The organism is Dysgonomonas sp. Marseille-Q5470, assembly GCF_951230145.1.
Classification (GTDB): domain Bacteria; phylum Bacteroidota; class Bacteroidia; order Bacteroidales; family Dysgonomonadaceae; genus Dysgonomonas.
In genome coordinates this window covers 57,672-173,014 of the sequence record NZ_CATNVE010000007.1, presented here as the reverse complement: position 1 = coordinate 173,014, position 115,343 = coordinate 57,672, and the positions used below count along the sequence as shown (strand labels likewise).

At 36.8% G+C, this 115,343-nt stretch carries 95 protein-coding genes and 1 riboswitch (1 of these 96 only partly in view); of the genes, 41 read left to right on the top strand and 54 right to left on the bottom strand.

Annotated elements, in window-relative coordinates; genetic code table 11:
• From QOX35_RS12635 to QOX35_RS12605, 7 genes are all read right to left on the bottom strand, one after another.
• A protein-coding gene (locus QOX35_RS12635; RefSeq protein WP_283687218.1) for a DUF5712 family protein crosses the window boundary here: on the bottom strand, nt 1–475 show its 5' portion. It extends 470 nt beyond the left edge of the window; only the first 475 of its 945 coding nucleotides appear in the window; its start codon is at nt 473–475; its stop codon lies off the left edge, out of view.
• Between the two features lie 4 nt (nt 476–479).
• The gene (locus QOX35_RS12630) at nt 480–1,085 is read right to left on the bottom strand and encodes a BfmA/BtgA family mobilization protein (RefSeq protein WP_283687217.1); all 606 of its coding nucleotides are present in this window, start codon (nt 1,083–1,085) and stop codon (nt 480–482) included.
• A 303-nt stretch (nt 1,086–1,388) separates the two neighbouring features.
• On the bottom strand, nt 1,389–1,733 hold the full coding sequence (locus QOX35_RS12625; RefSeq protein WP_283687216.1) for a helix-turn-helix domain-containing protein: 345 nt from the start codon (nt 1,731–1,733) through the stop codon (nt 1,389–1,391).
• Nucleotides 1,734–2,365: 632 nt separating this feature from the next.
• Nucleotides 2,366–3,427, bottom strand: a complete 1,062-nt coding sequence (locus tag QOX35_RS12620; RefSeq protein ID WP_283687215.1) for an NADH:flavin oxidoreductase/NADH oxidase — start codon at nt 3,425–3,427, stop codon at nt 2,366–2,368.
• A gap of 190 nt (nt 3,428–3,617) precedes the next feature.
• Nucleotides 3,618–3,971, bottom strand: coding sequence for a hypothetical protein (locus QOX35_RS12615; protein WP_283687214.1), 354 nt, complete (start codon nt 3,969–3,971; stop codon nt 3,618–3,620).
• Between the two features lie 52 nt (nt 3,972–4,023).
• Complete coding sequence (locus tag QOX35_RS12610; protein ID WP_502846770.1) at nt 4,024–4,251, bottom strand: hypothetical protein; 228 nt, start codon at nt 4,249–4,251, stop codon at nt 4,024–4,026.
• An 85-nt stretch (nt 4,252–4,336) separates the two neighbouring features.
• Nucleotides 4,337–5,146 (bottom strand): alpha/beta hydrolase, encoded by an 810-nt coding sequence (locus QOX35_RS12605; RefSeq protein WP_283687212.1) that lies wholly within the window; start codon nt 5,144–5,146, stop codon nt 4,337–4,339.
• A gap of 194 nt (nt 5,147–5,340) precedes the next feature.
• Between QOX35_RS12605 and QOX35_RS12600 the strand changes: the two genes are divergently transcribed.
• Nucleotides 5,341–5,697 (top strand): winged helix-turn-helix transcriptional regulator, encoded by a 357-nt coding sequence (locus tag QOX35_RS12600; RefSeq protein WP_283687211.1) that lies wholly within the window; start codon nt 5,341–5,343, stop codon nt 5,695–5,697.
• A 105-nt stretch (nt 5,698–5,802) separates the two neighbouring features.
• Here QOX35_RS12600 and QOX35_RS12595 read toward each other — a convergent pair whose 3' ends face one another.
• Complete coding sequence (locus QOX35_RS12595) at nt 5,803–6,660, bottom strand: SDR family oxidoreductase (protein ID WP_283687210.1); 858 nt, start codon at nt 6,658–6,660, stop codon at nt 5,803–5,805.
• A gap of 729 nt (nt 6,661–7,389) precedes the next feature.
• Here QOX35_RS12595 and QOX35_RS12590 point away from each other — a divergent pair.
• Nucleotides 7,390–8,196, top strand: coding sequence for a hypothetical protein (locus tag QOX35_RS12590; RefSeq protein WP_135105147.1), 807 nt, complete (start codon nt 7,390–7,392; stop codon nt 8,194–8,196).
• A gap of 84 nt (nt 8,197–8,280) precedes the next feature.
• On the opposite strand, the gene QOX35_RS12585 is transcribed toward QOX35_RS12590, so the two are convergent.
• Together QOX35_RS12585 and QOX35_RS12580 are read right to left on the bottom strand one after the other, a co-directional pair.
• Nucleotides 8,281–9,624 carry a TIGR00341 family protein gene (locus QOX35_RS12585; protein WP_283687209.1) on the bottom strand — a complete coding sequence of 448 codons (1,344 nt, stop codon included), beginning with the start codon at nt 9,622–9,624 and terminating at the stop codon, nt 8,281–8,283.
• A 213-nt stretch (nt 9,625–9,837) separates the two neighbouring features.
• A complete protein-coding gene (locus QOX35_RS12580) occupies nt 9,838–11,208 on the bottom strand; it encodes a metallophosphoesterase (protein ID WP_283687208.1) in 1,371 nt (456 codons plus the stop codon).
• 636 nt (nt 11,209–11,844) lie between these two features.
• Here QOX35_RS12580 and QOX35_RS12575 point away from each other — a divergent pair.
• Nucleotides 11,845–12,984, top strand: a complete 1,140-nt coding sequence (locus QOX35_RS12575; protein ID WP_283687207.1) for a helix-turn-helix domain-containing protein — start codon at nt 11,845–11,847, stop codon at nt 12,982–12,984.
• 93 nt (nt 12,985–13,077) lie between these two features.
• Here the strand turns inward: QOX35_RS12575 and QOX35_RS12570 are convergent, their stop codons facing one another.
• The 9 genes from QOX35_RS12570 to QOX35_RS12530 form a co-directional block, all read right to left on the bottom strand.
• Complete coding sequence (locus QOX35_RS12570) at nt 13,078–14,031, bottom strand: N-acetylornithine carbamoyltransferase (protein ID WP_283687206.1); 954 nt, start codon at nt 14,029–14,031, stop codon at nt 13,078–13,080.
• 46 nt (nt 14,032–14,077) lie between these two features.
• Nucleotides 14,078–14,260, bottom strand: a complete 183-nt coding sequence (locus QOX35_RS12565; protein ID WP_135105152.1) for a hypothetical protein — start codon at nt 14,258–14,260, stop codon at nt 14,078–14,080.
• Between the two features lie 16 nt (nt 14,261–14,276).
• Nucleotides 14,277–15,197: an acyltransferase family protein gene (locus tag QOX35_RS12560; protein WP_283687205.1), complete on the bottom strand. Its 921-nt coding sequence runs from the start codon at nt 15,195–15,197 to the stop codon at nt 14,277–14,279.
• A 30-nt stretch (nt 15,198–15,227) separates the two neighbouring features.
• Nucleotides 15,228–16,481, bottom strand: coding sequence for a glutamate-5-semialdehyde dehydrogenase (locus QOX35_RS12555; protein WP_283687204.1), 1,254 nt, complete (start codon nt 16,479–16,481; stop codon nt 15,228–15,230).
• 2 nt (nt 16,482–16,483) lie between these two features.
• Nucleotides 16,484–17,560, bottom strand: coding sequence for a glutamate 5-kinase (proB, locus tag QOX35_RS12550; RefSeq protein ID WP_135105155.1), 1,077 nt, complete (start codon nt 17,558–17,560; stop codon nt 16,484–16,486).
• Nucleotides 17,561–17,842: 282 nt separating this feature from the next.
• Nucleotides 17,843–18,361: a ribosome maturation factor RimM gene (rimM, locus tag QOX35_RS12545; protein ID WP_283687203.1), complete on the bottom strand. Its 519-nt coding sequence runs from the start codon at nt 18,359–18,361 to the stop codon at nt 17,843–17,845.
• A 13-nt stretch (nt 18,362–18,374) separates the two neighbouring features.
• On the bottom strand, nt 18,375–18,986 hold the full coding sequence (locus QOX35_RS12540) for a DUF4290 domain-containing protein (protein WP_283687202.1): 612 nt from the start codon (nt 18,984–18,986) through the stop codon (nt 18,375–18,377).
• Between the two features lie 92 nt (nt 18,987–19,078).
• A complete protein-coding gene (locus tag QOX35_RS12535) occupies nt 19,079–20,806 on the bottom strand; it encodes a S41 family peptidase (protein WP_283687201.1) in 1,728 nt (575 codons plus the stop codon).
• An 803-nt stretch (nt 20,807–21,609) separates the two neighbouring features.
• The gene (locus QOX35_RS12530) at nt 21,610–22,938 is read right to left on the bottom strand and encodes a deoxyguanosinetriphosphate triphosphohydrolase (protein WP_283687199.1); all 1,329 of its coding nucleotides are present in this window, start codon (nt 22,936–22,938) and stop codon (nt 21,610–21,612) included.
• 187 nt (nt 22,939–23,125) lie between these two features.
• Between QOX35_RS12530 and QOX35_RS12525 the strand changes: the two genes are divergently transcribed.
• The 5 genes from QOX35_RS12525 (at nt 23,126) to QOX35_RS12505 (ending at nt 29,354) form a co-directional block, all read left to right on the top strand.
• Nucleotides 23,126–24,109 (top strand): cation diffusion facilitator family transporter, encoded by a 984-nt coding sequence (locus QOX35_RS12525; protein ID WP_135105160.1) that lies wholly within the window; start codon nt 23,126–23,128, stop codon nt 24,107–24,109.
• Nucleotides 24,110–24,261: 152 nt separating this feature from the next.
• A complete protein-coding gene (locus QOX35_RS12520) occupies nt 24,262–25,677 on the top strand; it encodes a DHA2 family efflux MFS transporter permease subunit (RefSeq protein ID WP_283687198.1) in 1,416 nt (471 codons plus the stop codon).
• A 70-nt stretch (nt 25,678–25,747) separates the two neighbouring features.
• Nucleotides 25,748–26,209: a hypothetical protein gene (locus QOX35_RS12515; RefSeq protein WP_283687197.1), complete on the top strand. Its 462-nt coding sequence runs from the start codon at nt 25,748–25,750 to the stop codon at nt 26,207–26,209.
• 103 nt (nt 26,210–26,312) lie between these two features.
• The gene (locus QOX35_RS12510; protein ID WP_283687196.1) at nt 26,313–27,881 is read left to right on the top strand and encodes an NAD(P)/FAD-dependent oxidoreductase; all 1,569 of its coding nucleotides are present in this window, start codon (nt 26,313–26,315) and stop codon (nt 27,879–27,881) included.
• Between the two features lie 45 nt (nt 27,882–27,926).
• Entirely contained in the window at nt 27,927–29,354 is a 1,428-nt protein-coding gene (locus QOX35_RS12505) for an alpha-L-fucosidase (RefSeq protein ID WP_283687195.1), read from the top strand.
• Between the two features lie 37 nt (nt 29,355–29,391).
• On the opposite strand, the gene QOX35_RS12500 is transcribed toward QOX35_RS12505, so the two are convergent.
• From QOX35_RS12500 to QOX35_RS12465, 8 genes are all read right to left on the bottom strand, one after another.
• The gene (locus QOX35_RS12500; RefSeq protein WP_283687194.1) at nt 29,392–30,993 is read right to left on the bottom strand and encodes an ABC-F family ATP-binding cassette domain-containing protein; all 1,602 of its coding nucleotides are present in this window, start codon (nt 30,991–30,993) and stop codon (nt 29,392–29,394) included.
• A 487-nt stretch (nt 30,994–31,480) separates the two neighbouring features.
• Nucleotides 31,481–31,984 carry a thiol peroxidase gene (gene tpx / locus QOX35_RS12495; protein ID WP_252638162.1) on the bottom strand — a complete coding sequence of 168 codons (504 nt, stop codon included), beginning with the start codon at nt 31,982–31,984 and terminating at the stop codon, nt 31,481–31,483.
• 32 nt (nt 31,985–32,016) lie between these two features.
• Complete coding sequence (locus QOX35_RS12490) at nt 32,017–32,652, bottom strand: nitroreductase family protein (RefSeq protein ID WP_283687193.1); 636 nt, start codon at nt 32,650–32,652, stop codon at nt 32,017–32,019.
• A 36-nt stretch (nt 32,653–32,688) separates the two neighbouring features.
• Nucleotides 32,689–33,135: a MarR family winged helix-turn-helix transcriptional regulator gene (locus tag QOX35_RS12485; protein ID WP_006842889.1), complete on the bottom strand. Its 447-nt coding sequence runs from the start codon at nt 33,133–33,135 to the stop codon at nt 32,689–32,691.
• A 129-nt stretch (nt 33,136–33,264) separates the two neighbouring features.
• The gene (locus QOX35_RS12480; protein ID WP_283687192.1) at nt 33,265–33,867 is read right to left on the bottom strand and encodes a DUF4230 domain-containing protein; all 603 of its coding nucleotides are present in this window, start codon (nt 33,865–33,867) and stop codon (nt 33,265–33,267) included.
• A 23-nt stretch (nt 33,868–33,890) separates the two neighbouring features.
• On the bottom strand, nt 33,891–34,658 hold the full coding sequence (locus QOX35_RS12475) for a TPM domain-containing protein (RefSeq protein ID WP_283687190.1): 768 nt from the start codon (nt 34,656–34,658) through the stop codon (nt 33,891–33,893).
• A gap of 14 nt (nt 34,659–34,672) precedes the next feature.
• On the bottom strand, nt 34,673–35,281 hold the full coding sequence (locus QOX35_RS12470; RefSeq protein ID WP_283687189.1) for a LemA family protein: 609 nt from the start codon (nt 35,279–35,281) through the stop codon (nt 34,673–34,675).
• 53 nt (nt 35,282–35,334) lie between these two features.
• Complete coding sequence (locus QOX35_RS12465) at nt 35,335–35,907, bottom strand: hypothetical protein (RefSeq protein WP_283687188.1); 573 nt, start codon at nt 35,905–35,907, stop codon at nt 35,335–35,337.
• Nucleotides 35,908–36,182: 275 nt separating this feature from the next.
• Here QOX35_RS12465 and QOX35_RS12460 point away from each other — a divergent pair, with 275 nt between their 5' ends.
• On the top strand, nt 36,183–36,461 hold the full coding sequence (locus tag QOX35_RS12460) for a hypothetical protein (protein ID WP_283687187.1): 279 nt from the start codon (nt 36,183–36,185) through the stop codon (nt 36,459–36,461).
• Nucleotides 36,462–36,616: 155 nt separating this feature from the next.
• Complete coding sequence (locus QOX35_RS12455; protein WP_283687186.1) at nt 36,617–39,031, top strand: TonB-dependent receptor; 2,415 nt, start codon at nt 36,617–36,619, stop codon at nt 39,029–39,031.
• Nucleotides 39,032–39,385: 354 nt separating this feature from the next.
• Here the strand turns inward: QOX35_RS12455 and QOX35_RS12450 are convergent, their stop codons facing one another.
• The 4 genes from QOX35_RS12450 to QOX35_RS12435 form a co-directional block, all read right to left on the bottom strand.
• Nucleotides 39,386–40,165, bottom strand: coding sequence for an acid phosphatase (locus tag QOX35_RS12450; protein WP_283687185.1), 780 nt, complete (start codon nt 40,163–40,165; stop codon nt 39,386–39,388).
• Between the two features lie 19 nt (nt 40,166–40,184).
• Complete coding sequence (locus QOX35_RS12445; RefSeq protein ID WP_283687184.1) at nt 40,185–42,458, bottom strand: TonB-dependent receptor; 2,274 nt, start codon at nt 42,456–42,458, stop codon at nt 40,185–40,187.
• A gap of 30 nt (nt 42,459–42,488) precedes the next feature.
• Complete coding sequence (locus tag QOX35_RS12440) at nt 42,489–43,274, bottom strand: histidine phosphatase family protein (RefSeq protein WP_283687183.1); 786 nt, start codon at nt 43,272–43,274, stop codon at nt 42,489–42,491.
• A 68-nt stretch (nt 43,275–43,342) separates the two neighbouring features.
• Nucleotides 43,343–45,676, bottom strand: coding sequence for a glycoside hydrolase family 3 protein (locus tag QOX35_RS12435; RefSeq protein ID WP_283687182.1), 2,334 nt, complete (start codon nt 45,674–45,676; stop codon nt 43,343–43,345).
• A 218-nt stretch (nt 45,677–45,894) separates the two neighbouring features.
• On the opposite strand from QOX35_RS12435, the gene QOX35_RS12430 reads away from it, so the two are divergent.
• Nucleotides 45,895–46,638, top strand: coding sequence for an NUDIX hydrolase (locus QOX35_RS12430; RefSeq protein ID WP_283687181.1), 744 nt, complete (start codon nt 45,895–45,897; stop codon nt 46,636–46,638).
• Nucleotides 46,639–46,673: 35 nt separating this feature from the next.
• Here QOX35_RS12430 and QOX35_RS12425 read toward each other — a convergent pair whose 3' ends face one another.
• From QOX35_RS12425 to QOX35_RS12385, 9 genes are all read right to left on the bottom strand, one after another.
• Nucleotides 46,674–47,972 carry a sensor histidine kinase gene (locus QOX35_RS12425; RefSeq protein WP_135105181.1) on the bottom strand — a complete coding sequence of 433 codons (1,299 nt, stop codon included), beginning with the start codon at nt 47,970–47,972 and terminating at the stop codon, nt 46,674–46,676.
• Between the two features lie 5 nt (nt 47,973–47,977).
• Nucleotides 47,978–49,345 carry a sigma-54-dependent transcriptional regulator gene (locus QOX35_RS12420; RefSeq protein WP_283687180.1) on the bottom strand — a complete coding sequence of 456 codons (1,368 nt, stop codon included), beginning with the start codon at nt 49,343–49,345 and terminating at the stop codon, nt 47,978–47,980.
• Between the two features lie 41 nt (nt 49,346–49,386).
• Nucleotides 49,387–50,868 (bottom strand): TolC family protein, encoded by a 1,482-nt coding sequence (locus QOX35_RS12415; RefSeq protein WP_283687179.1) that lies wholly within the window; start codon nt 50,866–50,868, stop codon nt 49,387–49,389.
• A 21-nt stretch (nt 50,869–50,889) separates the two neighbouring features.
• On the bottom strand, nt 50,890–52,146 hold the full coding sequence (locus QOX35_RS12410) for an ABC transporter permease (RefSeq protein WP_283687178.1): 1,257 nt from the start codon (nt 52,144–52,146) through the stop codon (nt 50,890–50,892).
• A gap of 4 nt (nt 52,147–52,150) precedes the next feature.
• A complete protein-coding gene (locus QOX35_RS12405) occupies nt 52,151–53,410 on the bottom strand; it encodes an ABC transporter permease (RefSeq protein WP_283687177.1) in 1,260 nt (419 codons plus the stop codon).
• 26 nt (nt 53,411–53,436) lie between these two features.
• Nucleotides 53,437–54,690 (bottom strand): ABC transporter permease, encoded by a 1,254-nt coding sequence (locus QOX35_RS12400; RefSeq protein WP_283687176.1) that lies wholly within the window; start codon nt 54,688–54,690, stop codon nt 53,437–53,439.
• Between the two features lie 4 nt (nt 54,691–54,694).
• Nucleotides 54,695–55,978 (bottom strand): ABC transporter permease, encoded by a 1,284-nt coding sequence (locus QOX35_RS12395; protein WP_283687175.1) that lies wholly within the window; start codon nt 55,976–55,978, stop codon nt 54,695–54,697.
• Nucleotides 55,979–56,012: 34 nt separating this feature from the next.
• Nucleotides 56,013–56,681, bottom strand: a complete 669-nt coding sequence (locus QOX35_RS12390; protein WP_006842871.1) for an ABC transporter ATP-binding protein — start codon at nt 56,679–56,681, stop codon at nt 56,013–56,015.
• A 107-nt stretch (nt 56,682–56,788) separates the two neighbouring features.
• The gene (locus tag QOX35_RS12385; protein ID WP_283687174.1) at nt 56,789–58,033 is read right to left on the bottom strand and encodes an efflux RND transporter periplasmic adaptor subunit; all 1,245 of its coding nucleotides are present in this window, start codon (nt 58,031–58,033) and stop codon (nt 56,789–56,791) included.
• Between the two features lie 259 nt (nt 58,034–58,292).
• On the opposite strand from QOX35_RS12385, the gene QOX35_RS12380 reads away from it, so the two are divergent.
• Both QOX35_RS12380 and QOX35_RS12375 read left to right on the top strand, forming a co-directional pair.
• Nucleotides 58,293–59,429: an AAA family ATPase gene (locus tag QOX35_RS12380; protein WP_283687173.1), complete on the top strand. Its 1,137-nt coding sequence runs from the start codon at nt 58,293–58,295 to the stop codon at nt 59,427–59,429.
• Nucleotides 59,429–60,145, top strand: a complete 717-nt coding sequence (locus QOX35_RS12375) for a DUF4276 family protein (protein ID WP_283687172.1) — start codon at nt 59,429–59,431, stop codon at nt 60,143–60,145. The genes QOX35_RS12380 and QOX35_RS12375 overlap by 1 nt, the downstream gene beginning before the upstream one ends.
• A gap of 20 nt (nt 60,146–60,165) precedes the next feature.
• On the opposite strand, the gene QOX35_RS12370 is transcribed toward QOX35_RS12375, so the two are convergent.
• Together QOX35_RS12370 and QOX35_RS12365 are read right to left on the bottom strand one after the other, a co-directional pair.
• Nucleotides 60,166–61,020 (bottom strand): metallophosphoesterase, encoded by an 855-nt coding sequence (locus QOX35_RS12370; RefSeq protein WP_283687171.1) that lies wholly within the window; start codon nt 61,018–61,020, stop codon nt 60,166–60,168.
• The gene (locus QOX35_RS12365) at nt 61,010–61,633 is read right to left on the bottom strand and encodes an inorganic pyrophosphatase (RefSeq protein WP_135105191.1); all 624 of its coding nucleotides are present in this window, start codon (nt 61,631–61,633) and stop codon (nt 61,010–61,012) included. Before QOX35_RS12365 ends, QOX35_RS12370 begins: the two co-directional genes overlap by 11 nt.
• A 574-nt stretch (nt 61,634–62,207) precedes the next feature.
• Between QOX35_RS12365 and QOX35_RS12360 the strand changes: the two genes are divergently transcribed.
• From QOX35_RS12360 to QOX35_RS12345, 4 genes are all read left to right on the top strand, one after another.
• Nucleotides 62,208–62,657 carry a deoxycytidylate deaminase gene (locus QOX35_RS12360; RefSeq protein ID WP_006842865.1) on the top strand — a complete coding sequence of 150 codons (450 nt, stop codon included), beginning with the start codon at nt 62,208–62,210 and terminating at the stop codon, nt 62,655–62,657.
• Complete coding sequence (locus QOX35_RS12355) at nt 62,658–64,379, top strand: S41 family peptidase (protein ID WP_283687170.1); 1,722 nt, start codon at nt 62,658–62,660, stop codon at nt 64,377–64,379.
• 173 nt (nt 64,380–64,552) lie between these two features.
• A complete protein-coding gene (locus tag QOX35_RS12350) occupies nt 64,553–65,110 on the top strand; it encodes a 5-formyltetrahydrofolate cyclo-ligase (protein WP_283687169.1) in 558 nt (185 codons plus the stop codon).
• Between the two features lie 108 nt (nt 65,111–65,218).
• Nucleotides 65,219–66,358, top strand: coding sequence for a hypothetical protein (locus QOX35_RS12345; protein ID WP_135105194.1), 1,140 nt, complete (start codon nt 65,219–65,221; stop codon nt 66,356–66,358).
• Nucleotides 66,359–66,412: 54 nt separating this feature from the next.
• Here QOX35_RS12345 and tsaD read toward each other — a convergent pair whose 3' ends face one another.
• Nucleotides 66,413–67,429 (bottom strand): tRNA (adenosine(37)-N6)-threonylcarbamoyltransferase complex transferase subunit TsaD, encoded by a 1,017-nt coding sequence (gene tsaD / locus QOX35_RS12340; protein WP_283687168.1) that lies wholly within the window; start codon nt 67,427–67,429, stop codon nt 66,413–66,415.
• Between the two features lie 173 nt (nt 67,430–67,602).
• Here tsaD and gldB point away from each other — a divergent pair, with 173 nt between their 5' ends.
• Nucleotides 67,603–68,592: a gliding motility lipoprotein GldB gene (gene gldB, locus QOX35_RS12335; protein ID WP_283687167.1), complete on the top strand. Its 990-nt coding sequence runs from the start codon at nt 67,603–67,605 to the stop codon at nt 68,590–68,592.
• Between the two features lie 100 nt (nt 68,593–68,692).
• Complete coding sequence (gene dnaB, locus QOX35_RS12330; RefSeq protein ID WP_283687166.1) at nt 68,693–70,210, top strand: replicative DNA helicase; 1,518 nt, start codon at nt 68,693–68,695, stop codon at nt 70,208–70,210.
• Nucleotides 70,211–70,392: 182 nt separating this feature from the next.
• On the opposite strand, the gene secDF is transcribed toward dnaB, so the two are convergent.
• The 4 genes from secDF to QOX35_RS12310 form a co-directional block, all read right to left on the bottom strand.
• Complete coding sequence (gene secDF / locus QOX35_RS12325; RefSeq protein WP_283687165.1) at nt 70,393–73,380, bottom strand: protein translocase subunit SecDF; 2,988 nt, start codon at nt 73,378–73,380, stop codon at nt 70,393–70,395.
• 264 nt (nt 73,381–73,644) lie between these two features.
• On the bottom strand, nt 73,645–75,300 hold the full coding sequence (locus QOX35_RS12320) for an AMP-binding protein (protein ID WP_283687164.1): 1,656 nt from the start codon (nt 75,298–75,300) through the stop codon (nt 73,645–73,647).
• A gap of 42 nt (nt 75,301–75,342) precedes the next feature.
• Nucleotides 75,343–75,897: a helix-turn-helix domain-containing protein gene (locus QOX35_RS12315; protein WP_283687163.1), complete on the bottom strand. Its 555-nt coding sequence runs from the start codon at nt 75,895–75,897 to the stop codon at nt 75,343–75,345.
• A gap of 12 nt (nt 75,898–75,909) precedes the next feature.
• Nucleotides 75,910–76,851 carry an RluA family pseudouridine synthase gene (locus QOX35_RS12310; RefSeq protein WP_283687162.1) on the bottom strand — a complete coding sequence of 314 codons (942 nt, stop codon included), beginning with the start codon at nt 76,849–76,851 and terminating at the stop codon, nt 75,910–75,912.
• 213 nt (nt 76,852–77,064) lie between these two features.
• Nucleotides 77,065–77,246, top strand: a riboswitch (cobalamin riboswitch).
• A 93-nt stretch (nt 77,247–77,339) separates the two neighbouring features.
• On the opposite strand from QOX35_RS12310, the gene QOX35_RS12305 reads away from it, so the two are divergent.
• The 6 genes from QOX35_RS12305 (at nt 77,340) to QOX35_RS12280 (ending at nt 87,902) form a co-directional block, all read left to right on the top strand.
• Complete coding sequence (locus QOX35_RS12305) at nt 77,340–79,331, top strand: TonB-dependent receptor plug domain-containing protein (RefSeq protein WP_283687161.1); 1,992 nt, start codon at nt 77,340–77,342, stop codon at nt 79,329–79,331.
• A 12-nt stretch (nt 79,332–79,343) separates the two neighbouring features.
• Complete coding sequence (locus tag QOX35_RS12300) at nt 79,344–80,462, top strand: NHL repeat-containing protein (protein ID WP_283687160.1); 1,119 nt, start codon at nt 79,344–79,346, stop codon at nt 80,460–80,462.
• Nucleotides 80,463–80,620: 158 nt separating this feature from the next.
• Complete coding sequence (locus QOX35_RS12295) at nt 80,621–82,267, top strand: BSAP5a family pore-forming toxin (protein ID WP_283687159.1); 1,647 nt, start codon at nt 80,621–80,623, stop codon at nt 82,265–82,267.
• Nucleotides 82,268–82,296: 29 nt separating this feature from the next.
• A complete protein-coding gene (locus QOX35_RS12290) occupies nt 82,297–83,442 on the top strand; it encodes an ABC transporter substrate-binding protein (RefSeq protein ID WP_283687158.1) in 1,146 nt (381 codons plus the stop codon).
• A gap of 264 nt (nt 83,443–83,706) precedes the next feature.
• A complete protein-coding gene (locus QOX35_RS12285) occupies nt 83,707–85,593 on the top strand; it encodes an alpha-amylase family glycosyl hydrolase (protein ID WP_283687157.1) in 1,887 nt (628 codons plus the stop codon).
• Nucleotides 85,594–85,748: 155 nt separating this feature from the next.
• The gene (locus tag QOX35_RS12280; protein WP_283687156.1) at nt 85,749–87,902 is read left to right on the top strand and encodes a S9 family peptidase; all 2,154 of its coding nucleotides are present in this window, start codon (nt 85,749–85,751) and stop codon (nt 87,900–87,902) included.
• Between the two features lie 80 nt (nt 87,903–87,982).
• Here the strand turns inward: QOX35_RS12280 and QOX35_RS12275 are convergent, their stop codons facing one another.
• Entirely contained in the window at nt 87,983–88,255 is a 273-nt protein-coding gene (locus QOX35_RS12275; protein ID WP_006842849.1) for a hypothetical protein, read from the bottom strand.
• Nucleotides 88,256–88,427: 172 nt separating this feature from the next.
• On the opposite strand from QOX35_RS12275, the gene QOX35_RS12270 reads away from it, so the two are divergent.
• Nucleotides 88,428–88,721 (top strand): hypothetical protein, encoded by a 294-nt coding sequence (locus QOX35_RS12270; protein ID WP_135105206.1) that lies wholly within the window; start codon nt 88,428–88,430, stop codon nt 88,719–88,721.
• A gap of 66 nt (nt 88,722–88,787) precedes the next feature.
• Here the strand turns inward: QOX35_RS12270 and QOX35_RS12265 are convergent, their stop codons facing one another.
• Nucleotides 88,788–89,675, bottom strand: a complete 888-nt coding sequence (locus tag QOX35_RS12265) for a helix-turn-helix domain-containing protein (protein WP_135105207.1) — start codon at nt 89,673–89,675, stop codon at nt 88,788–88,790.
• A 298-nt stretch (nt 89,676–89,973) separates the two neighbouring features.
• Between QOX35_RS12265 and QOX35_RS12260 the strand changes: the two genes are divergently transcribed.
• Nucleotides 89,974–90,570 carry an outer membrane beta-barrel protein gene (locus QOX35_RS12260; RefSeq protein WP_283687155.1) on the top strand — a complete coding sequence of 199 codons (597 nt, stop codon included), beginning with the start codon at nt 89,974–89,976 and terminating at the stop codon, nt 90,568–90,570.
• A gap of 89 nt (nt 90,571–90,659) precedes the next feature.
• On the opposite strand, the gene QOX35_RS12255 is transcribed toward QOX35_RS12260, so the two are convergent.
• Both QOX35_RS12255 and lgt read right to left on the bottom strand, forming a co-directional pair.
• The gene (locus QOX35_RS12255) at nt 90,660–91,865 is read right to left on the bottom strand and encodes an FprA family A-type flavoprotein (RefSeq protein WP_135105209.1); all 1,206 of its coding nucleotides are present in this window, start codon (nt 91,863–91,865) and stop codon (nt 90,660–90,662) included.
• A 12-nt stretch (nt 91,866–91,877) separates the two neighbouring features.
• On the bottom strand, nt 91,878–92,738 hold the full coding sequence (gene lgt, locus QOX35_RS12250; protein ID WP_283687153.1) for a prolipoprotein diacylglyceryl transferase: 861 nt from the start codon (nt 92,736–92,738) through the stop codon (nt 91,878–91,880).
• 377 nt (nt 92,739–93,115) lie between these two features.
• Here lgt and QOX35_RS12245 point away from each other — a divergent pair, with 377 nt between their 5' ends.
• The 5 genes from QOX35_RS12245 to QOX35_RS12225 all read left to right on the top strand — a co-directional run bounded on the left by QOX35_RS12245 (nt 93,116) and on the right by QOX35_RS12225 (nt 99,518).
• Nucleotides 93,116–95,089, top strand: coding sequence for a glycogen debranching enzyme N-terminal domain-containing protein (locus tag QOX35_RS12245; RefSeq protein WP_283687152.1), 1,974 nt, complete (start codon nt 93,116–93,118; stop codon nt 95,087–95,089).
• Nucleotides 95,090–95,162: 73 nt separating this feature from the next.
• Nucleotides 95,163–96,419 carry a glycosyltransferase gene (locus QOX35_RS12240; RefSeq protein WP_283687151.1) on the top strand — a complete coding sequence of 419 codons (1,257 nt, stop codon included), beginning with the start codon at nt 95,163–95,165 and terminating at the stop codon, nt 96,417–96,419.
• Nucleotides 96,420–96,437: 18 nt separating this feature from the next.
• Nucleotides 96,438–97,862, top strand: coding sequence for a polysaccharide deacetylase family protein (locus tag QOX35_RS12235; RefSeq protein ID WP_283687150.1), 1,425 nt, complete (start codon nt 96,438–96,440; stop codon nt 97,860–97,862).
• Nucleotides 97,863–97,941: 79 nt separating this feature from the next.
• Nucleotides 97,942–98,415 carry a radical SAM-associated putative lipoprotein gene (locus tag QOX35_RS12230; protein WP_283687149.1) on the top strand — a complete coding sequence of 158 codons (474 nt, stop codon included), beginning with the start codon at nt 97,942–97,944 and terminating at the stop codon, nt 98,413–98,415.
• Nucleotides 98,415–99,518, top strand: coding sequence for a TIGR04133 family radical SAM/SPASM protein (locus tag QOX35_RS12225; RefSeq protein WP_283687148.1), 1,104 nt, complete (start codon nt 98,415–98,417; stop codon nt 99,516–99,518). The genes QOX35_RS12230 and QOX35_RS12225 overlap by 1 nt, the downstream gene beginning before the upstream one ends.
• Nucleotides 99,519–99,525: 7 nt before the next feature.
• Here the strand turns inward: QOX35_RS12225 and QOX35_RS12220 are convergent, their stop codons facing one another.
• On the bottom strand, nt 99,526–100,275 hold the full coding sequence (locus QOX35_RS12220; RefSeq protein WP_252638101.1) for an RDD family protein: 750 nt from the start codon (nt 100,273–100,275) through the stop codon (nt 99,526–99,528).
• A 130-nt stretch (nt 100,276–100,405) separates the two neighbouring features.
• Here QOX35_RS12220 and QOX35_RS12215 point away from each other — a divergent pair, with 130 nt between their 5' ends.
• The 6 genes from QOX35_RS12215 (at nt 100,406) to QOX35_RS12190 (ending at nt 106,698) form a co-directional block, all read left to right on the top strand.
• Nucleotides 100,406–101,395 (top strand): stage II sporulation protein M, encoded by a 990-nt coding sequence (locus QOX35_RS12215; RefSeq protein WP_283687147.1) that lies wholly within the window; start codon nt 100,406–100,408, stop codon nt 101,393–101,395.
• Nucleotides 101,355–102,236: a DUF7847 domain-containing protein gene (locus tag QOX35_RS12210; RefSeq protein ID WP_283687146.1), complete on the top strand. Its 882-nt coding sequence runs from the start codon at nt 101,355–101,357 to the stop codon at nt 102,234–102,236. The genes QOX35_RS12215 and QOX35_RS12210 overlap by 41 nt, the downstream gene beginning before the upstream one ends.
• Nucleotides 102,237–102,326: 90 nt before the next feature.
• Nucleotides 102,327–103,010, top strand: coding sequence for a hypothetical protein (locus QOX35_RS12205; RefSeq protein ID WP_283687145.1), 684 nt, complete (start codon nt 102,327–102,329; stop codon nt 103,008–103,010).
• Nucleotides 103,000–104,382: a DUF4350 domain-containing protein gene (locus QOX35_RS12200; protein ID WP_283687144.1), complete on the top strand. Its 1,383-nt coding sequence runs from the start codon at nt 103,000–103,002 to the stop codon at nt 104,380–104,382. The genes QOX35_RS12205 and QOX35_RS12200 overlap by 11 nt, the downstream gene beginning before the upstream one ends.
• 10 nt (nt 104,383–104,392) lie before the next feature.
• Nucleotides 104,393–105,367, top strand: a complete 975-nt coding sequence (locus tag QOX35_RS12195) for an AAA family ATPase (protein ID WP_283687143.1) — start codon at nt 104,393–104,395, stop codon at nt 105,365–105,367.
• Nucleotides 105,368–105,486: 119 nt separating this feature from the next.
• Nucleotides 105,487–106,698 carry a DUF58 domain-containing protein gene (locus tag QOX35_RS12190; RefSeq protein WP_283687142.1) on the top strand — a complete coding sequence of 404 codons (1,212 nt, stop codon included), beginning with the start codon at nt 105,487–105,489 and terminating at the stop codon, nt 106,696–106,698.
• 47 nt (nt 106,699–106,745) lie between these two features.
• On the opposite strand, the gene hemW is transcribed toward QOX35_RS12190, so the two are convergent.
• On the bottom strand, nt 106,746–107,876 hold the full coding sequence (hemW, locus tag QOX35_RS12185) for a radical SAM family heme chaperone HemW (protein ID WP_283687141.1): 1,131 nt from the start codon (nt 107,874–107,876) through the stop codon (nt 106,746–106,748).
• Between the two features lie 50 nt (nt 107,877–107,926).
• Nucleotides 107,927–109,735 (bottom strand): AMP-dependent synthetase/ligase, encoded by a 1,809-nt coding sequence (locus QOX35_RS12180; protein ID WP_283687140.1) that lies wholly within the window; start codon nt 109,733–109,735, stop codon nt 107,927–107,929.
• A gap of 224 nt (nt 109,736–109,959) precedes the next feature.
• Between QOX35_RS12180 and QOX35_RS12175 the strand changes: the two genes are divergently transcribed.
• From QOX35_RS12175 to QOX35_RS12165, 3 genes are all read left to right on the top strand, one after another.
• Nucleotides 109,960–111,477 (top strand): oligosaccharide flippase family protein, encoded by a 1,518-nt coding sequence (locus QOX35_RS12175; RefSeq protein WP_283687138.1) that lies wholly within the window; start codon nt 109,960–109,962, stop codon nt 111,475–111,477.
• Between the two features lie 223 nt (nt 111,478–111,700).
• Entirely contained in the window at nt 111,701–113,830 is a 2,130-nt protein-coding gene (locus QOX35_RS12170) for a S46 family peptidase (protein ID WP_283687137.1), read from the top strand.
• A gap of 246 nt (nt 113,831–114,076) precedes the next feature.
• Nucleotides 114,077–115,339: a carboxypeptidase-like regulatory domain-containing protein gene (locus tag QOX35_RS12165; protein WP_135105227.1), complete on the top strand. Its 1,263-nt coding sequence runs from the start codon at nt 114,077–114,079 to the stop codon at nt 115,337–115,339.
• Nucleotides 115,340–115,343: the final 4 nt, after the last annotated feature.

The window sequence follows — 115,343 nt, the reverse complement described above, 5'->3', positions numbered from 1 at the left end:
TCTTATTAGATTGGTCTTTCCGGCTGACAATCAAATGACAGTGCATATTTAATTCGTTATTAGACCTGTTCCGGCTGAAATGTATCTTTCCGTAAAATTTTATATCTTCTGCCGATAGTCCTTTGTTGAAATTCTTGGCATATTCAGGAATAACGATTTCACGGATATACCGTTTCATGGCTTCGGCTTGTTCCTGTTCGGTATTACCCATTATTTTGAGTTCTTTTTCCGATGGGCTTACATGAATAGCGTAAAACTTGGCATCCGTTTTTAATAACTGACCTATATTACTGTCTATATCTTTTACGACCTGTGATTTGTATATATTATCATCTGTTAGATTGAAAAAACCTTCGGTATAGATTCCCTGCTCCATACGTTCTAAATCTTCATGCTCGCAATAATCCGCTAATCTCCGGCTACTACCTGCATTGTTATACGTGCCTTTGGACGGTGGCGGAAAATCTATATTCATGGGGTTACTCGTTTATCAGGTCGTTTATTTCGGCTCTGAGACTATCTTTCCGCTTGCCGTCCATAACTCCGCAAGTGGCAAGTTCCGAATATAGAGAAATCAACTTCAAAAGCTTGTTGTTATTTCGCTCCTGCTTCTTTGACGCTAAGTTTATGACCCCGGCAAGGTCATTGATTTGTTTGGCTTGATTGTTAATTACAGTTGCATGTTGGTTGAAAGTCTCGGTTATCTTTTTCAAAACATTGTCCTGTAATTCTCGTGAGGTATTTATTTCCGAGGTTATCAATCCGTTCTGTTCTTTCATGGCAGTATCGAAGCGGGTAGCGATTGAATGGCTTGTGCGTATCATCGGATTAAGCTGGTCTTCCTCGTACTTCCGAATGAAACGTATTATATCATCTTGCCGTTTGTTAATCTTGGATAACTCCGACTTTACCGATTCGGGAGCATCGGCAGGGTTGATATGGGCTTTCTCCAGATACAGGAAAGCCAATTTCACTATTTCCCCTTTTTTCAATGAATAGCGTTTACAAAGCTTCTCGATTAACTTATCTGTTTCCCCTTCTATAGCTATTGTTGTAAATACGATATTTCTATTCTGTTTGGTCATAGTTATAACTATTTTATAGCTATTTATACATCTAACTTGCTAACATAGAATTGTATATCAATTCAAGTTATAGCAAGTGATATAACTGTGCTTTATCCTAAAGCACTAAAGCCGAAGGTTTTGCCCCGCAGGGCAAGAGGGAAGAACAGGACTTGTCCAGTTCCCTCTTGCTCAATTTAGCGAAATGAACAGAGCCGGTAGGCGAAGTTGTTTCTGCTAAATGCGGAGCCATTACTTGAAGGTGTAAATTAAAACAAGCCTTCATTCGCTTGCGCCATTCTGCTTAAAACATAAAAAGCAGAATCATTCATCTTTTTCATCATTATTATCTGTCGGATGCTTCTTTTCAAAGTCCCGATAGGTTTGAAAATCCATATGCTCACGGACAAAGTGGCGAACATCATTTACCCGGTAGTAGGTTTTATGTCCAATTGCAAAATAAGGGAGTTTCTTACTTGTTCTATAACGTTGTAAAGTCCTATACGATACTTTGAGAAGAAAGGCTAAGTCTTGGTTGTCGAGAATCTTTTCGTCTTCTTCAAACACATCGGATGTGTTAATCAAAGACTTCAAGTCCTGACCGATTTCCGTTAACTTTTTGGATAGCTTTTGCATCCATGTTTCAAAATCTTCGTTATTAATATACATATTACTTCATTTTTCAAATTAAACATTCTTATTTTCAATCGATTGATGAAGTAAAGCTCTGCAAAATGAAGTAAATAAAATAGGGGAATCCCTATTGACTCCCCTAAATATAATTGGTAAAGTATTAAATATCAAAAATTTATAAATTCATCTTGTTTCATTTTGTTTGCTGACTTTCACGAACGATAAGATTTTTTCAGAAAATCCAATAGCTTTTGCTAGATCATCAGATTTTACGGTTTTATTAAAAATAGGATAAAAATCAATTGAGTTCAGTTGAATTAAACAAATAAACTTAAGCTATTAGTCGCAAAGATAGGATATCTTAAGAACAAGTTTTTGCCTAAATACCGGATTGGGATGATTTATTTATAATTAGAGAATATGTGAAACCATATTTCTATTATGCATCATGAATACGGCACAATAGAAATAAATCATTATTTTATTTTGTCTTTAAAATATAGGTTTACTCTATGGATAAAAAGCTGTTGAAACGCTATATCTCTATATTAAAAACTCTTAAAATATAGGACTAAATTATGATTTTAAGTATGAAGAAGGTGGTGTACAAGCTATTGATACTCTATCCTCCAATCCAACAGTGATAAAAGGCCCAATAACATAGAATCTTAAAACATTCTGTAATACTGATCCGGACTAAGATTTAAACTATCTAGCTCTTTTGCCGCATTAATGGGGAAATATGGATCTCTTAATAGTTTACGTCCTACAAATATCAAATCACACTGCTGAGTATCCAATAATTTCTCCATTTGAGAAGCTTCAGTAAGAAGTCCCACAGCACCAGTAATCAATCCGCTTGCTTCTCTGATACGATTAGCAAAAGGAACCTGATAGTTTACAGAAACAGGGATATTGGCATCAGGAGTAAGTCCACCCGCAGAAACATCAAGAACTTCTACTCCTTTCTCTTTAATCAACTTGGCCAATTGAACCGACTGATTTAAATCCCAACCTCCTTCAACCCAATCTGTAGCAGAAATACGAACCCATAAGGAAATCTCATTATTTATATGAGGACATACAGCATCAATAATATCAAAAAGAATACGTGTCCGGTTCTCAAAACTGCCACCATATTTATCCACTCTCATATTCGTTAAAGGGGGCAGAAACTCATGAATAAGATAGCCATGAGCTGCATGTATTTCTATTATTTTATAACCTGATTTTATCGCACGGATTGTTGCATCTTTAAAAGCGGTAATTATATCTTTGATCCCAGCTTCAGATAAAGCAGACGGAGGGTTATCTACTGCATAAAATGGAATTGAAGAAGGTGCAACCGTAAGCCATGCATGCTCACCTTCTTTAAGTTGTACTCCTCCTTTATTTGGTAAACCACAACTGGCTTTTCGTCCTGCATGAGCAAGTTGAATGCCCGGGATAGCTCCGTGTTCTTGAATTGTAGCTGTTATCTTTTTAAATTCTTTGATATGTTCATCTTTCCAGATACCCAAATCTGCATAGCTAATCCGCCCTTCTGGAAGAACCGCTGTTGCTTCTTGTATAATTACTCCTGCTCCACCAATGGCTCTTGTTACGTAATGTATATAATGCCATTCATTTGCAAATCCATTAATAGAGGAGTATTGACACATCGGAGACATTACAATCCGATTTTTGACTGTAATATCCTTAATTTGTAAAGACGTAAATAATTTAGACATATATTTTATGTTTATGTATCTACAATATGAGAAATACGACCATAGTTTAGTCTTACTTTCACCCTGAAAAAACATAGGACTAATGACTGATGCTCCTCCTTACAAAGATATATCTTTACATAAACACCTTAAGGTAAAATAGGGGAACCCCTATGGAATTCCCTAAAATTAATTTGCAAACATCTAAATATCAATTAGTAATAGAATCATCTTTTTTTATCTTGTTTTTGCGGATGATAAGATTTTTCAGATAATCCAATGCTTTTGTCAGATTATAAGGTTTTCTGCTAAATATTCTACTTTTGGATTTGTACACATCTCCAAAATTAAAGTTGAAAGCATTTTCCAACGTTTTAGCAATATGGATAAATGGGGCTGGCTTTCCTTCCTCATCTACAAATTGATGGGATAATTCAATGGAAACAGCAAATTCTCCCAAACTATCAATCCCCAAACCTTGTGGCTTGGGAATAAAATAAACTTTTGGGGTTTCAGATTGAAAATTATTGGAGAACCTATTAGTTTGTGGGGGTATAAGTTTCAATAGTTCAATTTCAGATTCAAGATACCAGATAGCCTTTTGGATGTATCGATTTTTAAGCGCATTTTTCCCCCTGCTCGCATAAAATATTTGTTTGTAATGTCTTAAACTCTATACGAGTAAGATTCAACCTCCGAAAGACTACGGAATACTCTGTTTCGGACTGATTCGGAACAATTTGTTCTACAAAATTCTCATAGGCACTTTTCATTACTTCATTTGAAATCTCTTGTGAGGTTTCACATAATAATGCGAATAGTCTCAATTCTTTTAAGTCATTCATAAGCATAATTTTTTAATAGTGAATATTAATCAACAGACCTAAGTCTGGTTTTATGCCGAATGAGTATAATTAACAATTATGCGAATTACTGTAATGATATTCCATTCATAGATCTATTGAGTATGCTAGCTGTGCTTTCCTTGGCCGCAGCAATGATTAAATTTGCGACCTCTTTGGGATGCGAGATAAAAACAGCATGGCTGGCTCCTTCTATTTCAACGGTTGCACTTTTTGCTCGTTCGGCATACATACGCTCCAAATCAGGATTAATAATACGATCAGATGTAGCAACCATATACCAACTAGGCTTAGTTTTCCATGCAACATTGTAAATAATAGCCTGAAAAACTTCATCAGCTGTAGGTGTTTGAGAGTTAGCCATAAATTCGGCTTTTTGTTTAGGGAGATCGGCCGCAAAATCTGCGGGAAACAATTTAGGATCAATATAATCCCATCCATCCTTTCCTTTTATTAATAATTTATATGCAGGTGGATATTTTTTGACAATATCTGCTCGTGATTCTCCATCATCGGGAACATGCGCAGCAATGTATACTAATCCCATTACATTAGGGTGGTTTCCTACTTCTGAAATAATAGCACCTCCGTAACTATGTCCCACTAATATGCATGATCCGGATTGCTGATCTAATATACGTTTAACAGCCTCTACATCTCCATTAAAGGTCGTAAGGCTATGTTGTGTAACTATTACTTTATACCCTTGATCGGTAAGTATATCATGAACAGACTGCCAACCCGAGCCATCGACAAAGGCTCCGTGAACTAGTACAATATTTTTAATACCCAACGTATCCTGCGCCTGAATACAATTGAAAATAGCAGCAGTGAAAAGGAATGTCAGTGTGCATAAAACTGTTTTAAACTTATTCATATTCATTAATTTATAAAGTGATTAGGACTCTTTACCTTATATGCTTTTTAGATATACTCTAATTATGAGATATCAGGCAATTACATTCTTTTTATAGTTTACATATTCGAGAGAATCCATAAAAGAAAATTGCATCACAAATATATCGAGAAAATGATATATATTTGTAACCAGTATAACAAAGTATATCAGATATGAAACAAGAAGAATTAATTGAGAAAAAGAGAAATCCACAAGAAGAAATGCAGGCTTTACAAGATACTCTTTATGCCATAAGTGGGAAATGGAAGATTCCAATCATTAATTCCATTTGCAATGGAAACAAACATTTTCGTGAAATAGAACGGAGTATTCCTGGAATAACAACAAGAATGCTTTCAAAAGAATTGAAAGAGTTGGAGATGAATAAATTTATTTGCCGTACCGTATATCCAGATATACCTGTGACTATTGAATACACATCCACAGAATATTGCAAATCTCTCGGAAGTGTCATTATAGAAATGATAAAATGGGGAAAGGCTCATAGAGAGCTAATTCGGAAAGGATAAAACGACAAATCAGGAATAATTATATATTTGTTTAATATTCCTGACTTGTAGATTGTTGATAGGTCAAAGATAGACCGAAGGTTATAATTTTTTCATTTCTAATAACTATTTGTTAATTTTGAAAGATTGAACTAAAAAAGACAAAAACATTCTAATCGGAAGAATTTTTCTTAATGTGAGAATCGTTTTTGCATCGTTCCCCACTATTGTCCGAAATTTCTTATTGCGTCCTGTCGCAATTTTAAATATAGCTTTAACAATTACATCCCGTTTTTTTGTATCTGCTTTCCGGGTTGATTCCATCATCTGTTGCTCAACAATTTTTGTTATTTTATCATATGCTGTTATGGTTCCACCTTTTGCAAAAGATGTATTGTTTACGAATTCAGAGTAAAACCCTCCAGGTTCAACAAGTCGCAAATCTATGTTAAACGGTTTAAGTTCAACATATAGTCCTTCAATAAGCCCTTCAAGTGCAAATTTTGTCATATTATATACCGATCCTAATGGTAATGCAGCACTACGCCCCATAACAGAACTGATATTTATAAACATTCCGTTACTATTTTGACGAAAGTGAGGCAAAAACTCCATTATTACATTGGTAACACCTCTCACATTAACGTCTAGAGCTTTATTAATATCAGTTCTATCTATCAGTTCTAATGCTCCATAAGTGCCAACACCTGCATTGTTGAGTACAACATCTATTTTTCCAAAGGTATCTATTGCATCATTTACTGCATCTGTAACTTCATGAGGATTTGTAACATCCAATTTGAAAAGTTTAATGTTTTCATAATAAATCAACTCCTTTTCTTTTTCTGGTGACCGCATGGTCGCTGCTACATTCCATCCATTTTGAGCAAAATAAATAGCAGAAGATTTCCCTAATCCAGAACTTGTACCTGTAATGAAAATTGTTTTGTTTGACATAATGTTTTTAATATTATTATTTTTCACAAAGGTATTATATACTTGATATACTTTTGTAACTGATATAACAAAGTATATCAAATTTATTATTGGATTTATTTGAAAGAATAGAATTGTCTAACTTGTTTTTTAATAGGAGATAGATAGCTATTAGTTAGTTTTTATGTTTTATTAGATACTTCTCTTCTTATTCTTTGAAAAATGAATATAACAAAAAAAAATCGTATAAAAGAACTATCAAAATTTCCAAATTATGACGATTTCTCTTATATTTGTTATAGGAAATGTGATGTGAAGAATTTCGCCGCAAAGCAGAGCAGAAATTTGGTGGAGCGATAGCGGGAGATTACTTCTTTTTCGAAAACTTATCTATAAGAATATAAGCCACTTAAATCTAAATGACGATTTCTGGTGGCACCACGTTAAAAAAGACAGTTACAATTTGTAGCTGTCTTTTTTTATTGTCAAAAAGGTGTTTTTTTAAGGGTGTAAGTTAAACCAACAATAGGATGACAGACGACAGAAAGTACCGTATGTTTGTTCTCAGAGATTTTTTAGTGCAAGGATATGAATTTCTGGATTATTAGAGTTAAGCTACGAGTAATTTGTTGTAAAAATAAAATAATAGTTTTCCTCAGATAAAATAGATTAGTATTTTTACATATTACTCTATTAATAATTTGGACTATGAGGAAAGTTATTATTATGTTTTTACTGTGCTCATCCTTTAACTATTCATATTCTCAGTTTAATATATTGGAAGAAGCATACAAAAAAAAGTCAGAAAAGAAGCTTGAAGATTTCTTGGATCATTGGCGAAAAGATATTTTGCCAATTTCAGATAAAGAATATCAAGCCTTATTGACTACAGAGAAAGCTGTATATGATGTGTTTTATGCTTTTTATAATCCAATAGACTTGCAAAGAATTGGAAGTTCTGAGTGGGGAGATACTATATATCAGAACACAAAATATATAATCATTCAGCATAATCTTCAGTATAGAGTTCAAAATAAAGTATTTTATACTGAAGACGAGAAAATAATAATTTACAAAAAGCTATTGAAAAAGGAAGGACAAGATGGTATTGACAGTTTAAATCTACAAAAGATACCTGCTTTTGCAGAAGAAAGATTAATGAAAGAATTATTAGACAAAGATATCATAAGCACTGATACTATTACTAATTTTAGACCGAATATTTCTTTTAGAGGTAAAGAAGTTGTATATCTAAGTCCTTCATACAATATAGAATTAACAACGTTTTTAGGCACTCGTATTAAGAAGAATAAAGAAGCTCTTAATTATTTATATTATTTGTCGGACAAAGAGGTAGCTAAAAGACAATGTTTTCTTGAAAAAAAGATAAAAATATGGAGAGGACACTGGGGAGCATATTGGCAGCTTTTGACATACCCACAAGTGTATACTATAGTCTTTGATAAAGAAATGAACTATGCTAAATTATTCTTTAGACTTGTTTATCAAGGAGGAGAGGCTTATCTGAAAAAAGAGAATGGTAGATGGAATCTAATATCTTCTAAATTAACATGGATAGAATAATAATAGCGATAGATACTTTCTATTGTATAAAAATATAGATAATATTGAAAACCAATATAATCTAGAAAATAATATAATTAATGACTACTTTCCTATATCAAAATACACCTTGACCTCTTTTTTATTTAATCTTTTCATTAGCCAATTCTTTATCTTTTCCTGTTCATTTTTCGAAAGGATGTTCTTCGATGTAATCATAAATATACCTGTTTTTTCGCGAGATAAAGTATCGCTTTGTTGATAGATATATACATCAGAATATGAACAACTCTGTATCTGGGGATATAGAGGAGCCAATTCAGATAATAATTGCTTCCCTATGAAATATTGACTCTGTACACTATCTATTTTCTGTCTATAACCTGTGACTTCCAAATTAAGAAGGGCTATTTGTTGTCTTAACCTTTCTTCTTCCGATTGTGCTTTTAAGCGATCTTTAGCCATGTCATTATCTATAGCCAGTCCTTGCTCAATTGTTATTTTAGCATCAATTAAAGAGAATAAATTAGCCTGATCAATAATCGCCTTTTTATCATCTTCCGTCAATGATGATCCGCCATATACTAAATTAATTTCTTTTTTATTGGCACTAATCTCATTGTTGAGCAGGTAATTTCCTTTATATATTCCAACGTAACGTGTATATTTTTCTGCATTTGCCCTGAACTTCTCATTCTGAGACATGCGATAGCCTAAATAGATACTAGGTAATATGATTATGATTAGAATAATAGATAATGCTTGATTGATTCGCTTCTTTTTAGTCTCACTTATATTGATATCTCTGATTGGAAATTTCAGCATTTGAGAAATCAAAACCGAAGCATAAGCAATACAGACTGTATTGATGGTAAATAAATAAAACGCTCCGTAGAAGAAAGAGAACTGAAAAGTAGCCAAACCATATCCTGCTGTGCACAGAGGAGGCATCAAGGCTGTTGCAATAGCTACGCCGGGTATGACATTTCCTTTTTGCTTACTGCTGATTGCGATTATACCTGCAAATCCACCAAATAGAGCAATCAATACGTCGTAAATAGTCGGGCTGGTACGAGCTAGCAATTCGGAGTGGGCTGTATGAACAGGTGTAATCGTAAAATATATAGTTGAGGCTATTATACTCGCTAATACTGCAAATCCAAAGTTTTTTAAAGACTGGCGAAGCAGGCCAAAGTCGTGAATAGCGATACTATAGCCCATTCCGTTAATCGGCCCCATCAATGGAGAAATAAGCATGGCACCTATTATTACTGCCGTTGAATTGGTGTTAAGCCCCACTGATGCTATAATAATAGCACAAACTAATATCCAGATGTTGGTTCCCTTAAAAGAAATTCCTTGTGTTATGGAATTGTGTATTTCTTCAAAATCTTCTGTCTGCTTTTGTAAGCTGACATAGGTAAGTATCTTTCTAATTGAATTGTACATAATGCATATTATTAGATTTTACTTCTTGTCACCCTATTTTATTTTTACCGAAAAGATACTTCTTTTTTGATTAATTATATATTTTTTTACCCTAATTTTTTATTCCGGCTTTCTATTCTTTATTTATTACAAAGAATTAAATATTAGTCCCGATGACATTTTTCTTTTGAGAGAAATTGCCATCGGGACAATAGAACTTTAAGATCGAGGATATTATAAATCTATTTCTTTTTTATCATTTAAGACATGCTTTCCATAACGATATTGGTACAATCCCACTTCTATTTTTGTTTTGTCAGATTTCACAGGAGCAATAACTATAAAGTTCATCTTTTTCGCATCTTGGTCAATCACTTCGTTTTTGTCTCGGGTCTTTTGGTCTTCCCATGTTCCCGAATTTGCATATATACAAGGTTGCTTGTCGAGATTAATATAGGATTTTATCATCGGGATATGAGTGTGTCCAAAGATGACAATACGAACGTTAGATAGAGCATTCCTAAAATACTGTACATCTGCCTGATTGTCGATGAATTCTGTTCTCAGGCTACCTACTATTGCTTCGTTGATATCTGTCATAACAATAGCATTGTTGTATTTTAATCGACGATTCCAATTGCTTTGTGTAAACAAGTTATTGTATAACTTCATTTGGATACTTCCATCAGTTGTGCTGTTATATGGCAGAATGTCGTTTATCGAATAAGTCTTTGTGTAGTTCCCTACATTTGTTGTGATAATAGGGTCACTGAAATTGTCCTTCACATAAATAAGCCCTTCCATTACTTCTTTCCACAGGTTATAATAAATGAATTTACTTTCTTGTTCGGCATTACCTGGGTTATTTTGTACTACTTCAGGAACTTTGGTTGCTGCTTCCGGAGTAGTGGGATCGGTAAACGAGTTGGCTGCAATACGAGCAAAGAAATAACCCGGAGGTAAAGTTGCACCCGGAGCTTCACTCTCATTTGCATTTGGAGTTATCGCATTAAAGAAATCGTACCGATGGCTGTGTTCTATCGCTATCTGAGGATAACCTTCGGGATGATAAGTCCCTATTCCATATTTAGCTCCTGCATCGCGAGCTTGGTTCACTCCCGGCATTGCAATATCGATATTTTCTGCCGTGAATCCCATGTCGTGATTACCCGGAATATAGGTGAGTTTTATCTTACCATCTTTTATTATTCCGTTTAAAATATCAAAAACATTCTTGTTTGCTGCGACAGACTTTCTGATAAAGTCGGCCTGCGAACCACCACCATAAGGATTTACACGTGTAGGAATATACCACTCGTCCAATATATCGCCATTAAGAACAAGTTCTTTGATAGTAGTTGACGACCTTACTTCAGTTAAGAATTCTTCTAAACGTTTGAGGTGTTTCACATTCTCTGAGTAAGATAAATCATTTCCTAAATGCAAGTCGCTAATGACCACAATCTTGTTTCGTCCGTTGATGTTCCCCTTGCTGATACTGTCAAATGGATTTGAGGTAATCTCTTCGTCAGTATTATTGCATGAAACCAAACTAAAGGGAAAGGTTACTGCAATAAGTAAAAGTAAATAATAAATTTTTTTCATCGTATAATAAATATTAGTGATAAATTTTTTTAAGCAGTTTTATTCATTCGGGTGTTTTCTAATATCGATTCTCTCTAATTTAAGTATTGCTGGTATACCGAATATATGCTATTGACACGGAGATGCAACACACAATTGGATATGCAAATCTATGCAATATCAAAACTTGCGATGTTTCATATTTACAAAACTGCAGTCTTATATTTACAAATTTTATAGTTTAGTTTTGCTGATTTGCAATATTAAAATTCCTTAAGGAGCTCTGTATTTAGATAATATTAAATCTATATTCCCTACAAGAAGCTATTTTGTGAAAATTACAGTTGAAGATATTCCCGATAACATATTTTGTGTTTTTAACGAAATTTCTCTTTCAATATCCTATAATTATTAGTTTTGTTGGCATGAAAAGTTAAAATTAAAACTTACTTTTGCAGAAGAAAGGTCCAAAAAGTATTTTGAAGACGAGACTATTTAAATTACCAGACCTATTATATTTCAAATTTGCGTACATTATTAAGATTTCTTTTTTACAATTAGAGTGAAAAAGAAGATCTGGCTCAAAAGTGAAAAACAAGTTAAATGAATGCGACTTCATTCATATCCTTATCTTATTACATTTAATTATTACCCATAATGCAATATCTATATATAGCTACAGTCTTTGCTGGTGCGCTTGTATGTTTGCTTGCCTCGCTATTGTTAGTTCTTCGCCGTAAGACCGGAGAACGTTCTCGTGTAATTCTTGCGGTCATAGTCTTTTTCTCTGTTTTTAATTATATTCCACGTTTTATTGCGCTTTGCAACGGGGTAGTTCCCGATTTTGTGGTTTCTGCAAAATTATTGTTGGTGGCAAACTTTATGGTTGTATCTTACATTATGTATCCTATAGAGGTTATTGCTCCCGGCTGTTTAAATTTTTGGCGGATAATAAAGCTATATTCTCTTTGGCTGTTTTTGCTGGGTGTTTATCTTGTTACCTCCCGCACAGGTATGCACTATACTCCATATAATACGCTTCTGGAGATGTTGCCCGATGCTCATCGGTTTGAGGTATGGTTTCGCCTTTTACTTGCGTTGTTGATATTTCTCCCCGGGTTGTTTGTCTTTTTTGTTCATCGTACAAGACGCTACAATAACACCGATTATATTTGGTTGAAGAAATACTCGATTACACTTTTTATAAATATTCTGGCATATGTTCTCATCTTGATATTTAATCACCCTATACTGAATATTTCGTACTATTATATTAGTGTCGGGTGTAGTCTCTATATTGTTTACATGGAGCTATTTGATCGTCTGATCGGAAAATCAGTTCTTGAGAAAAATGCTGAAGAAAAAGATGTACAGTCTGAAGAAGCTACAGTAGAAGATGTGCAGTCATCCTCATGTCCTGAGCAAAAAAATACGATCTTGATTGATAGATTAGATGCATATATGAAGAAAAAATATGCATGGCGAGATCCTTATTTGTCTCTCAATATGTTAGCCTCAGAACTTTTTACTAACCGTACAACTCTGGCGCAAGTTATGCGCGAAAATGGCTACGAAAGCTATACACACTATATTAATAAGCTGCGCATTGAGGATTTCTTGCAACAAATAGAATCAGGACAATATGTTAATTATCAAGAAGCTTTCTTTTTTGTCGGATTTCGTTCGCGTAGCACCGCTTTACGTAATTTCAGACAACTAACAGGAATGATTCCTTCCGAGTATTTTCAAAAGAAAAATATTCAGATAAACGAAGGTAATGTGATTCATCATTACTGATCTATAGGCGTTAAAAATATAAGGAAGTGTTATTCATTTAATTGAAAGCACTTCCTTATATTTTTCTTATAATAAATTTATTCTATTACTTTATTACAAGCTCTCAAGCATTCTTTTTATAACGGTTTGTGCTGATATCTCACGGTTTGCCGCCTCTTGAATAACAATAGACTGAGGGCTTTCTATAACATCGTCACTTACAATCATATTACGGCGTACAGGTAGGCAATGCATAAAATAAGCATTGTTAGTAAGTGCCATTTTCTCACTGGTTACTGTCCACGACATATCTTTGCTTAGTATCTTTCCATAATTCGGATCGGTATACGCAGCCCAGTTTTTAGCATATACAAAGTCTGCTCCGGCCAGCGCCTTATCCTGATCGTATTCAACTTTAGCACCACGTACAAATTTAGAGTCCAACTCATAGCCTTCAGGGTGAGTGATAACAAAATCAACATCCGCCTCGTTCATGAAATCGGCGAAAGAGTTAGGTACTGCCTGTGGCAATGCTTTCGGGTGTGGAGCCCATGTTAAAACGACCTTCGGACGAGCTGTTTTCTTATATTCCTCAATTGTAATTAGGTCGGCAAATGCTTGTAGTGGATGACCTGTAGCAGCTTCCATACTAAAGACAGGTTTTCCCGAATATTTTATAAACTGATTGAGAATCTTTTCTTGATAATCATCTTCTTTATTTTCGAACTGCGCAAAAGCACGCACACCAATGATATCACAATAGCTTCCCATAACAGGAATTGCCTCTAATATATGTTCAGATTTATCACCATCCATAATCACTCCTCGTTCTGTTTCCAGCTTCCACGCTCCTTGGTTGATGTCAAGTACCATCGTATTCATACCCAGATTCATTCCGGCTTTTTGTGTACTAAGGCGGGTGCGTAAGCTTGAGTTGAAGAACACCATTAACAAGGTCTTGTTTTCTCCAAGCTTCTTATAAGCAAAACGATTTTTCTTTATTTCTAGAGCTTCCTTTATTGCAACATTTAGGTCGCCCAAGTCTTTTACATTGGTATAAGTTTTCATTATGTTGTTTGTTATTGTATTCAAATTAAAGGTACAAAGTTAAATCTTATTCTTTGGATATATCTCTTTTTTCTCTTTTTCTGTCGTATACCTTTTTGCTCTTATGCACATTTGTTGTACGTCGCCACCCCGGCGATTGAGATAATTCATCTTCCCGGTCTGCTTTTTTTACAGCTTTTATATAGTCCTTTATAGATATTTTACCTGCTGTTTTCTTCTTTTTCTTCATGACAAGATTTTAACTGTTATAGAAATATTTTTATCCGCTTGTTTATGTATATGATAAAAACGGATAAAATAATTGATAAAAATAAAATAATTCCGAAACGGATGATTGTATAAGGCATGCTTATACCCCATAGCTTAATAATGACAAAGTAATGAATAAAATATATTGCAGAGCCTAATGAACCTAAATAAGTAAGATATGTATTAGGCATTCTATAGCTCGAATGCTTAAATACAAATATTATTATAGCAGGACAACAAACAATGAGCGACAGGTAGGTATCTCGTACAAGGCACATCTCTTTGGCATATGAAGATTCAATACATAATGTAATAAGGCTTAATGCAATGAGAGCCGCCAAGGTGACACTACCGTATTTTAGTATTAAGTTATGTTTATAAATGTAATATCCTAAAAAAATAAAAGGAAAACCTATAAAAAAGCCATTTCTTACAATGTGTATATTCCCCTCTCTCAATGGTTCGCAGAAAACACCAATTGAGAAAATGAGAATTGCCAAGACTAGAAGAACAGTATCATTCTTTATAAATTTCTTTGCAATATATAGCAAGAGAGTACCATAGACCAGAGCGATTACATACCATAAATGCAAGATGCCCAAAGTGATATATTCGAGGAAGAGCGAGACTGTAATGGGAGGCTGATCTATATTCAATAATATGTAAAAAGCCGACCATACGGCATATATTATCAGTAGATGTCGGATATACTTTTTTAAGGCTTTCGGATTATCAATTTTTTTTGCAAGGTAATATCCGTTTATAACAAAGAAACAAGGTACTGCAATCCGCGCGATACCTTGCGATATTAGCCAGTTGAGCAAAGGGTATGTAGCTGATAATGGGCCTATGTGTATTGTTATTACCAATATACTTAGAAATACCTTGAAATAATCGAGTGTAACGTTTCTTTCCATTATCGGTACTAAATCAAAGCCTAATCTCTCTTACGACCTGGTTTGTCCATTACCATCTATCAGCCATTTATAGGTGCATAGCTCCTCTAATGCCATAGGCCCTCGGGCATGCATCTTTTGGGTGCTGATACCTATTTCGGCTCCCAGTCCGAATTGCGCACCATCGGTAAATGCCGTAGATGCATTAGAGTAGACACAAGCTGCATCTACCATTTTTTCAAAAAGCTTGATAGCTTCAGCATCCTCACTGATGATGGCTTCGCTGTGTTTCGAGCTATATTTGGATATATGGTTGATTGCTTCTTCTATATCTGTTACTGTTTTGATAGACATCTTATAGTCGAGAAACTCTGTGCCGAAACTTTTTTCGTCAGCCTTCTTTAATTGGTCATACGAGTAGTATGAGAACAGTGCTTCGTATGCATGTTTATCAGCATAGATAATAACGTCTTTCTTGTCAAGGTCTTCGCACAGATAGTGTAAGTCATCGAGTCTTTCTCTATCTATAACAAGGCAATCGAGAGAATTGCAGACACTCACTTTTCTGATTTTAGCATTGGTAATAATATCCTTCCCTTTCTTAATATCTCCATCTTTATGGAAATATGTATGACAAACACCTGCACCTGTTTCTATCACAGGAATTCGAGAATTCTCACGAACATAGTTTATCAGCTCTTGCCCACCACGAGGTATAATAAGGTCTACATAGTTGCGGGCATTCATTAATGCTTCTGTTGCAGTCCTGTCGTTAGGCAATAGTGTACAGACATTCGGATTGATTCCATTTGCGTCCAATACGTTTCTAATCAAATCAATTATGGCTTCATTCGAAAAACGAGCGTCAGAGCCGCCTTTTAGTATACAGGCATTTCCTGATTTGAGACAAAGCGAGAATACGTCGAAACTGACATTCGGACGTGCCTCGTATATGATGCCTATCACTCCGAAAGGCACAGTCACCTTTGATAGGTTCAGTCCGTTGGGCAGTGTTTTCTGCATTAGTGCTTTTCCTACAGGGGAGGGGAGTGATGCTACATTGCGGATATCTTTCACAATATCCATTATCCGTTGCTCATTGAGCAGCAAGCGGTCGTATTTTGGATTACTTGTATCCATTCTCTGCAAATCCTTCTGATTCTCTGCAAGAATGTAATACATCTTCGATTCGGTCTCTTTTGCAATAGCTTCCAGTATTGCGTTTATTTCTTTTTCTTCCAATAAGTTAAGACCCTTACTAGCCTCTGCAACTAACTGGAACGTATTCTGGTGATAATCGTCCATTTTTATTTTTCAATATATAAATAGTCGTAATGAATTATTGCCTTTTTATTATTTTTCCCTATTACTTCTTTGGCTTTTTCGCTGCTATATGCAGTTTTTCCAATGCCAATCAATTTTCCTTTTTCATCCATGATGCGCACTACATCGTCAGCCTCGAAGTTACCAATAATTTTGGTTACACCAACAGGAAGTAAGCTGACAGCCTTGTCTCCCAAGAGTACCTCTTTAGCATTTTGGTTGACGTATATTTCTCCTTTGGTAAATCCTTCGGAGTGAGCAATCCATTTTTTTATACTTGTTGTTTTCTTTGTAGAGGGGATAAAGTGCGTGGAAATCACATCTTTCCCTTTTATAAGATCTACAAGTATATTGTCTCTACGCCCGTTGGCTATTATTACTTCAATTCCTTCTTCTGCAGCTTTGCGTGCAATATTATACTTGGTAGTCATTCCACCACGTCCGGTAGATGACTTCGAAGACTGTATACAGTCTTCTATATTGTCTTTTGTAATATCTATCTTCTTAAATATCTCCGATTTAGGATCGGACGGATTGCCATTATATATACCGTCGATATTGCTCAGTATGATTAGTTTTTCGCAGCCCATCATTGTAGCTACCAGTCCCGACATCTCATCATTGTCTGTAAACATAAGTCCGGTAACAGAAATGGCATCGTTCTCGTTGACTATCGGTATGACTTTATTTTCCAACATCACAGACATGCAATTTCGTTGATTAAGATAATGTCGTCTGGTTGAAAAATCTTCTTTCGTCGCTAATATCTGTCCGCAGGTAATATTCTGTTGATGAAACAAGTCTGAGTAACGGTTTATCAACCTTACCTGTCCGATGGAGGAATATAGCTGACGGGCAGAAATCGTGTCTAACTTAGACTTGACTTTAATCTCCGATTTACCTGATGCTACAGCACCCGATGATACAAGAATAACCTCGACACCACTTTTGTGCAGCTCTGCAATCTGGTCTACCAGTGCAGACATACGTGTGACATCTAATGTCCCGTCTTTTCGGGTTAATATCTGACTTCCTATTTTTACAGTAATACGCTCTTTCATTAGAAGAATATCAAAAAAACAAAGTTAAAATTTTATTTCAGGTAAAATGATAGATAAAATAGAAAATAGGCGTTAAATTGCTTGCTATCTTTTCTTTTTGTGTTTGTAGCGTCTTAAAATGATTTTGAGTATTTTGTTAAATGGTTTATATATAGGTTGTTATTTATAAAAGGTGACAAAGGTAACAGTTTTTGACGTTGTTTATGATGTCACTTTTCTACTACAGTTTTGTGTAGCAGACTTTATACTATATATGATAAAATTTATTGAAAAATTGTATGCCTATACCAACCCTTCGGGCAGATTTAGATATAATATTCTTTTTTTAGCATCAATTTTTTCGACAAAGTCCTCTGTTGCAGGTATTATAAGATCTTCATCGTCGTTCTTCACGAGGAATAGTGTGTTAATCGTTTTGTCGTCTATTTCTTCAATCGTACCTAAATTGCCGGCAACTTTGTCCACTACCGAAAATCCAATAAAGAAGTTCCACGAATAGTCTATATCATCATCCGATTCTTCTTCAAAGTATTTGCGAGGAAAAAATACTTCCAATCCCGACATTTGCATTGCTTTTTCTTCGCTGTCTACACCCTCAAATGTAATTAAAGCCGTTTCACTTCCTTTGAACCTATATTCGTTCACAAAGAAAGGGACAAAGATGCCGTCTATACGGCATATCAAGTATGGGCAATCCACCCGGTCGAATATATCGTTCTCAAAAGCAAAACTTATCTCACCTTTTATTCCATGGGGTTTGATAAGTTTACCTATTTTAAATACTTCGCTATCTTTTATCATAGCTCAGGCTTGTTTATTTTTTCTTTTGTTGGTTGCTTTTTTTCCCACCACCATTATTGTTGGGCGTATTTCTCTGACCTAGATCCTTCATTTCAGGAAGTTTGATGTTTGAGTTCCTGATATCAATCTTATGACCCGATAAATCATAAAGGTCAAGGAATATTTTATGATCTTCAACATCTTTGTTCCACTGTATATATGATTTTTTCATATGAGTGGCAACCAGCAAAATAAATTGTTCTTTTTCTTTGGGTTCTTCTATCGATATAGCCATCTTTGCCATCTTTTCCAATGTTTTACCATAATGGCGGTATTGCATGTCGGGACGACTATATTCTATTTTTCCCGGCTTGGTGTTCAAGTCTTCTTTTTTAACTACCTCGTAAGGATAATCTATATCCAGCTTAAAGTCGGACATAATAGCCAAGTGATCCCATAAGATGTGCTTGAAATCGTTTACATCACGAAGGTGTGGAAACATATTTCCCATAATGTTTATTATAGTATCTGCACAACGTTTGCGTTCGTTTCGGTCAGGTATTGCAAGGCAATAGTCGACCATATTTTGTATATTCCTTCCATATTCAGGAAGAGTAAGTTTTTTTAACTGAGTGTTATACTCCATTTGTAAATGTAATATATGTATAAATAAAAAGGTAAGTAATTAGATATCCACAAAGATACGAAATAATTACTTACCTCTATAAATTAATTTTCTTACTTCGCAGTTTCTGCTATTTTTTCGGGAGCAGACAATGTCTTTTTGTACAATTCTGTATCCCCGAGAACTTCTATTGCTTTATCTACGTCAGCATCATGTTTAAGAGAATAAAGTTTCTCCCCACGCTGATAATAATAACGTTTAACAATGGCTGAGTTTATCTGTTTCATTATATCTTCTTTGAAGGTTTCCAAGTCCCGATCAAGGTTCGGGATAAGTTTTGCTTCCAAAGCCTTAAACTCGTCATTGGCATATTTCATATAGCCTTCAAACTCCATCACCTCTTTTAATGAAGCCATTGACTTTTCGCTCATACGATCGTATTGAAAATCTTTGGATTTAACGAACTTCTTAAAGTCCTCATAGTCTTCGTCAGATATAGAAAATTTTTCAGGCGATTCGATCGATTTATGTCTGACTACCCAATCTGTAACCCAATCGAAAACGATGTATTGATTTTCGAGGTAATAGGTGATATTTGGGGTTTTAGGTTCATTCATTACAATATCGGGAGTAACACCTCCGCCGTCTCTTACCTGACGTCCTGCCTGAGTGTAAAATACAGTAGTGAGACTATCCGGTATACGTCCCACACTACCATCAGCATTTCTGTGGGAATAATCTATTGCTTGCACACATCTGCCACTGGGGATGTAGTACTTAGAAGAGGTTACTTTTATTCCGCCTCCATAAGGTACTTCACGAGTTACTTGTACCAATCCTTTTCCGAATGTGCGTTCGCCAAGAAGTACAGCTCTATCCATATCCTGTAATGATCCGGCTACGATTTCGGCAGCAGAAGCAGAGCCTCTATTCGTTAAAACAATGATTGGTATATCAGTATCTATTGGTTCCAGTGTGGTGCGGTATGTCCTATCGGTCTGTTTTAGTTTTCCTTTGGTAGACAACACAACTTTCCCTTTCGGCACAAACATATTTACAATCTGAACCGCTTCTTCCATGATTCCTCCACCATTTTGGCGTACATCGAATATAAGGGATTTAGCGCCTTGTTTCTTTAGCTCCAAGAAAGCGTTTTTTACTTCAGCAGCACTTTTGTCGGTAAAGGTGCTAAAACTTATATATCCTATAGTAGGAGTTACCATACCATAGTATGTAATAGGATCCATAACAACTTTCTCGCGTACAACCTTCAATGTTAAAGGTTTTTTCTCGCCTTTGCGTTCTACCTTTACTTCTATTGTTGTTCCCGGTTGCCCTTTTAGATTATTGCTTACAAAACTGCTCAATGTGCGCCCAAATACCTCTCCGGGTACAGAGTCGCAGGTAGTCATATCTTTTCCGTCTATCTCCAAGATTACGTCTCCCGCTTTTAATCCGGCTTTTGCGGCGGGCTTATCACCGTATGGTTCTATAATAGTAACTCTTCCATCTTTGAAAGATACGATAGCTCCAACTCCGGCATATTCGCCTGTTATTTGGGTGCTAAACTCTTTCATGTCATCCTCATTGTAGTATTCTGTATAAGGATCAAGCGTGCCTAGCATATTGTCTATGCCTGTGCGTATTGTTTTATTGATGTCGAGGCTATCGACATAGAACATATCCATCTCGCGGACTACACTGTTGAATATTTCGATGTTCTTATTTATATCAAAATAGCGCTGTTGCTCTTGGTTCTTTCCCTGGTTACTTTGTGCATAGGTAAAAGTAGTCCCCAAAAGTGCTGAGAATGTGAAAAATGCAATTAAACGGTTTCTCATTAGACTGTAATTATATAAAATGTTTTGTATTCCATTATTTTACGCAAAGGAAATACTTTTTTTATAAATAAATAAAATTACGATGGTTATATATCTCTTATTTTTAACAAAAAACGTAAAAGTGTAGAAAATTCGGGATAGTGAACTAAATAAACAAACAGAGCGTTATACTTCTTTTGATTTACTTGCTTATTAAAGTAAAATTCAGCGCCTGAGATTTTTCTTTCAATACTTTCACAAGCTCTAGAATGAAAAAGGAGGGACAAACATTGAAGACAAATACAAATGTGAATAGTTTATTACATCTCCGTATATCATCAGGCACTGAATTTAATCTTTATTTCTATTTAACGTGAGTATATTTTTTTAGTATTACCAATAATTACTTAGCACAATCCTTCCGGGTAGAATGTTCGTTTTCGTTTTTTATAATTCATACGTGCAAAATAATGATTCTGGGCAACACGGCTATAGATCTCATTCGTTTGCATAACTCCTCATTCCGGGCTTTTCGGATGAATACAACTGAAATTTCATGTTTTGCGTGAATATATGACAATATGATACAAAATGCTATATTTCTTAATTCTATTAAAATCAATATGTTTTATAGCAATGTAATTGATTATTGCTGTAGTTTAAAAAGTTGTATCCGTTTGTTGGTACAAATATATTATTTATAATTCATATTGCAATTTTTTATTTTATTTTGCTCTGTTTTATTCCTTTTCTTGTTTGTTAAAGTGTTGCTGGCTATTTGTTTATGTTGTTGTTAATCTTTATTAACGATAAGATCAGAGATGTTAAACTGTTGGCAAACTCATTCCTGTGATCTTTCTGTACAAGTCGAGGGCGTATACGTCTGTCATACCTGATACAAAGTCTAAAACGGCAAGAATTCTTTGATATAATGTTGGTGCGTCTTTTTCATATTGTTCCGGTATACGGCTAAGAATCAATTTTGAATATTTTGCATTAGGCTCTTCCACAGCCGATATAAATGTGTCGAGAAGGAATCCGATAATCCGATGCCCGGCTAGTTCTATATCTACTACATCTTTTGTTTTATATATTTTTTTATAGCTAACATCTGTCGCTATTTGGTAAGCATTATTGGGTAATGGAGAAATACATTTTATTAATGGTTTTTCAAACCCACCATCCAGGATACTCTGTTCGTTTTCCAGAAATACATTAGAGCATTCATCAACAAGTAAACCGATAACGCTTGAGCGGAGATATGCAATTTGCTCATTAATATCGCTGACTACCTGGAGCGTTTTCTGCATTTTTCTCTGTTTTTCTTCCGGAAAGAAATTTAGGAAGAGTTCTATTGTTTGCTCAGTTGTTAATAGTCCTAACTTGTGAGCATCTTCTAAATCCATTATTTTATAACAAATATCATCGGCAGCCTCTACGAGATATACTAAGGGATGTCTGGCGTATTTTAACGGATCTTCTTGAATGCAGTGCATGCCCAATTCGTTTGCTATTCTTTTGAAATCTTTTTCTTCCGCTTCGAAAAAACCGAATTTGCCGGCTCCATTTGCAGCGATGGAAGAGTAGGGGTACTTAACGATTGAAGCGAGCATAGAGTAGGTCATAACAAAACCGCCTCTTCGTCTGCCATTAAACTGATGTATAAGCAGACGTATTGAGTTCGCATTGCCTTCAAAGTTGATAAAATCTTCCCAACGTCCACCTTCTTTTATTATTTTTTCCTTTAGCCGCATGCCTTTGTCTTCAGAGAAATAGCTCGTGATGGCTGTTTCACCTGAATGGCCGAAAGGGGGATTACCCAGATCGTGAGCAAGGCAACCGGCAGCAATGATAGAGTTTATTTCTTCGAAATCGGCAGGCGAATTTGGATACTTTTTTCTTAGTTCTTTACCGACAATAACACCTAAAGAGCGCCCTACACAAGAAACCTCGATGCTATGGGTGAGCCTGTTATGCACAAATATACTACCCGGAAGAGGAAAGACCTGTGTTTTGTTTTGCAAACGGCGGAAAGGTGCTGAAAAGATTAGCCTGTCATAATCTCTTTGAAAATCAGTTCTATCATGATGTTTGTCATCATGGTATTCTTCCATTCCGAATCGTTTTGCCGAAAGCAGTTGTTGCCAGTTCATACCTTAATTAGTTTGAGAATCAAAGATAAAGTTTTTTCAGTTATTTTTATATACAAACATAAGTTATAATACTTCTTAAGTCTTAGGATTGTTTTGTTCTGGTTTTAGAAAAAAAAGGTATATTTGAACTTAAATTCAAACATTTCAGAGGGCTCTCTTGATTAGGCACTTTATCTTAGCTTTAATAATGAAAACAAATCCGGATAAAATAAAACAAAGAGTACAAACTCTTGTTGTTGCTTGTGGTATTATTCTGATGATAGGTAAATTTACAGCCTACGTTTTGACTAATTCTGTTGGGATTCTTACCGATGCAATGGAAAGTATTGTAAATATAGTTGCCGGTTTTATCAGCCTGTATGCCATACATAAAGCAGCCAAACCCAAAGATCAGGATCATCCGTTCGGGCATGGTAAAATAGAACTAATATCGGCTTCGATAGAAGGAATATTAATCATTTTGGCAGGAGGGTTGATTATCTATGAAGGTATTGCAAGATTGTTTACCCCTTCTGTAATAGAAAAGCTTGATATTGGTATTGTTGTTATTGCCGCTGCCGGTATTGTAAATTATATTCTTGGATATTATAGTATTCATCAGGGGAAGAAATATGATTCTATAGCACTTGTTGCAGGAGGAAAGCATCTCCAATCGGATACATATTCTACTATTGGGCTTGTTGCAGGTTTGTTGATACTTTATTTCACCGGTTTGGTATGGATTGATAGTGCGCTTGCAATTATTTTTGGTGGAATAATTGTTTTTACAGGAATAGGTATTTTGCGAAAAACAATACAAAATCTGATTGATACGGCAGATATTGTTGCATTGGAGAAAATAACCAAATCGATAAATGAAAATAGAAAGGATGATTGGATTGATATTCACAATCTGAAGGTGTTAAAATCAGGAAGCGACTTTTTTATAGATTGTGATCTCACTCTGCCATGGTATTATAATATAGATCAGGGACACTCTTCTTGCGAAGAATTAAGATTAAGTCTTATCAAGTTATTCCCTCAGCATACATTGATATCTATACACTCCGATTCGTGCCTCGAGAAATATTGCTCGGTTTGTCGGGTTAAGGACTGCTCATATAGAAAAGAACCATTGAAAGAAAGAATACCTTTTACCAAAGAGACGCTAACTACTGCTGAGGAAAGTTAAGGGATCATAAATTTATTCTTATTTGTCGCTTTTTAGTTATTGATTATTAGTCTTTTGTGTTTTTAGTGTTCTGCTCTTTTTATTTACTCCTTAGCTGATAGTTACTAAAAAAACTAACTTTGCATTCGTTTTTACAGAGTAACTCTTCGCCGATGAAAATCGATAAGACCTATACCGTATCGTTAGTTGTTGCCATTGCCTTTTTTATGCAAGGGCTTGATACCACTGCCGTAAATACAGCCATTCCCGCTATGGCTCGGTCTTTCAATACAGATGTTGTACATCTCAGTGCGGGTATTACTTCCTATCTGATTGCATTAGCTATCTTTATTCCTGTAAGTGGTTGGATTGCCGATAGGTATGGCACACGTAAAGTTTTTTGTACATCCATCGTGTTGTTTATCACTGCATCAGCTTTATGTGGTATGTCTCAGACATTGACACAGTTTGTTATATTCAGAATATTTCAAGGTATGGCAGGTGCAATGATGACTCCTGTGGGAAGGCTTGCCGTATTAAAGTCGGTAACGAAAGACAAATTGGTGACGGCAATGGCATACATTGTATGGCCTGCGCTTGTCGCGCCTATTTTAGGCCCGGTAGTAGGAGGGTATCTTACGACTTATTGGACCTGGCATTGGATTTTTTACCTGAATATCCCTATTAGCATAATATGTGTGATTCTTGCCTGGCGTTTTATTCCTGAAGAAGAGAAGCACAACTTACCTAAAAAGCGGTTCGATTTAGTTGGTTTTGTGCTCAGTGGTTCAGCCTTAGTCGGATTCATGTATGGGGTGGAACTACTTAGCCGTAGGGAGGTGCCGTACTATGTATCTGTACTACTTATACTGGTTAGTATTTGTTTGCTCCTGTTTAATGTTCGCTATTCGAAACATATATCAAATCCTCTGATAGACTATTCTGTTATACGAATCCCTACCTATAAGGTAACTATATTTACAGGTTCTATTTCTCGTATGGTGATAGGGGTGGCACCATATCTTATACCATTGATGTTTCAGGAAGGGTTTGGGCTAAATCCATTTGAATCAGGATCATTGTTTCTAGCTACCATGGCAGGCAATCTGGCAATGAAACCCGCAACTATATGGGTGATGCGTCATTATAATTTTCGTACAGTGTTAGTTGTGAATGGTTTTCTAGTCGCTTTATTTTCTTTTTTCACAGCATTGTTGTTGCCAACTACTCCTGTCGTATTGATTGTTGTTGTAATGTTCCTTTCGGGTATGTTTCGCTCCATGCAGTTTAGTGCTATTACAACTTTGGCCTTTGCCGAAATACCACAGCAGCAGATGACTGCGGCTAACACATTATACAGTACCGTGCAACAAATGTCTACAGGAATGGGGATCGCAATGGGTGCAGTATTCCTGAGATTCTCTAATATGATAAACGGATATTCTGAACATTATACTGTTGCAGATTTTCGTTTGGCTTTCATCTTTGTGGCAATACTCGGTATTATTTCTCTATACGGTTTCACAAAGTTAACTCCCGATGCCGGAGATGCTGTTCGTGTGAAAAAAAGAGACCGGAACGTAGGATAAAAATATTCTCATGCAGCTTTTATCCTTCTCTATTCATCTATAATAATATAGATACTAATCTGTTATAACTATGAAAAACTTTATTTTGTTTTTATTTTTATCTTTTCTATTCGTATCGTGTTCTGATAATAAAGCTGATGATAATATTGTTTACTGTACAGACGAGATGCGTATGATTGGTGTCGGAGTTAAGCATAAAGATGGGAGCCCTTATGTGCTGGATAGTGTAAAGTCTTTTATCGCAACAAAGGAAGGATTGAAGAACGTCAGTGTCTTCAAGGATTTTAATGATACATTTTTTCAGTATTGTCAGAAGCAGGGAACCTATCTTTTTGTAGGCGACGGATTCGATAGGCATTTTCCTGACTTTGTGAAGCCAACGAAGTGGAATGAAACCAAATTTATTGGGGAGGTTGACTTTGTTGGATATAAAAAAGATAAGGAGCTGTTTAGAAAGACTATTAAGGTTTATACAGATGCTTGTCATGTATTCTGTGATGAAAAAGATTTGGCGATAATTTATTTAGAATAAATATTGTGAATGTAACTGATGGCACAAAAGCATAAGTAGTGATACTTGTGCTTTTCTTTATGCTCTAAATATTTTATCTTTGTGCTTTCAATTACAATAAATCATGCAAAAAGATATAGACTTACGCATTACGCCAGAGCAGGCGTCAGATATCGAGAAAGTCAGACGCATCTATTCATCCCAGACAAGTATTCCATTAAGAGATATAAATTCGGTTCGTATTCTTCGTCGATCCATTGATGCCCGCCAACGAAATATTTTCGTGAATCTCAAAGTAAGAGGCTACATTAATGAAGAACAAAATGATCCGGATTTCCAAACTACTTATTACCCCAATGTAAAGCATTGTCCGCAGGCTATTGTCGTAGGAGCAGGGCCGGCAGGTCTGTTTGCGGCATTACGCCTTATAGAGCTGGGCATTCGCCCCATAGTGGTAGAGCGAGGTAAAAATGTTCGTGATCGTAAACGTGATACAGCACTGATGAATCGTGAGCATGTCGTGAATCCAGAGTCCAACTATTGTTTTGGTGAGGGGGGAGCAGGGGCTTATTCGGATGGAAAACTTTATACTCGAAGTAAGAAGCGTGGTAATGTAGAAAAAATTCTGAATGTTTTTTGCCAGCATGGTGCTGACGCATCTGTGCTTGTTGATGCACATCCGCATATCGGTACAGATAAACTACCGGGTATAATAGAAAAAATGCGTGTGCAAATCATATTGTCAGGCGGAGAAGTTCACTTCCAAACACGCATGGATAAGCTGATTATAGAAGACGGTAGTGTAAAAGGAATAGAAACTAATATAGGAAAAGTTTTTCATGGTCAGGTTATTTTAGCAACAGGACATTCAGCCCGAGATGTTTATTATATGCTGTACGACCAGAAAATAAAAATAGAAGCCAAGGGATTGGCTGTTGGATTTAGAGTAGAACATCCCTCTCATCTGATCGATCAAATACAATATCATTGTGAAGAAGGACGAGGAGAATATTTGCCTGCTGCAGAATATAGCTTTGTAGTTCAGGCAGGAGGGCGAGGTGTATACTCATTTTGTATGTGTCCGGGAGGAACAATCGTACCATCGGCAAGTGGACCTAAACAGGTTGTAGTGAATGGTATGTCTCCATCTAACCGTGGCTCTCGTTGGTCTAACTCAGGTGTAGTGGTTGAGATTCATCCTGAAGATTTTCCTGAATATGAAAAATATAATGAATTGGCTTTGCTCAAGTTCATAGAAGATCTGGAAGAATCGGCATGGGTACACGGAGGAATGACTCAGGTGGCTCCGGCACAACGATTGTATGATTTTGTAAACGGAAAGAAGAGCTCTACTTTGCCTGAAACATCATATGCTCCCGGAGTTGTGTCTTCTTCGATGCACGAATGGATGCCGAGATTTGTTGCATCGCGTTTGCAAGAGGCCTTCAAAAAAGTGGGGCAGAGCTACAAAGGATATTTGACAAATGATGCAATACTTCTGGCCGTAGAAAGCCGTACATCTTCTCCTGTACGTATAATCAGAGATCGTGAAACGATGCAGCATATAGAAATAGATGGGCTTTACCCATGTGGGGAAGGAGCCGGGTATGCCGGAGGTATTGTCTCTGCTGCAATGGATGGTGAACGATGTGCTGAAGCATTGGCAGAGAAGATGAAAAAGGAAAAAATATAAGATAAGCAACTCAGAAAAAATAGAAATTTTAAATCTCAATATAGCATGAATAGAAAAATCATTACTCTTTTATTGTTGTCGATATTGATAACGTCAAATACATTTGCCCAAACTTTTGCTCACGGTAGGTCAGAGTCGTACACATGGCCTAAGGATGAAAAAGTATTGAATAAACTCGACAAGTGGCAAGACCAGAAGTTTGGAATGCTTATTCACTACGGATTATATTCTCAGTTGGGAATTGTAGAATCATGGTCTATTTGTGGAGAAGAAGAAGATTGGATTCCTCGTGATTCTACAATTACTTATGATGCCTATAAACGAAATTATTGGAATACGATAAATAGCTTTAAACCCGAAAAACTAGATCCGGCTTCTTGGGCTAAGTATGGAAAAAAGGCAGGGATGAATTATGTTGTTTTCACAACAAAGCACCACGATGGCTTTAACTTGTTCGATACAAAGCAATCCGATTTCTCGGTAACGAAGGGTGCATTTAAGAATGACCCACGTAGTAATATTGCTAAAGAAGTGTTTAATGCATTTCGTAGCGAAGGTTATATGATAGGAGCTTACTATTCAAAACCCGACTGGCATTCTCAATATTATTGGTGGGATAGATACCCGACTCCCAACCGTAATAATAATTACGATATTGAAAAAAATAAGTGGAGATGGAACAAGTTCAAAGAGTTTACCTATAACCAGATAGAGGAACTTATGAACGGCGACTATGGTAATATTGATATATTGTGGCTCGATGGTGGCTGGGTACGTCCTGCACGTAGCGGAGATGCCGAGCGTGCCGGTAAAAATTATAGAGGAGCACAAGATATTGATATGCCTAAAATAGCAGCGATGGCACGTCGTTATCAGCCCGGTATATTGGTGGTAGACCGTACTGTTCCGGGAGAGAATGAAAATTATCAGACACCAGAAAGGGGTATCCCCGAAACACAACTCGATCATCCTTGGGAGAGCTGTATTACCCTTGGTTGGGACTGGGGATATGTACCGACAGATCAGTATAAATCACCGGCAGCTGTAATACATACCCTCGTGGAGATTGTAGCTAAAGGAGGAAATTTATTATTGGGTATCGGTCCAAAACCTGACGGAACATTGCCGGATCAGGTAGTTGAACGATTGGAGAAAATAGGTGATTGGACAATCAAGAATGGAGAAGCGATATATAACACACGCATTACTCCTTTTTATAATGATGGTAAAACGTGGTTCACCCAAAGTAAAGATGGCAAAACGATATATGCTATTGTTTGCTTGGAAGAAGGAAAGCCTCTGCCTACTACTGTTGTATGGAAAGGTAATGAACCCGCAAAAGGAAGTAAAATAAAATTCTTGCAGACTGGGAAAACTGTAAAATGGAAGAAAACAGCACAAGGAATTGAAGTTTCAATCCCGGCAGGACTTCCTAAAGATCAGGCTGCTTTAGCTTTTTCTTTTGTAAAATAATGATTGAACGAATTATTGAGGATAGGAGCTGAAGGATTTAATGATCCTTCAGCTCTATTTCTTTTGTTATACCTATCTCTCTTACAAAGTATGCATCGTGTGATATCACCAGAAGAGTTCCTTTGTAATCTTTTATTGTATCGGTGACAATATCCAAACTTTGAATGTCTAGATTATTAGTCGGTTCATCCAGAATAAACATATCAGGAGCTTTGTTATCAACTTGCATACAGCAAAATACCAACCTCATTTTTTCACCACCACTCAAAATCTTGCATGGCTTGTTCCATGTATTATATGTAAACAAATATCTATGCAGTAAAATGCGTAATTCATCTTCACTCAAATGATATGAATTGAATTTTTGTAATTGTTCAAAAACCGTAAGTTCATTATCTATAATTGAATAATCCTGATCGATGTATAAGTACTGAAAATTCGATCGGATAATATGCCCTTGCTTAGGTTCTAAATCTCCAAATATAAGTTTAAGCAGGGTTGTTTTCCCCGTTCCATTTTCTCCTTTTATAACTATCCTTTCTCCACTTCTGATTTCGAAATCAAGAGGAATGCTCCATAACATCTGATCACTATAGCCAAAATTGATATTTTGGGCGGTTACCAATATTTTCCCGATATGGAGATTCGCATCGTCAAAATTTAATTTGAGGTCTTTTTTTTCGGGTAGCTGTTGGCGTAACTGTTTCATTTCATCCGCAATATTCTCCATTTTATTGGCATGAGTCTCTTGCAACTTTGCTGCACTCGATTCCGCCCTGTTGCGTATCGTATTCAGCATGATACGTGGAATACCTTTATCTCCCAGATCTTTTTTACCTCGTGCATCGCGTTTTTGTTTTCTTTCTGCTGTTTCTCTGGCTATATTTCGGGCTTTGCGAAGTTCTTTTTGCTTTTCTTCAAGTTGGGACTGTAATGCTTCTTGCTGTTCAGTTTTCTGAATTTTGTAAAACTCATAGTTTCCTCCGTAAACTTCAATCTGATTGAGAGTGAGTTCAAACGTAAGGTCAATCAAATTGAGTAAAGTACGATCATGGCTTACGACGATTACAGTAGCACTACTATTTTTTATAAGATCATATAATCGTGCCCGCCCTGCTTTATCTAGATGGTTCGACGGTTCATCCAGTAAAACATTGGCTGGAGAATGGATATAGGTTCCTGCTAAAAATACTTTTGTTTTTTCTCCTCCGCTAAGGTTTCTCATCATCTCAGATAGCTGAATATGAGGTAAACCCCATTTTGACAGGGCACTATACGCATGTTCTTCCACATTCCAATCATCTGCGAGGAGTGTAAAGTTGGTCATATCTGTATTTCCTTCTAATATTGCATGAAGTGCTCTCAATTTCTCACTGATTTGTAAAGCCTCCGCAACCGTGTAATGATCGTATTGTCCAAAATGTTGAGGTACATAATAGGGGCGTTCATCCTGATAGATAACTTTTCCTTCCGATGGTTGAACACTTCCTGCAATGATACCTAAGAGTGTTGATTTTCCTGATCCGTTACTGCCAATCAACGAAACCTTTTGTCCTTTAGGAACAGAAAAATTGATATTATGAAATAAGGGCTCTTTATCAGGATGTATATATGATAATTGTTTTACGATAATACTCATAAACCTATTTTTTAATAAATAATTAGGTAATTGTGTTTTTATGGCATATGCCATGATAGTCGAAGACTTTGTTCAAAAGTTTGAACAAAATGCAACTTACATAAGAGTATCGATTGATACTTTTTATTCTTTAAAAATAGAGGATTACATGATATCTAAGTTTAGCAGACTGTGGATAGTCTGATATATTTGAATACTGATTTAACCAAAATGTACCGGATAATCCGGATTTGACAAAATGGTTGTTACAACCATCGTATTACTTAGATATTCTCATTGGAGTATTTATTCGTTAATAGTATTGCAAAGGTAACAATCTTTTATAGAATTCGATAAAGCAATATTGTATAATCGTAAAACAAGATATTTCATATAAAGATTTAATTAACAAATAATGTAAGTATACACTAAAAGCACAAGGCCTCTGCAATATTGCAAAAGCCTTGATTGAAAAATACTTCTTATTGCTTTACAGCTATCTAGTTTTTTATTTTTTTAGAACACTTAAGGCTGCCTCATAGTTCGGTTCATTTGTAGTTTCTTCTACTAATTCATTGTATAGAACCTTTCCATCAGCATCAAGTACTACCACCGAACGAGCCAAAAGACCTTTCAATGGGCCGTCAACAGTTAATACTCCATAATCTTTTGCAAATTCAGCATTTCTGAAAACAGAAGCTGGTTCTACATTATCTATACCTTCTGCTGTACAGAAACGACCGGCAGCAAATGGAAGGTCGGCAGAGATAGCCAATACAACAGTGTTAGGAAGACTTGCAGCTTCTTTGTTAAATTTGCGAACTGACGCAGCACATACTCCGGTGTCGATACTTGGGAAAATATTTAGAATTACATTTTTACCTTTAAGATCTTTCAATGTAACGTCTGATAAATCTTTTTTCACAAGGGTGAAAGCCGGAGCTACTGAACCTACTGCCGGTAATTGTCCACTGGTATTAACCGGAGATCCTTTAAATGTTATTTTTGCCATAATTTTTTGTTTTTAAGCGTTAGTTAATATTATTATTTTATTTCGATAAGAAAATCTTTTTTAGGATGACGCACTTTTTTTAGATTTACGAGCCAGTCATTATTTTCGTCACGATAACCTAATGGTAGTATTGTAACACTTTTGAGGCCACGTTCGTTCAAATTTAATAATTTATCTAGTGCATCATTATCAAAACCCTCCATTGGAGTGCTGTCTACTTTAAGCTCTGCAGCCATTGCCATTGCGAATGCAAATGCAATATATGACTGACGCGCTGCATGCTCGAAGTTCAACTCGGCCGGACGCTGTAAATACGCATTTTTTAGTCTATCTGTGTAATCTTTATACTGGTTGGGGTCCTGCTTCCGGCCGTCTGTAGTGTGTTTGTATATTGTGTCTATGCGTTGTGCTGTATAATTGTCCCATGCGGCAAACACCAATAGGTGCGATGCATCGGCTATTTGTTGTTGGTTGAATGCAATCGGAACGATTTTTTCTTTTAATTCCTGATTTGTAATTTCTATTACCTCAAAAGGTTGTAATCCCGATGAAGTAGGTGCAAGCCAAGCTGCATCAATAATATCGTTGACTAATTTTTGATCTACTTTTTTTGAAGAGTCAAATTTTTTTGTTGCATATCTCCATTCCAAAGATTCTATTAAGCTCATATTGTTTTTTGTTGTTTTATTATAATTAGAAAATATTTATAGCAATTTGGCATTGCATTTACTCGTTATATTCAGTATTTTTTTTAGATGCTCCCGAAGTGTTACCAATTCCTCATCTCCAATCTCCAATGCTTTCTTCATTGCCGGAGGGATAGATTCTGCTTCTTTCTCCAAAGCTTCACCTTTCTCTGTGATAAGAATATCAACTACTCTTTCGTCTTCGGAAGAACGCTTGCGGATAAGGAATCCATTTGCTTCCATCCTTTTCAAGAGTGGGGTAAGAGTTCCGCTGTCGAGCCAAAGTAATTCGCCTAGTTGCTTTACTGTTACCGTTTTATATTCCCATAAAACCATGATGACGAGGTACTGTGGATAGGTGAGTCCTATCTTATCGAGATAAGGACGATATATTGCAGTAACTTGTCTCGATAAAGCATATATCGGAAAGCATAATTGATTATTTAATTTCAAACTATCATTCATTATTTTAGTTTCCTTAAATTTGATTGTGTAAAATTAAATATTATAAAATATAATTGAGTACTTCTAATGTTAAATAAAATAGATATAGAATTAAAGTATGAGGTATAGAATTTGTTGATGAAAAGGGATTTATCCTTTGCCCGATTTAGATCTGAATGTAATAACTACCTCTTCGAATCCCATCGCTTTTAGGATAGGTTTCAATAGGTTTACAGCATTGTCTCTGCTTTGGCTGAGCATATCCAGTTGTTTGGCCTTTTCGTTGAGCTGTTGTTCTGCAAAGGTGTATGCTTCATCAACTATATCCGTTGATTCCCATAGACCGAATTCCATGTCGTATACTCTCGATTTGGAATGATCAACTTTTACATGGCATATTTCGGGAGAGGGGAGTTGTAGATGTATTGTTTTTTCGGAAACAGTTATGTCTTCGGGTTTTAGTTTGGTCAGGTCTACACAGCATATAACTTCTCCATATATAATTAGTCCAGTTTTTGCGTTAGGCAGCCATCTTCGGATTTTTTTATACTCCATCATATCCTGAATACTATACTTTGTTACTTCAAGATTGCCTAGACTTTCTATTTCTTGAAGTACCATATTGTGGGATATCTGTACCGTAGCATTCTTTTTTGTATTAATGAGGTACATCACCATTATACCCAGAATGATTCCTGTACCGAGTATAAAGATCTGTGATCTTAATATCTGTGGTTTTATATTGATTGCCATAAGCGTATATTTTATAGGATTTTTCAGAAACCTCTTCCGGCGCCACCGCCTCCGAAGCTTCCGCCTCCACCACCACCAAAGCCACCTCCGCTACTCCAGCCACCTCCCGATCGTCCGCTTCCCCAGCCACCATAGTAGCCACCGCCTCCACGGTTGCGTCCTCCCGAAGATGGACCTCCCTTATTGTTTCGATACGAAATATACAAGATAAAGAGGATGAATAATATGATAAAGATTTGTCCGACAAGAGAACCTTTATCTCCGTTATCTTCATCAGCTTGGAACTCTCCCGATAGATATTTTATTATGGCTCCGATAGCTCCTTTGGTTGCATTATAGTAATCCCCACTCTGAAGGTAAGGGATCATGTATTGGTCGATGATGCGCCCTACACGACCATCCGTTAAGATGTGTTCTACCCCATACCCTGTGGCGATAAATACTCTACCTCTTTCATTACCTATTCGAGGCTTGATAAGTATAAGCACCCCATTGTTTTTGTCCTTTTGTCCGATTCCCCATTTTTGTCCCAATCGGGCTGCATAATCGGAGATGTCGTAACCTTTTAGATCATCCACAGTAACCACATAAATTTGAGTAGAAGTAGAATCGTTATAGGCGAGGAGTATCCTTTCCAAGTCTTCTCTCTGTTCATTTGTAAATGTATTACTGAAATCGTTTACCAGTCTGGGTGAAGGACTGGTGATGGGGCTTGGTAAATCATCGTCTTGTGCCAATAGTAATACCGGCACAAGCAATAATAGGAACAATATCTTATATGTATATTTCAAGTCTTTATATACTGTTATTTAGAGAAATCTACTTTTGGAGGAGTTTGTGCAGTTTGATCTGCTTCGAAATAAGCTTTCTTTTGGAAGCCGAAAAGTCCTGCAAATATATTTTTAGGAAACATACGGATAGTTGTATTATAATCTTTTACTCTTTCATTAAATTTATTTCTTTCTGTAGAGATACGGTTTTCTGTGCCTGTAAGTTCATCCTGAAGCTGTATGAAATTTGTATTCGCTTTCAGATCTGGATAATTTTCAGTAATCATCATTAATCGTCCCAAAGCAGAACCTAGTTGTCCTTGAGCTTCCTGATATTTTTTTATATTTTCTTCTGTCAACTGATCTGCATTTATTTGCATCTGTGTGGCCTTAGCACGAGCTTCTACTACCTCTGTCAGTGTTTGTTGTTCGTGTGTAGCATACCCTTTCACTGTTGCCACAAGGTTTGGTATAAGATCGGCACGACGTTGATATGCGTTTTGTACCTGAGCCCATTGAGAAGAGGCACTTTCAGATTTTGCTACTAAACTGTTATAGGAGGAGCTACCCCATACAAGTCCAATCAAGCCAAATATCACAACAGCTATTGCAATAACAATAATAATAATTGTACTTTTTTTCATTGTGAGTGTATTTTAGTGTTTAAATATTTTACTTCGATTATAAAACAAACAGATTATATATTTTGTTTCTTCCTGATTGAAAGTATTGAGTCTCTGGAAAGAAGCAAAACCTTATAGTAAGAAGAGTCTGTTTTGTTTGCTATATTTCCATATGCAATTTGTATCTCATGTTCACCTTGTTTCATATATATAGTATCTTTATTAAGAACATAATAAGGAATCGAAAACAAAGAATTGCGAATAATTATTGTGTCTGTCACCTTATGTCTTTTTGTACTGAAAATATCTTCTCCAAGAGCCCAAAGTTTATATGGTTCGCCTGCTTGACTATTTATTTCCATCTTCACTCTATAACTTGATAAACCAATGTTGTCTCTAAAACGGGCATTCAGGTAGAGTGTTTTACCTATAATTAATGTGTCAATATGCGATGGACCTCTTTTAGTAGAATCATTCAAAACTATAACCTCTCCATTTTCAAGAAGTAAGGTGTCATTGGCGTTGAATCTGACGTCGGAAACTGTCGGTTTTCCAGCTCCTTCATAGTCATCAACTTTAGCACATGAAGAAAACCATACGGCAGGAACTACAAGTACAATTATCAATGTTATACACAAATTTCTCATTCGTTCTATTATTAAGTTTTCAGATACAAATGTACATGATAAATATTAAATTATTCTATTTATAAGATATCTCTCTGATCTTTTTATTGGTAGAATATCAATATAATGCAGATCTTTTTACCAAATAAAAGTTAACTCTTTTATTTAAAAATAAAAGGACGAGTAATAGTTTGATTTATAATACTACTTTTGCTCGTCACAAGGAATCGAGTTAGATGATATCCCATCGGAAAATAGCAATTGTGTTTGTAAGTATTTTCGTCAGTATGATACTGATGAAGCCTTTTCACTTTATATTTACAGACCATAGCCACTATTGTGCAGAGACCTCATGCTCATCGCAACAGGAATTATCCGACCAACATCATGATTGTAGTATCTGCCTTTTTTCTTTTTTCAATTTTACTCTTCAGAAGTTTGGAAATATCAGGCAGCTAATTACTGTTTATGTAACAACGCTTATTATTTCAGATCGGGTTATATTCTTACCCCAACTCATCTCCGATATATCCACACGTGGTCCTCCTGCCTATATTTCTTCATATACAAACTAATTTCTTATTTGAGTGTTCTTTAGCTTAGAACATTATTCTCGTATTAGGTAAAGCCTGATACGAAGATCAATTTTATATTATATATTTATTAACTCTATATAACTGTTTATCTCTATTGTGTATACAAGATAAATAGTTCCTATTCGTATATAATTATGAGAACAATATATACATTCATTCTTTTCCTTTTTACTGTTACTTCTATATTCGCAAATGTCCCTATAGATAGTAGGACATTAGCAGGAAAGATAACTGACGGTATCGATGGCGTTCCACTTATCGGAGTTAGCATCTACCTTCCCGAACTGAAAAAGGGAGCAATCAGTGATGAAAACGGAAATTATAGTATAGCTAATCTGCCGGCTATAAAAACAACGATACAGGTCAATTATGTCGGACATCAAACAATTGTTGAAACTGTCGACCTTAAAAATACTTCTACTCTTGATTTCGTAATGAAAGAATCGAATGCGGAGATTAACGCAGTGGTCATCACAGCTCTTACGGGTAACTCGCTAATAAAACGTACACCCTCACCGATATCGTATATCTCTAAAAAAGAGCTTATGCAACAATCCTCTTCGAATATTATAGATGCTATAGCGAAACAGCCCGGCATAGCTCAGATAACCACAGGAAATGGAATATCAAAGCCCGTTGTAAGAGGACTTGGGTACAACCGAGTTGTGGTTGTCAATGACGGTATTCGTCAAGAGGGGCAACAGTGGGGAGACGAGCATGGTATAGAGATAGATGCACAAAGCGTGAACTCTGTTGAAATACTGAAAGGCCCTGCCAGTTTGATTTACGGTTCTGATGCTTTGGCGGGAGTTATTAATTTCCTACCCGAACCTATCCTGCCCGAGGGAACAATAAAAGCCAATCTGATGAGTGATTATCAGACTAATAACGGACTGTTTAACTATTCGGTAAATGCAGCTGGCAATAATAGCGGGTTCGTATGGAACTGGCGTTATAGTGATAAAATGGCTCATTCATATAAAAATAAGTACGATGGCTATGTCTATAATTCAGGATTTAGAGAACGGGCTGTGTCCGGGCTACTTGGTATTAACCGAAGCTGGGGCTATTCGCATCTTAGCCTGGATTATTATCACTTGACCCCCGGAATAGTAGAAGGTGAGCGAGACGAAGCAACCGGAAGATTCCTGAAACCAGCTATTATAAACGGAGAAGAAACTGAAGTTGTGGCATCTGATAGTGATAGCAAATCATACGGAAAGCAGATCCCTTATCAGCAGATATATCACTACAAAGCGGTACTGAATAATAGTATTATAGTGGGAGAGGGGAATCTGAAAACAATTATTGGTTATCAACAAAACAGGAGGCAGGAGTTTGAAGAAATAGCAGAACCTGATACTTACGGTTTGTATTTTCAACTTCATACAGTAAACTATGACATTCGCTATACGCTGCCTGATATCGCGGGTTATAAATTTGTAGCAGGCATAAACGGTATGTATCAACGATCATTAAACAAAGGATCGGAGTTTCTGATACCTGAGTATAATCTGTTTGATATAGGAGCTTTTGCACTGGTAAGTAAAAATATAGGAGCTCTTGATATTAGTGGCGGATTACGTATCGATCGCCGTTACAACAAGGCTAGAGCATTGTTCTTGAATGAACAAGAGGAGGTTGTTACTCCATCAAGCCCCGATGCTGAAGAAAAGTTTCATGCCTTTTCCCGAAACTTTACCGGTGTTAGTGCCAGTTTAGGGTTAACTTATCAGTTTTCGGACGAATGGAATACAAAGTTGAATGTGTCACATGGTTTTCGTGCCCCAAATATGAGTGAGCTTGCATCTAATGGTGCTCACGAAGGTACAATTCGTTATGAAAAAGGAAACAGTGACCTAAAGGCAGAAAATAGCTGGCAGGCTGACTGGGGACTAGGTTACTCCTCTCCGCTTATTTCGGGTGAGTTATCTCTGTTTGCCAATAGGATAAATAACTATATCTTTTCTCATAAATTATTGGACACTAATGGAGAAGACTTGCTTACCGATGGCTATAAAACATATCAGTTTGTTTCGGGTGATGCTCGTATTATGGGTGGTGAAATCAGTGTTGATATACACCCTGTGGAGCAACTGCATTTTCAGAACTCGTTTTCGTATGTAAGTTCTGTACAGCTAAACCAGCCTGATTCTACAAAGTATCTTCCGTTTACACCGGCTCCGAAGCTTATATCTGATATTCGTTACGATCTGATACGTCACGGCAAGAAGTTACTTAACAATACCTATGTCTCTTTTGGTGTAGAAAGTAACTTGAAGCAGAGCAAAGTTTATTCAGCTTTTAGAACCGAGACGCCGACACCAGCCTATACACTTTTCAACGCTGCGATAGGTACTGACTTTATCCACAAGGGGAAAACGATAGCTTCACTTTTCTTCGCTGTGAATAATCTGACAGATAAAGCTTATCAGAACCATTTGAGCAGATTGAAGTATGCCGATGAAAATCCTGTGACAGGCAGGCAAGGGGTGTATAACATGGGGCGAAATTTCAGCTTGAAACTTCTGATCCCTTTGTCTTTCTGAACAGATAGGCTATAACTCCAATTTATAAAGAAGGCAGCTCGAGTGATATTGATTATCATCGGGCTGCTTTTATTATACACTTCGAATAGTTCTGATCTATACATCTTTTAATGAAAAAGGTGACAAAAGTGACAGTTATTTTACTCTTTTTATTTGTAATTTTTATGTTTCTTTTTTCTCTTTTGGTTTGTATATAGATAAATAATAAAATTAATTATAGTTGATTGTTATCTAGTGATTCAACAAAAAGAGGCTACTAAAACAGTAGCCTCTCTCCGTAATAAATATTTAATTTTATTTAGTTATACATTTGTATTATTGTCTTTTACCGAACGTGTACCCAATTCTTCGAACTTACTTCTTGTCGCTAGGCTTTACCTTACCTGCTTTTTGAAGAGTTGCAAATTCATCTTTCGCTTTTTTAAGTTGTCCCATAAATGAATCATTCGCATGTAAGCGTGCTACAACTGCACTCGATACTAATCTGGCAGCATCAACATCACTCTGGAAATGGTATCCACAGATAACTCTGCTTTGTCCCATTTCATATCCACGTTTCAAAATTTCATTTTGTCTGTCAACATTTATTTCAGCCAAAACAAGTGCCGTTGCCCAACCGATTGCTGTATGACCTGATGGATATGAGCCATTGGTTGACAGTGCGTGTTGATGTTCGGGTAGGCAAGTTTGTTCATTGTAAAAACTGAAAGGACGAACCCTCATATAATGCACCTTAGCATGACGGGTAGCCAAGTCTCCGGCATCCTCACGCATATTGATAATTAGTTTGTATATTTCAGGAGTCTGTTCTTGGGCGATTTCAATTCCAAAAGCCTCGGAAAAAGCCAATGGTACACCATTACCTCCTATCTGCGCGTCACTCACAGCCTGCTCTCCTCTTGGGGTATTTCTTTGCAGCTTTCCCCAGTCATGTTGAGCTTTATCGTATAAGAAAAGAATGCTATTCGCTTCGGGTGGAGGTGGTAACAGCTCCAGACTATTTGCGACCTCCGATTCTTCCAAGTAATATAAATCAGGATTTGTTCTCTTATCTCTTATCTTTTTGTCTTGCGCAAATATATTCAGCGAAATTAAAGAACAAACTAAAATGGCTAATGTAATTCTTGCTTTCATAACTTTATAATTTAAATAGTTAGAACTTATACTTTACTCCAAATTCGGCTGTAAAAGGACGGATGTATGTACCCGACATTACAGTACCTTCTTTACTCTTCACATCTGCATCGGTAACGATCAGGTCTGCATCAGGAATAGAGCCCGAAACACCACGTTGATTCAGCAAGTTTACGAAAGTAGCACTTACATCAAAGTTTTTAGAGACTTTGTAATTTACACCTGCAAATGTCTCCCAACGTCCATCAAAGTATAGGGTATTCGGTTTGTTGAAATATTGCTTGCTAAAGTATCTTGCACTAGCCCAAACTCTTAGATCTTTCCAAGTATAACTAGGATCTATCTCTATCAATACCTTTGGAACTCCGGTTACTGTCTTATCTCCAAAATCGTAAGAAGAGACTGTTCCATCGGAGAATTTAAGGTCTCCGTTGAAGTTTTTATATTTTGGTTGTTGCAATGTCAATAGAAAATGTAAATTGAAGCTTTTCGCAGGAGTAAATAATACATCTGTAGTCCATCCTAAAGTCTGTACATCGTATTGTGTCATCGCTCTTTCAACATCGGAGCTATTATTCGGATTTGAGAAATTCACAGTGGTACGGTAATTATTCCTGTTGATGTATGTTGCCTTTGATACTAAGCTAACAAACTTGTGATTGTAAAATACTCCTATTGCCGCCTCGGGAACTTTTGAGATTTCTAACTGAGGGTCTTTGCCCGATGAGTATTTGTTCAAGTGAGCTCCATCTTCATTATAAACAGCTTCTCCTAGCAAACCAAATTTGTCTGTCAACTTGATTACAGCATTTACCATTACAGCTTTTGTCAACCAATCATGTTTAATATCTGATTTCGGTGCATCACCAATCAAACGTATATTGCCATTTTGATCTTTTCTGTCGCCGCTTTTTATATAATTACCTCTTAAGTTGAAGTATTGCAGGCGAGCACCAAAGTCTAAAGTAACTACATTCGATACATCCCATTTGTCTAAGAAGAACAGTGCGGTTTTGTTCTCGCTGCCATCATAGTACTCATAGTTTGCATTTAACCTCATATCTCCATTTGGATTTGTATTGGTGATTAGTTTTAGTTTCCTAGGATTAGGAGCTACTTCCTGATAATATTGAGATGATTCGGTCAGGAAATTATGAGTCTCAAAATACCACTGATCAATACCAACAGACCATTTGTGGTTACCCGATTTTCTTCCTACTTCTACTGTACCCATTAATGTATTCATCGGAGTTCTTCTCGAAGCCAGGTTCATTACACTTTGTACATTTTCTCCGGTATAGGCACTTCCGTCATCTACATAATTCAACTTGCCGGAAAGGTTGGCAACATTCTCAACTCCAGTCATTACGGCAGTATACATACCTGTTTTTGCATAACGATAACGCAGGATGTAGTCAATGTTTAGGCCATTTGAAAGTGTATTTTTACCGATAATATCTAACGTATGTGAAGCTGTTCCATAATCTTTAACCGGATCTCTTTTTACAGCTTGCCCTGTGTAAGCATCTTTCAACGTAAGTACGCCGCTTTGTTCGATATAAGAGTCTCGACCTAACCTAAAATTATCAAGTTCTGAGACCTTTCCATTTCTATCGAAGCGGAATGGACTATACTTATTGTTAATGTTGTCGATATTAGCATACTTGTAGAATGCGGTTATAGACCCTTTTATATTTTCTCCCTTGTACTCCTGCGTCAAAGCTGCCTTATACAACTGAGCCTTGTCGTTATAATATCTTGTAATACCTTTAGGTTTGAATGTACCCGGGTCGAAACTCCCGTATGCACCGACAGAGAATTTAAGTCCTTTTTGGTTTATAGGTCCGCTAAGATTAATATCTCCACGCATTAATCCGAAGTGGTTTGAATTCAACGAGCCTCTGCCCTGAAATTTATCAGTACCCAGATTGTTGAAAGTACTCAATGATACGCCCACTTCTCCCACACGAACGGCTGTTTGCCCTAAGTCAAGCATTTTTCTTTTTGCAATTGACGCATCATTACGCCATGCTCGAGGTGGTAGTTCCGGCCAATAAAAGAATACAGTTGGTATACCATTCTCTAACACTGTTGTACCTCCTGTACTAGCCGGTAATCCGATATTAACATCGCGCGGCCCGGTATTGTTTGCTGCATTAAGCATCACATTGCGATCGCCTTCTTTGACCTCGCCGGCAGCTTCTTTTTTCGATTTGTTTTTTTCCTGAGCATTTATTCCTACACCTGTAAAGGCTAGAAATAGAGCTAAGAAAAGATATTTATTTGTCTTCATTCTGTTTGTTTTAGTGTTTCGATTTTTTTACTAATTGGAGGCTGCTTTGCCCTTTTCCACATAACTCATATCACCTACCGACTCTACAGTGAATTTACCATCTTTGTAGACTACCTTGCTTACAGATGCGTTTCCAAGGTGGGTAGGTTGGATAAATTTACCCGAGCTATCTAAATCTGATAGAAGTATCCCGATAAACATTCCATGAACGACTACTAATACATTTCCTCCGCCTAATTTTGCTTCTTTTTCTGCAATTGCTTTAAATGCAGCCTGCCCTCTTTTTTTTACGTCGTAATAGTTCTCAGCCATGCCCAATTCATCCAGATCCTTCAACGCCTGCATGGCATTGATGTATACTTGGTTGTCGGTCTTCATCGCTTCAAAAAACTCTTTCATGTTGCGTAGTCCGATTCTAAGAGCAGCGTCTCCCCACATTTTTTCATCTGGTTTGCCCTCGTAACTACCAAAACAAGCTTCGCGCAATCCTTCATCTTCTTGTAAAAGAAGGCCTTTCTGCCCCTTTTTTTCTAAAACGATACGGGCTGTTTGGCGAGCTCTACCCAAGTCGCTGGAATAAGCCGCTTTCAGAGGAACGTCTTTCATTCCGATACCCAAATATTCGGCCACAGCTACTCCGGGTGGAGTCAGAGGGGTGTCTGCCCACCCTTGAGCTTGCACTAAGGTGTTCAGTATCGTTTTACCATGTCTTGTTACATAAAAAGTAACAGTGTTATCTTTACTTGCATCTTGAGCAAACACGTATGGCGTTATGCATAGCAAGATAGCAACAAAGAGAATTTTCAATTTGCTCATAAAATTTTAAAGGTTAAATAGGTTAATTAATGTGTATATTAAGGTGACTAATAGTTTCTGTGTCTGTATTAATTCTTTATATATTTCTGGTTGCGTGCATCTTTTATTACCCCTTTCCAGTTGAGTCCAAACCCGAAATCATAAGTGTTACCTTCTGTATCTGTGTGGCATTCCATATCGAAAGGAACATCTTCTTTCTGCTTTTCTACTGTAACCATGTTAGCCGGCATTTGCACAGGAAGTAAACCCGAAGGTTCTGCTTTACCTGAAACAATATCCATTACCGCTTTGTCTGATACACCAAAACGAATGACTATACCTTCTACTTTGTTTTCGAATTCGTTAAATACCATCGGTCTGGTAGCATTTACAACAACTACAACAGGCTTATCACCCATCTGTGTTTTTGTATCCAGTATTGTATTCAAATCTTTTGTATTAACTACGGTTGTAGACTTTCCTTTGTATGATCTGTCTGTTATAGAAGGATCTACTACTGGGTCTCCTGCGGCGATACTGTGACTTCTGGCTTCTGTAGCTGTATAAGGCCCATATTGTAGAGAAATAGGAACATATCCATTTCCTCCGGCTTTTCTATCTTCTTTATCATAACCTCCACCATCGCTATTGCTATGCGGAGAGTTTACAAAAACAAGAGCAAAATCTGCATTTTGAGGATTGTCTGTTACATTGTAATACTGTTTTACTAAGTCAAGATTTACTGGTATTGCCTCAGTTTCTGGAGTTATATTGCCCCACCAGTCTCTGACAGAAGGATTTATTTTCTTAGGAATATATACCGTTTTCTTGCTATCCTTCACAGGTAATACTGTCGATTTATTTTTTAGTAATACGATAGACTTCAGTTGAGCTTCATAACCCGCCTTTACAAATGCTTCGGAACCAACTGTTGCTTCACTTTCTTTAGGATCGAGATACGGATTTTCGAAAAGTCCTACCCGAAAAATATTCTTTAATAAACGAACTGCCGATTGTTCGAAGCGTTTGCGCATAAATTCCTCTCCATGCTCTTTTACACCCATGCGATAAGCTTCTAATACAGGTTCTTTATCATTGTTGCCTCCAAACTGATCAACTCCCGCCATGATGGTTAGGTAATGTCTTTCGGGAATAGAAAGTTTTTCTGCTCCCCATGGTTTTCCAGCAAAATCTCCCGGAGATTTCCCTTCATCTCCTGTAATCAGCCAGTCGGTACAGACTACGCCATCATATCCATACTTGTCGCGCAGAAGGTCTGTTATGATATACTTACTAAATCCATTAGCATAGTTTGTTCCGTCTTTTGCCTGATTGTATGATATTGTATAGTATGGCATAACGGCTGATGCTTTATTCGTTTTGCCTTCCAACTTGAAAGCACCTTCGAGGAATGGTGTCAGATGTGTTTCAAAATTATTTCCCGGATACACTGCAAATTTTCCGAATGCCCAATGCCCGTCACGGCCTCCTTCTTCGGGTCCTCCACTAGGCCAGTGTTTTACCATTGCATTTACACTGTTGTAGCCCCATCCGTCTTTAATCTCTGCATCTCCTTCCGAAGTTTGGAAGCCATCAATATAAGCGCGAGCCATATCTGTTGCCAATTCCGGACTTTCGCCAAATGTCATGTTGATACGGAACCAGCGAGGCTCGGTTCCTAAATCTATTTGAGGTGAAAGCGCAGTTGCTATACCTAATGCTCTATATTCTTTGGCTGCCACCTCTCCGAACTGTTTGACTATAGAAGGATCAAATGTAGCTGCCATAGCTAACCCATCAGGCCAAATAGATATGCGGTCTCCTCCTGCGTTGAATTCAGGATTCGAAGATCCAACCAATTGTCCCGAATGTCGAGGGTCTGAACTTGTGTTTCCCGGAATACCTAATCCAAGACCTTCTATGTAAGCTTGCATCTGATTGTTCCAGCGAGCTGCTACTTCAGGACTTTGGATACCCATAACTAATACATGTCGTAGGTTATCTTCTTTTAAGAATTTCTTTTGTTGATCGGTCAGATTCCAAGCATTCGCTCCGCTTTCGGTGAAAGACTTTCCATCGTATGTCCCTGCTAAAAACCCACTTTCCTTAGCCGGTAACGATTGGTGTGCACTGTATAGCATCAGGCCAGCTATCTGTTCTATAGACATCAATGAAGCGAGATTCTCTGCTCTTTCTTGTACAGGCAAACGCCAATCTTCATACTTATCCAGCTTTCCGTTTTTGTTGAGGTCTTTAAATTTTAGATCGTCAACCGTAATGATTTTTACACCTGATGCTGCTGAGTACCCCAGTGTGGGTCCACCTTTATTTTCTACAAGGATGTAATCATCGGTTTTAGTTGGCTGTGTACATTGCAAACTCAATATTCCGAGTAGGAATATTGGAATATACTTCTTTTTCATAATATTGATATTTATATTTAGGTGCGTTATGTAAACGCATGTATATTTTGCAAATATATTTATTGATTTTGAAGAAAAAAATTAATGTGCGTACAAAATACGCATATATGTTTTACAACACAATTTGACATTATTAATCATATTTTTATTCGGAATATATTCTCTAATTTTACAGACTCATTAATTTTGAGAGGATATAGATGCCTATTACTTCGATTATGAAAGATTTAACGACGTTGACATATGAAGATCATACCGCAGAGAACTCGCACCCAGGCTTTTCGGTAGATTGTGTTATAATAGCTTTTCACAAGGGAAAAATAAAAGTTCTGCTCAGAGATTTTGGCATAAACAATTATAAGGCTCTATTAGGAGGTTTTGTTTTTAATGACGAAAGTGCTGATCAAGCGGCACACAGGATACTGGAACTTTATACCGGGTTGAGCAATATTTTCCTAAAGCAATTTGCATTGTTTAGTGATCCTAACAGAACTATTATGAAACAAAACTTAGACTATGTAGCTCAATATAGCTCGGTAAGGAATGATGGAAAATGGCTGTTAAGGCGATTTATAACAATGGGCTACTTTGCTTTGGTGAGGTATGATGAGGTAAATGACTTTGTGTCCGAAAAAAAGCAATTACATTGGTATGATATAAATAAATTGCCCGCTATGTATTCAGATCATGAGCTTATTATAAAAAAAGCACAAGAGTCAATCAAACTTTTAATGCCAATAATACCTATAGGATATGAGCTGCTTCCCGAAAAATTTATGATGACTGAATTGAGAAAGATCCATGAAATATTTTTAAATAAAAAGCTTGACAGGCGAAACTTTCAACGAAAAATACTTCAGGAAGGATTTGTTATTCAACTGGACGAACGAAAAAAAGGGAAAGAGTATAATGCCCCTATTTTATATAGTTTTATTTCTCCCGATATCAAGGATACGATGTGATCGTATCTCTCAGATATGAATACAAATGCCTGTTGTTAGAAAAAGATCTCGAATTTTGTCCAACCATTTTCAGACTTCAAGTCAAATTTGCAATTATGATTAAGCAAGACTTCACGAACAAACATTAATCCGATTCCCTGACCTGTCTGTTTGGTAGTAAAGAAAGGAGTAAATAGTTTTTGTTTTGTTTCTTCCGGTATATCAGGTCCATTGTCTTCAATGGTAATGGAAAGAGGTTGAGAGGTAGTAATGATATTTATATCTCCATTTTTGTCTATTGCTTCGTAGGCATTTTTTACAATATTGACCAGAACTTGTTCAAATTGTATACTGTCGATACATGCTAAATCTTTCCCGGTAGTCAGACTCAATTTAAGATTTATATTCCTTTTTAAGCATTCTGCTCGGGAGAGAGATTCCACAGACCGTGCCAGCTCATTTATACTTACATCGGATACCGATGGTTCCGGTATTTTTACAACTTCGGCAAAATTGCTGATAAAATGCCCCAAATGCTTACATCTGTCGAAGGATGCGTCTACAGCAGGCAATACATCTATCAATTCGCTGTTTTCATTCTGCTGTAATATATCCGAGATAACATTAAGAGTAGAACTTACTGCCCCCACCGAATTGTTTACTTCATGTGCCATCATACGGATAATGCCTTCGTATGATTTTTTCTCAATCTTTAGTAATTCATGTGTCAACTCTTCGATGAGGATAAAAGGGTGTGCAAAGCCCCGATCTATAAACGAAGAGCGCGAGCAACGATACATTGTTATACCCGAACTACGTATCACTACATCTTCTCCTTGCTTTAGCTTGCTTAGTTGATCTCCTATATTTATTCCCGATTCATCGAGCTTTTTGTTTTTTACGTCATTGATATTGTTTATACTCAACAGGCGTAGTCCGGATGGGTTAACCTCTGTGATTTTATCGTCAAAATCTAAAATGATTACTCCCTGTGGGGATGCTTGTATAAGCAAATCAAGAAAATGATTTTTCTCTCTCACTTGCAGCCTTTCGTCTTTCAACTGATCCATCATCTTATTGAAAATCTCAATCAGCTTGTTGGCTTCGCTATCGGAAACGGGACGCAGACGCGTAGAAAAATCCTGTTCTTTTAGTAGTTCCATTCCATCGCTAATAATCTGGTATGGTTTTATAAGTCGGTAGTAAAGTGTGATAAAAAATATAATAGCAAGGATAGCTATTCCTTCTATAAGTAGAAACTTGTATAGGTCTGTTCTAAAAAAAACAAACCCTACAGTTAATAAAGAACCGAAGACGAGAACTGCTAATATCCAGAATAAGATTTTTGATTTCATAGTCCCTAATCATTTGTGCTTATTCCATATTTCTCCAGCCTTCTGTATAATGCTTGTCTGCTTACGCCTAGTGCTGTTGCCACCTTCGAGAGATTACCACCATATAGTTCCATTGCTTTTTCTATCATCTTTTTCTCCAATTCGTCTAAAGGATAGATAGAGTCGGGGAGTGTAGACGATGAATTGGGGATTGCGGTATATTGATCTTTAAAATCGCTATCGGTAAGTATGTTTTTACCTGAGACGAGAATAACTCTGTCTACCAGATTTTTCAATTCTCTTATATTTCCGGGATATGGTAATCTTTTCAAGAAGCTAATCGCTTCTGATGTAAATTCAATATTTTCTAATCCGTTTATTTCGACTTGTTTTTTTGCGAAATGTTTTACAAGTAGTAGAATGTCATCTATCCGCTCACGCAAAGCCGGAACTCTTATTGTGATAAGGTTGATCCGATAGAACAGGTCTTCTCTGAATGTGCCTTTAGAGACCATGTCGGCAAGATTGCGATTGGTTGCACTAATGACACGTACATCAACTTGCTTTTGCTTGCTGTCACCTAACGATTCAAACGTTTTATCTTGCAACACTCTTAATAATTTCACCTGACATGCCGCATCTAATTCTCCTATTTCATCGAGGAAGATGCTTCCTTTATTTGCTAGTTCGAAGCGACCAATTCTGTCATAATGAGCATCGGTAAACGCTCCTTTTTTATGACCAAACATTTCACTTTCGAAAAGAGATTGTGAAATACCCCCTAGGTTTACCTTCACAAATGGATTCTTTTTTCTGTCGCTGTTCTCGTGTATAGCTTCTGCTATAAGTTCTTTTCCTGTACCACTTTCGCCTGTAATAAGGATAGAGGCATTTGTTTTGGCTACGCGTGAAATTGTATTGAATACATTTTGTAAGAGGGGAGACTTGCCTATGATTTTATCATTCCGAAAAGCTTCGTCGCTACTGATATGTGAATTGTTTCCGGCTGCCTCTTTTTCACTTCTCTCTTTCAACTGTATCGCTGTCTGAATGGTGTTCAGTAACGCCATATTGTTCCAAGGCTTGGTGATAAAGTCAAAAGCACCGGCTTGTATTCCCCTCACTGCAAGGTTGATCGATCCCCACGCCGTAATAAGTATAACAGGTACGTCAGGGCAATAAATTTTCACTTGCTTCAGTAAAGTAAGTCCTTCTTCTCCGCTTGTCCCTTTGGTATAATTCATATCCATCAGGATCAGGTCGGGAGATGTGACTTTCACAAAAGCTATTGCCTCTTGAGGAGATGTTACATTCGCTGTTTCATATCCGGCCCTTTTTAATACTAAAGAAAGGGATGAACGTATAGCAGCATCGTCGTCACAGATCAGTATCATAAAAATCTTCGTTCTAGTGGATAAAAATAATGATTTTGAAGTTAATCAACAATCTTATCGTAATCAGCGGATATTTCTTTATTATATAAAAAATCGTAAAGGGTCAGACTTCTTATCTGATAATAATATGACCATAGCAGATACATCTGTTCGATATAATTACGTCTGGCTTCATCTTTCGAAGATTGGGAGTCGTTCAGGTTTAATACATCAATTTTACCTAATACAAACGCTTCGATAGAGGTATTGTAACGTTGCTGTGCAATTATATCTGTTTCTTTTGCCAGTTCCAATTGCTTCGACTGACTATTAAAGTTCTGTACACGAAGATATACATTTTGATTGAAATCTATCTGCTCTTTTTCTATCTTAGAATTTTCTACTTCACGATTAGCTTCAGCTATTTTTACTTTTCCTTTGCTTTTGCCCCAATCCAAGATCGGTATTTTAATACCAACATTAACGACTTGGTTGTTTCTCCAGTTGTTGCTGTTGAAGGCTTGAGCAAAACGGTCTTCCTGTCCCGACATTCCAAATGAAACAAATAATGTCGCATTCCAACGGTCTGCTTTTGCCTGGCTTACATCGCGAGACGCTTCCAGCATTCTTTTCTGGATATTCTGCGTAAAGGGGTTGTTTTCTCGTGCCAATGTTACCACCTGCGGATAAGACAAAACCGGCATTCTACTTAGAAGCCCTTCCGGTATAGCGGGCTTAATGATAATGTCTTCTCCATACCCAAGGAAGGAACGCAACTGAAACATTCTTGAACTTAAAGAGGCTTGTGCATCTGTGAGGTATGACTCCGCTTTTAGTAATGAGACTTTCAGTTGCAATAAATCATTCTCTGAAATTTGTCCTATTTTTCTTCTTGCTTCGGCTATCGTATAGAGCTTCTCTGTGTTTTTTAGATTTTGCTGTGCTATTTCCATATTTATTTGTCCCAATAGCAAATTGAAATAGTACTGGATTGCGGTATTAGATACATCTTCCATATCGGCGACCAATTGCTGTTTTGCTCCCTGATACTTTACCGGCTCTATTTTTTGTAACCATTTCACACGGTTGAATCCAAAAATAGGTTGTTGGAGTGTTATCGATCCCGGAATTGCCATGTATCTTGTAGAACCGTTGCCTCCGTATTGCTCTAATCTTTGAAAACTGCTTTCTACGGAAAGTGTAGCCCCTGTTAATGGGATATTTTGGGATATGGATATTCCTGCGTCTATTTTACTATAGTCGTTGCTAACAAATGTGTATGTTCCGTCCGAATTCTGAAATGCATTGTATGATTTAGAATAGTAGGGCAGGGTTGTATTTAACGTTACTTCGGGTAACAGTTCGGCTTTATATGTTCTATATCCCCAATAACTTGATTTAAATTGGTTGCGGGCTACAACAGCATCTACCGAGATAGAGACACTTCGTTGAATAGCCTCAGGCAGATTTACTGTAATCGTATCTTGTGCTCGCAAACCTGTAAATAAAGCCAGCAATAGAATAGAAGAAAAAATCTTTTTCATACTCTTTGTTTTGTTTCTGTTTTATTCGTCTCGTAGAGCTTCTGTCGGTTGTATCCTTGATGCCCTCCACGATGGATAAAGTACTGCCGATATTGATATTGTAATCAGGATCAAGGCAGTAAATAAATAATTGATAAAATATTGGCTTATCCGTATAGGCTCTTCTCCTCTATCTATGGACGGTACTCCAATATCTCTTAGTATATCCGCCAAAGCGATGTTTATGCATATCGGTGTGGCTATAAGACTGGCTAATAACAATAAGAAGAGAGTTTCGAGAATAAATAAAGCTTTTATATTCATTCGGGTTGATCCTACAGCTACTCTTAAGCCAATTTCGTTACGTCGGGTCTGTATCCTAAACCAGAATGTGCCTACTACAGCGAGAAAGATATTTATGAAAAGGAACGATGATATAGAAAAAATACTTTTGAAGTTATTATCGTATTTGTTCCATTTCATAAAGTCTTTTCTAAGATCACTGATAGATGTCACAGACGATAAAAAATAAGGATCCATCGCAATTTGTTCTTGCATATCTTTTGTAAATCGTTCAATGAAATTTTTATCGGCTTCGGCTTTTACCCGTACACAAATTTCTATTCCGTCAAAATAGACTGTTTCCCTGTCGTTTGTGGATAATAATGTGTAAACTATCGGATTGTGTTCGTCAAACTCACTTCTCTTGGAAGATGCTGCAACTCCTATTACTTGTTTGTTTTCGTTATCTCCAGTTACGAGTGATTTTATTTGTTTGGCATCGTGCTTCAAAAATTGATTATCTTTATTCCCACTGATAACTATATTATCCGTTTTATTCCAGTTCTCTACTTGTCCTTGTTGCACGTTGATTTTAAAAACATTGAAATAGTCAGGACTAACCGATTTGAACTGAATGTAATCAACCATCGTATCCAAAGAGGCTTTATTGCTCATAAATGAACCCGAATAAGGAACAGCAGCCGAAGAGAGACTTATATATTCTATATCAGGATATTTCTTTATACGATCTACGATAGTCCATACGATGTTGACTAATGAATCTTTTTGAGCATCCGTTCCATTATTTATAAGTACATGGCCTTCTTCTTTTATACCCATATTGATGTTGTAAACGTGTTCTACATTATAGCCTGTCGGCTCTAAGTAACGTTTTGTGAAAAAATAGATGTAATCTACACAAAACCAAAGGATACAAAAGACCAATACGAGCTCGAACAATATCCAAATGTTGATTTTTCGCTCACTCCATATTATTTTAAAAATTTGCTTTATCATATTGTTACATGTTTTTTTTGTTCAAAGAATCAACTATGGCTGCTTTTGACGCTCTGTATGCCGGTATCCCTGCCGAAAGAAGGTTGAGCACAAAGCAAGCTAAGAATACACCGACTAATACAGGGTATGATATTAAAGCATGAATTGGTATAGCACTCTCTGCCCCTACATCGAGTAGCCAGCTTTTGAGCCACATTACAATGAAGTATGACAATATCAATCCTATAATGCCTCCTATGAAAGTTGTAATTAGATTTTCGAACAAAATCTGAATCAGTATTATATATTTTTTTGCACCGAAAGCTTTTCTTACTCCTATTTCTTCGATTCGTCTTTTTATTTGAGACATGCTAAAGCTGGATAAGTTAACTGCCGGAATGAGAAGTAAAACGGTAAAAATGAATATCATTTTTCTATTGGCTGTTTTTTCATCGGGTTTCATATCCCTGGTTTCTTCCATCGAGAGCTGTCTCTGATTGTAAGGACCATGAAACGTTATATTGTTTTCGGGGTCGCCACTATCAAATTTTCGTTGAGCTTTCTGTATTTCCTCCGTTAATGCCGTTGCGTCTTTTTTATCCTTCAATAGGTATAAAATATGATAGCTCCTGTTGTTATACCCATTCTTCGAAGTATATGGTATATACGCTTCTCCATATCCGTATGTAAAGGTCTGGGGCACGTCTTTTATAATACCTATTACTTTGTATAGGTTAAAGTCTATTTCTATATTTTTGCCCAAAGCTCCATTGTTCCCAAAAACTTTTTTTGCAAGATTTTGCGATATCACAGCATTACGTATGCCTGATTTGAAGTCTTCTTCCGTAAATGATTTTCCATCCAGAAAAGTAAAGGATAGTACTTTCCAGTAACTAGCGTCTACCATTTTGATCTCCGATAAGAAACGCTCGTTCGCATTCTCCTTTTTTACCATAAACTGATTGCCATTCCATGCCTTATCAACAGCTGTGGTATATTCGGGTGTTTTAAATTCCGAGAGGTAATTTTTATACAATTCGTAGCTGATCGTACTTTGCCATATCCTATTTTTAGTTTGATCTTTACTCTTTTTGGTATAGCGTTTCACATAGAAGGTCTTGCTTCTGTTTACTTCAGGTGCTATATCTACATGCTTAATGGAGTCGGTCACTATGATGACCATAACCATCATTATAGCCAATGCTGTACCTGTAATAGTGATTATACTGATAAACTTGTTTTGTTTCAGCATTCCCAAAGCCTGTTTGAAATATATTTTATACATATATTATTCTGTTTTATTCAAGATTTTTATTCGTTTCGCAATACTTCTGTCGGATTTATTTTTGTAGCCCTGTATGCCGGATACCATACACCAACAAGAATAATTAGAGCCATAATAGCATAGGTGAGCGATATGCCGATTATAAAGCGTAAAAAAGTGAATGCTACCCAATCGAGATGTACAAGTTCAAATAGTCCGAAATTGAGTGCTATAATTATAGTAGGTATCATGACTGCAGATAGTAATAACAGACCTTCTGTGATAACCAGCAGTTGGAGTTTAATTTTTGATGAGCCTAAGGCGATACGTAGTCCGAGTTCACTTTTTCGTTGTTGTGTTCGTAAACCGAATACACCCGATACACCTAAAAAAATATTGATAAGAAGAAATCCTAAAAGAAAAGTTCTGACGAAGATCGTACTCTCTTCAGGCCCTACTGCGGCCTTTCTGATATAGGAGCTTGGGCGTACATCCATCAGATAAATATTACCAACCATAATCTTAGGTGCCATATCTTTTATAAATTTGTCGATGAAATCATCTTTTATGTCCGGTTTCACACGTATACACAGCTCCATTTGAGATAGGTTGTCAGAGTTTACATTCTTTATGATTTCCTCCTCAGACAGAAGTGTATAGAATGAGGGGTTAGCTTTAAAGTATTCAGTCCATCTTACAGGTACATACTCCCCTGTAATCTGTTTTTCTTCGCCATTCTCTCCTACAATGATATTCTTGCCGATAGCTTCCTCTCCCTTTAATAACTCAATTGCAGCATTTGCAGATATTATGACAGAATGCCTATTCAACACTTGTTTTAAATCTTTTTGAGTGATAGATTGTGTTTTAAAAACATCAAAAAAAGAAGGGGTAACTTTATATTCCTGAGCTGACACACCCATTTTATTATAAGACAGTTTTTTATAATATGCCTGACTATAAGGTGTAGCCGCATAAGGTTGTGACGCTATAGACAGCGATACTGATTCTATCGGTGGATACTGACGTATCAGCTCCATTATGCTTAATAAATCTTCTCCGCTAGTCGTTCTTTTTTCTTCGGGAGAGATATAATTTTCACTGTCTTCAAGGCGTTCATTTAAATCGATGCGATAAGTGTTTTCTATATTATAACCGAAGGGTATATTTCTAACTGATCTCAGCACCTCCATATAGTCAACTATATACCAAAGACATATCGAAACAAAGAGTAATTCGGCTACTATCCAATAATTACTTTTGCGCTGATTAATTATTATCTTGAAAATTTGTTTCAACATAGCTTTAGTCTTCTCTTAAAGATTTAACAATCGATGCAGATGACACTCTCCATGCGGGTATTCCTGCACTTAAAAGGTTTATGATTACACAGAAGATAAACGTCAGAAGAAACGTACCCGGAGTTATAAAAACAGAAGGGTTAAAATGAGGCTCAATATCCAAACCAAAGTAATTATTATAATTAAAACCATAGTCGCTTATAAAATGGACTGTAATGAATGATAGCAATAAACCTAAACCACCGCCAATAAGAGAATATACCATTTGTTCGCTCAATACTTGCCAGATGAGGGTTTTTCTAGTAGCACCGTATGCTTTTCGAACTCCCAATTCAACGATTCTTCTTCTCATCCGAAACAGTGTAAGACCAGATAAATTAATGGCGGGTACAATTAGAAGGATCAATATAAATCCGATATCCGATAAATATGACCTTTGCATATCCGGATATCTCGGTCCAAACCGATGATCCTCTACATATCGAGTGTCGGGTTGGCCGTAAAATTCTACATTATAGTTGGCTAATGTTGTATTATAGCGGCTCACCTGTTGATTTGTTTCTGCACGTATGGCATCAAAATCTTTCGAAGAATGCGCTATAATCTGACATTTGTACATACCTGTTATTCCTTCCATATCTGCACTTTGTGTTTTGTGTATAGATGTGAGGGGAATCCATGCATGAGCATAAGTGGCTACCGTTATCGGTGAGAGGTCTTCTACTATGCCAGATACTGTGTATGTAATAAAGTTTAGCTGCATTTGTTTTCCTACCACATTTTTTATGCTTCCGAAAATTGTGCGTGCCAATTTTTCACTGATAACGATTTTCCTTATACCCGAATCGAAATCTTCTTTATTATATCCCTTTCCATCAATGAATTTAAAATCAAATGCTTTCCAGAAAACATCATCTGTATACAATACATAACATCTCTTCTGGTTGCTTCCTCCCGGTAAAGTAGCCAGATGAGAATGAATAAATGATGATATGGTAACAGCTTCGGGTGTTTTTAATGACTGAAAGCACTCCTTAATTGTTTTTAAAGACATAAAACCGTTAACGACAAAGTTTCCTGTGTTTTTTTCTTTCACTCCAACCCATTTTACATATAAAGATCGCGAGCGGTTGGTCTCCGGTTCAATATCCATTGTTTTAGCTCGTATGGCAACAAGTAACGATATAATTATGCCGATAGAAAGAGCAACACCCATGATGGATATAAAAGCCGAATAAGGATTATCCTTAATTGTTCTTATGGCTTGTTTGAAGTAGCTTATTTTCATTTTTTCCCTTCTAGCTTAGCTGATTTGTTAAATTCTATTCTACACGTCTTCCGTCGAAGAAACGAACAATACGTTTAGTCGTTTTTGCTATCAGCTCATCGTGCGTCACCATTACTATTGTTGTACCTTCGTTATTCAACTCAAACAATAGATCCATAATTTCCGTACCCATCTTGCTGTCAAGGTTTCCGGTAGGCTCATCGGCCAAAATGATTTGAGGATTACCGATAATTGCACGGGCTATGGCTACACGCTGGCACTGTCCTCCAGATAATTGAGACGGGAAGTGTTTCATACGGTGCGAAAGACCTACTTTCTCCAAAACATGCTTTGCTAATTCGCGGCGGCTGGTGTCTCCAGACTTGCGATAAAGAAGTGGCAGTTCCACATTGTCGAGTACGTTTAGTGAATTTATAAGATGAAAACTTTGAAAAACAAACCCAAGTGTTTTGTTGCGGAACTCCGCCATTTCTTTGTCTTTCATCTTGTTTGTTTCTGTACCATTGATGAGTACTTTGCCATTGGTTGCAACATCGAGTAGACCCATGATATTTAGCATAGTGCTTTTACCACAACCTGATGGTCCCATAACGGACAGAAAATCCCCTTTTTCGACTTCCAGATTTACATTTTCCAATGCTACTGTTTCTACTTCTTTCGTCCTATAAATTTTTGTAATCCCTTGTAAATTGATTATTGACATAGTGCTGATATTTTATGTATGATTATTTTTTTATTTACTTTTATACTCTTCCTTCGATTAGGAAGAGTATAAAAGATCTCCCTAAAATTATATTACCTATTATAGAATTAATTTATTTTTAATTTTTGCTTGTTTTTATACTGATTCATATCTGATATAATTACTTGTTCGCCTTTCTCGAGACCGCTTATCACTTCTACATATTCGAAGCTGCTTTCGCCTAGTTTTATTTTTTTCTTTTCTGCTTCTCCGTTTTTCACTACCCACAGTTCATATTCTCCGGCTCCTATATAATACGTCGAATTCGGAATTCGTAATACATCATCCTGTATCCCATGAGTAACATATACATCTGTTTTTAGACCACTTCTGAGACGTGAATTCCCCGAGTCTTTTAGCATAACGGTGAAATTAATTACGCCGTTCTTTACAGAAGGGGTTATATTTACCACCGTTCCTTCCAACTGCAATTGTCCAATTTTTATTATGGCTTTAGCACCCGAACTGAGTTTCTCGGCATAGCTGTCTGCTATTTCGGCCAATACCTTAAAGTTATTTAGGTCTGAGACAATAGCTATTTGCGTTCCGGCAGAAACTTGCGAACCTATTTGGTTATTTACATAGGTAAGCGTTGCTCTCTGAGGCGATAATATACGAGCATCTTTTAATAGACGGGCACTTTCTGCCAGCGATTTTTCGAATATACTCAGGTCGAGTTGTTGGACTTTGACCTCGGCTGATGCATTTTTCTTTTCATTCACTATTTGTTCTTTTAGCTGCTGGAGCTCAAGCTTTGCTACTTCATAGTTCAATGCTGCTTGGCGTACTTTGTCGGAGGTACTTGCCCCGATGCTATCCAGATATCTTTCGTTTTTAAGCTCGGTTTGTAGCTGCTTGAGCTTCATATCCTTTACCTGTAGTTGCATTTGAAGATCCGAAATTGTATTGTCGAGACTCACTTGAGACTGGATAAGTTTGCTTTTCTTCATTTCCTTTTCGTCCAGCTTTTGTTTGTAATCTGTTTCTATCGATGCCAATTCGAGCTTTAAGATCGGTTCATCTTTGTTTACCGAATCTCCCGCTTCTTTATATACCTCCAGTATCCGGCTATTGATAGGCGATACAATAATTTCTTCGGTCAAAGGAATCACTTTGCCCGATGCATTTACCGTTACTTCGATCGTTCCTCTGTCAACAGTTCCTATAATTACATTTTTCGAAGAAATCGAACCTTGCAGAAAATTCACTACGATAATAACTACTATTGCCAACCCTACTATAATAGCACCATATCGTATGATCTGTTTACGTCTTTCTTTGCGTTGCTCTCTTAATGGTATCTCTCTGTCCATTTCTAATGTTTTATTATTCTACCTATTTATATCAAGTCGTATGCCGAAAATGTAAATTGTATATAATCAGTTGTTTATAATTTTTGTAAATGTCCGATATCGGACGACTTGTTCGGAAGTAGTCATTCTTAAATGTTTGTCTATAAAGAATCAGCTGGTGAATCTGTAATTGAATTCTCGATCGAAGATTATTTACAGAGAGAAAAAGTGTATATTTGAGGAGGTAAAATTTTATACTCTTTGTAAAATATAGACCCAAATGATAATTCGTGCATTAAAATATATTCGTTATGCGGGCGAACCTCGCGAATGGAGTATCGTAGGCAGTAATGATGATTATGCTTACTTTGATAATCTAAATCTTTTGGTGGGCAAAAATGCATCCGGAAAAAGCCGGACATTAAATCTGATAAGACAAATTGCAAATTTATTTTCGGGACAGATTAGTTTGAAACAAACTGTTAGTCCTAGCGAAAACTTTGAAATCATTTTTACTGAAGGTGAAAACACATATAAGTATATACTTGCCTTCAAAAACAGGACTATCATCACAGAGGTTCTGATGTTTGATGACAAAGTCTTATTGGATAGGGAAAAGAAGATATTCATCGATCTTGAAAATAATAGAGTTGAAGCGGATGTGTCAGATAATCAACTGGCTATTGCTTTGCAAAACAACGAAGGTAAATCGTATTACGAAAGTTTTGTAGAGTGGGGGAGGTCTCTTCGAAACTATATGTTTGCAAACCAGTTGGAGAAAAAGAAATTGGTGAAAGACTACGTCGGGGAGGAAAACAATAAAGATATTGATGACCCGGAAACTTTGATTCACGCTTTCTACAAGGGGAGAGAGCTGTTCGGTGAAGCCTTCATATCAGAGATTCTGTCGAGCATGCAGGATTTGGGTTATGATATTTCTAAAATCGATATAGAAGAGGTTGACGGACTTTACGGACTATGCGTTGAAGAAGATTGTAAATATACTGTTTCTCAACGTGAAATGTCTCAAGGTATGTATCGGGCTCTGTCTTTATTGATACTGCTGCATTATGCAAAGCTCAAGAATATTTCATTTTGTATGTTGATTGATGATATTGGAGAAGGTCTTGATTTTGAAAGCTCTAAAAAAATAACAGACATTGTTATTAAGAAGGTGAACAAATCCAATATGCAATTCTTTATGACCACAAACGATCGCTATATTATGAACCAAATACCACTTCGCTATTGGTCTGTAATAGGTAGGGATCATAGCAAATCGATATTCTACGATTATACAAATTCGAAAGATACTTTTGAAGACTTTAAATATACGGGACTTAATAACTTCGATTTTTTGGCCACAGACTTTTACCAGAAAGGTTTTGGCATTATGGATGAGGATAATAACGTTTGATGAGACGCATTGCTTTTTTCGTTGAAGGACAGACTGAGCAGATTTTTATAAATCGCTTGATAAAGGAAGTCTTTGGCTATAAACAGATTAATATTATTCAGAAACAATTTCGTGGAGGTTCTAATATACCCAAACAAGAGATTGTTCGGAACTCGTCATTTTCTAGAAATCCGAAGTACGAAGTGCTTATTTTTGATTGTGGCTCAGACAACAGGGTAAAATCGGAGATACTAGATAACATTTCTAATCTTCGACAAAGAGGGTATGAAATGATCATCGGTGTCCGCGATCTTTATCCTATACCGATAGATGATTTGGAGAAGCTGGAAAAAGGTTTGCGCTTCTTGCCGAATAAACTGAGAGCAGATGCTCCATATTTTGATATTGTAATTGCAATACACGAAATAGAAGCCTGGTTTATGGCAGAAACGAATCACTTCAAGAGAATAGACAAACGGCTGACAGGACGATTTATAAAAGATAGGCTTGGGTTTGATCCTTATGTCATAAACTCAGAATCGAGAGTCCATCCGGCTAAGGATCTGGATAATATCTACAGGCTTGTAGGGAAGTCGTATACAAAGAAATATAATGCTACGGTGAGAGTTGTAAATAAACTAGACTTTAACCGCCTCAGGCATCAGGTACGTTACGATATCGGCTCTTTGAACAGGCTTTTAAGTGTGATCGATAACTTCAAAGGAAGTAAGAAGTAGGTAGTTTTTTTACTCTTGTCTTATTTCTGCTCTAGCGTTATTTCTACAATCTCGGGTTGTGCGAAAAAACGGAATGGAAATCCGCCCATACCAACGCCCGAAGTAACATATAATTTTGTTTTACCCTTTTCTTTCCAACCATACCTGTATTTTTGTCCCGTTTGCATATATTCGGGATGATTGGTTGCCGGCATAATGGGAGCATACAATCCAAAAAGTGTTATTTGTCCCCCATGTGTGTGACCCGATAACATAAGGTCTACAAGGTCTGTGTCTAGCAATTCCATGTAGTCTGGGTTATGAGACAGCAATATGCAGAAGTTGTTTTGCTTCACATCACTGATCGTATTGTCTATAATCTGCACATCTTCCCAAAGATCTCCTACACCTCCGATTTTTATGCTGTCATTGCCTTCTTTTATCCAGTATGAGTCATTGTCGCAGATATGAAAACCACAATTGCTAAAGCCTTGCTGTATTAGCTTGGCATCTTCCCAGTGGTCATGGTTGCCCAATACTGTGTATACTCCGTATTTACTTTTCAGCTTTCTTATTTCGTCAAAGAAAGGATGCGAGTATGTTGTGCTCTTTAGTGTGTTATCCCCTCCGATAATCACTATGTCTGGGTTTCGTTCATTGATTCTCTCTACCAGACGTGCTACATCTTTGCCTGTAAAATATTTCCCGGAGTGAATATCCGATACGAAGATTATCTTCTTTCCTACAAAAGCATCAGGGATATCTTTGTTTCGAAATGTCAGTTCTTTCAGTTTTATATTCCGTGCTTCCAGATAACCATATATAAGACAGATACTGGCAACCATTAAGGCTGCCAGCGAAAAATAAGCCAGAGATTTCTTCCTCTTATTTGTCACTTCTGTATTTGTTATCGTAGTCTTTTATCGAGCGGCGTATAACCTCGTGTGCTGTTTTTACATCGTATGTGCCTGTAAGAATACACCGAGGAGACTTGTCTCCGGGTAAATCCTTATAGGTGGTAAAGTAGTGTTTCAGACGATCTATTACCATTGGCGGTACGTCCGATATATCTTTGTATGCACCGTAGATAGCATCATTTTCGAGTACTGCAATAAGCTTATCGTCGGCTTTGTTGTGATCTAGTAATCTGAAACCTCCTATCGGTCTGGCTTTTACTATTATATCTCCATGTGTGATATCCTTTTCAGTCAGAACACAAATATCTACAGGGTCGTTATCTCCTTCTATATCAGTTCTTCCCAATTCATTGTTTGTAAGTTCTGCTACAAGGTCGGCACTATATGTTTGAGGGATAAATCCATAGAGGGCAGGAATGATATTTGAGTACTTCTGTGGTCTATCGATGCTAAGGTAACCGGTTTCTTTGTCCACCTCATATTTAACTGTATCGGTAGGTACTATTTCTATAAAGCAAGTTACTACCTGAGGTGCATTGCTTCCGGCATTTATTCCATGCCATGGATGTGCTTTAAATTGATGATCGTTCATAACAAATCTTAAAAACTTATAATGTATATCCTATTTTTTGCTGCAAATTTAAAGCAATATTTTTGTTTCACCTAAAATACCGACTTTTATAACTCAATACCTTTCGGTTACGAATTTCCAAATTGAAATCACTATCTATAAAAAGGTAACAATACTTACAATATTCTGCTTTGCTGATTATTTTCTGTAACCAATTGATATATTATGTCTTGATAGCTTTTCTGTTTGCAAAAGGTGACAAAAGTAACACCTTTCGAACCTTATTTCACTGTCACTTTATATCATCCTTTACACTTAGACGGATATTCTGACAAAATTTGTTTCTAGGTTTCTTATAATAGCGACGTTTTAGCTCACAATCTATTTCAATTATTTCAAAGACCTCTATAAGAGATAATTCTGATAAGAAAAAGCAATGTTGTCGACCTTCTTTTATCTATCATTTATAAATAAAATTTAATATGCCTCTACAATGCCCAAAAAGGTAATTTGTGGATTATATAAAAATTAACTAAATACTTTAAATCGTGAACTTTTCATTATCTTTGTGTTCGAATTTTTAGAACGTAATTTCATGAGCGATGACAAACAAAGGTTGCTCGACGAGCGATACATGAGAATGGCGGCTATTTGGGCTGAAAATTCGTACTGTAAGCGCAGAAAAGTAGGTGCCCTTATTGTAAAAGATAAAATGATTATATCCGATGGGTATAATGGTACTCCTTCAGGATTTGAGAATATTTGCGAAGATGAAAACAACGAAACCAAAGCATATGTTCTGCATGCCGAAGCTAATGCAATCACGAAAGTAGCCTGTTCGCATAACAGTAGTCTTGGGGCTACGATGTATGTGACTACATCGCCTTGCATAGAATGTGCAAAACTTATAATTCAGGCGGGCATAACGCGGGTTGTGTATAATCAGAAATATCGGCGTACAGATGGAGCTTCTCTTCTCGAACGTGCGGGAGTAGAGGTCGTATTTATAGATATAGAAACTAACACAGAGGGATCGGAAGATTAAATGGAAAGCGATAAGAACTTGAACAACAATTGGGAAGGGACAAACAGCAAAATGGCAGAGAACAATAATAGTAGTAAAACTAAAAAAGGAGGAAGGGGTATTTATATCTGGCTTCCGTTGTGCATTGCTGTAAGTGTTGCTGTTGGTATCTTTATAGGAAATGCTTATTCTATATTTGGTTCGGGAAGCGGATTTTTAGGGCGAAAAGGCAATAAGCTCGACGTTGTACTCGACTATATCAATAAGTCTTATGTGGATACGGTAAATGTAGATGCGCTGATCGAAAATGCTATACCAACCGTATTGGCCGGATTAGATCCGCACTCAGATTATATTAGTGCAGATATTATGAACCGCAAAGATGACGAATTGGAAGGTCATTTTAGTGGTATTGGTGTTGAGTTTATTATATTGAACGATACGCTGACAATTGTAAAAGCCATACCGGGCGGACCTTCTGAAGCTGTCGGTATACAGGCCGGAGACAGAGTTGTAACTGTGAATGACTCTCTGTTTGTGGGCAAAGGAATAAATGAAAATAAAGTGTACAGCACACTCAAAGGACCTGAAAAGACCCAGATCAAAATAGGGGTGAAGAGACAAGGTCGTGATGAGTTGATTCCATTTGTAGTAACCAGAGCCTTTGTGCCGGTGAAGAGTGTGGATGCATCGTACATGCTTGATAATAAGATAGGATACATAAAGGTAAGTAAGTTTGGCAGCACAACATATAACGAATTTATTTCGGCAATAGCTAAATTGAAAAGTCAGGGTTGTGAATCTTTTGTTGTAGACCTCCAACAAAACACAGGAGGATACATGGAAGCTGCCATAATGATGGTGAATGAATTCCTTGCCAACGGAGAGCTTATTTTGTATACTGAAGGAAGAGCTTATCCTCGTGAAAATTATTATGCTGATAATTCGGGTACATGCAAGCAAAGCCAGATTGTGGTTCTTCTCGATGAAACAAGTGCATCAGCCAGTGAGATATTTGCCGGAGCTATACAGGATAACGACAGGGGATTGATCGTCGGTCGCCGTTCGTTTGGTAAAGGATTGGTACAGGCTCAATATAAGTTCAACGATGGTTCTGCTATGCGACTTACAATTGCCCGATATCATACACCGTCCGGTAGATGTGTACAGAAGGCATACGAAAAGGGAGACCGCCAGACATATAGCATGGATCTGTATAACAGATATAGCCGAGGAGAATTTGACAATAGAGATAGTATCAAGTTCGATAATCTACCTCTTTTCCATACTCTTTCGGGAAGACCTGTGTATGGTGACGATGGCGTTTTATCCGATGTTTTTGTTCCTCGCGATACGACAGGTATCAATTCGTACTACATGCGAGTAGCGAATAAAGGATTGCTCAGAGAGTTTAGCTATGTGTACACCGAAAAGAACAGAGATAAACTGAAGAGCTTTAAAACATGGACTGATGCTGCAAAATATTTATCTACACAGCCTATTGTCGATAATTTTGCAGACTATGCCTATACAAAGGGAATCCGTAAACAGCCATATTTGATAGATGAATCGCGTAAGCTTCTTCAAACACAGCTCGAAGCATTTATTATACGCAACTTCTTCAGCGAAGACAATTTCTATGAAATGTTCCAAAGAGATGAGCAGATGATAAAAGAAGCGGTAAGATTGCTTAAGGCTAATAAGGCTACGCCTGATGCCATAAAGAAAGGAGCATATAAATAATGTGGATTGGTTATGATATAATATAAAACAGAAGGATAAAAGTAGAACTCTACTTTTATCCTTTTTTCTTGTATTCGTTCTATTTAAGTAGAAATTAGAAAAAGAAATGTATTTTTGTTGAAGGAATTAATTATACAAACAAAATATCTCCAACGGAACAAAGAAAATAAAGAATGAATATAGCACAGCAAAAAGAAAAACAGAGAAAAGAAATATCCTTGTTAAAGAAACAATATTCAGCTGACGACTTATACAATCGTTCGGAAGAAGTATTATCGGTTTTGGAAATAACAGGAGCATTTCAGCAGGCAAAAACTATATTTATTTATAATAGCATGGGGGATGAGGTACAGACTCTCGATTTTATCAACCGTTGGAGTGCTGAAAAGAATTTCTACTTGCCAGTTGTGGTTAAGGATGATATTGTTTTCAGAAAATATGTTCAGAATACCACATTGAAGCAATCTTCGTATGGTATAATGGAACCATTGGGTGATAATTTTACCGATTATAAAAAGGTGGATTTAATTATTGTTCCCGGTGTAGCCTTCGATCGAAAGATGGGACGTCTGGGCAGAGGTAGGGGGTATTACGATCGCTTCTTGTCTCTCGTTTCGGCTCCTAAAATGGGTATATGTTTCGAATTTCAGCTTCTGGATACTATCCCTGTTGATACGAATGATATAAAGATGGATTATATTGTCTCTGAAAATGAATTTATTTGGAAATAAAGAAATATTATTTCATTTAATTATGAGTTTAAGGGGATATATTAAATAAATAAAAAATCCATATATTTGCGTTCTGAAAATAAGTTTATTCTCCATATTATTTAATCTATGTCTATAATCATTAAGGAGGTTAAAGAAGATGATAAAGCTTTGAAAAAAGCATTTATTAAATTTCCTACCGATGTTCTTTATAAAAATTCTCCATATTATGTACCTTCTCTTGTTCTGGATGAACTGGGTACGTTGAATGAAAAAGAGAATCCCGCATTCGATTTTTGTGAAAAACAATTGTTCTTGGCATATAGAGATGGCGAGATCGTTGGCCGTATTGCCGGTATTATAAATCACACAGCGAATGAAATCTGGAATCAAAAAAATGCACGCTTCGGATTTGTTGATTTTATCGACGACAACGAGGTTGTAGATGCTTTATTCGATGCGGCAGGGAAGTGGGCGAAAGCCAAAGGTATGAATGTTATAGTAGGGCCTATGGGCTTTACCGACTTAGATCACGAAGGCTTGCTGATTGAAGGTTACGACCGAGAGTCGACAATGTCTACAACATATAGTTATCCGTATTACAGAGATCAGATAGAACGCCTCGGATTTGAGAAGGATGCCGACTGGAATGAATATCGGATACCTGTTCCTGATTCTGTTCCTGAAAGACATCAGCGTATCGCTAACATGGTGATGCAGCGATATGGTCTGAAGGTACTTAAATTTAAAAGCCTAAAGCAAATAACACCGTACGTAAGTAAAATATTTGAACTGTTGAATGTTGCTTATAAGCCTTTATATGGCTTTGCTCCATTGACACAACGTCAGATAGATTACTATGTGAAAATGTATGTGCCATTGCTTCGCTGGGATCTGGTGTCGATAATAATTAAAGAAGATACCGATGAGGTGGTTGGATTTGGTATAGCTATGCCAAGCCTTTCTCGTGGACTTATTAAATCTCGTGGACGATTCCTTCCATTTGGTTGGATAAATCTCTTGAGGGATCTCAAAAGTAAGAAAAATCCTGTCGTAGACCTTCTACTGATTGGTATCTCGCCCGAATATCAAGGAAAAGGTGTAAATGCTATCATCTTTAACGATTTTATACCATCAGCGCATAAGTGTGGCTTCAAGTTTGCGGAATCAAATCCCGAGTTGGAGATGAATAACAAGGTTGCTTCTCTTTGGGACGGATTTAATGCCGAGAATCATAAGAAAAGAAGAGCATATAAGAAAAATATATAAATAGAAAAAGGATTGTCTCGGTAGGCAATCCTTTTCTTTTTCTACTATCTCTTTTTACATTACTACCCTCGAGTATGGAGCAGCATCCATAGAGCAAAAATCTTTGTCTAAATACTTAAAATAACCGGTAATGGCTATCATTGCCGCATTATCTGTTGTATATCCAAAAGGAGGGATATGTATTTTCCAGCCATAACGTTTTGCATGATCTTCGAAAGCTGCACGAAGCCCCGAGTTTGCAGATACTCCTCCGGCCACGGCAACCTCATTTATATTGTAATCTTTGGCTACTCGTCTGAGTTGTTCCATCAGTACATCGATAATTGTCTTTTGTAATGACGCACAAAGATCTTCTTTATTCTTATCAATAAAGTCAGGGTCTTTTTTCAGTTCATCCCTCAAGAGGTATAGAAAAGAAGTTTTCAATCCGCTAAAGCTGTAATTATAACCCGGTATATGCGGCTTATTCAATTTAAACTTGGTAGGATCACCTTCTTTTGCCAATCGGTCAACAACAGGTCCTCCGGGATAACCCAGTCCCATCACTTTCGCACATTTGTCAAAAGCTTCGCCGGCGGCATCGTCGATTGTTTGTCCTACGATCTCCATTTCTTTGTATGACTTCACTAGAATTATTTGTGAATTTCCCCCCGAAACCAATAGGCACAAAAACGGATATTGTGGTTGGTTGTCATCATCTTTATTCTCTTTGATAAAGTGAGCCAAAACATGTCCATGCAGGTGGTTAACATCAACCATCGGGATATTTAGTGCCGACGATAACCCTTTAGCAAAAGATGTACCCACAAGCAACGAACCCATAAGTCCCGGACCTCGGGTAAAGGCAATTGCGGACAGATCTTCTTTATTAATTCCGGCCTTTTTTAAAGCCTGATCTACCACTGGTATAATGTTTTGCTGGTGTGCTCGTGAAGCCAATTCGGGAACAACACCCCCGTAACTTTCATGAACCTTCTGGCTGGATATTACATTTGACAAAAGCACCCCGTCTTGTATAACGGCTGCTGCAGTATCGTCACAGGAAGATTCTATTCCTAATATAGTTATCATTCGTTGGATTTATTTTTTTCTATAATAGACTATGCTTATTACTTGCGCCAAAATATATAATATATTGTTACATTCTTAGTTATAACATTATACATATATGTTTGTTTATAAAGCGGAACAAAATTAAAAAATATAAATTATCTTCGCAAAGAAGAAATCTTAAAAGGAAATAAATGAAAAATATAACTTACTTATTAGGTTTTATTATAATATCTTTCATCGGCTGTTCGGGCACGGTGAAGAGCGACAACAGACATTCGGCGCAAGAGAGAGTAAGCATTATACGCTTCGATAAAGATATATACAATTATATACAACACCCTGATGCCGCAACAGAAAAATCTCTGACCGAAAAATATCCGTTGTTGCTTCCTGCTTTTGGGCAAATCGCCATGAAGACTAGCGATCAAGCGACGTTTTTTCCTCAACTTAGAGATTACTTTGCGAATGAAGACTTACTCAAAATATATCAGGATGTATCTACTAAATATGCAGATGTATCTGTATACGAAGATAAGTTGACTGCGGTAAACGCTTTGGTTGAAGAAAATTTTCCCGGTAAAAAACTACCTCGGTTAGCGATGCATGTCTCAGGTTTCAGGGCAAATGTAATTGTCGTAAACAATCTTATATCTCTCTCGATTGATAAGTACTTGGGTAGTGACTATCCGGCTTATCAAAGTTTCTTTCAACCATACGAACGCCTTCAAATGCAACCTGAGGATATTGTAAAGGATTATATCAAAGCTTGGCTGATAAGTGATATTATAAAACCTGCCGATCACGAAACCCTTCTGTCTGCGATGATAGATGAAGGTAAGATTTTGTATGCACTATCTATTCTGCTTCCCGGTGAGGATACCGACAATCTGATAGGATATACATCCCAACAATCAGCTTGGTGCAAGAATAACGAAAAAGATATTTGGCAAAAAATAGTAAAAGAAAACTATCTTTATTCTACCGATCACATGCTTATCACTCGTCTCACCAATGATGCCGCTTCTACAACCGTAGTATCACCGCAGTCTCCGGGGCGTGTAGGTGCATGGATAGGCTGGCAGATCGTAAATCAGTATGCCAATAAGAAGGGATTCTTACTGGAAGATATATTATCTATGGATGCGCAAACAATTTTGAAAGGTGCTAAATATAACCCGTAAAAAAAAGTTATTAACAGCTCCTTGTTCAAAACTTAAGTCTCCATTCAATATTATTTATTTTATCTTTGAATAAAATTTATGGAAAGGGGAGTTCAGATAAATGGCAGAGTCAAATTTTAGGAATCAGGGGAAACGCAAACCAAAGGAAACAACTTTAATTCCGGATATAGGAAAAATACAACCACAGGCCAGAGAGTTGGAAGAGGCCATACTCGGAGCCCTAATGCTAGAGAAAGATGCTTATTCGGTTGTTAGTGATATTCTTAAGCCAGAAAGTTTTTACGATTCCATTCATCAGATTATATACAGAGCGATTGTAGATCTGGCTGTGCGTCAGGCTCCGATCGATATGCTTACTGTTGTCGAACAATTACGCAAAGACGGAGAATTGGAGACAGTGGGAGGCCCTGTATATATAGCCCAGTTGACCGAGAAAGTGGCATCTGCTGCCCATATCGAATTTCATGCCCGTATTATAGCTCAAAAATATCTTGCGCGCGAACTTATCTCTTTTTCCTCAAATGTTACAAGCAAAGCATTTGATGAAACAGTAGATGTCGATGATCTCATGCAGGAAGCTGAGAGCAAATTATTCGAGATATCGCAGGGCAATGTGAAGAAGGATGTGACGCAGATCAACCCGGTCATCAAAGAAGCCTTACATTTACTCGAAATAGCGGCAAACCGTCCTGAAGGCTTAAGCGGTCTGGAAACAGGATTTACTCCGCTAGACAAGATAACTTCGGGTTGGCAAAACTCCGACTTGGTTATTATAGCAGCTCGTCCGGCGATGGGTAAAACCGCATTCGTGTTGTCAATGGCCAAAAATATGGCTGTGTCTTATAAATATCCGGTAGCATTATTCTCTCTCGAGATGTCGAACGTACAGCTCGTAAACCGTTTGATCGTAAACACATGCGAAATACCGGGCGAAAAGATTAAGAATGGACAGTTGCTGCCTTACGAGTGGGAACAGCTCGATTTCAAAATAAAAGAGCTTTACGACGCACCGTTATTTATAGATGATACCCCGAGTTTGTCAGTTTTCGAACTGAGGACAAAGGCACGCCGTCTGGTCCGTGAGCATGGCGTTAGGATTATCATAATTGACTACCTCCAGCTAATGAATGCCAGCGGTATGAATTATGGTAGCCGTGAACAGGAGGTGAGTATGATATCCCGTTCATTGAAAGGATTAGCAAAAGAATTGAACATCCCAATTATTGCCCTTTCGCAGCTTAATCGTGGGGTTGAGGGGCGTACAGGGGCAGAGGGTAAGCGTCCGCAATTGTCTGACCTCCGTGAATCGGGAGCTATCGAGCAGGATGCCGATATGGTATGTTTTATCCACCGTCCTGAGTATTATAAAATATTAGAAGATGATAAAGGTAACTCTTTGATAGGGCTTGCCGAGATTATTATAGCAAAGCATCGTAATGGTGCTACAGGCGATGTGTTGCTACGGTTCAAGAGTGAGTTTGCCCGTTTTCAGAATATTGATGACGATTATAATTTTGGAGCAGGTCAGCAGTTCTCATCTAAGATCAACAATCACCCTGTGGCAGAACAACCACCACACCCTATGCAAGGAGGTGGTAATGACTTTGTTCCTTTCTAGCCCGAACAGAATAAACATCTTAGTTATATAATAAGAATCCTTTCATCTTTGTAATGAAAGGATTTTTTTATTGATAATCTTTCTTGAAAGCTTAAAGATATATTCTTTAGTTTCTACAAAAAAATAGAGGCTGATTACATTGTTTAATCAGCCTCTATATCGAAAAGACAATTTATTTAGTTTTATTTCGCTTCAATTGCAGTATCCTTATTTTTTTCTTCTTTCTTGAAGATAGCCCATGCTATTGGGGTCGCAACAAATACGGAAGAATATGTACCGATAATAATACCGATGAAGATCGCAAATGTGAAGCTTCTGATAGTATCACCACCTAATAAGAAGATACAGAATACAACCAACATAGAACTCAATGATGTATTCATCGTACGTCCTAATGTTGAGTTCAATGCCTCATTAATAGTTTCGGTTATATTGCGTTTTGGATACATGTTTCTGATTTCGCGGATACGGTCGAAGATTACAACCTTGTCATTTATAGAGTAACCTACTACCGTCAATACCGCAGCAATAAACGACTGGTCGATTTCCATCGAGAATGGCATTATCTTATATAGTAAAGAGTATAAGAAAATAACCAATACAGCATCGTGTGCTACTGCGAAGAATGTACCTGCCGAGAACGCTATGTTGCGGAAACGGATAAGGATATAGACAGCCATACATATTACGGCAATTACAACTGCGATTGTGGCAGCGGTCTTCAAGTCGTCGGCAACACTTGACCCTACACGTTGAGAACTTTGTATATAGCTGTCGATTGTTGTATTTGGTGCCAGATATTCTTTCAATGCGCTGGTCATTTTAGCTCTGATCTCTGTTTCTACAGCATCTGTAGCTTCTTCTACTTTGTAGTTTGTTGTAACACGCACCTGACTTGTTGTAGAAGATTGGCTTGCCGATCCACTGGTTAGTACAAGAACTGTAGAACCTTGGAATTCGGGAACTAATAGTTTTTCTATATCATCAGCATTTACATTCTTGTCGAAACGAATCAAATAGTTTCGTCCACCTGTAAAGTCAATACCTCCGTTCAATCCATTGATAAATAATGAAGCCAATCCTGACACCAAAATTATGGCAGAGAAGATAACAACCTTTTTGGTCATTCCTAAGAAATTGATATTTGTATTCAAGAACAGTTTCTTAGAAAGAGATGTAGAGAATGTAAGATTTCTGAATTTACCTTTTTCGAACATATATTCATAGAATATACGTGTAAGGAATACAGAAGTAAGGAACGAAGCAATGATACCAATTATCAACGTTGTAGCAAATCCTTGTATCGGACCTGTTCCGAAGTATGCTAGAATGATAGCCGTAATTACCTGAGATGCGTGACCGTCGAAGATAGCAGAAAATGCATGTCTGTAACCGTCTACTACGGCAACTTTCACGTTTTTACCCGCTCTTAATTCTTCCCTTGTACGCTCATAAATCAATACGTTAGCATCCACAGCAAGCGCAAGTGCCAATACAAGCCCTGTTATACCCGGTAGTGTCATCACCGCTCCAAAAGCCGCTAGAATACCTATGGTGAAGAACAAGTTGACAATTAGCGCCGAGTTTGCGATTAATCCCGGTATCAATCCGTAAATAACGCAGATATAGATCATTAATAATACCAAGGCTAATAAGAATGAGAATATACCGGCAGTAATAGCTTCCTGTCCGAGTGATGGTCCAACAATATCTTCTTGTACGATATGTACACCTGCTTTCATTTTACCCGACTTAAGAACGTTCTCTAAGTCTTTTGCATCATCTACAGTAAAACGACCTGTGATCTGAGAACGACCACCTTCAATTTTGTTTTGAACGTTTGGTGCTGAATATACAGACCCGTCAAGAACGATAGCGATGCTTCTTCCTTGTTCAGCTCCTGTAATAGTAGCCCAACGTTGTGCTCCTGTAGTATTCATCTGCATATCTACTTCCCATGCAGAACCGTGTTGAGACTGGTCTGCTTTAGCCGAGATTACAACATCTCCGTCAAGAGCCGGACCTTTTTTGATACCATCACCACGAAGTGAATATAGTGCAAATTGTGTTTCTTTTAGATCTTCAGCTTTGAAGCCCCAAGCAAATGTTAAGTCGCCAGGGTATAAATCTTGATATCTGTGTAAAATTCTATTTACGGCAGCTGTATCTGTTTTATTTACAAAACCTACGATAGCTCCACCTGCAAAGGTTGTAAAGTATGAACGAAGAGGTTTTGTAAATCCAAGATTATCGGTGCTTTCTACTTTTACAGAGTCTGTGGTTGCAGCAGCTAGAGAATCTGTAGTTACAGGTGCAGTAGTACCATTTGCAGCTAACACTTCTTTCGAACGCTGATCCATCAACTCAATATAGTTTTGGATTTCCTGTAGGTTGTATGTTTTCCAGAACTCAAGATTTGCGCTACCTTGCAATAGTTTCTTCACACGTTCAGGTTCTTTAACTCCCGGCAATTCGATTAGTATACGTTCTGCACGGTCTAGTTTCTGAATGTTAGGAGCAACTACCCCAAAACGGTCGATACGTGTACGCAACACATTGAATGAGTTGTCAGCAACGCTTTGCAATTCTGTTCTTAAAACAGCTACTACTTTATTATCATCATCCGTAGGAGATACCTGATCTCTCAGTTTTGTACTGAATATCGATGCTAATTTGTTATTACCGTTACTAGCTTTGAATTTATCAACAAAAATAGAGATATAGTCTCGGTTACTTCCTTTTCTGTTTTCGTCCGAAGCCTGTCCTAAAGCTGTTTGAAACGCCTCATTGTCGGGATCTCCAAGTGAACGAAGTACTGCGGCAGCATCAACTTCCACAATAACACTCATACCACCTTTAAGGTCTAGTCCGAGGCCAATTTCTTTCTCACGGCATTCTTTCAGAGTATAGCCAATGCTATCTCCAATGCCAAGGATACCTTTAGGCCAAACTTTCTCTGTAGACATTGAGTCTATGTAGAAAGTATATTGCTTATTATACAACTCATCATAGAGTAGTTGATCGCCTTTTGCATGCTCCGTAGCGTATGCAGCTGCGTATTCTTCCGCTTTCTTATCGTAACTTCTTGTTACAAACGTAAAAGACAAGTAAAACAAACAAACTAATGTTAGGAGTATTGCAAAAGTAATTACAAAGCCTTTGTTTTGCATTTTGGATTTTACTTTTTGTTATTTAATTATATTATTTCTATTTTCTTCAAAATTAATAAAATACACATATATCCCGGACACCTCTTTTCAATAAAATGAGGCCTAATGGAGATATATGCACACTTTTAGGCGTGCAAATATAATCTTTTATTCTTTACAAATCATAATAAATATAAAGAAATTAGAGATTAAGCAAATATGCAAATCGGTAGATAATAGTTTTATACTCTATGCCGATAAACATGTTCTTGCATCGATGTATTATTAATTTTCTTCCTGTTTTCTTATTTCCGCTCGTTTGATCTTTCCACTAATTGTTTTAGGTAGTTCTTCAACAAACTCGATGATGCGAGGGTATTTGTACGGAGCTGTAACCTTTTTTACGTGGTCTTGTATCTCACGCTTCAGGTGATCATTGGCTTTGTTCTTATAGTCCATAGCTAATACAATAGTGGCTTTTACTACCTGTCCGCGTATTTCGTCCGGTACTCCGGTGATAGCACACTCTACAACAGCCGGATGTGTCATCAAAGCACTTTCTACTTCAAAAGGTCCGATACGGTATCCCGAACTTTTGATAACATCGTCTATGCGTCCTACAAACCAATAATAACCATCTTCGTCGCGCCAAGCCATGTCTCCCGTATGATATACATTATCATGGTATACCTGTTTTGTTAGAGCTTCGTCACGATAATAACCCATAAATAGACCTAGCGGTTTCCATTTGTCGGTCTTGATAACAACTTCACCTACTTCGCCATCTTCTACCGAGCGACCGTCAGCTGCTATCAAGTCCATATCATACGCCGGGTTGGGTACACCCATTGCTCCGGGTTTTGGTTCCATCCATGGGAAAGTAACAATCGTCGGCGTGGTTTCAGTTTGCCCGAAAGCCTCCATCATCTTTATTCCTGTACCTTTATAGAATGCCTCGAAAACAGATGGATTGAGAGCTTCACCTGCTGTAGTGGCATACTCCAACGAAGATAAGTTGTAGTGAGACAGGTCTTCGCGAATCATAAAGCGAAATACTGTCGGAGGTGCGCAAAAAGAAGTGATTTTATGTTTCTCTATAAGGTGTAATACCAATTGAGGTGTAAATTTTTCATGATCAAATACCATTACAGCCGCACCGGCTATCCACTGTCCGTATAGTTTTCCCCACACGGCTTTTGCCCATCCCGTATCGGCAACTGTAAGATGCAGGCTGTTTTCGTGCAGGTTGTGCCAATATTTAGCTGTTACAATATGTCCTAAAGGGTAAGCGAAATTATGAATTACCATTTTCGGTTCTCCTGTTGTACCTGAAGTAAAATACAGTAGAGAAATATCATCATTGGTATTTACATGATCGGGACGTACAAAAGGTTTCGCTTCTTTTATTCCTTTATGGAAGTCGTTCCATCCCGAAGGTATATTTTCTCCGCATGCAATAAGGCACTTCACTGTTGGCGACTCCGCCATTGCTTCATTTATGTGACTTATGACTGTTTCGTCATTTACACTCAGAATTGCTTTTATACTTGCCGCATTATTGCGATAAACAATGTCTTTTTTTGTTAATAGATGAGTCGCCGGAATCGCAACAGCACCTATCTTGTGCAGAGCTATAACAGCAAACCAGAATTCGTAGCGTCGTTTCATGATAAGCATTACCATATCTCCATGTCCTATGCCTAACGACTGGAAATAAGCAGCTGTACGGTCGCTCTGTTCTTTGATGTCTGCAAATGTGAAATCGATGTGTTCTCCCTGGTCATTTCCCCAACAAATAGCTCTTTTGGTAGGGTTTATTCGTGCCCATTCATCAACTACATCATATCCAAAATTAAAATTATCAGGAATCTCAACGTGATAATGCTTTGCAAAATCTTCAGTTGAAGTAAAATGAATTTGTTTTACAAATTTTTCCAACATTATATAATGGTGATTAATCTTTTAGTAAATGAAAATACCAGCTTACAGCACAACAGCAATAAACTTCACTCGTTTTCCGTCCAGAGCTTTCATTCCATGCGGCAGGCTTGAATCGAAGTAGATGCTATCACCTTCTTCCAATATCAAATCTTTCCCATTTATTTGTAAAAGCATCCGTCCTTCAAGGATAAGGTTAAACTCTTGCCCGGTATGTGTGCTATGATGTATCCTTACACTATCTTGCTTTGGTTCTACAGTAACTTCAAACACATCAGCCTTTCGATTGTTAAATCCACCGGCTAGCGTCTGATAGCTGTAATCTGAAACACGCTTCACAGCTAAACCTTTTCCTCTGCGCGTCAAAAAATAGCTACTCATGCGAGGTTCGTCGGCAAACATCAGTACAGAAACATCTATATTATGTTTCGACGCAATGTTTTTCAGTGTACTGATAGTCAAATCTTTTCTCCCTTCTTCATATTCGAGGTATACCACAGGATCGATACCACATGATGAAGCGAACTCTTCGGTCGTCATATCCAAAGCCTCACGGAGACCTTTCAGACGCTGACCTATCTGCTTAATATCTTCATTCATACCTAAAATGTATTAAATTGATTCCTCTTTTTCGGGCTTATCCTTTCTTTCTTTTTGCGTTTCGGATATTAGTATTTGCATTGCTTTAGGGATGCCGGCTTTAAATTCAAGCAATTCCCCTGTTCTTGGATGTTTCAAAATTAGTCCCCCGGCATGAAGGGCAATTCTTTTGATCGGATTATTTGAAGCACCATATTTCTTATCGCCAACAATCGGATGTCCGATCTGTTGCATGTGTACTCTTACTTGATTCTTGCGTCGTGTTTCAAGGTCAAAATCCAATAGTGAATAGCCGCCTTTGGATTTTTGTGTCTTGTAATGAGTAACAGATTTCAGTCCTCCGTTGTCGATAAGGGATGACATCATTACAAAGTTCTTGTTCTCGGTAAGCCACGATGTTACAGTTCCATTTTTAGGGTTCGGGCGTCCTTCTACAATTGCCATGTATGAATACTTAGGTACAAGGTTGTCCCAGTTTTTCTGGAAAATATCCTGTAGCTCCATATCTTTCGCAAAGATCATTAGTCCCGAAATTTCTCTGTCGAGGCGATGCAGAACATAAACACGTGCTTTTTTATCTTTTTTCTTTACGTATTCATTCAGAGAATTATATACAGTGCGTGACTTTTCCTTATCTGTAGCTACAGATAAAAATCCTGCTTCTTTTTCGATGACAAGTAAGTCGTCGTCTTCAAATACAATCTTTAATCCCTTCAATCTTTTTTCTTTTCGAGACTGATCGTATTTCATAACAGAGACCTTATCTTTTGCCTTCAGTTCGAAATCGAATTGAGTGATAAGCTTTCCGTTTACTTTGATTTGTTTATGTGCAAGAAGCGATTTAACTGCGTTGCGACTTTTACGCACTTCTTTCTGGACAAGGAAATCTAGCAATTGAGCCGGTTGATCAACTTTTATTTCCTGCAATACTTTATCTCTGGTTGTATTCCTCATTTCATTTATATATGAATATGAAACAAAGGTAAGCGTTTTTCTTTTAAGATAAACACAACATTAGATGTCGATTTACAAATATTAATTTAAATCATGGCTGCTTAAGGTTGGAGAACTTTAATGCATAGAGTCATAAAACACAGGATAATATCTTTCGCATGAAGCATGCTGGTGGAATTAACATTTATATTTTGTCTTTCAATATAATTTATCCTTACCTTTGCAGCACTTTGTTTCGTTTGTTAACGAATTGAAAGGGAATCAGGTGAAAATCCTGAACAGACCCGCTGCTGTAAGCTCTGTAAAGCTTGTGCAACATAGCCACTGTTATTCAAAATGGGAAGGCTGTACAAGTTGGAGTAAGTCAGAAGACCTGCAAAGTAATAGTTCGGACAGCTTTCGAGGAATAGAGCTTAAGAAACAGTGTCAAGATTATATAGTCTTTTCTTTGTTCTTATCGAAAGCATTTTATTGAATAATTTGTGAAGATGAGGACTTTTTTATTCTCCCTTATATTTTTATTTGTAGTAGGCTGTATGCACATACAGGCTCAGATTAATGATAGTCTCAATGCAAAGAAACTGTCAGAGATAGAAATTTCTGCACAGATCAAACCTTCTGTCTCACGATCTACAACTCCACTTCAAGTTATTGATAATACAGAGATTGAACGAATAGGAATACTGTCCGTCTCAGATGCTGTCCGCCGTTTTTCGGGAGTTACAGTAAAAGATTATGGCGGTATTGGCGGTATGAAAACTGTTTCTATAAGGGGGATGGGGGCGCAACATACTGCAGTTAGTTATGACGGTGTTACGATGAGTAATGTCCAATCCGGACAGATCGATATCAGCCGTTTTTCATTGGATAATGTTTCTATGATAACTCTCTCTATTGGTCAGTCTGATGATATATTTCAGGCAGCACGATCATATGCATCAGCCGGCTTATTAGAGGTAATAACATCAAATCCTGCCTTTAAGAATAAATCATATAATGGAAATATACAAGTTAAAGCTGGTTCTTATGGGCTTTTCAATCCTACTGTCTATTATGCACACCGACTGAATAAGAAATTCTCTCTTTCGTTAAATACAGGATGGGAAAGAGCAGATGGAAGATATAAATTCACATTTAAAAATGCGGATCAAACTGAAGAGCGTAAGCGTAGGAATTCTGATGTTGATATCTGGCGTACAGAATTAAACCTCTATGGGAATATAGGCAAAGCCGGCGAGCTGAAATTTAAAGTAAATTATTATGATTCGGAAAGAGGTTTGCCGGGTTCTGTAATTTTCTACAGAGACGATAATGACGAAAGAGTATGGAACAAGGATTTGTTCTCCCAACTATATTACAAAAATAGACTTAATGATAAAATAAGTATAAAAGGGCAATTAAAATTCAGTCGCAACCATTATAAATATTTGTCAATAACCAATAATACAGCAGAAAATAAACAAGAAGACCGCATCACTCAGTATGAATATTATGCATCGGTAGGTATGATGTACAAGCCTCTAAAATATCTATCCATAAGTTTATTTGAAGATATATTTCAGAATAAGTTGAATAGTAATTTTGAAGATGTGGACAAGCCGAAGAGAATTTCATCACTCACAGCTTTGGCTGCACAATTTACTAATAAATATCTAACCGTAACTGGAAGCCTTTTAGCTACATATGTTGACGAAAGCGTTCAGACGGGAGACTCCCCTAAAGATAAGAAAAAGGTAACACCATCTATAAGTGTATCATACTTACCTTTCGAAGAAGCTAATTTAAGACTTCGTGGGTCTTATAAAAAGATGTTTAGAGTGCCAACTTTTGATGATATGTATTACACACGTATGGGCAATATAAATCTGAAACCGGAATATGCAACACAATACAATGTGGGATTGACTTGGACAAAAAAAATATCTGAGACTATTGACTTTATGAGTATATCTTTAGATGGTTACAAAAATAAAGTAGATGATAAAATTGTGCCTTTTCCTACAATGAACATTTTTAAGATGCGTAATTATGGAAAGGTCGATATGACCGGAGTGGATCTGAATCTCCGTCTTCATACATTGTTAACATCCCAAATATCATTAAATATCACAGGCAATTATAGTTATCAGAGAGTTATAGATGTAACAGATAAAAATAGTAAAAACTATAAAGATCAAATCCCTTACACACCGCGTCATTATGGTTCGGCATCGGTAAGTTTAGAAAACCCTTTGTTAAATTTTGCATATACTGTTATTATATCAGGCAAACGTTACGCTCTTGATCAGAATATACCCAAAAATGAGATAGAATCATATACAGATCATAGTATTTCACTAAATAAGTCTTTTATATTAAATAATAATAGCTTACGCCTCCAACTCAATTTAATTAATCTGACAAACAAGAATTATCAAATTGTACAATATTATCCTATGCCGGGACGATCTTTTACAATATCAGCTAATTATAATTTTTAAATATTTATTCATATGAAAATAAATAAGATTTTTTACGCATTTCTCTTTGTAGCATTAGTTTTAGGATTCGCATCATGTAGTGATGACGAAGGCTATCCTGTTGTTGAACCACCTGTTGTTGAACCACCTATTGTTGAGCCACCTTTGGCAGGAACAGGATCATACATATTAAATAGTGGAAAAAGCGGAAGTAATAACGCAAATATTGCTTATTACGACTATGAAACAGGAAAGGTTACTTACAATGTCTTCGAATCAATAAATAGTAAAGGACTGGGAGATACTGGACAAGATATAATAACCTACGGAGATAGAACTTATATAGCAGTATCAGGATCTGCTGTTATTTATGTTTTGGACAAAACGGGTAAAATATTAAGTACTATAGAATCTACTAAAGATGGAAAAAAGCAACAGCCGAGAAATCTTACAGCTTATGATGGTAAAGTATATGTCACATATTTTGATGGGTATTTGGCCAAAATAAATCCGAATACTTTAAAAATTGAAGCTGAGGTCAAAGTTGGCCGTAACCCTGAATATGTACGAGCATCCAAAGGAAAATTATATGTCGCAAATTCAGGAGGGTTGGACTATAATACAGCTACTGGTTATGATAAAACAGTTTCGGTTGTAGATGTAGCGACTTTTACAGAGATTAAGATGCTAGATGTTGTTATAAATCCTGATAAAATGGTTGTAGATAGTCAAGGGGATATCTATGTAATATCAAATGGAAATTATAATGATGTTCCAAATACATTGCAACGAATAGATGCAGATACACAAGAAGTAACTCAGGTAGGAAATGCTACATGGATGACAATATGTAACGATAATATATACATTATATATTCTCAATACGATGCCAATTGGAATCAGATTATAACATATAGTGTATATGATGCTAAAGCAGAAAAGGTGTTAACTAATAACTTTATCACTGATGGTACAGTATTGAACAAACCATATAGTATATCATCAGATCCTGTGAAAAAGTATATCTTTATAGGTACATCAGACTATAAGACCGATGGAGATATGTATGTTTTCAATACAGATGGTAAATTAATTAAAACATTTGACACAAAAGGTTTGAATCCGATTGCAGTATATCCTACAGTCAAATAAGCGAAGTTCATACAAACTCATAGTTATATTTCTATGAGTTTGTATGATTAATAACTACAAATCAAATTAAAAATTTAGTAAATCAGAAGATCACTCAATTTGAACGGAATTATATTCTTATTAAAATAAAATATTGTATTTACTAAAAAATTTAAATTATGAAAAAGTATTTATTGTTAATCATTAGTCTATCGTTCTTTATTTTTTCCTGTGAAGATCACTATGAAAAGAATCAAGAAGCAGGTTATTCAATGGCAAATAACGAAGTAGTTTTAAAAGAAAGAGACCATAATATTCCATGGGTTCGTTCTGAGTATCAGTCAAAATTTTCTTCCGTAACTAACACCACAAAAACCGGAGTTATAGGTATTCCTCAAGTGAAATACTTGGGGAGGTCATTTAGGAATAATTATTATCCTATTGAAGATTCAAGAAATCTTGGTTATTCAGTTATCGATTTTGATAAATTTTACAAAGACTATCGTTCGTACTGTAATTTCTGGAAAAATAATACAAGTGATGGTTCATATTTTTCATATGCTAACTTTGATAGATATACCTCTAATTCAACAATAACTAAAAATATAGGTGGAGGGTTTAAGCTTGATGTTGGTATTTTCTCTATTGGAAGTAAAAGTAGTAAAAAAGAAGTATTTACAAAATCACTTGTGGAAAATACAGATGCAGTTTTTGGTGAAGTTAATATCGTTGTAAGAGATTCTTGTTTTGAATTGCAAACTAGTTCAAACATATTAGAAAAGATTAAAGAGAATTATTTGTCTAAGGATTTCAAAGAAGAATTATATAAGACACACCCAAGTGAATTTTTTTCCAATTATGGAGGGTTTGTTTTGGCTAGCTTTGTTACTGGAGGGAAAGCATCTGCTCAATATGTGGGTTTATATAAAAAAACAGAAACCAGTGAGACAAAAGAAAAAAATATGAACCTCGAAATGGATGCTTCATATAAATTTAAGGGGGCCAAGGAAAATAGTTCTGCAGAATTGAACTTTGGAAGAAATAGTAACAGTAGTACATCCGTTACTAATGAATTCAGTTCTATTAAAATGTCTATTAAAACAATCGGAGGTTCTCCTGATTTTGCTTCTTTTTCTATAGCCAAAGAGGTTAAAAATACTAATTTAGACCTCTCTAGATGGGTCAGCTCTTTGAATGATAAAAGCACTCATAGTATTATTGAATTGGGAGATGGCGGATTAATTCCTATTACAGAGTTTATTCCGGAGTTCAACCTTAGAAAAATAATGAAAGGGTATATCGCTAGGGGAGTTAATAAAATAGAAAGATTACAAGAGCCTTATATAAAAATTGAGCTTGGATATATATATAGTCCGATTGCTCGAGATGCACTTGTTAATCTATATACTCGGTTTGGAGATATAATCTGTTTAAAGATAAATACAATATACCCTGGTGAATTCGACCAATATGCAACACAAGAAGCAAAAAGATATAGTGCTATGTTTGGTTTGAAAATGATAAAAAATACTAATACCTCAACAAGTCCCGGTTCAGAAATAATAGGATATGGTGGAACAACTATATTTAAAGAAGATTTATTAAAGAAATTTACGTATAATGGTGTTATATATATAGTATCTGATTATGATCCTCAAACAGATCGGAATGACGAGGACTGCGAATTCTGTGGTAGATTTGCGTTTTCTATACATGATGATAAGATATTAGACGAATATGGAATACGAGCATTAGTTAACCGTTTACCTCCAACTAATATCAGTATAGAAACACTTCTAAGGAAGTATCGTATTATGGCTTTATAGTAAAAGCCTTATAAATAATAAAACAACAAATGAAATCATTCAATATCACACTACTTTTCACTATCATTCTTGTCTTGACCGGCTGCAACAAACAAAAGCCTGTCGGACAAGATGAGAGTGCTCTTCTTAAACAGACGGACTCTGTTTATACAGTCCATTATGCCAAAGGGTTTCAAGTGAAAAAGTATAATGATTATACCCTTGTTACTGTACGTGACCCGTGGGACACTACTCGGTTGTTACATACCTATGTGCTTGTAGACCGAACAAAAGAATTGCCAGCCAATTTGCCGAAGGGTGTCGTTGTAAAAATTCCACTTCAGAATGTAGCTACCTATTCTACTATCCATTGTTCATCTTTGAATGAATTGGGGCAAATAGATATTATAAAAGGAGTTTGCGAGCCGCAGTATATAAAATTGGATATAATTCAGCAGCGTGTAAAAAACGGCGAAATAGAAAATTTGGGGATGGCTAGTAAACCGGATGTGGAGAAAATAATTATGTTGAATCCCGATGCTATTTTTGCGACACCAATACAGGGTTGGACATACGGCAATGTGGAGAAAACAAATATTCCGATGCTCGAAACTGTAGACTATACAGAATCTCATCCACTGGGACGCGCTGAATGGATTCGTTTTTATTCTTTATTCACAGGAAAAGAACACTATGCCGACTCTCTGTTTGCTATTACAGAGAAAAATTATAAAGAAGTCAAAGACATCGTAGCCAATGTAACTAAGAGACCTTCGGTACTCCCGGATATACCTTATCAAGGAAAATGGAATATGCCGGGTGGCAGAAGCTTTATGTCCAATATGTTGTCTGATGCTGGAGCAATATATCCATGGAATGAAGACAAATCAACATCATATATGCCTCTTAACTTCGAAATAGTTTTTGACAAGGCCGGAGAGGCTGATATCTGGATTATCAAATACAATACCCCGTCGGATATGACTTATACAAGTCTTGAGAAAGAATATAAGCCATATTCCTACTTTAAAGCATTCAAAAGTAAAAACATATATGGATGCAACACCGCTTATAGCAGTTATTACGAAGATTTGCCTATACATCCCGACTATATCTTAAAAGATATGGCCTATGTATTTCATCCGGATCTCTTCCCTGACTATAAGCCGAAATACTATAAACGGATTAGTGAATGATTATTTATATATAGGTAAGCAAAAGGCGTTGGAATCTTAATTGATCCGGCGCCTTTTCTATATTTACTCTCCTTATAATCTTATTTAATCGAACGTAACAGCATGCTTATATAGTGAGGAATACTAATTGTTTAGAATGCAAACGTTTGCATTCTTTTTTATGCAAGTAAGTTTATTCAGGATAATAACAGTGGTATCAAAAGCCATAGATTTGTGATACGGAAGGCTATTGTGCTAAAATAACCTAATACACTTATTAGTATCATGAAATTATTAAGATTCTTTTTCCCTCTAGTACTATGCATGTTTTTATCATGCAGTGATAATGGTCCCAACAATCCTGATATACCCGAAGTCCCTTTAACGCCAACAATAGGGAGTCTTAGAGATGGTATTACTGTTATCAGTGACGATTCATTGGCTTTTGTTCTTTTTGCTCCTAAAAAACAAACGGTTCACCTTATCGGAGACTTCAATAATTGGACGGTTTCGGATAGCTATAAGATGAAAAAAGACGGGGATCGTTTCTGGATAAAAATAGGCAATCTCCAAAAAGGGAAAGAGTATATATGTCAATACCTTATAGATAATTCGATAAGGATAGCAGACCCCTATACATCTAAAGTTTCTGATCCGGATAATGATCGTTATATCTCTAATAATGTATACCCTAACTTGATACAGTACCCTACGGGAAAGACTTCCGAGATAGCCATGGTCGTAAATACTGCTCCGGCTTCTTATTCTTGGAAAGTAAATACTTTTAAGGTTGATAAGCCGGATAATATGGTTATCTATGAGATCCTTATTCGTGATTTTACAGAGCAGGGAACGATTAAGGCTATTGAAGAAAAAATAAGCTACCTTAAAAATCTTGGTGTAAATGCTGTAGAGCTAATGCCATTCAATGAATTTGAGGGCAATAATAGTTGGGGATATAACCCGTCATTCTATTTTGCTACAGACAAAGCATACGGTACACCTAACGACTATAAAGCATTTATTGACGCATGCCACTCTAATGGAATTGCTGTGATAATGGATATGGTACTAAATCATAGCTATGGACAAAGCCCGATGGTGAGAATGTATCAGGGTAGCGATAAAAACCCTACAGCCGATAATCCTTGGTACAATAAAACATCGCCTAACTCCAGTTATTCTTGGGGATATGATTTTAATCACGAGAGTGAGTATACTAAGGCATTTGTAGACAGTGTTTGTGCATATTGGATGAAAGAATACAAAGTAGATGGATTTCGTTTCGACTTTACAAAAGGTTTTACCAATACAAAAGGTGATGGATGGAGCAAAGATGACAGTCGTATAACGATACTTAAAAGAATGGCTTCCGAAATTTGGAAACGAAAATCTGATGCAATTGTCATTTTTGAGCATCTTACAGCCAATGATGAAGAAAAAATACTGGCAGACTATGGAATTAAACTTTGGGGCAATATGAATTCTACTTTCATTGAGGCAACAATGGGTTGGGGTGCATTTGATTCCGATGAGAATGGTGAACTGAATGGTGATGTATCATGGGCTTCGTATAAGAAAAGAGAATGGTCGAAACCAAACTTGGTCGCTTATATGGAAAGTCATGATGAAGAACGTATTATGTTCAAAAATGAAGCCTACGGCAATTCTAATGGAAGTTATAATGTGAAAGATTTAAGTACAGGCCTAAAACGTACAGAAGCCGCAGCGGTTATTTTGATGTCACTACCGGGTCCTAAAATGATCTGGCAGTTCGGAGAGCTGGGCTATGATATAGCGCTGAATAGAGAAGGGAATCAGCATTTAGATCCTAAGCCTCCTCATTGGGAGTATTACGATGTACCTGCAAGAAAGAATCTCTACGATGTGTTTGCTAAAATAAATAAACTTCGTAATACGAATACTACCTTTTATACGAGTGACTATACTATTGATTTAGCAAATCAATATAAACAAATATTATTAAAATCATCTACAGAGTCTATCTGTGCCATAGCTAACTTCGATGTCACAGAATTAACTCAGAAAGTTAATTTCGGAAAAACAGGTAAATGGGAGGACTATTTTACGGGTAACCAGCTAAATCTATCTGATAATTCTATAGATATTACACTCCAACCGGGAGAATACCGGTTATATATAAGCAAATAAAAAAATACAAATAGGACTTTAAAAACTACGTATTACTTTAGGTGTTTTTACAATAACCTTTGGCCTTGGTCAAAGGTTATTTCTATTTAATGCGATATATCATTTACAACTCCCATCGAAAATTGATATATTTGTCAAAAATAAATGCTATTGATATGAAAAATGTTTTAGGATTGCTGCTTGCTTGTTTCTTCTTAATAACAGCAAGTGCGCAACGTTTAGACCTTATGGATATTAATTCCGGCAAATACTCTGCTCGAGGTGTTCAGCCGGTTGTGTCATCTGCCGATGGCGAATCTTATTTTCAGGCAGATAATAAAAATACGATGATCATCAAGTATTCGTACAAAACAGGTTTGCCTACCGATACTCTGTTTAATGTTAATAAGGCACGTGAATGTACGTTCAGCTCATTTCAGGGATTTATAATCAGCCCCGATGAGAAACGCCTGGTAGTGTATAATGATTACGAACCGATCTATCGTCATTCATTCAAAGCAAATTACTATTATTACGATATTAGACGAAATTTAGTTCGAAAACTGACTGAAAATAAAGAAAAGCAATCGATACCGACTTTTTCTAAAGATGGAAGAATGTTGGCCTATGTTATCAACAACAATATATGGCTAGTCAAGTTTGATTATGATACAGAATCTCAGATAACAAAAGACGGAGCATTGGGTAAAATAATCAATGGCGGAACAGATTGGGTATATGAAGAAGAGTTTGCAACGACCAGTATTATGGATTTTTCTGAAGACGGGCGTTTGTTGGCATTTGTAAGATTCGACGAAACAAATGTGCCTGAGTATTCGATGCAGATGTATGAAAACAAACTTTACCCAACTTCATTTTCGTTCAAGTATCCGAAGGCCGGAGAACAAAACTCGAAAGTAACATGTAACGTATTCGATATTGACTCGAAGACAATACGGAAAATGAATATACCTGATAATGTTGAGTATATCCCACGTATACAGTTTTTACCTACCGGGGACGATTTAGCAATAATGACATTGAACAGAGAGCAGAATAAATTTGATCTGTTTCTTGCAAATGCACGCTCATCGGTATGTCGCTCTATTCTTCATGAAGAGAACAGCAGATATATAGACTCTGAATTGTTAAACTATATCTATTTCTTTGGAAACCAATTTGTGTATGTTAGCGAAAAAGATGGGTATTCTCATATATATCTTTATGATAAGAATGGTGCTCAGCAAAAGAAATTGACTTCAGGAAACTACGATGTAACAAGCCTATTGGCTGTTGATCCGGTTTCTAAAACTGTTTTTTATGAAGCTGCAGAAGATAGCCCTCTCCAAAGAGCAATCTACAAGGTGGATATGGTGAAAGGAATCAAAACTAAATTATCTGCAAAGCAGGGAACTAATGCTGCAACATTTAGCAAAAATGGGAAATATTACATCAATAGTTATACCAATCTCTCAATACCTCGGATTGTTACCGTGCACGACGCTACAGGAAAGGAACTTCGAGTATTGGAAGATAATGCTAAATTGAAAAATACATTAGCCGGACTCAACTTACCTAAAAAGGAGTTTATTACAGTAAAAGCGGCTGACGGACAAGACCTAAATGCATATATAATGAAACCGGTTGACTTCAATCCATCACGCAAGTACCCGTTGGTAATGGTTCAGTATAGTGGACCTAATTCGCAACAAGTAGCGGATAAGTACGGTGTCGACTGGACAGATTACCTGACTACCCAAGGATTTATTGTTGCTTGTGTTGACGGACGCGGAACTGCAGCCAGAGGGGAAGACTTTCGTAAGTGTACATATATGAATCTGGGTATTTACGAATCCGATGATCAAGCAGCTGCGGCAAGACATTTTGCTTCTTTACCTTATATTGATGGAAGTAAAATTGCTATTTGGGGATGGAGTTATGGTGGATACAACGTGTTGATGAGTATGAGCCGGGGGAATGGCGTATTCAAAGCCGGAGTTGCCATTGCTCCTGTTACCGATTGGAAATTTTATGACTCTGTATATGCAGAACGTTTTATGCGCACTCCACAACAAAATGAAGCCGGATATCAATCAGGCTCTCCGATTTTGCTCGCTAACAAATTAGAAGGGAATTTATTATTAATACACGGTTCTGCCGACGATAATGTACATTTCCAAAATACGATGGATTATGCAGCAGCATTAGTCAAAGCCAACAAGCAATTCGATATGTTTGTGTTCACGGATAAAGATCACTCTATACGAGGTGCAGCTAACAGAACTTATTTATTCGAAAAGGTTATTAAGTTTCTAAAGACAAATATGTAAATAAGATATTTCATTTATATTAAAAAGGAATGCTGATATCAGCATTCCTTTTTGTTTTTTATCAACCAGTAATTCTGGAGTTAGCTCTTGGCTTTATTTAATTTGTCCAAAACTTTCTTTTCCACTTCATCAGCCAATTCGCTTAATTGTTCAGACTTGTAGGCTGCACGTTCCTTTAGATATTCCAGTTGGTTTTTTCCAACATCGATACCGTCTTTTATTTTTTTCTTAGCCTGACCTGATAATTTATTTAAGTCATCACATACACAATCTAGCTTACCACTTTCTGCCAACTTATAAATAACGAGCGCAAGACCTATACCGGCAGCTGCTCCGATTAATAGTTTCTTCATAATGTTTCTATTTTTATTTAATATTAATGTGTAGTATACTCTTAATTTTAAACATAACGAAGACATACTTTGTTCAAATAATAGTAATTTAGGATATTTAGGACACTTATAGCGCTTTATAGGACTTTTGACGATCATATATATTTATCAACTTTACCTAAAAGTTAATCTTATGAAAATAGCATTATTTCTTAAAAACGATAAGATTGACGATTCCGATATAGACACAATACCTATAATCGTTTTGCATACCGACAGTAATACAGTCGTGGAGATCGAAAAAGATATTCTAGTAAAAAAGGACGTCAATTATTTGGCTCTTTGGTTGTTGACTAAGCGAATCAAAGAGGTGTATGTTATGGATATTGATCCGCTTATCCGGCAACTATTCGAGAGGCTGGGGGTAGTAGTTCGTAAATATGATGATATGAAAAAGAACCCCTTACTAAGGAAGTTTATATCATGATATTTCGATTTTATCGCGAAACTCTTTTCCGTTTTTATGTTTTATTTTTCTCTTCCCCCTAATGCATTAAGTCTCTCTGTATTGTACGGGAGTTAGTCCTGTATGTTTCTTGAAAAATCGCCCGAAGAAAGAAGGATTGGGGAAATTTAACTCGTCTGATATCTGTAAAATTGTGTTCGTTGTTGTTTTTAGCAGATGTTTTGCTGAAGCAATCAAGGCTTCATTAATCCACATAAAGGCCGTTCTGCCTGTTCTGCTTTTTACAATAGTTGATAAGTATTTTGGTGTGAGACACATTTCACTTGCATAGAACTGTAACGATCGTTCCTTTTTGTGATATTGCAATAATAAATTAAAAAAGCGTGAGATTAATTCATCCTGATGCGAAGATGTATTCATGTTATCACACTCGTATGTACTTACATCTTTGATCCGATTATAATATATATTACCTATTTCGGTTAGCATTGCATATAAGAGGCTTTTAGCCATTTCATTCCTGAATGGATGATCTCTGCGCTTGTATTGTTTAACAATAAAAGAGTGGAACTCCAGATATTTGTTGGCTTCCGTTTCTGATATTTTTATACAAGAGTTTTGCATAATACTTCTCGATATGTCGAAGTTCGATATATTGGGCATTTCTGTTAGAAAATCTATAGAGAAAATCAAGAACTCAAGCATCAGATCTTCACTACGTGTGATAAATTCTGTGACAAACTGGGGCATGATTGTAATAATCATGTTTTTCTCTATATCATATTCTTTGAAATTTATTTTTATACGAGCATTCCCTTTAATACAAATGGCAAAAGCTACGCCATCGAGTATAAACGGAAAATTGGAGGATAGAGGAGGAAATAATACTGCTTTATCGGATATAATAAAATTTTTGATTGCAAAAGGATCTATATGTTCTGAAATATCCTCTAGTTGGATTTTTGCCAATTTCATATTTTGAATTCTTTTTGTGTAAAAAGTCGATTAAGATGAATGCAAACATAGTCTATTTTCATTGAAATATAGAAAAAGTCGAAAGGAACTTTTGAACATATAATAAGAACTTTAGACTGTTTTTGTTGTCAACAATTTTTCAAAGTTATGCCTAAAAAGAATTTTAGAACATCTTTAAGCCAAAATAGACCTTTTGTCGTTCTCTATTTTGTTAGACCTTTGTCTTCATCAATAAGAGAATATCTTAAAAGATTGAGTTAATTAAATAAAGGTAAATTAAAAACAAAAATTAAAAGTTATGAAAAAGTTATTTTTTACACTTGCAATTATGTTAGGTCTAACAGCAACAGTTTCAGCACAAGATGTTGGTCAGATATGGGTTGGAGGTAGCGTTGGTTTCAACAGCACTAAAATTGATGGTGGCGACAGAGTATCATCATACCGTATTCTTCCTGAAGTAGGTTATGCATTTACTAATAATATGGGAGTAGGTATCAGATTGGGTTATGCACACAATAAACCAGCATTAAACGGTTCTATAAATTCCGATATCATTTTCAAAGATGCATTTACTGTAAATCCTTTCCTACGTATGTCATTCCTTAAAGGAACTATGGGTAGCCTGTTTGTTGATGGTGGTGCAGCATATACTTATGGAAAAACTGATTATATGGTATCTACAGGTCAGACTGCCGCTGAAAAGTATAAACTAAATGCTTGGGAAGTTGGTTTCCGTCCGGGTGTAGCAGTTAATGTTACAGATAAAATTACTTTAACAGGTAAATTCGGATTCTTAGGTTATCAACATGCAAAATATGCTGGAATCAAAGGTGATAATTTCGGATTCGATTTCGATCTTAGCCAAACAGAAATTGGTGTAAACCTTGTGTTCTAAGAATTTAGACTTATTCTATAATAAAACAAAAGCCGTTCTTTAAAGGACGGCTTTTGTTTTATATAATATCTACTTAATGTGCGAATAGCTTATCTGTCTTGTTTAAGTCTGTCGGCCATAGCCTTTCCCAGAGAAACACAGTCTTCATAAGTATTTAGGTTCATAGCTTGCTTCATTTCTACCGGCGAGCCTATGACTTCAAATTTACTGTCGCTTGCAAATTGAGCCAAACGCTTAACTGCTGCTCCCGCCCAGGTAAATGATCCGAAATATCCAAAATAACGGTGCTTCATATCACGACCTTCAATTTTCGATATTAGATATTCTACCTCAGGAAAGAGTTTGTTGTTATATGTAGGAGATCCGATGATCAAACCTTTGTATTTGAATATATCACGTATAATGTATGAATGCGAACGTTTTGATACATTATGTAATATAACCTCTTTTATCCCTTGTTGAGCCAGTTCGTAAGCTACTGTTTCAGCCATTTGCTCAGTGTTGCCATACATACTGCCATAAGCAATCACAACGCCTTCATCGCCTTCATAACGGCTTAGCTTGTCATATATACTTATTACTTTTTTTATCTGTTCGTCAAGAGTCCATATCGGACCATGTGTAGAACAGATATATTTTATTTCGAGAGTATTAAGCTTTTCAAGTGCTTTTTGTACCGGAGAGCCAAACTTGCCTACAACGTTAGAATAATAACGAACCATCTCATCGTAGTAGCGTTCAGGATGTAATTGTGCATCGGTAATACCACCATCAAGAGTTCCGAATGTACCAAAAGCATCGCCCGAGAATATGATTTTATGATAAGTATCATATGTCATCATTGTTTCAGGCCAATGTACCATTGGTGTCAGATTGAAAATAAGCTTATGTTTGCTACCTAAAGACAGTTCCTCACCGTCTTCTATAATTTTTACTCCATCTGAGATTCCATAAAATCCTTGTACCATCTCAGCCGTACGTTTGTTACCTACGATCTGTACATTCGGGAATCTGTTTCTAAGCAATCCCAGAGAACCTGAATGATCGGGTTCCATGTGATTGATGATTACATAGTCAAGAGACTTTCCATTTAAGGCTATTTCCAACTTATGGAAAAAGATATCAGAATAACATACGTCTACTGTATCAAAAAGCGCTGTCTTCTCATCTACAAGAAGGTATGAATTATAAGATACGCCTTTAGGGAGTGGCCATAAGTTTTCGAAAAGATTCTTAGTGCGGTCATTTACTCCGATATAGTAAAGGTCATCTTCTATTGGAATTGGTTTTAACATACGAAATTACTTCTACTTCTTTATTGTTTTGCTTTCTATTGTTTCTTTTTTTCTTGTTGCATTCCACACCAGCCAGATACCCCATAGTACGAATGGGATACTTAGCAATTGTCCCATATTAATACCGAAAGTAGCTATCATATTAACCTCAAATGGCTCCTGTACATTTTTTATATATTCGATAAAAAATCTGGAAAGGAAAATCCCTATAAGTGAGACCCCTAATATCAGGCCTTGTTTGTTTTTTGCATTTGTTCTATAGAATAGATATAGTCCTACACAGAATATAGCGAAGTAAATGAGAGCTTCATATATTTGTGTCGGATGACATGGCAGTTCGTTTGAGCCACCTTCAGCTATTGGAAAATGCCAGTGCGGATCGCGTACAAAATTGAAACCCCAAGGAAGAGTTGTCGTTCCTCCGTATATTTCAGAATTCATTAAATTACCAAGTCGGATACATGTTGCACCAATGGCAACACCTACTATCAAGCGATCGAGAGCCCATATCATACTTTTTTTGGTAACTCTGACCGAAAATAGCCATATACCTACAGTCATGCCTATTGCTCCTCCGTGGCTCGATAAACCACCTTCCCATACCATCAGCATCTTTAACGGGTTGCTTAGGTAGTATACCGGGTCGTAAAACAAACAATGCCCCAATCGTGCTCCGATAATGAGGCCCGTGAGAACATAGATGAATAACGAATCGAACCATTTCTCAGGCAGCTTCTCCGCTTTGTACATTTTTTGCACAACAATAGTTGTTAGCAGTACTCCGGTAGCCCAAAGTATTCCATACCATCGTATTTCTCGTCCCAATATAGCAAAAGCATCAGGGTTTACATCCCAGGTAATAAATGAAAGCATATACTTGTTTTTATTTCAAAATTTTTACTTTACCTTTTTTCGGAGTACAAATATATAAAATACTTATCAATAGATATACTTTATTGAGATAAGTTAAAGTACTCTTTGTTAATATTTGCGTATAAAGTATTTATTGATAATTATTTGTGTGTTTTAGAAGGAAGAGTTTATTATATATAATTATTCTAAATAGAGAGGCGTCTATTCATTTGAATATTAGTGTATATAAGGGAATGTTAATAAAATATCCTAAAGCTTCGCTTTTTGTTTACATTTTTCATATCTTTAAGAACAAAAAAGCTTGTTGTATAAACGAGTTTCAATTTATATAGCTTGTTTGTTGACATATTAAATACCGAAAATCTATCAGTAACATTATGGATTACAATTATAAAAAGACCAATGCTTACCTCAAATTTGATAAATCGCGGATGGTTAACCTCGAATACTCGCTTTATCGTGAGATTTTGAGAACAAACCGGAGGGGAGCATATCACTGTACAACATTAGTAGAGTGTAACACACGAAAGCAACACGGACTACTCGTTCTTCCTGTACCCCGTTTGGGTGATACAAATCATGTATTGCTATCATCCTTAGATGAAACTGTAATACAGCATGGTGCGGATTTCAATCTGGGGATACACAAATATGATGGAAATAATTATAGCCCGATGGGGCATAAATATATACGAGAATTTGATTGCGACTCGTTGCCGCGAACTATATATAGAGTAGGGGGGGTGATTTTATCTAAAGAGAAGATGTTTTCTTTAGAGGATAATTCTATTTTTATCAGATATACACTGATAGATGCTCATTCGCCTACAACGATGCGCTTCAAGCCTTTCTTGGCATTTAGAGATGTGAACGAATTAACGGAAGAGAATCCGATAGCAGAGCTTGGATATAAGGAAGTGGAAAATGGCATCAGTATGTGTATGTATACCGGCTATCCCGATTTGTTTATGCAGTTTAATAAGCCTGTAAATTTTGTCTTTGAGCCCAACTGGTATAAAGGTGTAGAATATATGCAGGATATGAATCACGGATTACCATACAAAGAAGATTTGTATGTACCCGGATATTTCGAATTACCCATACAGAAAGGTGAGTCGGTAATATTCTCAGCAAGTGATATTCACGTAGATACGAGTAAGCTGGTTTTCTCGTTTGAAAAAGGTATAAAAGAGCGTACCCCTCGTTCATCTTTCTATAACTGTTTGAAAAATTCAGCACATCAGTTTTATTATCGTCCCACTAAAGATGAACTATATTTACTGAATGGTTATCCTTGGGGTGAGGTTAAGGCCCGAGAGCAATTTATGGCTTTGGAAGGACTTACGCTAGGCGTTGGCAAGAAAGATGCTTTTGAAGAAATCGTTGATACTGCTATTCCTACAATCCAGCAATTTATGGAGGGGAAGCCAATAGCCGGATTTATGAAGGATATAGGAGATGCAGATGTACTTTTATGGGTGATACGCGCCCTTAAAAAGTTTCAGGTGTATGATCCTGAGCGTTTTTATTTAAAATATGCAAGTCTGGTTAGCCAGATCGTAAGCTTTATACAAGAAGGTAATCACCCGAACTTGAAGCCATTAACGAATGGGTTACTTACTGTAGACAATAAAGTTGGTTATCCGAGTTGGATGCATAATAAGATTTCGGACGGACTTTATTTGGCTCCTCGTACAGGATGTTTGGTTGAGGTTAATGCGTTTTGGTATAATGCACTCAAGTTTAATGAAGAAATAGCACGCAATCAACATAATCCGAAGCTGGAAAGAAAGATGGCTCTATTGGCTGAGATAACCAAAACATCATTTTTAGAAGTCTTTCTTAACGATGGGGGCTATTTGTACGATTATGTAGTAGGTAATTTCGTCGATTGGAGTGTCAGACCTAATATGTTATTGGCTATAGCTGTTGATTATCCACTACTGGGTAAACGACAAAGTAAAAGTATAATTGATATAGTAACTAAAGAATTACTTACACCTAAAGGCATTCGCTCCCTTAGTCCGAAGAGCATTGGTTTTCGTCCGAGATGTGAAGGCTCAATATATGATCGCCTCTACAGTGCTTTTAATGGTGCGGCATGGCCGTGGCTACTGCGGGCATATCAGGAAGCTTACCTTAAAATATTTCAGCAGAGTGGATTGTCTTTTCTCGACCGTCTTTTGATTGGTGTTGAGGATGAAATGTCTAACGATGGCATAGGTTCTTTATCTTCTGTATATGATGGCAGTATCCCTTATTTCGGACATGGGCAGATTTCTTATGCCATAAATGTTGCCGGAATAATAACTGCTCTCAATGTTCAGAAAATGTTTGGAGATGAATATTGAATGATAAAGAATACCTCTTTATGCAATATGATTTAGATTGTTAAATTTACAGAATAGTTTCGAACTAAAATATATGAAAGCATTAATGTTTGGATGGGAGTTTCCTCCCCACATATTAGGCGGGCTTGGGACAGCCAGTTATGGATTGACAAAAGGTATGTCTTTGCAGCCTGATATGGAGATTACATTTGTTATACCTAAACCCTGGGGCGATGAAGACCAGAGTTTTCTGAAAATAATAGGAGCATGCAATACCCCTGTAGCCTGGCGTGAGGTATACTGGGACTACGTAAGTGAGCGTCTGTCGAAATATATGGACCCTCAGGAATATTATAATCTACGCGATCATATTTATGGCGATTTTAATTATCTGCATACAAATGATTTGGGTTGTATAGAGTTCTCGGGACGTTATCCCGACAATTTGCTCGAAGAGATAAATAATTATTCTATTGTAGCCGGAGTGATTGCACGCACTCATAATTATGATATAATACACTCACATGATTGGTTGACTTATCCCGCAGGAATACATGCCAAAAATGTTTTGGGAAAACCTTTAGTTATACATGTGCATGCAACAGACTTTGACCGTAGCCGAGGCAAGGTAAATCCGCAGGTTTATCAAATGGAAAAAAATGGCATGGACTACGCAGACCATATTATCTGTGTGAGTGAACTGACCCGGCGAACAGTGATTGAGAAATATCATCAAGACCCGGCAAAAGTGACTACTGTACACAATGCTGTAGAACCATTAAGTGCCGAGATTGTCGCTATTGAGCCTCAAAAAGGTAAAGACAAAGTTGTAACTTTCTTGGGGCGTATCACGATGCAAAAAGGTCCTGAATATTTTGTCGAAGCTGCCGCTCGTGTACTCGAAAAGGCTAAACACATACGTTTCGTGATGGCCGGTAGCGGCGATATGATGGAACGTATGATTTATCTTGCAGCCGAAAGAGGAATATCAGATAAATTTCATTTTACAGGATTTCTTAAAGGAAAACAAGTATATGAAATGCTGAAACGGAGCGATGTATATGTAATGCCTTCGGTTTCTGAGCCATTTGGAATTTCGCCACTAGAAGCGATGCAGTGCAGTATTCCTACTATTATATCAAAACAATCCGGTTGTGCCGAGATCTTAGATAAAGCAGTGAAGGTTGACTATTGGGATGTTGAGGGTATGGCCGATGCTATATATTCTATTTGTACATACGATGCCATGTCTGAATTCCTGAGCAGAGAAGGCAAAGAAGAGGTGGATAATATAAAATGGGAATATGCCGGACAAAAGGTTAGGGATATTTATAATAGTCTATGTCAATAATAAAAAACAATATACATTATGAAAAATATATGTTTCTATTTCCAAATACATCAGCCTCACAGGCTAAAGCGCTATAGATTTTTTAACATTGGCGGAGATCATTATTACTATGATGACTTTGCCAATGAAGACTTTATGCAACAGGTGGCTGAGGTTTCTTTTATACCTGCCAACAGGTTGATGCTTGAGATGATAAAGGAATACGAAGGCAAATTTAAGGTTGCATTCTCTATTTCGGGCGTGGCTTTAGATCAGATGGAAATATATGCTCCTGAGGTTATTGATGGATTCAAAGAGTTGGCAGATACAGGTTGTGTTGAGTTCTTGACCGAAACTCAAGGACATTCTCTCGCTTCTTTGGTAGACCCTGAAGAGTTCAAGAAGCAGGTAAATGAACATAGCAATAAAATAGAAAGCCTGTTCGGACAACGTCCAAAGGTTTTTCGCAACACAGAATTGATATACTCTGACGAAATTGGACACTTAGTCTATGAAATGGGCTATACAGGAATATTGACCGAGGGTGCTAAGCGAACACTCGGATGGAAAAGTCCTAATTATCTTTATCAAGCAGCAGAAGAGCCAAAACTGAAATTATTGTTACGTAATCCAAAATTCAGTGACGATATTGCAACTCGTTTTTCGAATTATAGCTGGAATGAGTATCCGCTTACTGCCGATAAGTTTATTTCCTGGGTGGCTAATACACCAAAAGAAGAGCAGGTTATCAATCTGTTTATGAATTATGAAGCGTTAGGTAATTTCCAAAAGAAAAGCTCAGGTATATTCGAATTTATGAGAGTATTACCTCGTTTTGCTGCTGAGAATAATATCGGATTTGCTACCCCATCAGAAATATTTAAAACGATGAAGCCTGTTGATTCTATTTCGTCTATGCACCCTATATCATGGGTAGGTGAAGAAAAAGATGTTTCGGCATGGTTGGGTAATACTTTACAGGAAGAGGCATTCAATAAGTTGTATGAAATAGCGGAACGTGTTCGCCTAAGCCAATCGAGACGGATATTACAAGACTGGATATATTTGCAATCAAGTGATCATTTTTATTATATGGGAACAAAAAATGCGTTGCCATTTAGCCCATATTCATCTCCATACGAAGCATTTAATACCTATATGAATGTGTTGAGTGACTTCAAGGAAAGGGTAGAAGCCGAGTTTCCTAGTTCTATTGATAATGAGGAACTTAATGCGTTGCTTACCACCATTCACAATCAGGCAAATGAAATAGAAGAGCTGGAAGACAAAATTGGAAAGCTGGAAACTCAGTTAAAGCCTAAAACAAAAGCTACAACGGCAAAACCCAAGGCAACAGAGAAGCCTAAAAGTGTAGCAACTGAAACTAAACTTGAGAGTCCCAAGCCTGTAGCAAAGCCGAAGGTAAGTGCTAGGGGAAAAGCTAAGCCATCTGCAAAGAAATAATCATTCATGCAACTTTCTGTGTATTATATGCATCATAATATATAGACAACTAAATCTATACTTATAAAACAGATATATTATGAAAATTAGGCTTCTTTCTGCGTATTCAAGGGTTTTATCATTTGTTCTCATTTTTCTAGGTTTTCATTCATGCTCAACCGTTGATCCTAAAGTTGAGTATGGGACTCCATCTGCTAAATTTATAGTGAAAGGGAAGGTGGAAAGTGGCGATAAAGAAGTTTCAGGGCTGAAAGTTGCACTAGGGGTAATTAACAATGGTTATGATACAGGTAAAGTACGCTATGTAGATAGTGTAAAAACCGATGTGAAAGGATTATTTAATGTATCGATTCAAGACTTTCCATCCAGTCAGAAGTTTGTTATAAAATACGAAGATATCGATGGGGAGAAAAACGGCTTATTGGAAACAGTGATAGATACTGTGAGGTTTGATAATCCGAGCTTTACCAATGGTAGTGGTGGTTGGTATGTCGGCGAAACGACAAAGGATTTGGGTACTGTAAAGCTTAACTCATCTAATCCTGAAAAATAATGAGTGTAGACGACATTTCCTTCCGAAAGCGTTTAGGTTTAGAGCTGTTTCGCCAGCATAAAAAGAATCAGACATCTCTCCATAAATTAAACTATCTCATTTGGGAATGTACCTTGCGATGCAATTTGGCATGCAAGCATTGTGGCAGCGATTGTCACAAAGATATGAGGCAAAAGGATATGCCCTTGGAAGATTTTCTGCGAGTGGTAGATGAAGTTACTCCTTATGTTACTCCTCATGATACAATGATTGTTATAACAGGTGGCGAGCCATTGATGCGTAACGACCTTGAGGCCTGCGGACGGGAGTTGTACAAAAGGGAATATCCGTGGGGGATGGTGTCAAACGGGTTGTTTTTATCCGAACAAAGATTGAAAAGCCTTCTTGATGCCGGTTTGCGATCGGTGACAATAAGCCTCGATGGACTTGAGGAGAAACATAATATAATGCGTGGAAATAAGAATAGCTTTCGTATGGCATTTAATGCTATTTCGATGCTGGCGCAAACTAAAGATATTGTATTTGATGTTGTTACTTGTGTTACGGCAGATACATTTTCTCAGCTCAATGACTTGAAAAAGCTACTCATCGATACCGGTGTTAAATCATGGCGTATTTTTACTGTGTTCCCTATCGGAAGAGCTGTCGTTCATAAGGAACTACAATTATCCCCGATTCAGTTTAAACAATTATTTGAATTTATAAAACACACTCGTAAGGAAGGTCTTATAAACCTCAGTTATGGTTGCGAAGGTTTTGTTGGCAATTATGAAACTGAGATCCGAGATCATTTCTATTTTTGTCATGCCGGTATCAACATTGCATCGGTACTTGTAGATGGTTCTATCTCGGCGTGTCCTAATCTACGATCAAATTTTACTCAGGGAAATATATATAAAGACAGCTTTTGGGATATATGGTCGAATCGCTATCAGCCATTTAGAGATCGTAGATGGATGAAGCAAGGCGAATGTAAAGACTGCAAATACTTTCGTTATTGCGAAGGAAACGGTATGCACTTACGAGATGAAAACGGTGAATTGTTGTTTTGTCACCTAAAGCGTATAAAAGAAGGAGAGACTATTGAACTTAATATTACCTGATAATCATTTATACTTCTTGTACCGCTAAATAATTGTAGTCGGTGACTACTTTTCGAAGAAAAATTCTGTCAGGGCCATCATACTCATAGCCTGTAATCGATTTTATTCTGTCAGCCAAACGTTGGTTAAAGTATTCGTTGTATTGCATGCGTTGGTCATCTATGATAGAAGTAATCGTTTGAATGTCTCTGTCGGATAACTTGTCAAGCACATCTTTATAGGTAACTTTATAGTCTTCATGAAAATCAAGATCAGAAAGCTTTAACTCTTTGTTTCGTGCATTCAATCTGAGGTCTATGACTGTTGTTCCTGCCAAATAATCACCCAACCGCTGCGACTTTTTTGTAACAGCAATCATTATAATAGCCAGAAAACCCTCTGTAAACGTAAAATCAACTAAGCGGAATAGCCATCTTAACAGGTAAGAACTTCCGGATGGAACAGTACCATCGACATTCACAACTCGTATTTTTACGATCATTTTGCCAATGCTTTGTCCTTTATTTAATGTTTCGAATAAGAGGTCATAGAAAAGTACAGGGGAAGCCATTATTATAATTATAAATATCATGGCAGTGTTCCCATCAAACGCACTCCATAATCCGGCTTGGGAGAAAAGAGATATAATTCCAATCCAACCTAAATACCAAATCAAAATTACAACCCAGTCGAGAATATAAGCTAAAAGTCTGTATCCGACACCGGCTGTTTCGTAGTCTATTGTTACGTTTTGGGTTGTTTGTACTTCTATTATCATAAACACTAAAAATAAAGAACAAATTTATGTTTTTTGTATGATTATATAGTATAAATTTTTCATTCTTTTTAACCAAAGAGCTATATTTGTGCTTAAACAATATATTATAAATGCAAACTTGTAGTTTTTGATGAGAGAGGCCGCATTTGTCAAGCAAAATAGAGATAAGTGGCAAGAAATAGATATCCAGACCAAGGAAAAAGATATTCCGGCTGAAATTTTAGCGGATAATTTCATTGAACTCACGGATGATTTATCTTATGCGCGTACGTTTTACCCGCGGTCGCAAACTGTAAAATATCTGAATCAACTTACAGGGCGCTATTTTATCAATATATACCAGTATAAGAAAAAAGATAAAGGACGCTTTTTCCGTTTCTGGAAAGAAGAAATTCCTCTTATCATGTACAAATATCGCAGACACATGCTTTATTCTTTTTTGACGATGTTTGCAGGTGTTTTATTAGGGATATTTTCATTAGAACAAGATTCTGCCTTTGCTAGTCAAATATTACCTCCTGAGTATGTGAATCAGACACTTGAAAATATAGAAAGCGGTGATCCGATGGCTATATATAAAAGCTCGGATGAGGCACCTATGTTTTTCAGAATAGCCACAAATAATATTGCAGTAGCATTTTATGCATTTATCGGAGGTATTCTGTTTTCTCTCGGAACTGTTTATGTTTTATTTCCTAATGGTGTAATGCTCGGCGTTTTTCAATACTTTTTCTTTAAGAAAGGTTTGTTGTTTACTTCGGCTATATCCATTTGGTTGCATGGAACATTAGAAATATCAGCAATCGTAATAGCCGGAGGTGCAGGGCTTATATTGGGTAATAGTATTTTATTTCCCGGTACATACAAACGCTTAGTGTCATTACAGAGAGGTGCAAAAGATGCTGTGAAAATAGTAGTTGCACTGATCCCCGTTTTTATTGTAGCGGCTTTTATCGAGAGCTATCTGACTCGTTTGACCGAAATGCCGGTTTACTTTAATCTGATAATAATTGGCTTGTCTGCCTTATTTATTATATGGTATTTTATCTATTATCCTTATTACATCAATAAAAAAACAAATGAAACAACAACAAAAGATCAGGTTATATCAAAGCCGTGACTTTAGCGGTATTTTTGATACTTCAATTGCATTCATTAAGCAAAATTATGGAGCAATCTTAAAGGGTATATTGGTATTTATACCTATTGTTCTTATTGCTACATATCTTCTTATGAATTTACTGTCTTTTTCGAATATGAATATGACTTCTATTGGACAATATGAAGATGATCCATTTGCAATTCTTCGATCTATATTTGATTGGCGATTTTTTCTTGGTATATTTATTATGATGGTAGCAGGATATTTAATGTCACTTTATCCTATGTGCTATATGGCATTATATGCCGAGTCCAAAGATGGCAGGGTAGATAGTAAGGATGTTTGGACAAAAGTAAAGCAAGTTGCACTTCCTTTGTTAGGTTATTCTATTATATTTGGTATTCTGACTTCTGCAGGTTTGATATTATGTTTGATTCCCGGTCTGATTATTTCGGTGTACTTATCCCTTTATTTTTATACATATATCATAGAAAGAAAGGGGCTGGTAGAAACTTTTCAGCGGAGTATTGATCTTGTTCGCCATCATTGGTGGATATCTCTGGGATTGATAATTATCTTTTATATTATAGTTTGGGTTATTAATTTTGTGTTAACACTTCCGGTATATGGCACGATGCTCGGTAATTTATTAGGAATAGATTTTCTTACCAGCGAAATATATATATATATAACATATTCTTTGAGTTATGCAGCTAATTTCTTGTTAAGTCCTATACTTACAATAGTATTGGGTGTTATGTACTTCAGTTATAGAAGCCAATTGGATGGTATTGAAGTTACAGACGAAATAGATATGATCGGTGTAAATAAAGAAGAAGACCAACCAACTCAATATTAATACTAATATTTGAACATATTCCTTAGGGTGGTAAATACAAATAAAAATATACACATATTCAAGAGCATTATATTAATGCTCTTGGTTTGTATGTGCATAAATCTTTTTGGTCAGGCAGACTCTACAGCAACAACAAAGCCCATACATATTCAAGAGAAGGTAAACATCCGCATACCCGATAAAAGTAAGATAGAGGAATATAGAAAAGATCCGCGATTTGAGTATAAAAAAGAGGAAAGAGGTCTGTCGTGGTGGGATAGAATATTGTTGGCAATCAATAGTTTTATCAATAATTTACTTGGCAGGGTCGCAGAATCAGGAATGCTGAGTATTGTAGTGCTACTCATCATAGTAGTTGTAATATGTCTGATTGTCTTAAAACTTATCGGAGTTGACTACAGAACATTATTGGGTAAGAAAGAACTAGATAAGTCGGATATAGATATCTATACAGAAAATGTGCATGAAATGAATTTTGATGCATTAATATCTAATGCATTAAGAAACAAAGATTACCGTCTGGCTGTCCGATTTCTATATCTGAAAAATCTGAAACAAATGTCTGATAAGGATATTATAGAATGGAGTACCCATAAGACCAACTATAGTTATCAGTACGAGATACAGAATAGTTTGTTGCGCTCCAAATTTCTTGAAACTACATTAATCTTTGATTATGTATGGTATGGTGAATTCGAGTTGGATGAGGGTAAATTCACTGAAGTAGATTCTCGTATGGGCGACCTAAATAAAATGATAAACCATGAAAGATAAGAAACTAATAATTCTGATCGGGGTGATTATCCTTTTATTGATTGGTTTGTCATATGCCCGAACCAAATCTCCTAAGCCTGTAGATTGGAGACCTACATTTATAAATACCAAGACATCCCCATATGGAACATATATTGCATATCAACTATTAGGGGATATCTTCTACAAAAAGAATATACGATCTACACGCACTCCAATATATAATAACCTGAAAGAGACTATGGAAGAATACTTCTCCTATGACAAATCTTATGATTCGTATGGTTCAGGTTATTATGAAGATTCTGATGATGAATATGACTATGCTGAAGAGTCTGATACAACTCAAGTAAATACCGACCTTGTAATAGATACAGTACTTGAGCAAGGGCTTGAGGAACTGACTTCTGACCCTACTGAATGGTATAAAAGTATTGATGCGGAAATAGATACTACAGCATATATATTTATCAATACCAAATTCACGCTGGATAAAGTAGATATGCAATATTTACTCGATTTTGTCGGTTTGGGAAATAACGTGTTCATCTCGGCAGAAAGCTTTTCTTCGAGCCTGATGGATACTTTGGGAATAAAGACAAAACATAGATATTTTGAAGCAGATACAGCTTATTATTTAATAGATTCTCCGCATCAGAAATATAATTTTGCAGGTATAACCGGTGAAACAAGGCTTAATACTGATAGTTGCAACTTGGTGTCACGTCCATTGGCTTTTAATAACAAAAAAGATACAGTGTTCTTAGAAGTACAATATGGAAAAGGGCATTTCTATTTGCATACAATTCCTTCTGCTTTTGCTAATGTAAATCTACTGCAACTAAACAAATATGATTTTGCTTTCAGGTGCTTATCTTTTTTGCCACAGAATAGTAAAGTTATTTGGGACGAATATCAGAAGCAAGGTGGTACTGATGCGAATAGTAGTATATTCAAAGCGATGTTGTCTAATCCTTTGTTACGTATCGCTTTATATCTTATACTCGGAGGTTTGTTGCTTTTTGTGATCTTCAGGGCGAAACGTACTCAACGGATTATACCTGTCATCAAACCACATATAAACTCTTCATTAGAGTTTCTAGGTACAATCAGTAATTTATATTATCGCAAAAAAGATTTTAAAACCATTGCCGAGAAGCGGCATGCGTACTTTCTTGACTATATAAGGAAGAATTACTACATGTCGACAGAGAAAATTAATGACGACTTTTTGGATGTACTGAGTGCTAAGTCAGGAGTTGAAAGAGATAAATTGAGTAATCTATTTAATTTATATAACGATATAATTATATTGCCTTATGCTCCGAATGATATATTCTTGCAATATAATAGTTTGTTGGAAGAATTTTATAGAAAGGTAAAAAACAAATAAAATAAAATATATGTCGGATTTAGAATTTCAATCAAGGATAGATTTTTCCGAATTGAGCCAAAGTGTTCAGGAGATAAAAAACGAAATAGCGCGTGTTGTTGTTGGACAGCATCAATTGATAGAACAGATGATAATTGCTATCTTGGCAAATGGTCATGTATTGGTAGAAGGGGTTCCCGGTGTTGCTAAAACTTTATCTGCAAAACTTCTGGCAAAGACTATAGATGTCGCTTTCAGTCGTATACAGTTTACACCCGATCTTATGCCTTCGGACGTATTGGGGACAAGTATCTTTCTTCCGGGGTCTGCCAAATTTGAATTTAAGAAAGGGCCTATCTTCTCAAATATCGTGCTGATTGATGAAATAAACCGATCTCCGGCAAAGACTCAGGCTGCACTTTTCGAGGTGATGGAAGAACGTCAGGTTACAAATGATGGAACAACATATAAAATGAACTATCCATTCCTTGTAATGGCCACTCAAAACCCGATAGAGCAGGAGGGGACATATCGTTTGCCCGAGGCTCAATTAGATCGTTTCTTATTTAAAATTGTAGTTGATTATCCGAATATTGTGGATGAGATTAATATTTTGGACAGGCAAAACCGAGGGGAATTATCTCCTGAAATAGGTATTCGTCCGGTTCTGACGGCTGAGAAATTAAACTCTTTGCGTTCAGCGGTAGATAAAGTACTGGTTGAACATCAACTATTAGAATATATTGCCCAGATTGTATCTGCTACACGTCAGAGCACATGGATAACGCTTGGGGCTTCGCCTCGTGCATCGCTTGCAATACTGAATGCCTCTAAAGCAATGGCAGCCATACGGGGACGTGATTTTATCACGCCTGACGATATCAAGGAAGTTGCTGTGCCTGTACTTAGACACAGGATTTTATTAACACCCGAAAAAGAAATGGACGGTACATCTACCGATACAATTATATGTCAACTGATAGACAAAGTGGAAGTTCCTCGATAAAATGGTTTTTTAAGAGTTTCTATCTCTCAAACCGTTTTTTCTTCACACTGGCTTTATGTGTGTTGGGATACTTCGTATCTTATATTTTCGAGGCATCACTTTTCATAATGACTGTGGTCATGAGCGTGTTGGCTGTATTCTTATTGTTGGATACCTTTACTCTTTATCGGCAGACAAGGGGCATACAAGCTTTTCGTAATTGTCCCGAAAGGTTATCGAACGGTGATGTAAATACAATCTCGCTTTCCGTATCCAATAAATATCCATTCAGGGTTGCAATCAAAATCATCGAAGAAGTACCTTTTCAATTTCAAAAAAGAGATTTGACATTTAGTACTTCGATAGGTGTGCGCAAATCGGAGGTCTTGTACTACGATCTTCGTCCCACCGAAAGGGGAGTGTATCAATTTGGAGCAATAAACGTTTATGTGGCAGGCCTTTTGGGGCTTGTTACACGTCGCTATATATTTGACGAGAATAAGGATGTTGCCGTATATCCGTCTTTCCTCGAGATGCATAAGTATGAATTATTGGCGGCATCGCATCGTCTTACAGACTATGGTATTAAGAAAATACGACGCATCGGGCATGCTACCGAATTTGATCAGATCAAACATTATGTATTAGGTGACGACCCTCGTACAATCAACTATAAGGCAACAGCACGTATGAGCCAGCTGATGGTAAATACCTATCAGGAAGAGAAATCACAACCTGTATATTGCTTGATTGACAAAGGACGTACGATGAAAATGCCATTCAACGGTTTGACGCTGTTGGATTATGCAATCAATACCACATTGATGGTAAGTACTACAGCGTTGAATAAAGGTGATAAAGCCGGACTGATAACCTTCTCCAAGAATGTAGATGAAATACTCCCGGCAGACAGGCAACGCCGTCAACGAGTAAAGATTTTGGAAACGTTGTATGCGCAGAAAACAGATTTTAAGGAGTCTGATTATGAACGATTGTACGCTACTGTCCGTCGCAAATTGTCGCAACGCAGTCTGATTGTTTTGTTTACAAACTTTGAGACTGTAAATGGAATGCGTCGCCAGTTGAAATATCTCAGCCACATGGCCAAAGATCATTTGGTGCTGGTTGCATTTTTCTTGAATTCTGAATTCAACGAGGTGTTGGAATCTTCTCCTACGGGATTGGAAGATATATTCAGGAAAGGAATAGCGGAAAAGCTATGGAATGATAAATACCTGATCGTAAAGGAACTCAATAGATATGGAATTCATACGATTCTCTCAAAACCAGAGAACCTTACTATCGATTCTATAAATAAATATCTTGAATTCAAATCAAGAGGATTGATTTAATCTTCTTCAATATTAGTGCTAGATAAAACCTTTGTAGAAACTCTAAATTATACCCACATCAGGTCGCTCATTATACCATCGGATATAAAGATTCCTTGTCGGGTTAATTTTAAGATATTATCCTTTTCGGTTAAGAACCCTTGATCGAGATATTTTCGTGCGTTTTTCAAGCAGAATACTTTCATTTTAGTGCCAAAAAGGGATTCGAGGTCAGAGAGGTTTACCCCCCATTTGGTACGCATACCTGTTAAAATAAAATCGTTGTATCTTGTATTTTCATCTAATACTTCAATTTCCAGATTTGGATTTTCAGCCCTTATTCCTTCTATATACTTTGATATGGAGGCCACGTTCCACGAACGATTTTGGCCATCATAAGAATGTGCAGCAGGCCCTAGTCCCAGATACTTTTTCCCAAGCCAATACGAGCTGTTATGCTTTGAATATAATCCGTGGCGGGCAAAATTAGAGATCTCATAATGATCAAATCCCACAGCGGTAAGTTTCTCTATCATTCGTGAAAACATGTCTACACTCAGGTCTTCGTCAACAGGATTTACGTCTCCCATTTTGAATAAACGATAGAGCCTTGTGCCCTGTTCATAGATCAAATGATAAGATGAAATATGCTGTACATCGAGAGTAATTGCTTCTTCGAGGTTTCTTTCCCAAATCTGCATTGTCTGGTTCGGCAAACCATACATGAGGTCTATACTGATATTATCATAGCCTAGCGATTGGCAGATTCTGACAGCTTCTTTTGCTTTATCGGCAGAATGCCTGCGCTTCAAGAATTTGAGCTCTTCATCGTCAAAACTTTGAATTCCTATGCTCAGGCGATTGAACGGTAATTTTTCTTTAAGGGTTGCTAAATACTGAGGCGAGAGATCATCGGGATTAGCTTCCATTGTTATCTCGGCATCAGGTGTTATCCGAAATTCATGGTGTAGAGTTTCAAATATACGGAGGAAGTCACTCTCAGATAACTGAGATGGAGTACCTCCTCCAAAATATACCGTCTTTACATCTTCGGCTCCAATGTAGTTTTTACGTAGCTTTATCTCTTCACAAAGAGCCGAAACATAGTCATACTTCGGAGACATATCTGTGCGTGTATAGAAGTCACAATATATGCACCTTGTTTTACAAAAAGGAACATGAATATAAATTCCGGCCATTACGTAATTTTAAGCTATTCGAAAGAATTAATTAGTTGTTGCTAAAAATTCTATTCTTTATACATTTTGTCGATAATATCTTTGTATTTTTCTGCTACAAATTTACGCTTTATTTTGAGTGTATTGGTTAATTCACCACCTTCCATCGTAAATGGCTCGGCTAGCAACCTGTATTTTTTTATTTTTTCGTATGGCGCAAAATGAGCTTGCAAGAGTTCTATGCGTCCGTCCAGCATGCGAAGGATATCTACATTAGAAAACAAGTCCTCTACTTTGTCATACTTTATTTGGTGTTCATTTGCATACTCTTCCAATGCTTTATAATCGGGAACAATAAGTGCACTCACAAATTTACGCTCGTCGGCTATAACCGCAATCATATCGATAAACTTGTCTTCGGCTACGCGTGTCTCTATAGCCTGAGGTGCGATATATTTTCCGTTCGCTGTCTTAAACAGGTCTTTGATACGTTCGGTAATGTACAATACTCCGTTTTCCAATTTTCCTGCATCTCCCGTCCGGAAGAAGCCGTCTTCGGTGAAAACTTTAGTTGTTTCTTCTGGTTTGTTGTAGTATTCTCGCATCACGGTTTTTCCTTTCACAAGAATCTCGTTGTTTGTCTCATCAATCCTAACCTCAACTTCCGGCATTACGCTGCCAATAGACCCAATAACAAATTCTTTGTCAGGATAGAAGCTTACAGTTGCAGTTGTTTCAGTAAGACCGTAACCCACAATTATTGGAATATTTACCGACTGTAAAAACTCAATGATTGAATCTGATAATGGAGCTCCTGCGCAAGGGAATATGTTTCCCTTCTCGATACCGATAACCAGCTTAAGAACGAAAAATATCGTATTGTTATATAGAGCAAATTTAATACGAGTACCAAGCGGGGCTCGTAGATTTTTATTTTTAAAGTCCAAATTATATCTTTTCCCTGTCTTGATGGCATCGGTATATAGCCATTTCATAAGACCTTTGGAGCTCGATATTTTTTCGTGAACCCCTGCATATACTTTTTCCCAGAACCGGGGAACACTACACATGATAGTGGGATGAACTTGCTTTATTGATTTCTGTATTTCCTTAGCATCTTGATTAATAGCAATGGTCATTCCCTTATGAATAGCGTAATATGTCCACGCCCGTTCAAAGATATGTGCCAACGGAAGGAAATTCATAGACAGGTCTTTATTCGAAGTCATAGGCAGACGCATGTCGTGAATACGGAAAACCTGAGAGAAACACGAATGTGGTAATACTACTCCTTTGGGTTCGCCGGTTGTACCCGAAGTATATATAATACAAGCTATATCATCTTCTCTTCTCGATTTAAGGCGTACTCGCACGATAACTTCTGTGTGCGAATTTTCTCCGGTAGCGATAAAATCATCAAAATAGACAGAAGTCTTATCGTCGGGATGAAATTTGACATTATTATCGAATACAACAATTTTCTTCAATACAGGCGAATTTTGTTGCACTTTAAATGCATTATTATATTGGAACTGCTCTCCGGCGAACAGTAACTGTATACTGGCATCCTTTACGATATATTCTACTTGCGACGGTGATGATGTTGCATAGATAGGTACCGAAATGCAACGGTTGGCAAAAGTACCGAAATCCGCAAAAAGATATTGCGGCATATTCTGAGAATACACAGCGATCCTAGAGCCTTCTTCTACACCCATTTCAGCCATTGCCCAGGCTGTTTTCATTACATTGTCCGAAAACTTATTCCATGAAATATTCTTCCATTTCTTTTCGTACGGATTCCTATATTTCAGAGCTGTTCTCTTACCATACCTGATAGCCTGACGATGTACCAATATAGACAGATGATAATAATTCATTTGGACTTCCTTTTTTATTTATTATTATCACAAAGGTAATTTATAATATTAAAAAATGATTATTTAATTTCACTTTTTATAGTTGCTTAGGCATCTATTGTAGCCACTATCAGGGGATTAAGTAATGTGTCTTGACGAGTAAAAATATGGAATTAACTAGCAGGGTATAAAATACAACTCATGATTTATTTTTACTACTTTTGTAGCCAACTAAATATATCTATATGGCAGGGAGTGGAATGAAGAGCTTAGCAAAAGATACTGCAATCTATGGATTGAGTAGTATTGTTGGCCGCATATTTAATTGGTTGCTTGTTCCTTTACACACTTATATTTTTACTGATACTATCGAGTATGGTAAGGTAAGCTATATATACGGCTACACTGCGTTGTTCATGGTTTTGCTGACTTACGGCATGGAAACGGGATTTTTCCGCTTTATGAACAAGAAAGAAGAGCATCCTGATAAAGTATATGCTACATCTTTAATCTCATTAGCTACAACGTCTCTGCTGTTTATTCTATTCTGTTTTTCCTTTATCAATCCTATTTCGTCATGGATGGAATATACCGATCATAAGGAACATATCTGGATGATGGCTATCGTTGTTGCGTTAGACGCTTTTATGACAATTCCTTTTGCTTATTTGCGCTATCAGAAAAGACCGATTCGGTTTGCTACATTGAAGCTAACGTTTATAGGGTTTAATATATTTTTCAATCTTCTGTTTTTGGTTCTATGTCCTTGGCTATACAAAAATTATCCGGACCTGGCTATTAATAAATTCTTTCATCCCGAGATCGGTATCGGATACATCTTTTTGGCAAACTTGCTGTCTAGCTTGGTGGTATTGATACTATTGATACCTACAACAATGAAGAATGTGAAGCTCCAGTTTGATAATGCTCTGATCAGACGTATGCTGATATACTCATTCCCTCTTTTAATATTGGGGTTGGCAGGAGTTATAAATCAGACTGTAGCGCAATTGACTTATCCTTTTTTATTTGATAATCCCGATGAAGCTTTCAGCCAATTAGGTATATACAATGCTTGCCTTAAGATAACAGTTATTATAACAATGTTTACACAGGCATTCCGATATGCTTACGAGCCCTTCTTCTTTAGCAAGGATAGGGAGAACAGCAGTACAAAACCGTATGCCGATGCAATGAAGTATTTTGTAATATTTGCTTTACTCGTTTTTCTGGCTGTGATGTTTTATCTTGATATCTTGAAGTATATAGTCAGCAAAAACTATACAGTAGGTACAGTCATTGTTCCTATTGCCATGATGGGTGAAATATTTTTTGGGATGTACTTCAACCTTTCAGTATGGTATAAGCTAACCGATAAGACAAAATACGGAGCCTATTTCTCTGTTTTCGGATGTATCCTTCAGGTTGCGATCAATATCATCTTTGTCCCTGTTTATGGCTATATTGCCAGTGCATGGGCTACGCTGATTTGTAATCTGATTATTATGAGTATATCTTATTTTATAGGACAAAAATATTATCCTATAAAATATGACCTGAAGCGCATTTTCTTATACTTTGCTTTGGCTGTCGCATTTTATATTGCTGCCATGTATCCACAGATAGACAACGAAATCTTACGATTGGCGTATCGTACGGTATTCCTTGTTATATTTACGGCCGTTATAATAAAGAAAGATCTACCATTAAAAGAGATTCCTGTCATTGGTAAATATATTAGCAACAATAAAAAAAATAAGTGACACTTTCTTATTTCATCGTGTTGTGAAACTTAAATATAATTATCTGTATATAAATGGTATGTGTGCTCTGTGGAGAATAAAAGGTTACACTGAAAAAAGCAGATAAAAACTGTTACCTTTGTCACCTTTTTGCTGTATCTTTCAGCCAGACAGTAGATTATGTAGGTGCAACTTAAAGGCGATTAATTATAAAATATATCATTAATTAATAATAACTAAAACGATGAGAAAACTATTTTTAATATTAGCAATTTTCCTTACTGTTGCCGGAGTAAAGGCTGACGAAGGAATGTGGCTGTTGAAAGAACTCAACAGGCAGAGTGCTGCCCGCATGAAAGAGCTGGGATTTAAATTCCCTATTGATAGCATATACAGTGAGACTAACCCATCGCTGAAAGATGCTGTAGTTATTTTTGGTAGAGGCTGTACCGGAGTATCGGTATCTCGTCAAGGTTTGATATTCACCAACCATCACTGCGGATACGATGCAATACAAAAGCTTAGTTCGGTAGATCATGATTATTTGAAAGACGGTTTTGTAAGCCAGTCATTTCAGGAAGAATTACCAGCAGAAGGTTTGACTGTTGCTTTCTTACAAAAGACCGAAGACATTACAGATTTTGTAACCTCCACACTATTACCTACTGACAGCGAGAATGTACGTGAAGAAAAAATAGACTCTTTGTCGCAAGTATATCTTGAAAAATATAAAGACAATAAGTTTCTTAGAGCGCAAGTAATACCTTTCTATACACACAACAAATACTATGTTGTTGTATACGAAGTATTCAGAGACGTAAGACTTGTATTTACTCCTCCATCTTCTGTAGGAAAATTTGGTGGTGAAACAGACAACTGGATGTGGCCTCGCCATACAGGCGACTTCTCTGTATTCCGCGTTTATGCTAACAAAGACAATGGTGCAGCAGAATATAGTGCAGATAATGTACCTTACAAACCTAAATATTCAGTACCTGTTTCTCTAAAGGGTTACAAAGAGAACGATTATGCGATGACGATTGGATATCCGGGAAGTACCGAACGCTATATGACATCGTGGGGTATCAACCAAATGGTAGAATCGGAACATAAACCTCGGATTGAAGTTCGCGGAGCAAAACAGGATATCTGGAGAAAAGATATGAACGCAAGCGATGCTATTCGTATCAAATACGCGTCTAAATATGCAGGAAGCTCCAACTACTGGAAAAATGCTATGGGGATGAACGAAGCTATTGCTAAACTAGGCGTTATAAAAGATAAAGAACAACTAGAGGCTAGATTTGCGCAATGGGCTGCTTCAAAACCGGCATTGCAAGCAAAATATGGAGATGCTCTTACGCTAGTGAAAGAAGGGTATACTGAAACAATGGAAACATCTAGAATTCAGACATATCTGTACGAAACATTCTTCAATGGAATTGAGATTATCCGCTATGCAAATACGGCACTCCTTGTAAATAGAATGGATCCTGACAAAAATAAAGGTGAAGAATTCACAAAACGTTTAGCTCCGCTTTATAAAGATTATGAGCCGGCTCTCGATCGTAAAGTAATGCCTGCATTACTAAAAATATATGCAGAAAGAGTTCCTGCGGAATACTTGCCTTCGGTATATACAAAGATTGCTGATGAATTTGGTGGAGACTATGATAAATTTGCCGAGTGGTTCTACAACAATACTAAATTTACCAATCTGGAAGCTGCTACAGCTCTAATAAGTAGTGAAGATCAGGAGGCAATTAATAATGACCCTGCAATTGCATTCGCTCAATCTTTAGAACCATGCTTAAACCTATTACGTCAGGCATCTGCACCTTATTATCCTCAGATAGATAAAGGCAGCCGTCTGTTTATGGCGGGATTAATGGAAATGGAGCCGAATAAAGCTTTCTACCCGGATGCTAACTTCACTCAACGTTTGAGCTATGGCTCTGTGGGAGGATATAAGCCTGCCGATGCGGTTACTTACGACTATTATTCAACATCTCAAGGTGTACTGAATAAACAAGTTCCTAACGATCCAGAGTTCGGTGTGCAACAATATATATTGGATGATTTGGCAAGTAAGGATTTTGGACAATATGCAAACAAAGCGGATGGAAAAATGTATGTAAACTTCTTGTCGAACAACGATATTACAGGAGGTAACTCAGGTAGCCCTGTATTTAATGGAAACGCAGAACTAATCGGACTTGCTTTTGATGGTAACTGGGAATCGCTGAGCGGTGACATCTTGTTTGAACCAGAGCTGCAACGTACAATCAGTGTAGACATACGTTACGTACTTTATATAATAGATAAGGTAATGAACTGCCCTCGTCTTATCAACGAGCTGAAAGTGGCAAAATAAAAATATAAGAGTATAAGGAAAACAAAGGCTTGTGATTTTATTATCACAAGCTTTTTTTTTGTAAGTGGCATATTGTTAGTTGTTTATTGTGTGATTTATATCGTTTTTATTGATGTTCAGATTTGTTTAAAACTAAACTTTCATTTATTAAATGTTAAATATCAGATAAAGGATAGGGTTTTCATTTTTTGAACGATCATAATAGTACAACCGGTTTTATTAATCATCATTAAAAACAATATAGCCATGAGAACTAAATGTTTAAAATTGATACAAACTGTATTTACAGTCCTTATAATTTGGAGTGTAGCACTTCCAACTTATTCGGCCAAAGATCCGGGATATATTACGATAACCGGAGTAGTGAAGGATATAAAGTCAAAGAAGACTCTTGAATATGTGAGCATATCTGTTCCCGGAACAGGTATAGGTACAATATCGAATGCGGATGGAGGATTTACCATTAAGGTCAGAGATTCCCTGAATGTTAAAACAATAGAAGTTTCCCACATAGGCTACTTCAACCAGCGGGTACCTCTATTGGATCAGGATATGAGTAATATTACGATCTTCCTTACTCGTAATGAGAACAAATTGAAAGAAGTCGTTGTCGAATCTACTGATCCGTTGCAATTGGTAGAAAAAGCTATCGATAAGATAGGTGATAACAATAGTTTGATGACAAATCTTTTAACCGGATTTTATCGTGAAACTATACAGAAAAGACGAAGCTATATAAATATCTCCGAAGCTGTTATAGATATCTACAAGACCCCATATACTCAATCGGATGCAGGAGATAGGGTACAAGTGTTGAAGGGCAGGAAACTGCTTAGTCCAAAACCCGGCGATACCTTGCTTGTTAAATTTGTAGGAGGTCCAAACTTATCTACTTACCTGGATATTGTAAAGAATAGGGATATAATGTTAGATAAAGCTTCTCTTCATTACTACAAGTACAAGATGGAGAACAGTGTAATGATAAACGAACGTCTTCATTATGTGATAAGTTTTGAGCCTCAGGTTGTCATGCCTTACGCCCTGTTTTATGGTAACTTGTACATTGATCAGGAAACATTAGCTTTTTCACGGGCAGAGTTTAATTTGAGTATGGACGACCGCAATAAAGTTACACAGGCCATTCTTCGTAAAAAACCGTTCAGATTGCATTTCAAACCTGAAGAGGTAGCCTATTTGGTTACTTATAAGCAGCAGAATGGAAAAAGCTATCTGAATTATGTTCGTAACGAAGTTCGCTTCAAATGTGATTATAAGCGCAGGCTCTTCTCTACCAACTATACAATTATATCAGAGATGGTTGTTACCGACAGGCAAGAAAATAATATAGCTAAAATTCCGGCTAGAGAAGCATTTAGCGACAGATATTCGTTATCAGACAAAGTGAGTAACTTCTATGATGCCAACTTCTGGGAGGGCTATAACATTATAGAACCTACAGAGTCGCTCGAATCGGCAGTAAATAAATTAAAGAAACAACAAAGTAACTGATAAA

Excerpts from the sequence above, each read along its gene's own strand:
- QOX35_RS12230 (WP_283687149.1), top strand. The coding sequence starts at position 97,942 with ATGAAAATTAGGCTTCTTTCTGCGTATTCAAGGGTTTTATCATTTGTT.
- QOX35_RS12570 (WP_283687206.1), bottom strand. The coding sequence starts at position 14,031 with ATGAAAACTTATACCAATGTAAAAGACTTGGGCGACCTAAATGTTGCA.
- QOX35_RS12165 (WP_135105227.1), top strand. The coding sequence starts at position 114,077 with ATGAGAACTAAATGTTTAAAATTGATACAAACTGTATTTACAGTCCTT.
- QOX35_RS12575 (WP_283687207.1), top strand. The coding sequence starts at position 11,845 with ATGCAATATCTATATATAGCTACAGTCTTTGCTGGTGCGCTTGTATGT.
- QOX35_RS12290 (WP_283687158.1), top strand. The coding sequence starts at position 82,297 with ATGAAATCATTCAATATCACACTACTTTTCACTATCATTCTTGTCTTG.
- secDF (WP_283687165.1), bottom strand. The coding sequence starts at position 73,380 with ATGCAAAACAAAGGCTTTGTAATTACTTTTGCAATACTCCTAACATTA.
- QOX35_RS12365 (WP_135105191.1), bottom strand. The coding sequence starts at position 61,633 with ATGAACGATCATCAATTTAAAGCACATCCATGGCATGGAATAAATGCC.
- QOX35_RS12450 (WP_283687185.1), bottom strand. The coding sequence starts at position 40,165 with ATGAAAGCAAGAATTACATTAGCCATTTTAGTTTGTTCTTTAATTTCG.
- QOX35_RS12245 (WP_283687152.1), top strand. The coding sequence starts at position 93,116 with ATGGATTACAATTATAAAAAGACCAATGCTTACCTCAAATTTGATAAA.
- hemW (WP_283687141.1), bottom strand. The coding sequence starts at position 107,876 with ATGGCCGGAATTTATATTCATGTTCCTTTTTGTAAAACAAGGTGCATA.
- QOX35_RS12215 (WP_283687147.1), top strand. The coding sequence starts at position 100,406 with ATGAGAGAGGCCGCATTTGTCAAGCAAAATAGAGATAAGTGGCAAGAA.
- QOX35_RS12315 (WP_283687163.1), bottom strand. The coding sequence starts at position 75,897 with ATGAATGAAGATATTAAGCAGATAGGTCAGCGTCTGAAAGGTCTCCGT.
- QOX35_RS12390 (WP_006842871.1), bottom strand. The coding sequence starts at position 56,681 with ATGTCAATAATCAATTTACAAGGGATTACAAAAATTTATAGGACGAAA.
- QOX35_RS12440 (WP_283687183.1), bottom strand. The coding sequence starts at position 43,274 with ATGAGCAAATTGAAAATTCTCTTTGTTGCTATCTTGCTATGCATAACG.
- QOX35_RS12405 (WP_283687177.1), bottom strand. The coding sequence starts at position 53,410 with ATGTATAAAATATATTTCAAACAGGCTTTGGGAATGCTGAAACAAAAC.
- QOX35_RS12565 (WP_135105152.1), bottom strand. The coding sequence starts at position 14,260 with ATGAAGAAAAAGAAGAAAACAGCAGGTAAAATATCTATAAAGGACTAT.
- QOX35_RS12270 (WP_135105206.1), top strand. The coding sequence starts at position 88,428 with ATGAAAATAGCATTATTTCTTAAAAACGATAAGATTGACGATTCCGAT.
- QOX35_RS12605 (WP_283687212.1), bottom strand. The coding sequence starts at position 5,146 with ATGAATAAGTTTAAAACAGTTTTATGCACACTGACATTCCTTTTCACT.
- gldB (WP_283687167.1), top strand. The coding sequence starts at position 67,603 with ATGAAAAATATAACTTACTTATTAGGTTTTATTATAATATCTTTCATC.
- QOX35_RS12505 (WP_283687195.1), top strand. The coding sequence starts at position 27,927 with ATGAATAGAAAAATCATTACTCTTTTATTGTTGTCGATATTGATAACG.
- QOX35_RS12305 (WP_283687161.1), top strand. The coding sequence starts at position 77,340 with ATGAGGACTTTTTTATTCTCCCTTATATTTTTATTTGTAGTAGGCTGT.
- QOX35_RS12600 (WP_283687211.1), top strand. The coding sequence starts at position 5,341 with ATGAAACAAGAAGAATTAATTGAGAAAAAGAGAAATCCACAAGAAGAA.
- QOX35_RS12210 (WP_283687146.1), top strand. The coding sequence starts at position 101,355 with ATGAAACAACAACAAAAGATCAGGTTATATCAAAGCCGTGACTTTAGC.
- QOX35_RS12425 (WP_135105181.1), bottom strand. The coding sequence starts at position 47,972 with ATGAAATCAAAAATCTTATTCTGGATATTAGCAGTTCTCGTCTTCGGT.
- QOX35_RS12240 (WP_283687151.1), top strand. The coding sequence starts at position 95,163 with ATGAAAGCATTAATGTTTGGATGGGAGTTTCCTCCCCACATATTAGGC.
- QOX35_RS12525 (WP_135105160.1), top strand. The coding sequence starts at position 23,126 with ATGAAAACAAATCCGGATAAAATAAAACAAAGAGTACAAACTCTTGTT.
- QOX35_RS12385 (WP_283687174.1), bottom strand. The coding sequence starts at position 58,033 with ATGGACAGAGAGATACCATTAAGAGAGCAACGCAAAGAAAGACGTAAA.
- QOX35_RS12630 (WP_283687217.1), bottom strand. The coding sequence starts at position 1,085 with ATGACCAAACAGAATAGAAATATCGTATTTACAACAATAGCTATAGAA.
- QOX35_RS12535 (WP_283687201.1), bottom strand. The coding sequence starts at position 20,806 with ATGAGAAACCGTTTAATTGCATTTTTCACATTCTCAGCACTTTTGGGG.
- QOX35_RS12400 (WP_283687176.1), bottom strand. The coding sequence starts at position 54,690 with ATGTTGAAACAAATTTTCAAGATAATAATTAATCAGCGCAAAAGTAAT.
- QOX35_RS12380 (WP_283687173.1), top strand. The coding sequence starts at position 58,293 with ATGATAATTCGTGCATTAAAATATATTCGTTATGCGGGCGAACCTCGC.
- QOX35_RS12205 (WP_283687145.1), top strand. The coding sequence starts at position 102,327 with ATGTGCATAAATCTTTTTGGTCAGGCAGACTCTACAGCAACAACAAAG.
- QOX35_RS12580 (WP_283687208.1), bottom strand. The coding sequence starts at position 11,208 with ATGAAAAAAATTTATTATTTACTTTTACTTATTGCAGTAACCTTTCCC.
- QOX35_RS12180 (WP_283687140.1), bottom strand. The coding sequence starts at position 109,735 with ATGAATTATTATCATCTGTCTATATTGGTACATCGTCAGGCTATCAGG.
- QOX35_RS12625 (WP_283687216.1), bottom strand. The coding sequence starts at position 1,733 with ATGTATATTAATAACGAAGATTTTGAAACATGGATGCAAAAGCTATCC.
- QOX35_RS12560 (WP_283687205.1), bottom strand. The coding sequence starts at position 15,197 with ATGGAAAGAAACGTTACACTCGATTATTTCAAGGTATTTCTAAGTATA.
- QOX35_RS12410 (WP_283687178.1), bottom strand. The coding sequence starts at position 52,146 with ATGATAAAGCAAATTTTTAAAATAATATGGAGTGAGCGAAAAATCAAC.
- QOX35_RS12455 (WP_283687186.1), top strand. The coding sequence starts at position 36,617 with ATGAGAACAATATATACATTCATTCTTTTCCTTTTTACTGTTACTTCT.
- QOX35_RS12200 (WP_283687144.1), top strand. The coding sequence starts at position 103,000 with ATGAAAGATAAGAAACTAATAATTCTGATCGGGGTGATTATCCTTTTA.
- QOX35_RS12620 (WP_283687215.1), bottom strand. The coding sequence starts at position 3,427 with ATGTCTAAATTATTTACGTCTTTACAAATTAAGGATATTACAGTCAAA.
- rimM (WP_283687203.1), bottom strand. The coding sequence starts at position 18,361 with ATGATAAAAGATAGCGAAGTATTTAAAATAGGTAAACTTATCAAACCC.
- QOX35_RS12350 (WP_283687169.1), top strand. The coding sequence starts at position 64,553 with ATGAATATAGCACAGCAAAAAGAAAAACAGAGAAAAGAAATATCCTTG.
- QOX35_RS12195 (WP_283687143.1), top strand. The coding sequence starts at position 104,393 with ATGTCGGATTTAGAATTTCAATCAAGGATAGATTTTTCCGAATTGAGC.
- QOX35_RS12310 (WP_283687162.1), bottom strand. The coding sequence starts at position 76,851 with ATGAGGAATACAACCAGAGATAAAGTATTGCAGGAAATAAAAGTTGAT.
- QOX35_RS12345 (WP_135105194.1), top strand. The coding sequence starts at position 65,219 with ATGTCTATAATCATTAAGGAGGTTAAAGAAGATGATAAAGCTTTGAAA.
- QOX35_RS12255 (WP_135105209.1), bottom strand. The coding sequence starts at position 91,865 with ATGTTAAAACCAATTCCAATAGAAGATGACCTTTACTATATCGGAGTA.
- QOX35_RS12395 (WP_283687175.1), bottom strand. The coding sequence starts at position 55,978 with ATGAAAATAAGCTACTTCAAACAAGCCATAAGAACAATTAAGGATAAT.
- QOX35_RS12555 (WP_283687204.1), bottom strand. The coding sequence starts at position 16,481 with ATGGACGATTATCACCAGAATACGTTCCAGTTAGTTGCAGAGGCTAGT.
- QOX35_RS12235 (WP_283687150.1), top strand. The coding sequence starts at position 96,438 with ATGAAAAATATATGTTTCTATTTCCAAATACATCAGCCTCACAGGCTA.
- QOX35_RS12225 (WP_283687148.1), top strand. The coding sequence starts at position 98,415 with ATGAGTGTAGACGACATTTCCTTCCGAAAGCGTTTAGGTTTAGAGCTG.
- QOX35_RS12420 (WP_283687180.1), bottom strand. The coding sequence starts at position 49,345 with ATGATACTGATCTGTGACGACGATGCTGCTATACGTTCATCCCTTTCT.
- QOX35_RS12265 (WP_135105207.1), bottom strand. The coding sequence starts at position 89,675 with ATGAAATTGGCAAAAATCCAACTAGAGGATATTTCAGAACATATAGAT.
- QOX35_RS12515 (WP_283687197.1), top strand. The coding sequence starts at position 25,748 with ATGAAAAACTTTATTTTGTTTTTATTTTTATCTTTTCTATTCGTATCG.
- QOX35_RS12480 (WP_283687192.1), bottom strand. The coding sequence starts at position 33,867 with ATGGCAATCAATATAAAACCACAGATATTAAGATCACAGATCTTTATA.
- QOX35_RS12465 (WP_283687188.1), bottom strand. The coding sequence starts at position 35,907 with ATGAGAAATTTGTGTATAACATTGATAATTGTACTTGTAGTTCCTGCC.
- QOX35_RS12470 (WP_283687189.1), bottom strand. The coding sequence starts at position 35,281 with ATGAAAAAAAGTACAATTATTATTATTGTTATTGCAATAGCTGTTGTG.
- proB (WP_135105155.1), bottom strand. The coding sequence starts at position 17,560 with ATGAAAGAGCGTATTACTGTAAAAATAGGAAGTCAGATATTAACCCGA.
- QOX35_RS12510 (WP_283687196.1), top strand. The coding sequence starts at position 26,313 with ATGCAAAAAGATATAGACTTACGCATTACGCCAGAGCAGGCGTCAGAT.
- QOX35_RS12220 (WP_252638101.1), bottom strand. The coding sequence starts at position 100,275 with ATGATAATAGAAGTACAAACAACCCAAAACGTAACAATAGACTACGAA.
- QOX35_RS12585 (WP_283687209.1), bottom strand. The coding sequence starts at position 9,624 with ATGTACAATTCAATTAGAAAGATACTTACCTATGTCAGCTTACAAAAG.
- QOX35_RS12540 (WP_283687202.1), bottom strand. The coding sequence starts at position 18,986 with ATGGAGTATAACACTCAGTTAAAAAAACTTACTCTTCCTGAATATGGA.
- QOX35_RS12295 (WP_283687159.1), top strand. The coding sequence starts at position 80,621 with ATGAAAAAGTATTTATTGTTAATCATTAGTCTATCGTTCTTTATTTTT.
- QOX35_RS12460 (WP_283687187.1), top strand. The coding sequence starts at position 36,183 with ATGAAGCCTTTTCACTTTATATTTACAGACCATAGCCACTATTGTGCA.
- QOX35_RS12500 (WP_283687194.1), bottom strand. The coding sequence starts at position 30,993 with ATGAGTATTATCGTAAAACAATTATCATATATACATCCTGATAAAGAG.
- QOX35_RS12320 (WP_283687164.1), bottom strand. The coding sequence starts at position 75,300 with ATGTTGGAAAAATTTGTAAAACAAATTCATTTTACTTCAACTGAAGAT.
- QOX35_RS12190 (WP_283687142.1), top strand. The coding sequence starts at position 105,487 with ATGAGCGTGTTGGCTGTATTCTTATTGTTGGATACCTTTACTCTTTAT.
- QOX35_RS12435 (WP_283687182.1), bottom strand. The coding sequence starts at position 45,676 with ATGAAAAAGAAGTATATTCCAATATTCCTACTCGGAATATTGAGTTTG.
- QOX35_RS12170 (WP_283687137.1), top strand. The coding sequence starts at position 111,701 with ATGAGAAAACTATTTTTAATATTAGCAATTTTCCTTACTGTTGCCGGA.
- QOX35_RS12275 (WP_006842849.1), bottom strand. The coding sequence starts at position 88,255 with ATGAAGAAACTATTAATCGGAGCAGCTGCCGGTATAGGTCTTGCGCTC.
- QOX35_RS12360 (WP_006842865.1), top strand. The coding sequence starts at position 62,208 with ATGAGCGATGACAAACAAAGGTTGCTCGACGAGCGATACATGAGAATG.
- QOX35_RS12610 (WP_502846770.1), bottom strand. The coding sequence starts at position 4,251 with ATGAATGACTTAAAAGAATTGAGACTATTCGCATTATTATGTGAAACC.
- QOX35_RS12300 (WP_283687160.1), top strand. The coding sequence starts at position 79,344 with ATGAAAATAAATAAGATTTTTTACGCATTTCTCTTTGTAGCATTAGTT.
- QOX35_RS12430 (WP_283687181.1), top strand. The coding sequence starts at position 45,895 with ATGAAAGATTTAACGACGTTGACATATGAAGATCATACCGCAGAGAAC.
- QOX35_RS12520 (WP_283687198.1), top strand. The coding sequence starts at position 24,262 with ATGAAAATCGATAAGACCTATACCGTATCGTTAGTTGTTGCCATTGCC.
- QOX35_RS12375 (WP_283687172.1), top strand. The coding sequence starts at position 59,429 with ATGAGACGCATTGCTTTTTTCGTTGAAGGACAGACTGAGCAGATTTTT.
- QOX35_RS12260 (WP_283687155.1), top strand. The coding sequence starts at position 89,974 with ATGAAAAAGTTATTTTTTACACTTGCAATTATGTTAGGTCTAACAGCA.
- QOX35_RS12280 (WP_283687156.1), top strand. The coding sequence starts at position 85,749 with ATGAAAAATGTTTTAGGATTGCTGCTTGCTTGTTTCTTCTTAATAACA.
- QOX35_RS12490 (WP_283687193.1), bottom strand. The coding sequence starts at position 32,652 with ATGAGCTTAATAGAATCTTTGGAATGGAGATATGCAACAAAAAAATTT.
- QOX35_RS12415 (WP_283687179.1), bottom strand. The coding sequence starts at position 50,868 with ATGAAAAAGATTTTTTCTTCTATTCTATTGCTGGCTTTATTTACAGGT.
- QOX35_RS12445 (WP_283687184.1), bottom strand. The coding sequence starts at position 42,458 with ATGAAGACAAATAAATATCTTTTCTTAGCTCTATTTCTAGCCTTTACA.
- QOX35_RS12530 (WP_283687199.1), bottom strand. The coding sequence starts at position 22,938 with ATGAACTGGCAACAACTGCTTTCGGCAAAACGATTCGGAATGGAAGAA.
- dnaB (WP_283687166.1), top strand. The coding sequence starts at position 68,693 with ATGGCAGAGTCAAATTTTAGGAATCAGGGGAAACGCAAACCAAAGGAA.
- QOX35_RS12175 (WP_283687138.1), top strand. The coding sequence starts at position 109,960 with ATGGCAGGGAGTGGAATGAAGAGCTTAGCAAAAGATACTGCAATCTAT.
- tsaD (WP_283687168.1), bottom strand. The coding sequence starts at position 67,429 with ATGATAACTATATTAGGAATAGAATCTTCCTGTGACGATACTGCAGCA.
- QOX35_RS12355 (WP_283687170.1), top strand. The coding sequence starts at position 62,658 with ATGGAAAGCGATAAGAACTTGAACAACAATTGGGAAGGGACAAACAGC.
- tpx (WP_252638162.1), bottom strand. The coding sequence starts at position 31,984 with ATGGCAAAAATAACATTTAAAGGATCTCCGGTTAATACCAGTGGACAA.
- QOX35_RS12485 (WP_006842889.1), bottom strand. The coding sequence starts at position 33,135 with ATGAATGATAGTTTGAAATTAAATAATCAATTATGCTTTCCGATATAT.
- QOX35_RS12285 (WP_283687157.1), top strand. The coding sequence starts at position 83,707 with ATGAAATTATTAAGATTCTTTTTCCCTCTAGTACTATGCATGTTTTTA.
- lgt (WP_283687153.1), bottom strand. The coding sequence starts at position 92,738 with ATGCTTTCATTTATTACCTGGGATGTAAACCCTGATGCTTTTGCTATA.